Source organism: Streptomyces sp. NPDC006435, assembly GCF_040612315.1.
In the GTDB taxonomy this organism is placed as follows: domain Bacteria; phylum Actinomycetota; class Actinomycetes; order Streptomycetales; family Streptomycetaceae; genus Streptomyces.
In genome coordinates this window covers 169,266-284,608 of the sequence record NZ_JBEXPY010000001.1, presented here as the reverse complement: position 1 = coordinate 284,608, position 115,343 = coordinate 169,266, and the positions used below count along the sequence as shown (strand labels likewise).

Annotated in this window: 101 protein-coding genes, 3 tRNA genes, 1 pseudogene and 1 riboswitch (2 of these 106 cut by a window edge); of the genes and pseudogenes, 63 read left to right on the top strand and 42 right to left on the bottom strand. The window is 69.9% G+C overall.

Features of this window, described 5'->3' with window-relative positions:
• The 8 genes from ABZZ04_RS01270 to ABZZ04_RS01235 form a co-directional block, all read left to right on the top strand.
• Positions 1 to 444: the 3' portion of a YcnI family protein gene (locus ABZZ04_RS01270; RefSeq protein ID WP_356930110.1), read on the top strand. Its footprint begins 291 nt before the window's first position; only the last 444 of its 735 coding nucleotides appear in the window; its start codon lies off the left edge, out of view; its stop codon occupies positions 442 to 444.
• Positions 445 to 668: 224 nt separating this feature from the next.
• Positions 669 to 1,322, top strand: a complete 654-nt coding sequence (locus ABZZ04_RS01265) for an SCO family protein (RefSeq protein WP_356930109.1) — start codon at positions 669 to 671, stop codon at positions 1,320 to 1,322.
• Complete coding sequence (locus tag ABZZ04_RS01260) at positions 1,319 to 1,768, top strand: copper chaperone PCu(A)C (RefSeq protein ID WP_356930108.1); 450 nt, start codon at positions 1,319 to 1,321, stop codon at positions 1,766 to 1,768. Before ABZZ04_RS01265 ends, ABZZ04_RS01260 begins: the two co-directional genes overlap by 4 nt.
• A 14-nt stretch (positions 1,769 to 1,782) precedes the next feature.
• Entirely contained in the window at positions 1,783 to 3,759 is a 1,977-nt protein-coding gene (locus ABZZ04_RS01255; RefSeq protein ID WP_356930107.1) for a copper resistance protein CopC, read from the top strand.
• A gap of 192 nt (positions 3,760 to 3,951) precedes the next feature.
• Positions 3,952 to 5,211 carry an iron uptake transporter deferrochelatase/peroxidase subunit gene (gene efeB, locus ABZZ04_RS01250; protein WP_356930249.1) on the top strand — a complete coding sequence of 420 codons (1,260 nt, stop codon included), beginning with the start codon at positions 3,952 to 3,954 and terminating at the stop codon, positions 5,209 to 5,211.
• Between the two features lie 26 nt (positions 5,212 to 5,237).
• On the top strand, positions 5,238 to 6,173 hold the full coding sequence (pheA, locus tag ABZZ04_RS01245) for a prephenate dehydratase (protein ID WP_356930106.1): 936 nt from the start codon (positions 5,238 to 5,240) through the stop codon (positions 6,171 to 6,173).
• Between the two features lie 681 nt (positions 6,174 to 6,854).
• Positions 6,855 to 8,144: a serine--tRNA ligase gene (serS, locus tag ABZZ04_RS01240; protein ID WP_356930105.1), complete on the top strand. Its 1,290-nt coding sequence runs from the start codon at positions 6,855 to 6,857 to the stop codon at positions 8,142 to 8,144.
• A complete protein-coding gene (locus ABZZ04_RS01235) occupies positions 8,141 to 8,938 on the top strand; it encodes an HAD family hydrolase (protein WP_356930104.1) in 798 nt (265 codons plus the stop codon). The genes serS and ABZZ04_RS01235 overlap by 4 nt, the downstream gene beginning before the upstream one ends.
• Before the next feature lie 127 nt (positions 8,939 to 9,065).
• Here ABZZ04_RS01235 and ABZZ04_RS01230 read toward each other — a convergent pair.
• From ABZZ04_RS01230 to ABZZ04_RS01205, 6 genes are all read right to left on the bottom strand, one after another.
• Positions 9,066 to 9,152: transfer RNA gene (locus tag ABZZ04_RS01230), tRNA-Ser, on the bottom strand.
• A gap of 296 nt (positions 9,153 to 9,448) precedes the next feature.
• The gene (locus ABZZ04_RS01225) at positions 9,449 to 10,147 is read right to left on the bottom strand and encodes a hypothetical protein (RefSeq protein ID WP_356930248.1); all 699 of its coding nucleotides are present in this window, start codon (positions 10,145 to 10,147) and stop codon (positions 9,449 to 9,451) included.
• A 400-nt stretch (positions 10,148 to 10,547) separates the two neighbouring features.
• On the bottom strand, positions 10,548 to 11,267 hold the full coding sequence (locus ABZZ04_RS01220; RefSeq protein WP_356930103.1) for an ABC transporter permease: 720 nt from the start codon (positions 11,265 to 11,267) through the stop codon (positions 10,548 to 10,550).
• 30 nt (positions 11,268 to 11,297) lie between these two features.
• On the bottom strand, positions 11,298 to 12,209 hold the full coding sequence (locus ABZZ04_RS01215; protein ID WP_356930102.1) for an ABC transporter ATP-binding protein: 912 nt from the start codon (positions 12,207 to 12,209) through the stop codon (positions 11,298 to 11,300).
• Positions 12,206 to 13,114, bottom strand: a complete 909-nt coding sequence (locus ABZZ04_RS01210; RefSeq protein ID WP_356930101.1) for an ABC transporter permease — start codon at positions 13,112 to 13,114, stop codon at positions 12,206 to 12,208. Before ABZZ04_RS01210 ends, ABZZ04_RS01215 begins: the two co-directional genes overlap by 4 nt.
• Positions 13,114 to 14,115 carry an ABC transporter ATP-binding protein gene (locus ABZZ04_RS01205; protein WP_356930247.1) on the bottom strand — a complete coding sequence of 334 codons (1,002 nt, stop codon included), beginning with the start codon at positions 14,113 to 14,115 and terminating at the stop codon, positions 13,114 to 13,116. Before ABZZ04_RS01205 ends, ABZZ04_RS01210 begins: the two co-directional genes overlap by 1 nt.
• Before the next feature lie 285 nt (positions 14,116 to 14,400).
• On the opposite strand from ABZZ04_RS01205, the gene ABZZ04_RS01200 reads away from it, so the two are divergent.
• The 6 genes from ABZZ04_RS01200 to ABZZ04_RS01175 all read left to right on the top strand — a co-directional run bounded on the left by ABZZ04_RS01200 (position 14,401) and on the right by ABZZ04_RS01175 (position 20,843).
• Positions 14,401 to 15,252, top strand: a complete 852-nt coding sequence (locus ABZZ04_RS01200; RefSeq protein ID WP_356930100.1) for a M24 family metallopeptidase — start codon at positions 14,401 to 14,403, stop codon at positions 15,250 to 15,252.
• Between the two features lie 5 nt (positions 15,253 to 15,257).
• Complete coding sequence (locus tag ABZZ04_RS01195; RefSeq protein ID WP_356930246.1) at positions 15,258 to 17,030, top strand: SDR family oxidoreductase; 1,773 nt, start codon at positions 15,258 to 15,260, stop codon at positions 17,028 to 17,030.
• Complete coding sequence (locus ABZZ04_RS01190) at positions 17,027 to 18,010, top strand: MerR family transcriptional regulator (RefSeq protein WP_356930099.1); 984 nt, start codon at positions 17,027 to 17,029, stop codon at positions 18,008 to 18,010. Before ABZZ04_RS01195 ends, ABZZ04_RS01190 begins: the two co-directional genes overlap by 4 nt.
• Positions 18,011 to 18,158: 148 nt before the next feature.
• Complete coding sequence (locus ABZZ04_RS01185) at positions 18,159 to 18,701, top strand: RNA 2'-phosphotransferase (RefSeq protein ID WP_356930098.1); 543 nt, start codon at positions 18,159 to 18,161, stop codon at positions 18,699 to 18,701.
• A gap of 99 nt (positions 18,702 to 18,800) precedes the next feature.
• Positions 18,801 to 19,700, top strand: a complete 900-nt coding sequence (locus tag ABZZ04_RS01180) for an LLM class flavin-dependent oxidoreductase (RefSeq protein WP_356930097.1) — start codon at positions 18,801 to 18,803, stop codon at positions 19,698 to 19,700.
• A 276-nt stretch (positions 19,701 to 19,976) separates the two neighbouring features.
• Positions 19,977 to 20,843, top strand: coding sequence for a Cof-type HAD-IIB family hydrolase (locus ABZZ04_RS01175; protein ID WP_356930096.1), 867 nt, complete (start codon positions 19,977 to 19,979; stop codon positions 20,841 to 20,843).
• Positions 20,844 to 20,955: 112 nt separating this feature from the next.
• Here ABZZ04_RS01175 and ABZZ04_RS01170 read toward each other — a convergent pair whose 3' ends face one another.
• The 5 genes from ABZZ04_RS01170 to hisC all read right to left on the bottom strand — a co-directional run bounded on the left by ABZZ04_RS01170 (position 20,956) and on the right by hisC (position 30,520).
• Complete coding sequence (locus ABZZ04_RS01170; RefSeq protein WP_356930095.1) at positions 20,956 to 22,662, bottom strand: GAF domain-containing protein; 1,707 nt, start codon at positions 22,660 to 22,662, stop codon at positions 20,956 to 20,958.
• 171 nt (positions 22,663 to 22,833) lie between these two features.
• Positions 22,834 to 26,442, bottom strand: a complete 3,609-nt coding sequence (gene cydD / locus ABZZ04_RS01165; protein WP_356930094.1) for a thiol reductant ABC exporter subunit CydD — start codon at positions 26,440 to 26,442, stop codon at positions 22,834 to 22,836.
• Positions 26,443 to 26,563: 121 nt separating this feature from the next.
• Entirely contained in the window at positions 26,564 to 27,565 is a 1,002-nt protein-coding gene (gene cydB, locus ABZZ04_RS01160; RefSeq protein ID WP_356930093.1) for a cytochrome d ubiquinol oxidase subunit II, read from the bottom strand.
• Positions 27,566 to 27,583: 18 nt separating this feature from the next.
• Positions 27,584 to 29,092 (bottom strand): cytochrome ubiquinol oxidase subunit I, encoded by a 1,509-nt coding sequence (locus ABZZ04_RS01155; RefSeq protein ID WP_356930092.1) that lies wholly within the window; start codon positions 29,090 to 29,092, stop codon positions 27,584 to 27,586.
• A gap of 348 nt (positions 29,093 to 29,440) precedes the next feature.
• The gene (gene hisC / locus ABZZ04_RS01150; RefSeq protein WP_356930091.1) at positions 29,441 to 30,520 is read right to left on the bottom strand and encodes a histidinol-phosphate transaminase; all 1,080 of its coding nucleotides are present in this window, start codon (positions 30,518 to 30,520) and stop codon (positions 29,441 to 29,443) included.
• Between the two features lie 370 nt (positions 30,521 to 30,890).
• Here hisC and ABZZ04_RS01145 point away from each other — a divergent pair, with 370 nt between their 5' ends.
• The 3 genes from ABZZ04_RS01145 (at position 30,891) to ABZZ04_RS01135 (ending at position 34,247) form a co-directional block, all read left to right on the top strand.
• Positions 30,891 to 32,006 carry a LacI family DNA-binding transcriptional regulator gene (locus ABZZ04_RS01145; RefSeq protein WP_148836997.1) on the top strand — a complete coding sequence of 372 codons (1,116 nt, stop codon included), beginning with the start codon at positions 30,891 to 30,893 and terminating at the stop codon, positions 32,004 to 32,006.
• A 173-nt stretch (positions 32,007 to 32,179) separates the two neighbouring features.
• On the top strand, positions 32,180 to 33,238 hold the full coding sequence (locus ABZZ04_RS01140) for a metallophosphoesterase (protein WP_356930089.1): 1,059 nt from the start codon (positions 32,180 to 32,182) through the stop codon (positions 33,236 to 33,238).
• A 184-nt stretch (positions 33,239 to 33,422) separates the two neighbouring features.
• On the top strand, positions 33,423 to 34,247 hold the full coding sequence (locus tag ABZZ04_RS01135) for a hypothetical protein (protein ID WP_356930087.1): 825 nt from the start codon (positions 33,423 to 33,425) through the stop codon (positions 34,245 to 34,247).
• 120 nt (positions 34,248 to 34,367) lie between these two features.
• On the opposite strand, the gene ABZZ04_RS01130 is transcribed toward ABZZ04_RS01135, so the two are convergent.
• On the bottom strand, positions 34,368 to 34,796 hold the full coding sequence (locus ABZZ04_RS01130) for a helix-turn-helix domain-containing protein (protein ID WP_356930086.1): 429 nt from the start codon (positions 34,794 to 34,796) through the stop codon (positions 34,368 to 34,370).
• Between the two features lie 24 nt (positions 34,797 to 34,820).
• Here ABZZ04_RS01130 and ABZZ04_RS01125 point away from each other — a divergent pair, with 24 nt between their 5' ends.
• A complete protein-coding gene (locus ABZZ04_RS01125) occupies positions 34,821 to 35,252 on the top strand; it encodes a nuclear transport factor 2 family protein (protein WP_356930085.1) in 432 nt (143 codons plus the stop codon).
• 53 nt (positions 35,253 to 35,305) lie between these two features.
• Here the strand turns inward: ABZZ04_RS01125 and thiC are convergent, their stop codons facing one another.
• Positions 35,306 to 37,081 carry a phosphomethylpyrimidine synthase ThiC gene (thiC, locus tag ABZZ04_RS01120; RefSeq protein WP_356930084.1) on the bottom strand — a complete coding sequence of 592 codons (1,776 nt, stop codon included), beginning with the start codon at positions 37,079 to 37,081 and terminating at the stop codon, positions 35,306 to 35,308.
• Positions 37,074 to 37,207, bottom strand: a riboswitch (TPP riboswitch). It overlaps the preceding gene by 8 nt.
• 70 nt (positions 37,208 to 37,277) lie before the next feature.
• Here thiC and ABZZ04_RS01115 point away from each other — a divergent pair.
• A complete protein-coding gene (locus ABZZ04_RS01115; protein ID WP_356930083.1) occupies positions 37,278 to 38,612 on the top strand; it encodes a YibE/F family protein in 1,335 nt (444 codons plus the stop codon).
• Between the two features lie 81 nt (positions 38,613 to 38,693).
• On the opposite strand, the gene ABZZ04_RS01110 is transcribed toward ABZZ04_RS01115, so the two are convergent.
• The 4 genes from ABZZ04_RS01110 to ABZZ04_RS01095 all read right to left on the bottom strand — a co-directional run bounded on the left by ABZZ04_RS01110 (position 38,694) and on the right by ABZZ04_RS01095 (position 40,946).
• A complete protein-coding gene (locus tag ABZZ04_RS01110) occupies positions 38,694 to 39,131 on the bottom strand; it encodes an SsgA family sporulation/cell division regulator (RefSeq protein WP_266747352.1) in 438 nt (145 codons plus the stop codon).
• Between the two features lie 101 nt (positions 39,132 to 39,232).
• A complete protein-coding gene (locus ABZZ04_RS01105; RefSeq protein WP_148836989.1) occupies positions 39,233 to 40,003 on the bottom strand; it encodes a helix-turn-helix domain-containing protein in 771 nt (256 codons plus the stop codon).
• Between the two features lie 242 nt (positions 40,004 to 40,245).
• Positions 40,246 to 40,455, bottom strand: a complete 210-nt coding sequence (locus tag ABZZ04_RS01100; protein ID WP_356930082.1) for a DUF5326 family protein — start codon at positions 40,453 to 40,455, stop codon at positions 40,246 to 40,248.
• Positions 40,456 to 40,628: 173 nt separating this feature from the next.
• On the bottom strand, positions 40,629 to 40,946 hold the full coding sequence (locus tag ABZZ04_RS01095; protein WP_356930081.1) for a cupin domain-containing protein: 318 nt from the start codon (positions 40,944 to 40,946) through the stop codon (positions 40,629 to 40,631).
• A gap of 68 nt (positions 40,947 to 41,014) precedes the next feature.
• Here ABZZ04_RS01095 and ABZZ04_RS01090 point away from each other — a divergent pair, with 68 nt between their 5' ends.
• From ABZZ04_RS01090 to ABZZ04_RS01075, 4 genes are all read left to right on the top strand, one after another.
• Complete coding sequence (locus ABZZ04_RS01090) at positions 41,015 to 41,392, top strand: phage holin family protein (protein WP_356930080.1); 378 nt, start codon at positions 41,015 to 41,017, stop codon at positions 41,390 to 41,392.
• 83 nt (positions 41,393 to 41,475) lie between these two features.
• Positions 41,476 to 42,606: a cystathionine gamma-lyase gene (locus tag ABZZ04_RS01085; RefSeq protein WP_356930079.1), complete on the top strand. Its 1,131-nt coding sequence runs from the start codon at positions 41,476 to 41,478 to the stop codon at positions 42,604 to 42,606.
• Positions 42,607 to 42,797: 191 nt separating this feature from the next.
• On the top strand, positions 42,798 to 43,694 hold the full coding sequence (locus tag ABZZ04_RS01080) for a LysR family transcriptional regulator (protein ID WP_356930078.1): 897 nt from the start codon (positions 42,798 to 42,800) through the stop codon (positions 43,692 to 43,694).
• A gap of 63 nt (positions 43,695 to 43,757) precedes the next feature.
• Positions 43,758 to 44,237, top strand: a complete 480-nt coding sequence (locus tag ABZZ04_RS01075; RefSeq protein ID WP_283852813.1) for an NUDIX hydrolase — start codon at positions 43,758 to 43,760, stop codon at positions 44,235 to 44,237.
• 114 nt (positions 44,238 to 44,351) lie between these two features.
• On the opposite strand, the gene ABZZ04_RS01070 is transcribed toward ABZZ04_RS01075, so the two are convergent.
• Entirely contained in the window at positions 44,352 to 45,530 is a 1,179-nt protein-coding gene (locus ABZZ04_RS01070) for an FAD-binding oxidoreductase (RefSeq protein ID WP_356930077.1), read from the bottom strand.
• 401 nt (positions 45,531 to 45,931) lie between these two features.
• Here ABZZ04_RS01070 and ABZZ04_RS01065 point away from each other — a divergent pair, with 401 nt between their 5' ends.
• The 4 genes from ABZZ04_RS01065 to ABZZ04_RS01050 all read left to right on the top strand — a co-directional run bounded on the left by ABZZ04_RS01065 (position 45,932) and on the right by ABZZ04_RS01050 (position 48,487).
• On the top strand, positions 45,932 to 46,459 hold the full coding sequence (locus tag ABZZ04_RS01065; RefSeq protein WP_356930076.1) for a DUF2269 domain-containing protein: 528 nt from the start codon (positions 45,932 to 45,934) through the stop codon (positions 46,457 to 46,459).
• A 5-nt stretch (positions 46,460 to 46,464) separates the two neighbouring features.
• Complete coding sequence (locus ABZZ04_RS01060) at positions 46,465 to 47,334, top strand: GNAT family N-acetyltransferase (protein WP_356930075.1); 870 nt, start codon at positions 46,465 to 46,467, stop codon at positions 47,332 to 47,334.
• A 153-nt stretch (positions 47,335 to 47,487) separates the two neighbouring features.
• A complete protein-coding gene (locus ABZZ04_RS01055; protein ID WP_356930074.1) occupies positions 47,488 to 47,955 on the top strand; it encodes a MarR family transcriptional regulator in 468 nt (155 codons plus the stop codon).
• 79 nt (positions 47,956 to 48,034) lie between these two features.
• On the top strand, positions 48,035 to 48,487 hold the full coding sequence (locus tag ABZZ04_RS01050) for a GNAT family N-acetyltransferase (protein ID WP_356930073.1): 453 nt from the start codon (positions 48,035 to 48,037) through the stop codon (positions 48,485 to 48,487).
• Between the two features lie 126 nt (positions 48,488 to 48,613).
• On the opposite strand, the gene ABZZ04_RS01045 is transcribed toward ABZZ04_RS01050, so the two are convergent.
• Positions 48,614 to 49,996 (bottom strand): serine hydrolase domain-containing protein, encoded by a 1,383-nt coding sequence (locus ABZZ04_RS01045; RefSeq protein WP_356930072.1) that lies wholly within the window; start codon positions 49,994 to 49,996, stop codon positions 48,614 to 48,616.
• Between the two features lie 145 nt (positions 49,997 to 50,141).
• Positions 50,142 to 51,173 (bottom strand): hypothetical protein, encoded by a 1,032-nt coding sequence (locus ABZZ04_RS01040; RefSeq protein WP_356930071.1) that lies wholly within the window; start codon positions 51,171 to 51,173, stop codon positions 50,142 to 50,144.
• 142 nt (positions 51,174 to 51,315) lie between these two features.
• Between ABZZ04_RS01040 and ABZZ04_RS01035 the strand changes: the two genes are divergently transcribed.
• From ABZZ04_RS01035 to ABZZ04_RS01025, 3 genes are all read left to right on the top strand, one after another.
• Complete coding sequence (locus ABZZ04_RS01035; RefSeq protein ID WP_356930070.1) at positions 51,316 to 52,041, top strand: dienelactone hydrolase family protein; 726 nt, start codon at positions 51,316 to 51,318, stop codon at positions 52,039 to 52,041.
• A gap of 156 nt (positions 52,042 to 52,197) precedes the next feature.
• Complete coding sequence (locus tag ABZZ04_RS01030) at positions 52,198 to 52,872, top strand: DUF5701 family protein (RefSeq protein WP_356930069.1); 675 nt, start codon at positions 52,198 to 52,200, stop codon at positions 52,870 to 52,872.
• Positions 52,873 to 53,086: 214 nt separating this feature from the next.
• Entirely contained in the window at positions 53,087 to 54,001 is a 915-nt protein-coding gene (locus tag ABZZ04_RS01025) for an MBL fold metallo-hydrolase (protein WP_356930068.1), read from the top strand.
• A 202-nt stretch (positions 54,002 to 54,203) separates the two neighbouring features.
• Here the strand turns inward: ABZZ04_RS01025 and dnaB are convergent, their stop codons facing one another.
• Positions 54,204 to 55,682, bottom strand: coding sequence for a replicative DNA helicase (dnaB, locus tag ABZZ04_RS01020; protein WP_356930067.1), 1,479 nt, complete (start codon positions 55,680 to 55,682; stop codon positions 54,204 to 54,206).
• A gap of 459 nt (positions 55,683 to 56,141) precedes the next feature.
• On the opposite strand from dnaB, the gene ABZZ04_RS01015 reads away from it, so the two are divergent.
• Positions 56,142 to 57,479 carry an MATE family efflux transporter gene (locus ABZZ04_RS01015; protein WP_356930066.1) on the top strand — a complete coding sequence of 446 codons (1,338 nt, stop codon included), beginning with the start codon at positions 56,142 to 56,144 and terminating at the stop codon, positions 57,477 to 57,479.
• A 192-nt stretch (positions 57,480 to 57,671) separates the two neighbouring features.
• On the opposite strand, the gene rplI is transcribed toward ABZZ04_RS01015, so the two are convergent.
• From rplI to rpsF, 4 genes are all read right to left on the bottom strand, one after another.
• The gene (gene rplI, locus ABZZ04_RS01010; RefSeq protein ID WP_148836976.1) at positions 57,672 to 58,118 is read right to left on the bottom strand and encodes a 50S ribosomal protein L9; all 447 of its coding nucleotides are present in this window, start codon (positions 58,116 to 58,118) and stop codon (positions 57,672 to 57,674) included.
• 18 nt (positions 58,119 to 58,136) lie between these two features.
• The gene (rpsR, locus tag ABZZ04_RS01005) at positions 58,137 to 58,373 is read right to left on the bottom strand and encodes a 30S ribosomal protein S18 (protein WP_003967857.1); all 237 of its coding nucleotides are present in this window, start codon (positions 58,371 to 58,373) and stop codon (positions 58,137 to 58,139) included.
• A 43-nt stretch (positions 58,374 to 58,416) separates the two neighbouring features.
• Positions 58,417 to 59,007: a single-stranded DNA-binding protein gene (locus ABZZ04_RS01000; protein WP_148836975.1), complete on the bottom strand. Its 591-nt coding sequence runs from the start codon at positions 59,005 to 59,007 to the stop codon at positions 58,417 to 58,419.
• Between the two features lie 71 nt (positions 59,008 to 59,078).
• Complete coding sequence (rpsF, locus tag ABZZ04_RS00995) at positions 59,079 to 59,369, bottom strand: 30S ribosomal protein S6 (protein WP_015609864.1); 291 nt, start codon at positions 59,367 to 59,369, stop codon at positions 59,079 to 59,081.
• A gap of 278 nt (positions 59,370 to 59,647) precedes the next feature.
• On the opposite strand from rpsF, the gene ABZZ04_RS00990 reads away from it, so the two are divergent.
• From ABZZ04_RS00990 to ABZZ04_RS00980, 3 genes are all read left to right on the top strand, one after another.
• The gene (locus ABZZ04_RS00990; protein ID WP_356930065.1) at positions 59,648 to 59,962 is read left to right on the top strand and encodes a hypothetical protein; all 315 of its coding nucleotides are present in this window, start codon (positions 59,648 to 59,650) and stop codon (positions 59,960 to 59,962) included.
• 257 nt (positions 59,963 to 60,219) lie between these two features.
• Positions 60,220 to 61,338 (top strand): peptidoglycan bridge formation glycyltransferase FemA/FemB family protein, encoded by a 1,119-nt coding sequence (locus ABZZ04_RS00985; RefSeq protein ID WP_356930064.1) that lies wholly within the window; start codon positions 60,220 to 60,222, stop codon positions 61,336 to 61,338.
• A gap of 160 nt (positions 61,339 to 61,498) precedes the next feature.
• Positions 61,499 to 62,530 carry an alanine racemase gene (locus ABZZ04_RS00980; RefSeq protein ID WP_356930063.1) on the top strand — a complete coding sequence of 344 codons (1,032 nt, stop codon included), beginning with the start codon at positions 61,499 to 61,501 and terminating at the stop codon, positions 62,528 to 62,530.
• Positions 62,531 to 62,579: 49 nt separating this feature from the next.
• On the opposite strand, the gene ABZZ04_RS00975 is transcribed toward ABZZ04_RS00980, so the two are convergent.
• Complete coding sequence (locus tag ABZZ04_RS00975) at positions 62,580 to 64,079, bottom strand: glycosyltransferase 87 family protein (protein ID WP_356930062.1); 1,500 nt, start codon at positions 64,077 to 64,079, stop codon at positions 62,580 to 62,582.
• A gap of 102 nt (positions 64,080 to 64,181) precedes the next feature.
• The gene (locus tag ABZZ04_RS00970; RefSeq protein WP_356930061.1) at positions 64,182 to 66,887 is read right to left on the bottom strand and encodes a transglycosylase domain-containing protein; all 2,706 of its coding nucleotides are present in this window, start codon (positions 66,885 to 66,887) and stop codon (positions 64,182 to 64,184) included.
• A 411-nt stretch (positions 66,888 to 67,298) separates the two neighbouring features.
• Between ABZZ04_RS00970 and ABZZ04_RS00965 the strand changes: the two genes are divergently transcribed.
• From ABZZ04_RS00965 to ABZZ04_RS00955, 3 genes are all read left to right on the top strand, one after another.
• Positions 67,299 to 68,006, top strand: coding sequence for a helix-turn-helix transcriptional regulator (locus ABZZ04_RS00965; protein ID WP_356930060.1), 708 nt, complete (start codon positions 67,299 to 67,301; stop codon positions 68,004 to 68,006).
• Between the two features lie 61 nt (positions 68,007 to 68,067).
• On the top strand, positions 68,068 to 69,150 hold the full coding sequence (locus ABZZ04_RS00960; RefSeq protein WP_356930059.1) for an inositol-3-phosphate synthase: 1,083 nt from the start codon (positions 68,068 to 68,070) through the stop codon (positions 69,148 to 69,150).
• Positions 69,151 to 69,274: 124 nt separating this feature from the next.
• Positions 69,275 to 70,564: an MFS transporter gene (locus tag ABZZ04_RS00955; protein WP_356930058.1), complete on the top strand. Its 1,290-nt coding sequence runs from the start codon at positions 69,275 to 69,277 to the stop codon at positions 70,562 to 70,564.
• Between the two features lie 210 nt (positions 70,565 to 70,774).
• Here ABZZ04_RS00955 and ABZZ04_RS00950 read toward each other — a convergent pair whose 3' ends face one another.
• Positions 70,775 to 72,217: a CCA tRNA nucleotidyltransferase gene (locus ABZZ04_RS00950; protein WP_356930057.1), complete on the bottom strand. Its 1,443-nt coding sequence runs from the start codon at positions 72,215 to 72,217 to the stop codon at positions 70,775 to 70,777.
• Between the two features lie 183 nt (positions 72,218 to 72,400).
• Between ABZZ04_RS00950 and ABZZ04_RS00945 the strand changes: the two genes are divergently transcribed.
• The 7 genes from ABZZ04_RS00945 to trxA all read left to right on the top strand — a co-directional run bounded on the left by ABZZ04_RS00945 (position 72,401) and on the right by trxA (position 82,024).
• On the top strand, positions 72,401 to 74,698 hold the full coding sequence (locus ABZZ04_RS00945) for a DUF6049 family protein (protein ID WP_356930056.1): 2,298 nt from the start codon (positions 72,401 to 72,403) through the stop codon (positions 74,696 to 74,698).
• A gap of 49 nt (positions 74,699 to 74,747) precedes the next feature.
• On the top strand, positions 74,748 to 76,907 hold the full coding sequence (murJ, locus tag ABZZ04_RS00940) for a murein biosynthesis integral membrane protein MurJ (protein ID WP_356930055.1): 2,160 nt from the start codon (positions 74,748 to 74,750) through the stop codon (positions 76,905 to 76,907).
• 127 nt (positions 76,908 to 77,034) lie between these two features.
• Positions 77,035 to 78,747 (top strand): protein kinase family protein, encoded by a 1,713-nt coding sequence (locus ABZZ04_RS00935; protein ID WP_356930054.1) that lies wholly within the window; start codon positions 77,035 to 77,037, stop codon positions 78,745 to 78,747.
• A 145-nt stretch (positions 78,748 to 78,892) separates the two neighbouring features.
• Positions 78,893 to 79,600, top strand: a complete 708-nt coding sequence (sigM, locus tag ABZZ04_RS00930; protein WP_356930053.1) for an RNA polymerase sigma factor SigM — start codon at positions 78,893 to 78,895, stop codon at positions 79,598 to 79,600.
• The gene (locus ABZZ04_RS00925) at positions 79,597 to 80,547 is read left to right on the top strand and encodes a hypothetical protein (protein WP_356930052.1); all 951 of its coding nucleotides are present in this window, start codon (positions 79,597 to 79,599) and stop codon (positions 80,545 to 80,547) included. Before sigM ends, ABZZ04_RS00925 begins: the two co-directional genes overlap by 4 nt.
• A gap of 134 nt (positions 80,548 to 80,681) precedes the next feature.
• Positions 80,682 to 81,647: a thioredoxin-disulfide reductase gene (trxB, locus tag ABZZ04_RS00920; RefSeq protein ID WP_356930051.1), complete on the top strand. Its 966-nt coding sequence runs from the start codon at positions 80,682 to 80,684 to the stop codon at positions 81,645 to 81,647.
• Between the two features lie 44 nt (positions 81,648 to 81,691).
• Positions 81,692 to 82,024, top strand: coding sequence for a thioredoxin (trxA, locus tag ABZZ04_RS00915; RefSeq protein WP_283852786.1), 333 nt, complete (start codon positions 81,692 to 81,694; stop codon positions 82,022 to 82,024).
• A gap of 79 nt (positions 82,025 to 82,103) precedes the next feature.
• Here trxA and ABZZ04_RS00910 read toward each other — a convergent pair whose 3' ends face one another.
• The 9 genes from ABZZ04_RS00910 to rpmH all read right to left on the bottom strand — a co-directional run bounded on the left by ABZZ04_RS00910 (position 82,104) and on the right by rpmH (position 88,985).
• Positions 82,104 to 82,721, bottom strand: a complete 618-nt coding sequence (locus ABZZ04_RS00910; protein ID WP_356930050.1) for a GNAT family N-acetyltransferase — start codon at positions 82,719 to 82,721, stop codon at positions 82,104 to 82,106.
• 302 nt (positions 82,722 to 83,023) lie between these two features.
• Positions 83,024 to 84,124, bottom strand: coding sequence for a ParB/RepB/Spo0J family partition protein (locus ABZZ04_RS00905; RefSeq protein WP_356930049.1), 1,101 nt, complete (start codon positions 84,122 to 84,124; stop codon positions 83,024 to 83,026).
• Complete coding sequence (locus ABZZ04_RS00900; RefSeq protein ID WP_356930048.1) at positions 84,121 to 85,197, bottom strand: ParA family protein; 1,077 nt, start codon at positions 85,195 to 85,197, stop codon at positions 84,121 to 84,123. The genes ABZZ04_RS00905 and ABZZ04_RS00900 overlap by 4 nt, the downstream gene beginning before the upstream one ends.
• 291 nt (positions 85,198 to 85,488) lie before the next feature.
• The gene (gene rsmG / locus ABZZ04_RS00895; protein WP_148836956.1) at positions 85,489 to 86,205 is read right to left on the bottom strand and encodes a 16S rRNA (guanine(527)-N(7))-methyltransferase RsmG; all 717 of its coding nucleotides are present in this window, start codon (positions 86,203 to 86,205) and stop codon (positions 85,489 to 85,491) included.
• 110 nt (positions 86,206 to 86,315) lie between these two features.
• Positions 86,316 to 86,825: a R3H domain-containing nucleic acid-binding protein gene (locus ABZZ04_RS00890; protein WP_148836955.1), complete on the bottom strand. Its 510-nt coding sequence runs from the start codon at positions 86,823 to 86,825 to the stop codon at positions 86,316 to 86,318.
• Positions 86,826 to 86,839: 14 nt separating this feature from the next.
• Complete coding sequence (gene yidC / locus ABZZ04_RS00885; RefSeq protein WP_356930047.1) at positions 86,840 to 88,096, bottom strand: membrane protein insertase YidC; 1,257 nt, start codon at positions 88,094 to 88,096, stop codon at positions 86,840 to 86,842.
• Between the two features lie 3 nt (positions 88,097 to 88,099).
• On the bottom strand, positions 88,100 to 88,459 hold the full coding sequence (yidD, locus tag ABZZ04_RS00880; RefSeq protein WP_356930046.1) for a membrane protein insertion efficiency factor YidD: 360 nt from the start codon (positions 88,457 to 88,459) through the stop codon (positions 88,100 to 88,102).
• A complete protein-coding gene (gene rnpA / locus ABZZ04_RS00875; protein ID WP_148836952.1) occupies positions 88,456 to 88,827 on the bottom strand; it encodes a ribonuclease P protein component in 372 nt (123 codons plus the stop codon). The genes yidD and rnpA overlap by 4 nt, the downstream gene beginning before the upstream one ends.
• Positions 88,828 to 88,847: 20 nt before the next feature.
• Complete coding sequence (gene rpmH / locus ABZZ04_RS00870; protein ID WP_006348049.1) at positions 88,848 to 88,985, bottom strand: 50S ribosomal protein L34; 138 nt, start codon at positions 88,983 to 88,985, stop codon at positions 88,848 to 88,850.
• Positions 88,986 to 89,366: 381 nt separating this feature from the next.
• On the opposite strand from rpmH, the gene dnaA reads away from it, so the two are divergent.
• The 9 genes from dnaA to ABZZ04_RS00825 all read left to right on the top strand — a co-directional run bounded on the left by dnaA (position 89,367) and on the right by ABZZ04_RS00825 (position 102,310).
• Positions 89,367 to 91,163 (top strand): chromosomal replication initiator protein DnaA, encoded by a 1,797-nt coding sequence (gene dnaA / locus ABZZ04_RS00865; RefSeq protein WP_356930045.1) that lies wholly within the window; start codon positions 89,367 to 89,369, stop codon positions 91,161 to 91,163.
• A 1,178-nt stretch (positions 91,164 to 92,341) separates the two neighbouring features.
• Positions 92,342 to 93,472 carry a DNA polymerase III subunit beta gene (gene dnaN / locus ABZZ04_RS00860; protein ID WP_356930245.1) on the top strand — a complete coding sequence of 377 codons (1,131 nt, stop codon included), beginning with the start codon at positions 92,342 to 92,344 and terminating at the stop codon, positions 93,470 to 93,472.
• A 154-nt stretch (positions 93,473 to 93,626) separates the two neighbouring features.
• Complete coding sequence (gene gnd / locus ABZZ04_RS00855) at positions 93,627 to 94,505, top strand: phosphogluconate dehydrogenase (NAD(+)-dependent, decarboxylating) (RefSeq protein ID WP_283852777.1); 879 nt, start codon at positions 93,627 to 93,629, stop codon at positions 94,503 to 94,505.
• A gap of 80 nt (positions 94,506 to 94,585) precedes the next feature.
• Positions 94,586 to 95,716, top strand: a complete 1,131-nt coding sequence (gene recF, locus ABZZ04_RS00850; protein ID WP_356930044.1) for a DNA replication/repair protein RecF — start codon at positions 94,586 to 94,588, stop codon at positions 95,714 to 95,716.
• Positions 95,717 to 95,781: 65 nt separating this feature from the next.
• On the top strand, positions 95,782 to 96,294 hold the full coding sequence (locus tag ABZZ04_RS00845; RefSeq protein ID WP_356930244.1) for a DciA family protein: 513 nt from the start codon (positions 95,782 to 95,784) through the stop codon (positions 96,292 to 96,294).
• Positions 96,295 to 96,719: 425 nt separating this feature from the next.
• Positions 96,720 to 98,825 (top strand): DNA topoisomerase (ATP-hydrolyzing) subunit B, encoded by a 2,106-nt coding sequence (gene gyrB, locus ABZZ04_RS00840; protein ID WP_356930043.1) that lies wholly within the window; start codon positions 96,720 to 96,722, stop codon positions 98,823 to 98,825.
• 47 nt (positions 98,826 to 98,872) lie between these two features.
• A complete protein-coding gene (gyrA, locus tag ABZZ04_RS00835) occupies positions 98,873 to 101,494 on the top strand; it encodes a DNA gyrase subunit A (protein ID WP_356930042.1) in 2,622 nt (873 codons plus the stop codon).
• A gap of 87 nt (positions 101,495 to 101,581) precedes the next feature.
• On the top strand, positions 101,582 to 102,166 hold the full coding sequence (locus tag ABZZ04_RS00830; RefSeq protein ID WP_356930041.1) for a DUF3566 domain-containing protein: 585 nt from the start codon (positions 101,582 to 101,584) through the stop codon (positions 102,164 to 102,166).
• 70 nt (positions 102,167 to 102,236) lie between these two features.
• Positions 102,237 to 102,310: transfer RNA gene (locus ABZZ04_RS00825), tRNA-Ile, on the top strand.
• Positions 102,311 to 102,841: 531 nt separating this feature from the next.
• Here ABZZ04_RS00825 and ABZZ04_RS00820 read toward each other — a convergent pair.
• Positions 102,842 to 103,141 (bottom strand): annotated as a pseudogene (locus ABZZ04_RS00820) (DUF6344 domain-containing protein); the annotation flags it as partial.
• A gap of 324 nt (positions 103,142 to 103,465) precedes the next feature.
• Between ABZZ04_RS00820 and ABZZ04_RS00815 the strand changes: the two are divergent.
• The 3 genes from ABZZ04_RS00815 to ABZZ04_RS00805 all read left to right on the top strand — a co-directional run bounded on the left by ABZZ04_RS00815 (position 103,466) and on the right by ABZZ04_RS00805 (position 107,050).
• Positions 103,466 to 103,600, top strand: a complete 135-nt coding sequence (locus ABZZ04_RS00815) for a DLW-39 family protein (protein WP_003958712.1) — start codon at positions 103,466 to 103,468, stop codon at positions 103,598 to 103,600.
• A 235-nt stretch (positions 103,601 to 103,835) separates the two neighbouring features.
• Positions 103,836 to 105,704 carry a VWA domain-containing protein gene (locus tag ABZZ04_RS00810; RefSeq protein WP_356930243.1) on the top strand — a complete coding sequence of 623 codons (1,869 nt, stop codon included), beginning with the start codon at positions 103,836 to 103,838 and terminating at the stop codon, positions 105,702 to 105,704.
• On the top strand, positions 105,704 to 107,050 hold the full coding sequence (locus tag ABZZ04_RS00805; RefSeq protein WP_356930040.1) for a hypothetical protein: 1,347 nt from the start codon (positions 105,704 to 105,706) through the stop codon (positions 107,048 to 107,050). Before ABZZ04_RS00810 ends, ABZZ04_RS00805 begins: the two co-directional genes overlap by 1 nt.
• A 66-nt stretch (positions 107,051 to 107,116) precedes the next feature.
• Here the strand turns inward: ABZZ04_RS00805 and ABZZ04_RS00800 are convergent, their stop codons facing one another.
• Positions 107,117 to 108,511: a serine/threonine-protein kinase gene (locus ABZZ04_RS00800; RefSeq protein WP_356930039.1), complete on the bottom strand. Its 1,395-nt coding sequence runs from the start codon at positions 108,509 to 108,511 to the stop codon at positions 107,117 to 107,119.
• 99 nt (positions 108,512 to 108,610) lie between these two features.
• Positions 108,611 to 109,159, bottom strand: coding sequence for a DNA-binding protein (locus ABZZ04_RS00795; RefSeq protein ID WP_356930038.1), 549 nt, complete (start codon positions 109,157 to 109,159; stop codon positions 108,611 to 108,613).
• A gap of 171 nt (positions 109,160 to 109,330) precedes the next feature.
• Between ABZZ04_RS00795 and ABZZ04_RS00790 the strand changes: the two genes are divergently transcribed.
• Positions 109,331 to 109,403 (top strand) — tRNA-Ala (locus ABZZ04_RS00790).
• 143 nt (positions 109,404 to 109,546) lie between these two features.
• Here ABZZ04_RS00790 and ABZZ04_RS00785 read toward each other — a convergent pair.
• The gene (locus ABZZ04_RS00785) at positions 109,547 to 110,257 is read right to left on the bottom strand and encodes a DUF5324 family protein (RefSeq protein WP_356930037.1); all 711 of its coding nucleotides are present in this window, start codon (positions 110,255 to 110,257) and stop codon (positions 109,547 to 109,549) included.
• Positions 110,258 to 110,660: 403 nt separating this feature from the next.
• Here ABZZ04_RS00785 and ABZZ04_RS00780 point away from each other — a divergent pair, with 403 nt between their 5' ends.
• Positions 110,661 to 111,188, top strand: coding sequence for a peptidylprolyl isomerase (locus ABZZ04_RS00780; protein WP_356930036.1), 528 nt, complete (start codon positions 110,661 to 110,663; stop codon positions 111,186 to 111,188).
• A 169-nt stretch (positions 111,189 to 111,357) separates the two neighbouring features.
• On the top strand, positions 111,358 to 112,257 hold the full coding sequence (locus ABZZ04_RS00775) for a rhomboid family intramembrane serine protease (protein WP_356930242.1): 900 nt from the start codon (positions 111,358 to 111,360) through the stop codon (positions 112,255 to 112,257).
• Between the two features lie 467 nt (positions 112,258 to 112,724).
• Here the strand turns inward: ABZZ04_RS00775 and crgA are convergent, their stop codons facing one another.
• Positions 112,725 to 112,979: a cell division protein CrgA gene (gene crgA, locus ABZZ04_RS00770; RefSeq protein WP_356930035.1), complete on the bottom strand. Its 255-nt coding sequence runs from the start codon at positions 112,977 to 112,979 to the stop codon at positions 112,725 to 112,727.
• A gap of 141 nt (positions 112,980 to 113,120) precedes the next feature.
• Here crgA and ABZZ04_RS00765 point away from each other — a divergent pair, with 141 nt between their 5' ends.
• The 4 genes in view from ABZZ04_RS00765 to ABZZ04_RS00750 are tightly spaced (at most 57 nt apart) and all read left to right on the top strand, a layout consistent with a single transcriptional unit that may run on beyond the window.
• The gene (locus tag ABZZ04_RS00765; RefSeq protein WP_356930034.1) at positions 113,121 to 113,888 is read left to right on the top strand and encodes a DUF881 domain-containing protein; all 768 of its coding nucleotides are present in this window, start codon (positions 113,121 to 113,123) and stop codon (positions 113,886 to 113,888) included.
• A 24-nt stretch (positions 113,889 to 113,912) separates the two neighbouring features.
• Positions 113,913 to 114,608: a class E sortase gene (locus ABZZ04_RS00760; RefSeq protein ID WP_356930033.1), complete on the top strand. Its 696-nt coding sequence runs from the start codon at positions 113,913 to 113,915 to the stop codon at positions 114,606 to 114,608.
• Between the two features lie 57 nt (positions 114,609 to 114,665).
• Positions 114,666 to 114,848, top strand: coding sequence for a hypothetical protein (locus tag ABZZ04_RS00755; RefSeq protein ID WP_148836937.1), 183 nt, complete (start codon positions 114,666 to 114,668; stop codon positions 114,846 to 114,848).
• Positions 114,845 to 115,343, top strand: partial view of an aminodeoxychorismate/anthranilate synthase component II gene (locus ABZZ04_RS00750; protein WP_356930032.1) — the 5' portion only. Its footprint extends 140 nt past the window's final position; only the first 499 of its 639 coding nucleotides appear in the window; its start codon is at positions 114,845 to 114,847; the stop codon falls past the right edge of the window. The genes ABZZ04_RS00755 and ABZZ04_RS00750 overlap by 4 nt, the downstream gene beginning before the upstream one ends.

Sequence of the window (115,343 nt, the reverse complement as noted above, 5' to 3'; positions counted from 1 at the left end):
GGCCGGAAGATCAACGAGGCCGTCTCCAAGGTCACCTGGACCGCCGAGGGCGACAAGGACGAGCGCGGCATCCGCCCCGGCGCCTTCCAGCAGTTCCCGCTCTCCCTCGGCCAGCTCCCCGAGGACTCCGACCGGCTGGTGTTCAAGGCCATCCAGACGTACGACAACAAGGAGGTCGTCCGCTGGATCGAGGAGCCGAAGGAGGGCGCCGACGAGCCCGAGAGCCCGGCTCCCGTCCTCGCGCTGGCCGAGGCGGCCGACGGCGGGCACGGCGCGTCCGCCGACTCCAAGAACACCGACCCGGCGGCCGACAAGAAGACCGCGGCCGCCCCGGACACGTCCTCCGGCGACACCACGGCCCGTGTCCTCGGCATCGTCGGCATCGTCATCGGCATCGCCGGGGTGGCCTTCGGCGTCCTCGCCGGCCGCCGCCGCAACGCCTGATCCGGAATCCGGAGGGCCGTACGGGCCCGGCTCGGGCCCGTACGGCCCGGTCAGGGCCCGCACCTCCTGGTCCGGGGCTCCGCGCAGCCGGAGCCCCCACCCCGTCCACAGTCCCGTCCGGAGTCCTGATCCGTCCGGAACCCCGCATCAGCCGGGGTTCCGGACGCCCCGGAGCCCCACCCGTCCCACCGACCCTCAGGAAACAGTGCTCCATGCGTAGCCCCATGCGTAAGAAAACGATGCTGGCCGCGGCGTTCGTCACCGCGGCCGCGCTCACCCTGTCCGCCTGCGGCAGCAGCGACGACGGTGCCGAGAAGCCCATCGCCGACGTGTCGGTCCAGCCGAAGACCAAGGCCGCGACCGTCCTCGACCAGCCGTTCACCAAGCCGGACCTCGTCCTCACCGACACCCACGGCAAGAAGTACGACCTCCGTGAGCAGACCAAGGGCAAGCCGACGCTGATCTACTTCGGCTACACCAACTGCCCCGACGTCTGCCCGCTGATCATGAGCAACATCGCCATCGCCAAGAAGGCGCTGCCCAAGGCCGACCAGGACGACCTCCGGGTCGTCTTCGTGACCACCGACCCCGAGCGGGACACCCCGTCCTCGCTCGGCAGCTGGCTCAAGGCCCAGGACCCCTCCTTCATCGGCCTCACCGGCGAGTTCCCCGCCATCCAGGCGGGCGCCCGCCAGATCGGCATCGGCATCGACGCGCCGAAGAAGGAGAAGGACGGCACCGTCGTCTCGATGCACGGCTCCCAGGTCATCGCCTTCTCCCCGAAGACCGACAAGGGCTACCTCGTCTACAGCGAGGACACCTCGCCCGACGACTACACCAAGGACCTCCCCAAGATCGTCGAGGGGGAGACCCCGTGAACCGCCGCACCGCCCTCGCCGGCGTCGTCGCCCTCGCCACCGGGCTGGCGCTGGCGGGATGCTCCACATCGGACAGCGAGCCCCGGCTGAAGGTGACCGGCGCGTTCATGCCGCAGCCCGTCGGCGACATGGCGGCCGGCTTCCTCGTCGTGAAGAACGACGGCGGGACGTCCGACCGGCTCACCTCCGTCACCAGCCCGCTCTCGGACGACGTCACGATCCACGAGACGAAGAACCAGGCCATGCGCATGGTGACGTCCTTCGAGGTGCCCGCGGGCGGCGAACTGGACCTGGAACGCGGCGGGAACCACATCATGTTCATGAAGCTCAAGCAGCGGCCCGAGCAGGGCGAGAAGGTGTCCATAGAGCTGCACTTCGAGAAGGCCGACCCGATCAAGGTCGACCTTCCCGTGAAGGAGACCACCTACAACCCGAAGAAGCAGTGAGGGACTGACTCGCCATGACAGCCACCGCCCCGCGCTTCGGGCCTTCCCCGTCCGCTCCCGCCGTACGCCGCCCGCTCGCCGCGGCCGCGCTCCTCGTCGCCCTCGTCGGCGCGGTGATCGCCCTGCTGCTGGGCGGCGCAGGCCCGGTGTCCGCGCACGCCGCGCTCACCGGGAGCGACCCGCAGGACGGGGCGGTGGTCGCCACCGCTCCCAAGGAGGTCACGCTCACCTTCTCCGAGCAGGTCGCCCTCGGCGACGACTCCATCCGGATCCTGGACCCCGACGGCAAGCGCGCCGACACCGGCACCGCACCCCGTGACCTGGGGAACGGCTCCGTCGTGAAGTACGGCGTCCCGCTGCGCACCGGACTGCCCGACGGCACGTACACCGTCGCCTGGCAGGCCGTGTCCGCGGACAGCCACCCCGTGTCCGGCGCCTTCACCTTCTCCGTCGGGGCGCCCTCGAAGACCACCGTCGCGCTCCCGGCCGACCGGGCCGGGGGCGGCGTCGTCGGCGTCCTCTACGGCATCGCACGCTACGCCGCGTACGCCGGTTTCGTCCTGCTGGCCGGCGGCTCCGCCTTCGTGCTCGCCTGCTGGCGGCGCGGGGCGGGTGCGCGTCCCCTGCAGCGTCTGGTCGCGCACGGCTGGCTGACCCTCACCGTCTCCACCCTGGTCATGCTGCTCCTGCGCAGCCCGTACACCGGTTCCGGGAAGCTCGCGGACGCCTTCGACCTCGACGGGCTGAAGGCCGTGCTCGACACCAAGCCCGGCGCGGCGCTCGTCTCCCGGCTGCTGCTGCTCGGCGCCTCCGCGCTCTTCGTCGCCGTGCTGTTCGGGGCGTACGCGAAGCGCGAGGACGAACGCGAGAAGAAGGACCTCACCTTCGGGCTGGCCATCGGCGGCACGGTGATCGCGGCGGGCATCGCCGGGACCTGGGCGCTCGCCGAGCACGCCTCGGCCGGCCTCCAGCCCGGCATCGCCATGCCGGTCGACGTGCTCCACCTGCTGGCCGTCGCCGCCTGGCTGGGCGGTCTCGTCGCCCTGCTGGTGGCGCTCCACCGGACCCCCGACATCGACGCGACGGCCGTACGGCGCTTCTCCCGCGTCGCGTTCGGCAGCGTGCTCGTGCTCACCGCGACCGGGATCTACCAGTCCTGGCGCCAGGTCGGCACCTGGTCCGCCCTCACCGGCACCGCGTACGGGCAGCTGCTGCTCGTGAAGGTGGGACTGGTCGGTGCCCTCGTCGCGATCGCCTGGTTCTCACGGCGCTGGACGGCGCGGCTGATCACGAACGGACCGGAAGCGGCCGGGGCCGGGGCCGATGAGGCCGGGGCGGATCGGGACGAGTCGGACGGGAACGGGGACGTCGCGGCGGCCGGGGGCTCGGGCCGCCCTGCGGCGGACGGTGCGGAGGACCCCGTACGGGCCGCCCAGCTCGCCCGGCAGCGGGCCGCGGTGACCACCGCCCGGAAGAAGCGGATCCGCGACGCCGATCCGGAGCGGTCCGGGCTCCGGCGTTCGGTGCTGGCGGAAGTAGGGGTCGCGGTGGCGCTGCTGGCGGTGACGACCGTGCTGACCTCGACCGAGCCCGCCCGTACGGAGGAGGAGGCCCGCGCGTCCACGACGGCGGCGGCCCCGGCGTCCGAGGGCCCGGTCAACCTGACGCTGCCCTTCGACACCGGCGGCGAGAACGGCAAGGGAACGGTGCGGATGGACATCGACCCCGCCCGCACCGGCGCCAACGAACTCCACATCTGGATCGACGGCACCGACAAGAAGCCCATGGACGTCCCCGAACTGAAGGTCGCCTTCACCCTGAAGGCCAAGGACATCGGCCCGCTCCCCGTCCTTCCCGACCGGATCGCCGAGGGGCACTGGACCGCGAGCGGCGTCCAGATCCCGATGGCGGGCGACTGGAAGGTCTCGGTGACCGTCCGTACGTCGGACATCGATCAGACGACCGTCGACAAGAACGTGAAGATCGGCTGAGCAGGGATCGTGAACAAGAGCAGCAGGAACAGCGGAAGCAGCAGGAAGATCCCGGCCGGCCGCGCGGACGGCAGCCGTACGGATGACAGACGCGTGGATGACGGACGCGCGGCCGGGAACGCCGTCGGCCGGGGCAGCGGCAGCGGGCGCCCGGACAGCGGCGGGGGCTCGGGCTCGGGCGGGGGCGCCGGGGTGCGCGGTGGAGGCACCGTCTCCCGGCGGCGGCTGCTCGGCAGCGCGGGCGCGGCCGGGGCGACCGGGCTCGTGCTGGGCGCGGCGGGCGGTGCGACGGGCTACGCCGCGACCAGGCCCGACGAGCCGACCGCGCTGACCTCGGTCGGCTCCACCGAGGTGATGTTTCACGGGAAACATCAACCGGGGATCACCACTCCGCTTCAGGCGCGTGGCCATCTCGTCGCCTTCGACCTGGTCCCGGGGGCCGGGCGGAAGGAAGCGATCGCCCTGATGCGCCGCTGGTCGGACACGGCCCGGCGGCTGATGGCGGGCGAGCCCGCCGGAGGCGCGGCGGAGGGCGCCACCCATGACACCGGGATCGCGCTGGACGCCGGACCGTCCTCGCTGACCGTCACCTTCGGCTTCGGCCGTACCTTCTTCGAACGGACGGACCTGGCCGACCGTCGGCCGCCGGGGCTCGACCCGCTGCCGCCCTTCTCCTCCGACCGCATCGACGCCAAGCGCTCCGAGGGCGACCTCTGGGTCCAGATCGGCGCCGACGACGCGCTCGTCGCCTTCCACGCGCTGCGCGCCGTGCAGAAGGAGGCCGCCCCCGCCGCCCGGGTCCGCTGGCAGATGAACGGCTTCAACCGCGCACCCGGCGCCACCGCCCGGCCGATGACCGCCCGCAACCTGATGGGCCAGATCGACGGCACCGGCAACCCGAAGCCGACCGAGAGCGACTTCGACCGACGCGTCTTCGTCCCCGGCGGGACCGACGCGAAGTACGACTGGCTCGCGGGCGGCTCGTACGCGGTGGTGCGCCGGATCAGGATGCTGCTCGACGACTGGGAGAAGCTCCCGGTGCAGCGCCAGGAGCAGGTCATAGGGCGCCGGAAGAAGGACGGCGCCCCGCTGAGCGGCGGCACCGAGACCACCCCGATGGAGCTCGACAAGGCGGGCCCCGACGGCAAGCTCCTGATCCCGGACAACGCCCACGCCCGGATCTCCTCCCCCGAGAAGAACAGCGGCGCGGCCATGCTGCGGCGCCCCTTCTCGTACCACGACGGCATCTCGTCCGACGGTGTTCCGGACGCCGGGCTGCTGTTCATCTGCTGGCAGGCGGATCCGCTGCGCGGGTTCGTCCCGGTGCAGCGGAAACTGGACCGGGGCGATGCCCTCTCGCCGTTCATCCGGCACGAGGCCAGCGGCCTGTTCGCGGTGCCGGGGGGTGCGGCGGACGGCGAGTACGTGGGGCAACGGCTCCTGGAGTCCTGAGCCGACGGGCGCATTAGGGTGACCGTATGTCCGCCACGCGCTACGCCTATCTCGGCCCCGAGGGCACCTTCACCGAGGTCGCCCTCCGTACGCTCCCGGAAGCCGCCACCCGCGAACTCGTCCCGATGGTCTCGGTCCCGGCGGCCCTGGACGCGGTGCGCAGCGGTGCCGCCGCGGCGGCGCTCGTACCGATCGAGAACTCCGTCGAGGGCGGCATCACCGCGACGCTCGACGAGCTGACCAGCGGCGAACCGCTGATGATCTACCGCGAGGTGCTGCTCTCCATCACCTTCGCGCTGCTGGTGCGGCCCGGCACCCAGCTGTCCGACATCAAGACGGTCACCGCGCACCCGGCCGCACAGCCGCAGGTGCGCAACTGGATGGCCGCCCACCTCCCGGAGGCCGTGTGGGAGTCGGCGGCCTCCAACGCGGACGGTGCCCGGCTGGTGCAGGAGGGCCGGTACGACGCCGCCTTCGCCGGTGAGTTCGCGGCGGCGACCTACGGGCTCGAACCGCTGGTGACGGAGATCCACGACGCGGCGAACGCGCAGACCCGCTTCGTCCTGGTCGGCCGTCCGGCCCGGCCGGCGGCGCCGACGGGCGCGGACAAGACGTCGGTGGTCATCTGGCTGGGCGAGGACCACCCCGGCGCGCTGCTCGAACTGCTCCAGGAGTTCACCGTGCGCGGGGTGAACCTGATGCTGATCCAGTCGCGGCCGACGGGGGCCGGCATCGGGAACTACTGCTTCGCGGTGGACGCGGAGGGGCACATCGCGGACCGCAGGGTCGGCGAGGCGCTGATGGGACTGAAGCGGATCTGCCCGAAGGTGCGGTTCCTGGGGTCGTATCCGCGGGCGGGGGTGGCCCAGGAAGACGTACGGCCGCTGCGGGCCGGTACGTCGGACGCGGAGTTCACGGACGCCTCCGACTGGCTGGCCCGGAACATGGACGGCCGGGGCTGACGGGGCTTGCAGGACCGACGGGGCTGACGGGACCGACGGGACCGAACTCGCGGGATCGGCAGGGCTGACAGGGCTGACAGGGCTGGACCGGCAGCCCTTGCAGCGCGTCTCCACACGCCCTCGACATCGATACTATGAACCGCTTTTCACAATCCACAGAGTTATCCACAGGAGCGGTTCTCGACCTGGGGACAAGTCGACACTCCAACCCGACATGGTCGACATATCACTCCAGTCGCCCCAGATCCGTCCACAGGCCAACACCCCATCCCGACTCCCCACCGCCACCTCACCCCGCCGATCGACCCTCCAATACGGAGAATTCCCACCCGAACGAGCGTATGAGGCGGGTTTGAACGGAAAATCTGCGAGCCGCCACAGCCTTTCCGGAATGAATCATTCCGACTTCCACAGATCACCTGCACAGCCTGTGGATAACTTTCGAAAACCTCAGCACCTGTGGACAACCGGCGGCCAACTCCCCCTCTTCACAAGGGCGATACGTCAAGGCGCACGCAACTTCCGCCCCCTTCAGATGAATGCGCTCTTTTCATTGACGGGCAAGATCGACACCAGTCGCGCAATTCGCTCCAGAATTACCAATTCGGTCAATTAGGGCAAAGTGACACGCTCGGCAATATCGGTTCGAGCTGGGGAAGTGCGCACCGGTAGCCTGGAGGGGTGATTGACCTTCGCCTGCTCCGTGAGGACCCCGACCGTGTTCGCGCCTCCCAGCGCGCCCGTGGAGAGGACGTCGGCCTCGTCGACGCCCTTCTCTCCGCCGACGAGCGGCGCAGGTCGTCCGGTGTCCGCTTCGACGAACTCCGCTCCGAGCAGAAGTCGCTCGGCAAACTCATCCCCAAGGCATCGCCCGAGGAGCGCACCGAGCTGCTCAAGCGGGCCGAACAGCTGAAGACCGAGGTCAAGGCCGCCGACGCGGCCCAGACCGAGGCCGATGCCGACGCCAAGCGCCTGATGCTGCAGATCGGCAACATCGTCCACGAGGACGTGCCGGTGGGTGGCGAGGAGGACTTCGTCGTCCTGGAGACGCACGGCACGATCCGTGACTTCGGGGCCGAGGGCTTCGAGCCCAAGGACCACCTGGAGCTCGGCGAGAAGCTCGGCGCCATCGACATGGAGCGGGGCGCCAAGGTCTCCGGTTCGCGCTTCTACTACCTGACGGGTGTCGGCGCGCTGCTGGAGCTCGCCCTCGTCAACGCGGCGATCGCGCAGGCCACCGAGGCCGGCTTCGTCCCGATGCTGACCCCGGCGCTGGTCCGTCCGCGCGCCATGGAGGGCACCGGCTTCCTCGGCCAGGCCGCGGAGAACGTGTACCACCTGGAGAAGGACGACTTCTACCTGGTCGGCACCTCCGAGGTCCCGCTCGCCGCGTACCACATGGACGAGATCATCGACGCCGAGAAGCTGCCGCTGCGGTACGCCGGCTTCTCGCCCTGCTACCGGCGCGAGGCCGGCACGTACGGCAAGGACACCCGGGGCATCTTCCGCGTCCACCAGTTCGACAAGGTCGAGATGTTCTCGTACGTCGACCCGGCGGACGCCGAGGCGGAGCACCGCAGGCTCCTGGAGTGGGAGAAGCAGTGGCTCACCGCCCTTGAGCTGCCCTTCCAGGTGATCGACGTGGCCACCGGCGACCTGGGGGCCTCGGCCGCCCGGAAGTTCGACTGCGAGGCGTGGATCCCGACGCAGGGCAAGTACCGCGAGCTGACGTCCGCGTCGAACTGCAACGGTTTCCAGGCCCGTCGCCTGTCCGTCCGGATGCGCAGCACCCAGGACGGCAAGAAGGTCCTCCAGCCGCTGTCCACGCTGAACGGGACGCTCTGCGCCGTCCCGCGCACGATCGTGGCGATCCTGGAGAACCACCAGCTGGCCGACGGTTCGGTGCGGGTGCCCGAGGTGCTCCGGCCCTACCTGGGCGGGCGCGAGGTCCTGGAGCCGGTCGACCGGTGACCTTCCCGTACAAGCTCGTCGCGACCGATCTCGACGGCACTCTGCTGCGCGGCGACGAAACGGTCTCCGAGCGCACCCGCGCGGCGCTGGCCGCGGTCACCGCGGCCGGTGCCGCGCACATCGTCGTCACCGGCCGCGCGGTCCCCTGGACCCGGCACATCCTGGATGACCTGGGGTACGAGGGGCTCGCGGTCTGCGGCCAGGGCGCCCAGGTCTACCACGCGGGCGAGCGCAGGCTGCTGACCTCGCTGACGCTGGACCGGCAGCTCGCCGGTCTCGCGCTGTCCAAGGTCGAGGCCGAGGTCGGGCCGCTGGCGCTGGCGGCGAGCCGTGACGGGCTCGACGGCGAGGTGCTGGTCGGCCCCGGTTACCGCGTGCAGGACGGACCGCTTCCCGCTGTCTTCGTGGACGACCCCGCCGAGATGTGGTCCGCCCCCCTGAACAAGGTCTACATACAGCATCCCGACCTCGACGACGACGCGCTGGCGAAGGCCGCCCGCGCGGCCGTCGGCAACCTGGTGGACGTGGTCATGGCCGGTCCCGGCGTGGTGGAGATCCTCCCGCTGGGGCTGAGCAAGGCGACCGGTCTCTCGCTGGCCGCGCGCCGGCTGGGCGTGAAGGCCGTGGACACCCTGGCCTTCGGCGACATGCCGAACGACATCCCGATGTTCGCCTGGGCGCGGCGGGGCGTGGCGATGGCCAACGCTCACGAGGACCTGAAGGCCGTGGCCCAGGAGGTCACCGCGTCCAACGAGGACGACGGCATCGCCGTGGTCCTGGAGCGGCTGCTCTAGGACCTCCCGTCCGGGTCGTGCCGGGGCCCGTCCGGCCGGGCAAAGCCGTGCGGGTGGGGGTGCGAACGCTCCCACCCGTCGGCCGCCGGTCGACGGCCCCTGCTGTTGTCGACGGCCCTTGCTGTTGCGGAGGATGCGCGGATCGAACGCGCGCGGGGCGAAGACCCCGACGACGGCTTAGCAAGCCGCTGCCTTACCACTCGGCCAATCCTCCGGGAGGGCGGCCGACGCGATGCGCGAACGGTGCCGCCCCGGGCGTTCCGCCCCGAACCGCACCGCGGGGAGCAGTGGGTGACCGCTCCGCTACCTCGGTGCCGGTGGGGATCCGCCCTGCCGGGAACTCGACGGACTCGTACTCCTGGTCATCGTCGCGCTCCTCTCCCGGTCCGTGGCACGCATGCGCGGGTGCCCGCGCATCGGCGTGTGTCGTGCCGACCACTGTGCCCCGCGCGGTACTTCGGCGCCACCGGTTTTCCCCGCGACGCCGAAGGACCGCGAACTCCCCTCCGGTCAGCGCCGCTTGTCGCGTCGCCGGTTCAATTCCTTCAGGTTGCGGGTGAGTTCGTCCATCCTGCCGTCGATGCGGACGATGCCCTCCGCGACGTGCCCCAGCCGCACGCCCATGGCCCCGACGACCTGATGCGCGGCGTCCAGCCTCCGGTCGAGGCTGTCGAGCCGGTGCGACATCCGGTCGAGCACCGGCCCGAGCTCCTGCAGCGCGCTGCCCACCCCGGCGAGGCAGCTCTCGACCCGGGTGACGCGGTGTTCGAGCGAGGCGTAGCCCGCGCGCAGATCCTGCTCGGCGTCCAGCAGATAGGTACGCACGCATCGGGCGATGTCGCTGTCGCGAAGAAGCATCGCGATGTTGAGGACGGTGCGGCGGGTGTAGAGGGTGAGTTGAGTGGCTGCCTGTGGATAACTTTCAGCCCCTCCATCACCCCATAGGGACAACATGTCCCTATGGAATTTCTGCAGCTCAGCGCCACGCAGAAGTTTGAGCCCGTTCTCCGACACCTCGACCCGGTGCCGCTGGGTGACCTTCTTGACAACCTCTGTGGATACTTCGAAGTACCGCGCCACGTCCTCTGTGCGAACATGAATTCCGTCCGGGAGCATGACAAGGCTCTTCACCTTGTCGAGGACATCGACACGCCCCATCTGTTCGACGCGCAGCGCACGCGATTCGAGCAGGGCGACTTCCGTTGGCATGATCATGCCTTTCAATCGTGAACGTCGGTGGACAGCCCTGTCCCGGGCCCGAGGGTGGAGGACGCTCACGGTTGCCACTGCTCAATGACCGACCCGGCGGGGTTCTCCCGCACCGGCATCGGCAATCCCTTGTTTCACGAAAGCCAGGTCGCCACGGATTCCAGTTGCCTCCACGCACCCCGACCAACGAACCGGCAACCGCACAGTCACGCGTACGCCCGACGGCCGTCCGAAACGAATCGGCCCCGAAACGGGCCAACCCCCGCCCGGAGGACGAGGGTTGGCGGATGGGACAACGGGTGGGGAGGGAGTGGTCGATGGGGCGGCGGTGACCGCAGCCCCCGTACCGGAGAGGGACCGCCGTCCCCGCTCCGTCAGCCCCCGGTCACTCCTCCCCCGATCATTCCTCCCCGGCCAGCTTCAGCGTGCGCAGCTTCTGGCCCGCGTACCAGGTGGCCACCACCGTGACCGCCACCAGCAGGACCGTCCCGGTCGCCAACCCGACGTCCGAGGTGATCACGTCCGAGCCGCCGGCCTTCTCGGCGACCGCGAGGGACCACTGCTGGACGCTGAGCGTGCGCGCGCCGGGCACCAGGGAGCCGAACAGCGCCTCCCACACCAGCGCGTAGACGAGGCCGAAGACGACCGCGTGCCGGCTGACGGTGCCCAGCAGCAGGAACAGCGCGCTGTACGCGATCGAGGCGACCAGTGCCGCGATGGTGTAGGCCACCGCGACCTGCTGGCCGTTGCCGTTGAGGATCAGTCCGGCGATCATGGTGGGCACCGCGGAGAAGACCATGGTCACCGCGATGGCCACGATCAGCTTGGTGCAGATGATCGTCGGCCGCTTCACCGGCTTGGCCAGCAGGTAGACGATCGATCCGTCATCGATCTCGGGACCGATCGCCCCGGTCCCGGCGATCACCCCGATCAGCGGCACCATCGTGGCGATGGCGAAGCCGCCCAGCACGTCCGAGGCGATCTGGTCGTCGGCCCCGGCGAACATCCGCACCGCACCGGCGATGACCAGCAGCAGGGCCGGCAGGACGAACAGGATGGCGGCCCGGCGCCGGCCGAGCAGGGCCCGGTAGGTGAGCCGGGCGACTGTGGGGTCGTACATGACGCTTCACAGCTCCTTTCAGGCCACTACTCAGGCCGCTACGAGATAGGAAAAGACCGATTCGAGGGACTCGTCGGACGGCGAAACGGTCAGCAGACGGATCCCGTGCTCACGTGCGACCCTCGGCAGCAGCTCGGTGAAGCGCCCGAAGTCGACCGCCTGGACACGCAGGGCCCGTTCGCCCAGGTCCACCTCGATGCCGGCCGTCGACGGGTCGGCGATCAGCGCGGCGGCCAGGGCCCGGTCGTCGCTGGAACGCACGAGGTAGCGGTGCGGACGGTCCGTCATCAGACGGCGGATCTTCCGGAAGTCGCCGGACGCCGCGTGCCGGCCCGCCACGATCACCTCGATGTGCGAGGCGAGCTGTTCGACCTCTTCGAGGATGTGGGAGGAGAAGAGCACCGTACGGCCCTCGGCCCCCATGCGTCGCAGCAGTTCCATCAGCTGCATCCGCTGGCGCGGGTCCATGCCGTTGAACGGCTCGTCGAGCAGCAGCACCGACGGTTCGTGGACCAGGGCGGACGCCATCTTCACGCGCTGGCGCATGCCCTTGCTGTACGTCGAGATCTTGCGGTCCTGCGCGTACTCCATCTCGACCGTGGCCAGCGCCCTCTGCGCCTCGGCGTCACCGAGCCCGTGCAGTTCCGCGTTGGCGACGACGAACTCGCGGCCGGTCAGGAAGTCGTACATCGCCTCCCGCTCCGGCACGATCCCGATCTCGGCGTAGACCGCCTCGTTGCGCCAGATCGGTTTGCCGTCGAGCGTGACCGTGCCGGTCGACGGGGCGAGGAATCCGCCCATCATGTTGATCAGCGTGGACTTTCCCGCCCCGTTGGGCCCGAGCAGCCCGGTGACGCCCGGACCCACCGTCATGCTCACGTCGTTGACGGCGACCACGTTGCCGAACCAGCGCGAGGTGTGGTCGATCTCGATGGTGGTCACAGCCCGACCTTCCGGTAGCGGCGCATCAGTACGGCGTACGAGCCGGCGACGAGCGCGAGAACAACGATCAGATAGACCATGCCGACCCCGGCTCCCATGTCTTCCCCTCCGGGGAAGGCCGAGCTCGCGCCGAGGAAGGCGTTCTGCAGGCCGCTGATGAGCGTGATGGGGGAGAAGAGCCCCAGCCATTCGACGGCCCCCGCGGAACCCGTCTCCCAGGCGATGCCCTGGACCACGGAGACCGCGCCGTAGGAGATGGTCAGCACGGCGATCACCGCCGCGACGCCGAAGCCGCGGCGCGGCGTCAGCGCCGCCACCACCAGCCCCAGCGCGGCGAAGAGCACGGAGAGCAGCGCCACCGAAACCATCCCCTGCCCGAATCCCTTGGTCTGGTCGGCGAAGTCGAACTTCCCCAGCAGGGCGCCCGCGTAGAGGATGACGAGCGGTGCCCCGGTGATGATGAGGAGCGCGGACGCCATGGCCGCCAGCTTGGCGACGACGTAGTCGACGCGTTCGATCGGCCGCGAGAAGTACAACGGAATGCTCCTGAACCGCAGGTCCCTGGAGACCGACTGCGGCGCCTGCGCGGCGAGGAAGAGGCCGATGACGGCCTGGAGGTAGATCGCGAACGCCGTGTACTTGATCGGCAGCGCCGTCGACCCCGGGGTGGCGATGGCGACGGCGACGATGATCGCCGCGACCATGCACATCACGCCGAGCAGCAGCATCGGCAGCACCTTGGACTTGGCGGAACGGCCCAGTCCGAAGGTGCCCCGCAGGGACTGCGAGTAGAGGGAGCGGCGCGCGTAGCCGCGGCCCAGGCGGGGGCCGTCGTAGGAGCGGTAGCCGATGTTGTGGATGCGGGAGGTCTCGCTCCCGGCCGTGGTGCCGTTCTCGGTGCTCATCACGACCGCTCCCCCTTCTGCCGGGTGGTGTCGGCGGCCGTGGGCGCGGTCCGCGGTGTCTCGTCGGAGCTGAAGACCTCGGCGATGTGGTGGCGCCGCTGCTCCATCCGCACCAGCCCGAGGCCGAGCCCGGCGACGCTGTCGCGCACGATGTCGTACGTCTCCTCGCTGGTCGCCTCGACCAGCAGGATGTGGCCCGCGCCGGGCAGTCCCCGGTCGTCGAGGCCGTCGTGGCCGATCAGCTTCACGCCCGCGCCGGTGAGGGCCCGGCGCAGCGCGTCGGTGCCGTCGGGGTGGGTGTCGCTGTCGGTGACCTCGACCGCGAGGGTCGTGGTGGTCTGGGTGAAGTCGCTGGTGGAGCTGGAGCGCAGGAGGGTTCCGCCGTCGATGACGACGACGTGGTCGCAGGTGCGTTCCAGTTCGCCCAGGAGGTGCGAGGTGACCAGGACCGAGATGCCGAAGTCGCTGTGGACGCGACGGATCAGCCCGAGCATCTCGTCCCGGCCGACCGGGTCCAGGCCGTTGGTCGGCTCGTCCAGCAGGACCAGCTGCGGGTCGTGGACCAGCGCCTGGGCCAGCTTGACGCGCTGCTTCATGCCGGTCGAGTAGCCGCCGATGGGGCGGTAGCGCTCCTCGTACAGGCCGACGTGGCGCAGCGTGTCGGCGGTGCGCTCGCGCGCCGCCGTCGGCGGCAGTCCGGACATCCGCGCCATGTGGACGACGAACTCGGTGGCCGAGACGTCCGGCGGCAGGCAGTCGTGCTCGGGCATGTAGCCGACCCGTTCCCGGATGGCGGCACCACTGGTGGCGACGTCGAGCCCGAGCACCGCGGCCCGGCCCTCGGTGGCGGGGGACAGACCCAGCAGGATCTTGATCAGTGTGGACTTGCCGGCCCCGTTGGAACCCACCAGGCCGGTCACACCGGGTCCGATGTCCAGGGAGAGCCGGTCAAGCGCGGTCACCCGGGGGAACCGCTTGCTCAGACTTTCGGTCGCGATCACAGTCACGTGTTCGAAGGTAGTGGCGCGGGCCACATCGGTCGTCAGCCCTGGCGGCTGGATCGGCATCCGACTCCAGATGTACGGACCCGTAGGGGGGCACCGCGAGGTATGAGGCCGGGGGTCGGGGTCGGCCGCGTCCTCCCGTCGTCCCCCGGAGCCGTCCGCGTTCCCCCGGAGTTGTCCACAGGTCTCCGCGCGCCCCTTGACGTAGCCGCCGAGCATTGTCACATTCATCAGTGTCACGTTACGGACACGTACCGCACACGGCAGGGAACGGACGGTGGCATGGCCTCGGCAGTGAAGGACCAACGGGCCCCGGAGCTCGATGGGTTCAGAGAAGTCCAGCGGCTCGCGTACGCCTGCGCGGAAGCGGTCGCCGGCCGGCTGCGGCCGGGGGTGACCGAGCGCGAGGCGGCCCGCATGCAGCGCGACTGGCTGCGCGAGCGCGGGGTGCGGGACTGGTTCCACCTCCCCTTCGCCTGGTTCGGCGACCGCACGGCGTTCGCCGGGTTCAAGGTGCCGCTGCAGTTCTTCCCGACCGACCGGAGGCTGGAGCCGGGGATGCCGTTCATCCTCGACATGGCCCCGGTGTACAAGGGCTTCACCGCGGACATCGGCTACTCCGGCTGCCTCGGGCTGAATCCCCTGCACGACCGGCTCCTGGCCGACCTGGAGGACCATCGCGAGCTGATCCTGCGCGAGGTGCGCGAGCGGCGTCCGCTGCGCGAGATCTACGAGGACGTCGAGCGCCTGATGATCCGGCAGGGGTACGCCAACAGGCATCGCGCGTATCCGTTCGGCGTCATCGCCCACAAGGTCGACCGGGTGGTCGAGCGGCGCTGGGCCCCGCACGTGTTCGGCTTCGGCACCCAGTCCCTCAAGGGGCTGCTGAGCGACGCGCTGCACGGGCACCGGGAGGGCTGGTCGCCGCTGTGGAGCCCGTACCGCTTCTCCGATCATCCGCCGCAGCCGGGGCTGTGGGCCGTCGAGCCCCATCTCGGATTCCGCGGTACGGGGGCCAAGTTCGAGGAGATCCTGGTGGTCACCGACTCCAAGGACCCCGAGCAGAGCGCCTTCTGGCTGGACGACGATCTGCCGCACGTGCGGCGCTGGGCCGAGGAAAGGGTGGCGGCATGAGCCTGCTGGATCTGCCGGGGGCGCGCGAGCGCCGGGTGCGCACGGGCGGCATCGAGCTGTGCGTGGTCGAGCTGGGGGACGCGGCGCGGCCGACGGTCGTGCTCGTGCACGGCTATCCGGACAGCAAGGAGGTCTGGACGGAGGTGGCGAAGCAGCTGGCCGACCGGTGGCACGTCGTGCTGTACGACGTGCGCGGGCACGGCCGGTCCACGGCGCCGAAGCCGCTGCGCGGCGGCTTCACCCTGGAGAAGCTCACCGACGACTTCCTGGCCGTCGCCGACGCGGTGAGCCCGGACCGTCCGGTGCACCTGGTGGGGCACGACTGGGGGTCGGTCCAGTCGTGGGAGTTCGTCACGGTCAAGCGGACCGAGGGACGGATCGCCTCGTTCACCTCGATGTCCGGGCCTTCCCTGGACCACTTCGGGCACTGGATCAAGCAGCGGATGTCCCGGCCCACCCCGCGCCGGGTCGGCCAGCTGCTCGGCCAGGGCGCCAAGTCCTGGTACGTCTACATGCTGCACACCCCGGTGCTGCCCGAGCTGGCCTGGCGCGGCCCGCTCGGCAAGCGGTGGCCGCGGATGCTCCAGCGGCTGGAGAAGGTGCCCGCCGGCGACTACCCGACGTCCTCGCTGCCCGATGACGCGGCGCACGGCGCCTGGCTCTACCGGGACAACGTGCGCACCCGGCTGAGCCGGCCGCGCACGGACGCCTACGCGCACGTGCCGGTCCAGCTGATCACTCCGACCGGGGACGTCTTCCTCTCGGAGAAGCTGTACGACCAACTGGAGCTTTGGGCTCCGCAGTTGGTGCGCCGGTCGCTCGACGGCAAGCACTGGGTACCGCGCACCAGGCCCGACCGGCTCGCCTCCTGGATCGACGAGTTCGTCGCCGCCAACGAGGCCGCCAAGGAGGACGGCCGTCCGGTGCAGGACACCGCGCCGTCCGGGGCGTACGCGGAGAGGTTCGGCGGGCAGCTGGTCCTGGTGACGGGGGCGGCCGGCGGCATCGGCCGCGCCACCGCCTTCGCGTTCGCCGAGGCGGGTGCCCGGGTGGTGGCCGTGGACCGGGACGCGGAAGGGGCGGCCCGGACCGCGGAGATGGCCCGGCTGATCGGCTCCCCGGCCGCCTGGGGCGAGGCCGTGGACGTCAGCGACGAGCAGGCGATGGAGAAGCTCGCCGAGAAGGTGGCCGCCGAATACGGCATCGTCGACGTCCTGGTCAACAACGCCGGGATCGGCCTGTCCGGCTCCTTCCTGGACACCACGAGCGAGGACTGGAAGAACGTCCTCGACGTCAATCTGTGGGGGGTCATCCACGGCTGCCGGATCTTCGGCCGGCAGATGGCCGAGCGCGGCCAGGGCGGCCACATCGTCAACACGGCCTCCGCCGCCGCCTACCAGCCCTCCCGGGCGCTGCCCGCGTACAGCACGTCCAAGGCGGCCGTGCTGATGCTCAGCGAGTGCCTGCGGGCCGAGCTCGCCGACCGGTCGATCGGGGTCAGCGCCATCTGCCCCGGCATCGTCAACACGAACATCACCGCGACGGCGCGCTTCGCCGGTGCCGACGCCACCGAGGAGAAGCGGCTGCGGGAACGGACCAGCCGGCTGTACGGGCTCCGCAACTACCCGCCGGAGCGGGTCGCCGACGCGATCCTCAAGGCGGTGGTGCGCAACCAGGCCGTCGTTCCGGTGACGCCGGAGGCCCGCGGCGCACGGCTCCTGTCCCGGCTCAGTCCCGGTGCGCTGCGCGGCATCGCCCGGCTGAAGCCGCCGCTGTGAGCGGCCCCGGACAGCCGGGACCGGCGGCGGCGGACCGACCGGCCGCCGCCGAGTACCGGATCGAGGACCTGGCCCACGCGAGCGGGGCCACCGTCCGCACCATCCGCGCCTACCAGGACCGCGGCCTGCTGCCGACGCCGGAGCGGCGCGGCCGGGCCAATGTGTACCGGGACACCCACCTGGCCCGGCTCCGGCAGATCGCCGATCTGCTGGACCGGGGGTACACACTGGCCAGCATCAAGGAGCTCCTGGACGCCTGGGACACGGGCCGGGGACTGGGCGGGGTGCTCGGGCTCGTCGCCGAGGTGCACGGCCCGTGGACGGACGAGCGGGCCGACCGGATCACCCGGGCCGAGCTGAACGAGAGGTTCGGCGGGACTCCGGACGACGAGGCGGTCGTCGAGGCGATGGACCTCGGCGTGCTCGAACCGATCCCGGGCAAGGACGACGAGTTCCTGGTGCCGAGCCCCCAGGAGCTGGCCGTGGCGGTGGAGCTGTACGCGGCGGGTGTGCCGCTGAGCGCGATCTCCGGCCATCTGCGGGAGCTCCGCGGCCAGGTCGAGCACATAGCCTCCCGCTTCCTGGAATTCACCACCGAGCACGTCTTCGCGCGCTATCTCGGTCACCGGCCGCCGACCGACTCGGACGCGGCGGAGGCGGCCGCCATGGTGCGCAGGCTGCGTCCGCTCGCCCAGCAGACCGTGGACGCCGAACTGGCGCGTGCGATGCGCCTGTTCGCGACCCGCCATCTGCATCACCACCTGAGCGCGGACACTCCGCTGACCCCCGACGAGCCTCCGGTGGCAGCGCACCGGGTGGAGCTGCCGCCCGGCACCATCGGCGCCGTGCAGCGGCTCGTCGGGGCGCAGAACGTCTCCGCCTTCATCGCAGCCGCCGCGGAACGCGAGGTGCAATCAAGGACATTGGACGCACTGACCTCACCAGGCACAAGAAACCGACAAGTTGACCAAATGGGTTGATTTTCAACCCGCTTGTCCACAGAATCGCCAATTCTCCTGTGGATAACTCAAGTTGACTGTGGATCAAACCTGTGGACGGGAATCACTTGAGCAAACCGTGCACAAAATTCGGATGCGCCCGGAAAACGGCGCCGGGCACCCTGGCGGGATGGACGAGAAGCGCACCGTAAAGGTGTCCAAGTACCTCTCGAAGCACCTGCGGCACCAGCCGCAGCGGATCGGGATCACGCTCGACGCCAACGGATGGGTGCCGATCGACGAGCTGCTGCGTGCCACGGCCCGCAACAACTTCCCCCTCACCCGGGCCGAGCTCGACCATGTCGTCGCCTCCAACGACAAGCAGCGCTTCGCTGTCGAGAACGACCGTATCCGCGCGAGCCAGGGCCATACCGTTCCCGTCGATCTCGGTCTGCCGCCGGCCGAGCCGCCCGCGTACCTCTACCACGGCACGGTGGGCCGGGCGCTGGACTCGATCCGTGACGAGGGACTGCGGCCCATGGACCGCACACACGTCCACCTCTCCGCCGACCGCGAGACCGCGACCAGGGTCGGCGCCCGGCGCGGCCGTCCCGTCGTCCTGTCCGTGGACGCCGGCGCGATGCACCGCGCGGGCCACACCTTCTGCGTCAGCGCCAACGGCGTCTGGCTCACCGCCGCCGTGCCGCCCGAGTTCCTGCGCTTCCGGGACTGACCCGGACGGCGTGCGCCCGGTCGTTTCCGGTGCACCCGGCCGTTTCCGGTTCGTGCGGCCGTTTCCGGTGTGCGCGGTCCGGTCCGTATGGTCGTGGTCATGCGTCTGAGCACTGTGATTCTGCCGATCCACCGCTGGAGCGAGGGCCGGAAGGTCTGGCAGCGCGCCGAGGAACTGGGGTTCCACGCCGCCTACACGTACGACCACCTGTCCTGGCGCACCTTCCGCGACGGCCCGTGGTTCGGCGCGGTACCGACCCTCACCGCCGCAGCGGCGGCCACCGAACGGCTGCGCCTGGGCACCCTCGTCACCTCCCCCAACTTCCGGCACCCCGTCACGCTCGCCAAGGACCTCATCACCCTCGACGACGTCTCCGACGGGCGCGTCACCCTCGGCATCGGTGCCGGCGGCAACGGTTTCGACGCCATGACGCTGCGGCGGGCCGGTGAGGAGCCGTGGACGCCGCGCGAGCGCGCCGACCACTTCGACGACTTCGTCCCCCTGCTGGACCGGCTGCTGCGCGAACCCTCGGTGACGTACGAGGGCCCCCTCTACGCGGCGAACGAGGCCCGGAACATCCCCGGCTGCGTGCAGCGGCCCCGGCTGCCGTTCGCGGTGGCGGCCACCGGCCCGCGCGGGATGAGGCTCGCCGCCCGGCACGGCCAGGCATGGGTGACCACGGGCGACCCGAAGCTGTACGAGACGGGCACCCCCGAGCAGTCGGTGGAGGCCATCCGGGGGCAGCTCACCAAGCTGGGCGCGGCCTGCGAGTCCATCGGCCGGGACGTCGCCGAGCTGGACAAGATCCTGCTCACCGGTTTCACCCCGGACCGCCCGCTGGAGTCCCTCGACGCCTTCGTGGACTTCGCGGGCACCCACTTCGCGCTGGGCTTCACGGAGATCGTCGTCCACTGGCCGGTCCAGGACTCCGACTTCGCGGCGGACGAGAAGGTCTTCGAGCGCATCGCCACGGAGGCACTGGCCCAGCTCGGCCACTGACCGCGGAAGGCATCGCGCCTCGGCCGACACCGCACCGCCCCACAGTCGGTATCTCGCCACGGTCGGCGTCGCGCGTCATTCGTCACCTGTCGCTCGTCACCCGGCACCCGCCGCCCGCCGCGGCCGTCATCACCGGTCGCGGCGGGCCATCGGGCACGGCAGGGCGCTTCCACCCCGCTGGCATATGCATCTGGCATGTTCCCCGGCCAGGGGCGCGCACCCTCAGATGTGCGCCCCTCCGCACGCCCGTGCACCCTCGTACGCGAGAATGGACGGGTGACCTCAGCTACCGACTCGCCTTCGCCTGCCGCCATCCGGCTGATCGCCACCGACCTCGACGGCACCCTGTTGCGCGACGACAAGACGGTTTCGGGCCGTACGGTCGCCGCACTCGCCGCCGCCGAGGAGGCCGGTATCGAGGTCTTCTTCGTCACCGGCCGCCCGGCCCGCTGGATGGACGTCGTCAGCGACCACGTCCACGGCCACGGCCTGGCGATCTGTGCGAACGGCGCGGCGGTCGCCGATCTGCACGACGGCGGCAGGCTGCTCAAGGTCCGTCCGCTGGAGCGGCCCATCGCGCTCGGCATCGTGCACGCGCTGCGCGCCGCCGTCCCCGGCACCTCGTTCGCCGTCGAACTGTCCACCGGCATCCACTACGAACCGGCCTACCCGCCCTTCCACCTGGACCCGGGCGCCACGGTCGCCGTCGCCGAGAAGCTGCTCCACGAGGAGACGCCCGGCGCGGGCGCGCCCGTGCTGAAGCTCCTCGCCCACCACGCCGAACTGGCCCCGGACGAGTTCCTCGCCCTGGCCCGCGCGGCGGCCGGGGACCGGGCCTCCTTCACCAGGTCCAGCCCCACGGCCCTGCTGGAGATCAGCGGCCCCGGGGTCTCCAAGGCCAGCACGCTGGAGCTGTGCTGCGCCGAGCGGGGCATATCGCCTGCCGAGGTCGTCGCCTTCGGCGACATGCCCAACGACGTGGAGATGCTCAGCTGGGCGGGCACGTCCTACGCGATGGGCAACGCCCACCCGGCCGCGATCGCCGCCGCCTCCGGGCAGACCGCCACCAACGGCGAGGACGGCGTCGCCGTCGTCATCGAGCGGATCATCGCCGAACACCGCGCGGCCGACGCCGCGCACTGACACCCGCCGCGTCCCGCAACCGCCCGCCGAGTCCCGGCGCGTCCCGCTGCCGGGCACCACGTCCTGTCACGTCCTGTCGCCGGGTTCCGGGTGGTCCGGACCGCCCGGCGGTTCAGAGGGGCACCTCCCACACCACGGTCGTGCCGTCCCCGTCCGGGCCGATGCCGGGACCGAACCAGCTCGCGCCGCCGAGCGACTCCGCCCGACGTGCCAGGTTCCGCAGCCCGCTGCGTCGGCCGCCCTCCGGGATGCCCACCCCGTCGTCGGCGACCGACAGCCGCACCGCGTCCGTTCCGTCGGGCAGTGTGGCGGTCGCGTCGACGACCACGTCGATCAGTGACGCCTCCGCGTGCCGGAAGGCGTTGGACAGCGCCTCGCGCAGCGCCGCGATCAGGTTCTTGCCGGTCGACTCGCCGACCAGCGAGTCGACCGGCCCGAGGAAGCGGTGCGAGGGCTTGAAGCCCAGGGGCACCGCCGCCATGTTGATCTCGCGCAGGACGCGGGTGCGCAGGCCCGACGGCGCCTCGGCGGGTTCCTGCTGGAGGGCGAAGATCGCGGTGCGGATCTCCTGGATGGTCACGTCCAGTTCGTCGACCGCCCGGCCGACACCGGTCTGCACGTCCGTCTCGGCCGATCTGCGCTGGGCGCTCTCCAGCATCATCCCGGTGGCGAACAACCGCTGGATGACCAGGTCGTGCAGGTCGCGGGCGATCCGGTCCCGGTCCTCGTAGACCGCGAGCCGTTCCCGGTCCCGCTGCGCCTCGGCCATCATCAGCGCGAGCGCGGCCTGCGAGGCGAACTGGACGGCGAGGGTCCGTTCCGCCTCCGTGAACGGCCGGCCGCCGCGGGCACGGGGGGTGGCGAGCGCGCCCAGCACCCGCCCACCGCTGTGCAGGGGCAGCAGCATGCTCGGGCCGAAACGATTTGCCAGCTCGGTGACCATGCGGAAGTCGGTGGCGCAGTCGTCCACGAAGACCGCCTCGCCGCTCAGCAGTTTCGCCACCACCGGGCTCTCGGGCCCGATGATCGTCCCGAGCGAGGTGGCCGGGTCGTCCGCGGAAACGGCGACGATCTCCAGGCCGCCCTCCCCGGTCGGCAGCAGCACGATGCCGGCGGCCGAGCCGGCGAGGCGGCGGGCCTGTTCGGCGACGACGGAGAGCGCGTCGTCGGCGTCCCCGCCGGAGAGCAGCGCGGTGGTCACGGCGACCGATCCGTCGATCCAGCGCTCGCGCTGGCGCGCCGCCTCGTACAGCCGGGCGTTGCCGATGGCGATCCCCGCCTCCGTGGCCAGGACCCGCACCATGTGCAGGTCGTAGTCGTTGAACTCGGCGCCGTCGTCCTTCTCGGCCAGGTAGAGATTGCCGAAGATCTCGTCCTGCACCCGGATGGGGACGCCGAGGAAGGTCCGCATCGGGGGGTGGCCCGGCGGGAATCCGGCGAACCTGGGGTCGGCCGTCAGGTCGGCGAGCCGCAGCGGTACCGGGTCGTGGATCAGGGCGCCGAGCAGTCCCCGATGGCCGTCGGGGCGGTGGCCGATCTCGTCCGCCACCTCGTCCGGCACCCCGTACGTGACGAAGTCGGAGAGTCCCGCGCCCTCCTCGTCGACGACGCCGATGGCCGCGTAACGGCAGTGGGCCAGTTCGGCGGCCGTCTCGCAGATCCGGTCGAGGGTGGAGTGCAGTTCCAGGCCCGCCCCGACGGAGCGCATGGCCTCCAGCAGGTGCGGGATGCGGGTGGTGATCTCGGCGGACAGACCCTGCAGGCCGTGGGGCTCCCGTGCAGCGGCTTCGAGTGAGTCCTTCGGGACCTGCTCAGACATACCCAGAGCGTAATTAGTGACGTTTGGCGAGGAAAGTCGGCTTCACTGTTCCCGGCCCCGCCCCGGCGCGTCTCCCCTGCCCATGCACGCGTCCGTCCATGCGCCCGTCCCCCCACGTCCGCGTGCCGCTCCCGTACGTGCGTCCCCCACGTCCCCACGCCCGTACGCCGCTCACACCCGTACGTCCACCGCCCCGTCGGACACCCGCGCCAGCCCGGCGTCCCCGGTGTCCCCGGCGCCCACCGGTTCCGCGTCCTCTCCCGGATGGCGTACGGCCGCCATGGCCTCCTGCTCGCGTTCGCGTGCCAGCATCCGGCGCAGCGGGCCCTCGACGGCGGCGAGGTCGGCGTACGGGCCGCGCTGCACGATCCGCCCCGCGTCCAGCACCAGCACCTCGTCGACGGCTTCGAGCCCTTGCAGACGGTGGGTGATCAGGACCGTCGTGCGCCCGTGGGTGGCGGCCAGCAGGTCGGCGGTCAGGGCGTCCGCGGTCGCCAGGTCAAGATGCTCGGCCGGTTCGTCCAGGACGAGCACCGGGAAGTCGGCGAGGAGCGCCCGGCCCAGGGCGAGGCGCTGGCGCTGTCCGCCGGAGAGGCGTGCGCCGTGCTCGCCGACCGGGGTGTCCAGCCCGTCGGGCAGCGACTCGACCCAGTCGAGCAGCCTGGCCCGGCCGAGGGCGTCGCGCAGTTCGTCGTCCGTCGCGTCGGTGCGGGCGAGCCGCAGGTTCTCCCGGATGGAGCTGTCGAAGACATGGGCGTCCTGGGCGCACAGCCCGACGAACCGCCGCACCGCGTCCCCCTCCAGCTCACGGGCCTCGACACCGCCGATCCGGTACGTCCCCGTCCGCGCGTCCAGGAAGCGGAGCAGGACCTGGGCGAGGGTCGTCTTCCCCGAGCCGGAGGGTCCGACGACGGCGATGCGCCGGCCGGCCGTCAGCGTCAGGTCCACGGCGTCGAGGGCGTCCCGGTCCGTTCCCGCGTACCGGGCGGACAGCCCCCGCACCTCCAGCGGGAAGGGCGTGGCGGGGGCCTCGGCCGGGTCGTCGGGTTCGTGCACGGGCAGCGGGGCGTCCAGCACCTCGAACACCCGCTCCGCGCTCCGCTTGACCCGGTGGCGGTACTGCGCTGCGAGCGGCAGACCGGTCACCGCCTCGAAGGCGGCCAGCGGCGTGAGCACCACCACGGCGAGCTCCACGCCCGCGAGCCGGCCGTCCCGTACGGCCGGGAGGGCGACGAGCGCGGTCGCGATGACGGTGAGGCCGCCGATCAGCGTGGTGAGGCCGCCGCCGAGGGCGGTGGCGGCCGCCGCGCGGGCGGTGATGCGGGTCAGGACGCCGTCGGCCTCCCGGGTCCGTGCCGAGCGGGCGGGCAGGGCGCCCGCGACGGTCAGCTCGGCGGTCCCACCGAGCAGGTCGGTGATCCGGGTGGCCAGCTCGGCACGCGCGGGGGCCAGCCGGCGTTCCGTGCGGCGGGAGCAGGCCCCGGCGACCAGCGGCACTCCCACACCGGCCAGCAGGAGTCCGGCGGCCAGCACGGCGCCCGCGGCCGGGAGCAGCCAGCCGACGAAACCGGCGGTGGCCGCGCCGACGACCGCGGCGGTCGCGACGGGCAGCATCCAGCGCAGCCAGTAGTCCTGCAGGGCGTCGACATCGGCGACGAGCCGGGAGAGCAGGTCCCCGCGCCGGGTCCGGCGCAGACCGGCGGGCGCGATGCGCTCCAGTCCCCGGTAGACCGAGACGCGCAGCTCGGCGAGCATCTTGAGCACCGCGTCGTGCGAGACCAGGCGCTCGGCGTAGCGGAAGACGGCCCGTCCGAGGCCGAAGGCGCGGGTCGCGGTCACCGCGACCATCAGATAGAGCACCGGGGGCTGCTCGGAGGCGCGGGCGATCAGCCAGCCGGACACCGCCATGAGCCCGACCGCCGAGCCCAGGGCGAGGCTTCCCAGCAGCAGTGCGAGGGCCAGCCGGCCGCGCTGCGCCCCCGCGGCCTCCCTGACCCGGGCCAGGACGTCCCCGGAGCGGGGCGCGGTCTCCCTGATCACCCCGGCGCCCTCCGTCGCCACCGGCACGGGCTCCTCGGCCCCCTCCGGCAACGCCGTCGTCGGCACCGGCGCCCCGGTCCCGCCGGGCCGTTCCGGTCGTCGCGGTGTCCCCGGGGCCAGCGCCACCACCCGGTCGGCCACCGACAGCAGCGCCGGGCGGTGCACCACCAGCAGGACGGTCCGGCCCGCCGCCAGCCTCCGTACCGCTTCGACGATGCCCGTCTCCGTTTCGCCGTCCAGGCTCGCGGTCGGCTCGTCGAGCAGCAGCAACGGCCGGTCGGCGAGGAAGGCCCGCGCCAGGGCGAGCCGCTGCCGCTGTCCGGCGGAGAGCCCCGCCCCGTCCTCGCCGAGAAGCGTCCGGGCGCCGTCGGGCAGCTCCGCCACGAAGTCGTGGGCCCCCGCGTCGCGCAGGGCGGCCGCCACCGCGGCGTCGTCCGCGTCGGGACGGGCCAGCCGTACGTTCTCCGCGATCGTGCCCGCGAAGAGGTACGGGCGCTGCGGCACCCAGGCGATCCGCTCCCGCCACCGCTCGGGCGCGAGGTCCGCCAGCTCGACGCCGCCGACCCGCACCCGCCCCTCGTCGGGCGCCGTGAACCCCAGCACCACGTCGAGCAGGGTGGACTTCCCGGAGCCGCTGGGGCCGACCAGGGCGACGGTCTCCCCCTCCTCCACCACCAGCGAGGCCCGGTCCAGGGACGGCGCGGTACGGCCCTCGTGCCGTACGGTCACCCCCTCCAGCTCCAGCCGCAGCGACCGGGGGACCGGTGCCGTGCCGCCGGTCCGGGGCTCGGTCTCCAGGACCGCGAAGATCTCCTCGGCGGCCGAGAGCCCCTCGGCCGCCGCGTGGTACTGCGCGCCGACCTGGCGGATCGGCAGATACGCCTCGGGAGCCAGGATCAGCACGACCAGGCCGGTGTAGAGGTCGAGTTCGCCGTGCACCAGCCGCATGCCGATGGTGACGGCGACGAGGGCCACCGACAGCGTCGCCAGCAGTTCCAGCGCGAAGGACGACAGGAACGCGATGCGCAGGGTCCGCAGGGTGGCCCCGCGGTACTGCGCGGTGATCGTGCGGATGGACTCGGCCTGCGCCTTGGCCCGGCCGAAGACCTTCAGCGTCGGCAGTCCGGCGACCACGTCGAGGAAGTGTCCGGAGAGCCGGGACAGCAGCCGCCACTGACGGTCCATCCGCGACTGGGTGGCCCAGCCGATCAGGATCATGAAGAGCGGGATGAGCGGCAGGGTGACCACGATGATCGCCGCCGAGACCCAGTCCTCGGTGACGATCCTGGCGAGGACCGCCACCGGCACGATCACCGCGAGTCCGAGCTGCGGCAGATAGCGCGCGAAGTAGTCGTCGAGCGCGTCGACGCCCCGGGTGGCGAGCGTCACCAGGGAGCCGGTGCGCTGATCGCCGAGCCATCCCGGCCCGAGCTCCGCGGCACGGTCCAGCAGCCGGCCCCGGAGTTCGGACTTGACCGCCGCGCCGGTCCGGTACGCGGCCAGCTCGGTCAGCCAGGAGACCAGCGCCCGCCCCAGCGCGACTGCGGCGAGCAGGATCAGCGGGGTCCGCAGCCCGGAGACGGTCAGCCCGTCCTCGAATCCGCCCACCACCACCTCGGCGATGAGCATGGCCTGGACGATGACCAGCCCCGCCCCGACGGCGCCGAGCGCCACCACGGCGGCCAGGAAGAGGCGGGTGGCACGGGCGTGACGGAGCAGACGCGGATCGATCGGTTTCACGTGAAACAGCCCCTGGCGAGCTAGGTGTGTTGCCCTGTGGGTTCGGTGGACGGAGTCCGTCCGGCGGGTCGGGCCCGGTGTCGCGCCCCGGTCCCGGCCCGTCGGCCGGCTCCGCGTGCGGTCAGTGCGCTTCGGCGATGTGCTGCGTACCGATGCGCTTGCGGAACACCCAGTACGTCCAGCCCTGGTACAGCAGGACGACGGGGGTGGCAATCCCGGCGCACCAGGTCATGATCTTCAGCGTGTACGGGGTGGACGAGGCGTTGGTGACCGTGAGGCTCCAGGCGTCGTTCAGCGAGGACGGCATGACGTTCGGGAAGAGCGACAGGAAGAGCATCGCCACCGCGGCCGCGATGGTCACTCCGGAGAGCGCGAACGACCAGCCCTCGCGTCCCGCCGCGACCATGACGATCGCGGCGACCAGCGCCACCGCGGCGATGACCGTCGCCAGCAGGCTCCAGCCGTTGCCCCGGTCGAGCTGGGTCCAGATCAGGAAGCCGAGCGCGAGCACCGCGGTGACGACGCCCAGCTTCAGCGCCAGCTTGCCCGCCCGCTCCCGGATGTCCCCGACGGTCTTGAGCCCCGCGAACACGGCACCGTGGAAGGTGAAGAGGAAGAGCGTGACCAGTCCGCCGAGGATGGCGTACGGGTTGAGCAGGTCCCAGAAGTTGCCCACGTACTCCATGTCGGCGTCGATCTTCACGCCGCGCACGATGTTCCCGAAGGCCACGCCCCAGAGCAGGGCGGGGATCAGCGAGGTCCAGAAGATCGCGTGCTCCCAGTTGGTCTGCCACTTCTCGCCGGACCGCTTGGCCCGGTACTCGAAGGCGACCCCGCGCACGATCAGACAGCCCAGGATGATCAGCAGCGGCAGGTAGAAACCGGAGAACAGGGTGGCGTACCACTCGGGGAAGGCGGCGAAGGTCGCGCCGCCCGCGGAGAGCAGCCACACCTCGTTGCCGTCCCAGACCGGCCCGATCGTGTTGATCAGGACCCGGCGCTCCTTGCGGTCGCGGGCCAGCAGCTTGGTGAGGACACCGATCCCGAAGTCGAATCCCTCCAGGAAGAAGTAGCCGGTCCAGAGGACGGCGATGAGCACGAACCAGACGTCGTGGAGTTCCATCTCTCAGCTCCGCTGTTCTCAGTAGGAGAAGGCCATCGGCCGGTCGGCGTCCTCGTGGTCGCCGCCGATCCTGGTGGGCGGGTTGAGGTCGGCCTCCGTGAGCTCCGGCGGGCCCGCCTTGATGTACTTCACGAGCAGCTTGACCTCGATCACCGCGAGCACGGCGTAGAGCAGCGTGAATCCGATCAGCGAGGTGATCACCTCGCCCTGCGAGACGCCGGGGGAGACCGCGTCGCGGGTCTGGAGCACTCCGTAGACGACCCAGGGCTGACGCCCCATCTCGGTGAAGATCCAGCCCCAGGAGTTGGCGATCAGCGGGAAGAGCAGGGTCCAGAGCGCGAGGATCCAGTAGCACCTGGCGAGCTTCGGGCTGAGTGCCTTGTTCTTGAAGAGGACCAGATTCGGCACCTCGTCCTCACCGGTCCGCAGTGCCGGCGGCAGCATGAACTTCTTCCGGGTCAGCCACAGTCCGAGGATGCCGAGGCCGAAGGAGGCCATCCCGAAGCCGATCATCCAGCGGAAGCTCCAGAACGCGACCGGGATGTTGGGCCGGTAGTCGCCGGGGCCGTACTTCTCCTGCTCGGCCTTGTTGATGTCGTTGATGCCGGGGACGTACGAGGTGAAGGTGTCGTCCGCGAGGAAGGACAGTATCCCCGGGATGGAGATCTCCACGGTGTTGTGGCCCTTGGCCACGTCACCGACCGCGAAGATCGAGAACGGCGCGCCCTTCTGGCCCTCCCAGAGCGCCTCGGCGGCGGCCATCTTCATCGGCTGCTGCTTGAACATGACCTTGCCCAGCCGGTCGCCGCTGACGGCGGTGAGCAGTCCGGCGATCACGACCGTGATCAGCCCGAGCCGCAGCGAGGTCCGCATCACCGGGATGTGCCGCTTGCGCGCCAGGTGGAAGGCGGCGATGCCGACCATGAACGCGCCGCCGACCAGGAAGGCCGCGGTGATGGTGTGGAAGAACTGGGTGAGCGCGGTGTTCTGGGTGAGCACGTGCCAGAAGTCGGTGAGCTCGGCCCGGCCGCGTTCCTCGTTGATCCGGTAGCCGACCGGGTGCTGCATCCAGGAGTTGGCGGCCAGGATGAAGTACGCGGACAGGATGGTCCCGATGGAGACCATCCAGATGCAGGCGAGGTGGATCTTCTTCGGCAGCTTGTCCCAGCCGAAGATCCACAGCCCGATGAAGGTGGACTCGAAGAAGAACGCGATCAGCGCCTCGAACGCGAGCGGGGCGCCGAAGATGTCACCGACGAACCGCGAGTAGTCGGACCAGTTCATGCCGAACTGGAACTCCTGGACGATGCCGGTGACGACGCCCATGGCGATGTTGATCAGGAAGAGCTTGCCCCAGAACTTCGTCGCCCTGAGGTACTTCTGGTTGTTCGTCCGCACCCAGGCGGTCTGCAGGCCGGCGGTGAGCGCGGCGAGAGAGATCGTCAGCGGGACGAACAGGAAGTGGTAGACGGTGGTGATACCGAACTGCCATCGCGCCATGGTTTCCGGCGCCAGAGCCAGCTCCACGTCGTCTTCTCCTTACTTCGCCGTATCCATTCCGGCAGTTTGCCCCTTTGGCCCGACTGATCCCGGGAGCAAACCCGGTCGATCCGGGGAACAAAAAGGACGCGCTTGTGAACGCGTTCACATTCACAAGCATTATGGCGCACAGACTTTCGGGACGTTCGGGCGGGGTACCCCTCTTCGGGCGTTCCGGCAGCGTTCCGATCATTCCTCCCGAAGCAGACAACCGGAGGTAACCCTTCCGGGCCGCTGCCCGGTCCCCGCCGGAGCTCCACGCACCAGGGCCCCGCACCTCACGGACGAGGTGCGGGGCCCTGGGCCTGCCGTAGTGCGCGGGCGGACCGCGCCGCGCTACAGCTCCTTGCGGTACGCCTCCGTCACCTTGAGGAACAGGTCGTTCGCCTCGTCCTCACCGATCGAGACCCGCACCCCCTCGCCCGCGAACGGCCGGACCATCACGCCGGCCCGCTCGCACACCGCGGCAAAGTCGGCCGTGCGGTCCCCGAGCCGCAGCCAGACGAAGTTCGCCTGGGACTCCGGCACGGTCCACCCCTGCTCGGCCAGCGTCCGCTGCACCCGGTCGCGCTCGCCGACCAGGGAGCCGACCCGCCCCAGCAGCTCGTCCTCGGCGCGCAGCGAGGCGACCGCCGCGTCCTGCGCGAGCTGGCTGACCCCGAAGGGCACCGCCGTCTTGCGCAGCGCGGCCGCCACCGGCTCGTGGGCCACGGCGAAGCCGACCCGCAGCCCCGCCAGGCCGTACGCCTTGGAGAAGGTCCGCAGCACCGCCACGTTGGGCCGGTCCCGGTAGATCTCGATGCCGTCCGGCACCTCGGTGTCGCGGATGAACTCCCGGTACGCCTCGTCGAGCACCACCAGGACGTCGCCCGGCACCCGGTCCAGGAACCGCTCCAGCTCGGCCCGGCGCACCACGGTGCCGGTCGGGTTGTTCGGGTTGCAGACGAAGATCATCCGGGTGCGGTCCGTGATCGCGTCCGCCATCGCGTCGAGGTCGTGCACCTCGCCGTCGGTCAGCGGGACCTTCACCGAGGTCGCGCCGCTGACCTGCGTGATGATCGGGTACGCCTCGAAGGAGCGCCAGGCGTAGATGACCTCGTCACCGGGGCCCGACGTGGCCTGGAGCAGCTGCTGCGCCACACCGACCGAGCCGGTTCCGGTGGCGAGATGCGAAAGGGGCACACCGAAACGGTCGGACAGCTCGTTCATCAGACCGGTGCAGGCCATGTCCGGGTAGCGGTTGAAGTTCGAGGCCGCCGCCAGGGCGGACTCCAGCACCCCGGGCAGCGGCGGATACGGATTCTCATTGGAGGACAGCTTGAACGCGACCGGGCCGTCGGCAGCAGCCGGCCTGCCCGGAACATAGGCGGGGACGCCGTCCAGCTCGGCGCGCAGCTTGGGGCTCGTCTCGCTCACCGCAGGTCCTCCTCGACCGTCTGTACACATCAATACTGCTCACCTTATGAGGATTGGGCGCCGCTGCGAATGGGTCGATCGCCCAATCGTCCGGTGCGACCGGGAATGGGGGGAGCGCCACCCGTCACCGCGCACGCCGGTGGCTCACGCCGTGGCGCGCGTCCCCCGAAGAGGTGAGATGAGACCTCTTCGAGACATCGGCCATTCGGCAGGCCCATCGGTCCAGGTACCTGATACACCATGGACAGACCTGCCAACTTCCTTGATTTACAAGGCAATTGACCGTTAATGATCATGCAAAAACGTGCCTGTCAACGGGTGAATATGCGACCGGGCCAACCGCCCGTCCGAGCCCTACTATCGGCTCGCCATGACAGCAGCAGGGAAGCACCAGGTGAGCCGGACGGACACACCCCGGCGCGGCGGCGGCCGACAGGGACGAGCGGGAATCCGGGACGTGGCCGCCGCCGCCGGAGTCTCCATCACGACCGTCTCCGACGCGCTCAACGGCAAGGGCAGGCTCCCGGACGCCACCCGCCGCCATGTCCGCGAGGTCGCAGAGCGCCTGGGCTACCGCCCTTCCGCAGCGGCCCGCACCCTCCGTACCGGCAAGTCGGGCCTGATCGGCCTGACCGTGACGACCTACGGGGACGAACCCTTCACCTTCACCGAGTTCGCGTACTTCGCGGAGATGGCCAGAGCCGCCACCTCCGCCGCGCTCGCCCGCGGGTACGCCCTCGTCATCCTGCCCGCCACCTCGCGCCACGACGTCTGGTCGAACGTCGCCCTCGACGGCACCGTCGTGATCGACCCCTCCGACCAGGACCCGGTCGTCACCGAGCTGGTGCGCCAGGGGCTGCCCGTCGTCTCGGACGGACGCCCGGCCGGCACGCTCCCGGTCACCGCCTGGGTCGACAACGACCACGGCGCCGCCGTGCTCGACCTGCTCGACCACCTGGCCGCCGCCGGGGCCCGCCGCATCGGCCTGCTCACCGGCACCACCACCGACACCTACACCCGGCTCTCCACCACCGCGTACCTCCACTGGTGCGAGCGCGTGGGCCAGGACCCGGTGTACGAGTCCTACCCCGCCCACGACCCGTGTGCGGGCGCGGTGGCCGCCGACCGCCTGCTCGCCCGCCCCGACCGCCCCGACGCCGTCTACGGCCTCTTCGACCCCAACGGCACCGACCTGCTGGCGGCGGCCCGCCGCTACGGCCTGCGGGTCCCCGAGGACCTGCTGCTGGTCTGCTGCAGCGAGTCGACCGTGTACGCGACGACCGAGCCCCCCATCACCACGCTCTCGCTCAAGCCGCGCAGGATCGGCACGGCGGTCGTCCAGCTCCTGATCGACGCCATCGAGGGCGTCGATCACGACGGACCCGTGGAGCAGGTCATACCGACGGAACTCATCGTGCGGACGTCCTCGCAGCGCCGTCCGCCGCGCACCACGGTCAGCGCACCCCGCTCCCCGGCCAGGGATTGATCGGGTGATTTCGGACCAATCGACTGGTGAACCCGATGTGCGTCCGGATTCACCACCCCTGGTGCGTCACACAGCACGATCCGCATTCCTATGATGGGCGCACGACACCGCGGACCGCCCCGACCAGCAGGGCCCGTCAGGTGTACGGCGGCGCGACGGTGGTGGAGGGGTCGATGACACAGGGGGCCGGTCAGGAACCCGTGGTGCGGACTGCGACGTTGCGCGACTTCCGCGTACCGCCCTACGCCCAGAACCCGGTGCCGCCGTCGGCACCGCACCCGGGCAGCGCCGCGCCCGGCGACGAGCCGCCGGAGGGGTACACGCCCACCGCGCGCGACCTGCCCGTGATCAACCGCGGTGACACCCTCCAGGTGCCGACCGTCCCCGACCCGCGTCCCGCCCCGGAGCAGGGACGCGGGCCGCTGTACGTCGTCGGCGACGTCCACGGCTATCTCGACGAGCTCCGCACCGCCCTCGCCGAGCAGGGCCTCATCGACGCCGACGGCAAGTGGGCCGCGGGCAACGCCCGGCTCTGGTTCCTCGGCGACTTCACCGACCGGGGCCCCGACGGCATCGGCGTCATCGACCTCGTGATGCGGCTGTCCGCCGAGGCCGCCGCCGCCGGCGGCTACTGCAAGGCCCTGATGGGCAACCACGAACTGCTGCTCCTCGGCGCCAAGCGGTTCAACGACACCCCGGTCAACTCCGGCGCGGGCACCGCCACCTTCCAGGCCGCCTGGCTGCTCAACGGCGGTCAGAAGAACGACATGGAGCGGCTCCAGGACGTCCACCTCCAGTGGATGTCCCGGCTCGACGCGATCGTCGAGGAGGACGGGCATCTGCTGATGCACTCCGACACGACGGCGTACCTCGAATACGGCACCACCATCGAGGACGTCAACGACAACGTGCACGCCATTCTCACGCGCAACGACGCCGACGAGTGCTGGGACCTCTTCCGGAAGCTCACCAAGCGGTTCGCCTTCCGCGACGAAGCGGGCCCGCAGGCCGTCCGGGAACTGATGGCGACCTACGGCGGACAGCGCATCGTCCATGGCCACAGCCCCATTCCGTACCTCCTCGGAGAGGTCGGTTCGGAGGACGGCGAGGACGGTTCCGGCCCCGTGGTCGAGGGCCCGCACGTGTACGCGGACGGGCTCGCCATCGCCATGGACGGCGGTGTGACCATGGCCGGAAAGCTACTGGTCGTCCAGCTGCCTCTGCATGACTGACGCTCTTTCGGGAAGACGCATCCACGACCTGACCGCGCCGACTGCTGGGCCTATTTCCGGAAACCCCCTGTCTCCCCGTGCCGTGGGCGCTCTACCATCGGCGTATCAGTAGCAGGCTCTCCTCCGTTTCCGCCCGAAAGCCCGGTATGAACGCGGGTGTTCGGGCCCTACGGAGCATCGGGGGATGCACATGAACAGCGCTCCGCACCTGCTGGCCGAGGACCGCCCCGAGTACGAGCGGATCCTCGATGACGCACTGCGTCATGCCCATGAACGACCAGATCTGGCCGCGGTCGGCGAACGGCTCAACGCCGTGCAGCTGCGCACCATGGCGCTGGACGCCACGGCGCTGATCACCGCGACGGCCGCCACCGAGTACCAGCACTACGTGCAGGCCCGCGAGGAACTCCGCAGACCGGCCGAGGGCGAGGACGAGGAATCGGATCCGCCCCCCGACACGAACCGGCAGCGCCGGTCGGGCGCGGGCATAGGAGCCGTCGTCACGGTCCTGGCGCCGGTGCTCGCGGGCACCGCAGCGTTCATATTCCTGCTGGTCGGCTATCTGCTGCGGCTGCTCGACGACCCGCCGGCCTTCGCCTCGACCATGGTCTCCGCGGGCTGGTTCTTCGCCGCGGTCATGGCGGCCGCGATCCTGGTCGCCGTCGTCGGGCTGCTCATCACCGCGCTGCGCAACGGCGCGGAGCCGCGTCCCGTCGAGGAGGCGGAGGAGGAGCTTCCGGAGGAGGTGGCGCGGGCCCGGGAGGCATGGCGCCATGCCCTGCTGGAGCGCGGCATACTGCCGTTCCTGCGGGACGCGCTCGACGACCCCGGCGCCGGACGTGCCGCGCGCACCCCGGTCCGCTCGGCGAACCGCATCCCGAAGGTCGGCTACAGCCGGCCGGACTTCACCAGCCCGGACGGCGGCCCGACGGCGGGCCCGCGGCCGACGTTCACCAGTCCGGACTTCACCAGCCCCGACTTCGGCGGCCCCGAGCACGAACCGGACTGACCAGCTCCGCCACCGGCCCGGCGCGGCCCGTCACGGTCCCCTCCGCCACCGGCCCGGCACGGCCCGCCGTGGTCTCCTCCCGCGCACCGCCGGACTCGCACCGGAGGTCCTGGGAGGTCGTCATCGACGGGTGCGTTCCCCGGGCGGCTGTTCGTCCCGGGAACCGGTCCGGTTCAGCCGCAGCAGTCTCTCCCCGGTCGCGTACAGCTCGACCAGCAACGGCCGCATCGCCCTGCCCGCCTCCGTCAGGTCGTACCGCGTCCGCACGGGAAAGCCGCGCCGCCGCTCCACGGTCACGAGCCCTCTCTCCCGGAGGGACCGAAGCCGCTCACTGAGCACCTTGGGCGACAACTCGGGGAACAGTGCGCGCAGTTCCATGAAGCTGCGGGGGCCTCCCATCAACTCGCGCAGCAACAGGGTGGTCCACCGGCCCGAAACCGCCGCGAGCGCCACCTCCACCGGGCATCCGGCCTCGGGCCGACGGGTGCGGCCCGACTGCCCGGGTACCAACTCCGCGTCCCAGACGTGGGTTTCCGTTTGGTGACCCATGCCGTCGGACTGTTCGCTTGCCACATGACACATCCTCCCAGCCCGACCCTGGCCCGCAGGGCCGCCGACCACCCGTTCGTCTTCGCCCGGGCCTTCAACACCTTCGATCCGGCGGTCCTGGACCGGCTCTACGAGCCCGACGCCGGCTTCGTGCCGACGCCCGGCCGCCTGGTCACCGGAGCGGAGCGGTTCCGGGCCAACGACGAATTCCTCCGCCTGCGCGTCCCGATCGAGGTGTCGCCCCGCCACACGTACGTCGTCGGTGACCTGGCCCTGCTGATCGTCGACTTCGTCATCGCCGGAACCGCCGCGCACGGCGGCGAGGTACGCATCGAGGGCACCGCGACGGACGTCGCCCGTCGCGGACCCGACGGATACTGGCGCTACGTGATCGACAACCCGTTCGGGGTGGCGCACCCTCCCGAACCGGCATCGACCGCCCCCGGCCCCCGCTGAGCGCCCACGACCGGATGGCCGCGGGCACCCGGCGCGAGCTCCGGGGCGGGGGCTCAGTCCGCGATCGGCAGATAGACCCGGTTGCCCGCGGCCGCGAACTCCTTGGACTTCTCCGCCATGCCCGCCTCGATCTCCTCCTGCGAACCGCCGTGCTCGCGCCGGATGTCCTGCGAGATCTTCATCGAGCAGAACTTCGGTCCGCACATCGAGCAGAAGTGCGCCGTCTTCGCCGGCTCCGCGGGCAGCGTCTCGTCGTGGTACTGCCGCGCGGTGTCCGGGTCGAGGGCCAGGTTGAACTGGTCCTCCCAGCGGAACTCGAACCGGGCGTCGGAGAGCGCGTCGTCCCACTCCTGCGCCCCCGGGTGCCCCTTGGCGAGGTCCGCCGCGTGGGCCGCGATCTTGTAGGTGATGACGCCGGTCTTCACATCGTCCCGGTCGGGCAGGCCCAGGTGTTCCTTCGGCGTGACGTAGCAGAGCATCGCCGTGCCCCACCAGGCGATCATCGCCGCGCCGATGCCGGAGGTGATGTGGTCGTACGCCGGCGCGACATCGGTGGTCAGCGGGCCGAGCGTGTAGAACGGCGCCTCCTCGCAGATCTCCTGCTGGAGGTCGATGTTCTCCTTGATCTTGTGCATCGGGACGTGTCCCGGACCCTCGATCATGGTCTGGACACCGAACCCCTTGGCCACCGTGTTGAGTTCGCCGAGCGTCCGCAGTTCGGCGAACTGCGCCTCGTCGTTGGCGTCGGCGATCGAACCGGGCCGCAGCCCGTCACCCAGCGAGTACGTCACGTCGTAGGCCGCGAGGATCTCGCAGAGCTCCTCGAAGTGCTCGTACAGGAACGACTCCTTGTGGTGCGCCAGGCACCACGCCGCCATGATCGAGCCGCCGCGCGAGACGATGCCGGTCTTGCGACGGGCGGTCAGCGGCACGTACGGCAGGCGCACGCCGGCGTGCACCGTCATGTAGTCGACGCCCTGCTCGGCCTGCTCGATGACGGTGTCCTTGTAGATCTCCCAGCTCAGTTCCTCTGCCCGGCCGTCCACCTTTTCGAGCGCCTGGTAGAGCGGGACGGTACCGATCGGAACGGGTGAATTACGCAGAACCCACTCACGGGTGGTGTGAATGTTGCGGCCGGTGGACAGATCCATCACGGTATCGGCGCCCCAGCGCGTCGCCCACGTCATCTTTTCCACCTCCTCCTCGATGGAGGACGTCACCGCGGAGTTGCCGATGTTGGCGTTGACCTTCACCAGGAACCGCTTCCCGATGATCATCGGTTCGATCTCGGGGTGGTTGACGTTGGCCGGCAGCACGGCCCGGCCGGCCGCGATCTCCTCGCGCACCACCTCCGGCGCGACGTTCTCCCGGATCGCCACGTACTCCATCTCCGGGGTGATCTCGCCCCGTCGGGCGTACGCGAGCTGGGTCACGGGCCGTCCGTCCCGGCTGCGGCGGGGCAGCCGGGGACGGCCCGGGAAGACCGCGTCGAGGTTGCGCAGCCCGCCGCGCGGCGAGGTGTGCCTGAGTCCGTCGTCCTCGGGACGGACGGGGCGACCCGGGTACTCCTCGGTGTCGCCGCGGGCAGTGATCCAGTTCTCCCGCAGCGGTGCGAGTCCGCGACGGACGTCGGTCTCGACAGCAGGATCGGTGTACGGCCCCGACGTGTCGTACAGCGTCACGTCCTTGCCGTTGGTGAGGTGCACCTGACGGACCGGCACCCGGAGGTCCGGGCGCGAGCCCGAGACGTATCCCTTGTGCCAGCCGATGGACTTCCCGGCCTCGTCGCTCCGACTGGAGGCAGGCGTGCGTGCGTCCGATGTGGTCATGAGACCTACTCCCTACGCCGGCATTACCCGGTAACAGGTTCGGCGGTCGGCGCAGCCGTTTCCGTACGGACGTACGGATGTCAGCGCCCTCTCAGCCCGGTGCTCCGAGCTCCCGCGTGTACAAAGGTTCCTCCACGCTAGCGTCCCGTCCGGCGGGATGAACAGTGGGCCCGTCCCTTCTTGCGATGATCTGCCGGTGACGTCCCCCCGTATCGACACCGATATCGACACCGAACTCCAGGGCCATCAGCACGGCCACTCGCACGGTCACGGTCCCGCGGCGCCCGTCTCCAGACATCTGCGCAAGGTCATCGCGGCCGTCCTGATCCCGTTCGCCACCGCCGTCGTCGTCGGCCTGGTGGCGCTCTGGCCGGGCGGCGCTCCCGCGCACGAACGGACCGGCGTGGGGTTCGACCGGCAGACCCGACAGGCGAAGGTGGTGAGAGTCGACATGGTGAACTGCAAGGACGTGAACGCGGTGCAGGTGCCCGTCGGCCAGGAGGCCGCCCCGCCGACGGACGACGACAGGGGATCGTGCCGGAAGGCCACCGTTGAGGTGACGTCCGGGCCCGACAGGGGCCGGACGTTCGTCGAGATCGTGCAGCCCGACGCCCCGCGTCAACTGCGCGAGGGCCAGGGCGTGATCGTGTCGTACGCGCCCGACGCACCCCGTGATCTGCAGTATTCGGTGACGGACGTGGCCCGGAAGTTCCCGATGACCCTGCTGGCCGGGATCTTCGCCCTGGTCGTGGTCGCGGTGGGCCGGATGCGCGGGGTGTTGGCGCTGGTGGCGCTCGCGGTCTCGTTCGCCGTGCTGACCCTGTTCATCCTCCCGGCCGTGCTCCAGGGCTCCAACCCGCTGCTCGTCGCGGTGGTGGGAGCCAGCGCGATCATGCTGATCGCGCTCTACATGTGCCACGGCCCGAGCGCCCGCACCTCGGTGGCGGTGATCGGCACGCTGGCCTCGCTGCTGCTGATCGGACTGCTCGGATCGCTCTTCATCGGCTGGGCGAGCCTGAGCGGCAACACCGACGACAACACCGGCCTCATCCACGGCCTGTACCCGCACATCGACATGAGCGGTCTGCTGCTGGCCGGTGTCATCATCGGTTCGCTCGGAGTGCTCGACGACGTGACCGTCACCCAGACGTCCGCGGTCTGGGAACTGCACCGGGCGAACCCGTCGATGGGCGTGCGCGGGCTCTACCGGGCGGGGATCAGGATCGGGCGCGACCACATCGCCTCGGTCGTCAACACGCTCGTGCTCGCCTACGCCGGCGCCGCGCTGCCATTGCTGCTGCTCTTCTCCATCGCGCAGAGCAGCGTGGGGACGGTGGCCAACAGCGAGCTGGTGGCGGAGGAGATCGTACGAACCCTGGTCGGCTCGATCGGACTGGTCGCCTCGGTGCCGGTGACGACGGTGCTCGCTGCGCTGGTCGTCTCCGCGGACCGCACAGAACTCGGCGCGGAAGCCGGGGCTTCGGCACCCGTACGGGCCGGGAAGGGCCGTCGTCGCAGGACGAGGGCCTGAACGTCTCCGCCGGGTGAGCAATTCACCCATTCGGCAGGTGCCGTGTTCGACCGGCGATCCGGTGGGCGGCACCGGGTTCCTTCAGCCCGCGTTCTGCTCCTCGGCGAGGATCCGGCCCAGGGCCTCCTCCAGATTGCCCTCGAAGTCACCGAGCGTGCACTCCTGCCCCAGCGGCACGAGCTTGTCGGTCCGGTCGAGAAAAGCCACGAGCGGCGCGGTACCGGCCCGGAAGAGGGCCCGGTCCTCGCCGACCTGAAGGCGGATGTGCACATCGGACAGCCCCTCGGGCTCCGTCGGCCCGATGTGCACATCACCGTCCCCACTGGGACTGTTGAGGCCGTCGAGCAACAACTCACGACCGAATGCCCAGGTGACGGGGGCATCGCCGGGCAGATGGAAGGTCATGCGGATCGCATACGGATCGCAGACCTCGTACCGGAGCTCCACCGGGATCCGGAAAGAGAGTTCCTCGGAGACGAGGAAGCTCATCATGACCTCAGCTTGAACCGACTCGCGCATCGTTCAACCCCGCAGTAGATGAATCTGGCCAGGAATGATCCCCCATGGCCCTATTGACGCCATCGTGGTGCACGCGATAGCAGATCACAAGGAGTGATTTTTCAGATACTGATAGAGAACACGAACGAACGCAAGAGGTTGGACACTTCGCCACGTAGTTGTTCGACTGCGGGGAGCAACCGACTCTCCTGCTCCAGGGGTACCGAAATGGCCATCGCAGCAGCGGTGAATCCGGCCGCGATCGGGATGGCCGCGCAGACCGTGCCCAACGCGTACTCCTGTCGTTCGATGACAGGTTCCATCCGTTCCAGCGACCGCAACCGCTCCAGGAGTGCCGCCCGGTCCCGCACCGAGTAGCGGGTCAGCGGACGCACAGGGTGACGATCGAGGTGGTCCTCGCGGGCCTTCTCGTCGAGCTGGCTCAGCAGACACTGGCCGATCGCGTGGGCGTGCCCGGTCTCCCGGAAGGAGGCCCATTCCGTGACGGCGGGGGTGGCCGGTGCGTCGGCGACCGCGATGAGTTCGATCTCGCCCTCGCGGTAGACGGCGCAATACACCGGTGCGCCGATGACATCGCGCCAGCGGCTCAGCGAATCGGCCATTCTGCTGCGACGGTGCCGCAGGGCCCCTTCACAGGCCAGGCGTTCGGCGGCGGCCCCGAAGAGGAACACGCCCTTCTCCCGGCGCAGGTAGCCCTCGTGCGTCAGCGTGCGCAACAGGTGGTAGGCGGTGGGAAGGGGCAGGCCCGTCTCCCTGGCCAGCTGTTTCGCGGGCGCCCCGTCCCGATGGGCACCCACGGCCTCCAGCAGTCTCAGCGCTCGCTGAACCGAACCGATCAGCGTCGGGGCAGCAGTGCTCGATGCCGTGGTCAACGGTCACCCCCAGGCATGGTGACGGGTGGTCAGCCCGCCTGTGGGGGCCGCCCCCACCGGCTGCCGCATGACTGGGTCCGGAGAGTGAAAGCCGTACAAACCGCTGGTCAGCTCGGTGACGGTCGGTTGATTCCCAGAGGGTGGCAGCGAATTGTCACTGTATCGGCCGGGTCCGCACGGAGCGTGGTTTCGTCGTGACGCTTAGCTCAGCCGGGCTAATTCCCGGCCTGCTTCCGATCTTCCTACCAGTCACCGCGTGAGGAGGACGACATGAACTTGCGTACGACGAAGATGAGCCCGCCGACCAGGATCACGAATACCAGGACCTTGAAGAGCAGGCCGATCACGAATCCGACCACATTGGCGATCAGACCGCCAAACACGACGATCGCGACGACCGGCACCGCAATCCACTTCACCCACCAGGGCATCCCGGCGAATATCTCCCGCACAGCCATCGTCCTTACCTCGTCTCTGTGAGTTCCTGCCTTCGATGCTAGAGGCGAGGAAGGGTCCGGCGGCGGTTCCGCGGCCCTTGAAGTCCCCTGATCGACCCCCTAGGGATCCCTGAGACCAAAACCCCCGCTCCCCGGACGGCGGGGAGCGGTTCCCGGCCCGGCGGGAGTCAGCTCTCCGGCGGGGAGAAGACCACCATCACCCGCAGGTCCTCGGTGATGTGGTGGAACTTGTGGGCGACCCCGGCGGGCACGTACACCACGCTTCCCCTGCCCACCTGTGTGGTCTCCATGCCGACCGTGATCGCCGCACGCCCGCTGACCACGAGGTAGACCTCGTCCTGATCGTGCGGCTGCTGCGGGTCGAGCTCACCGGCGTTCAGCGCGTAGAGGCCGACGGACATGTTTCGTTCCTTCACGAACTGCAGGTACGCGCCGTCGTTGGCGGCCCGCTCCGCCTCCAGTTCGTCCAGTCTGAATGCCTTCATGGCCAGTCCGCCCCTTGCCTCTGCACTGCCGGTGTCCGCCACCGATCATGTCTGCCACGATCAGACACATGAAGAATTTCCTAGTCAAGACGATCGCCAACGCGGGTGCCCTGGCCGTGGCCGTCTGGCTGATCCAGGACATCACGCTGAGCGGCGGCAGCACCGGCCGCAAGGCGCTCACGCTGATCCTGGTCGCCCTGCTCTTCGGCCTGGTGAACTTCGTGGTCAAGCCGGTCGTACAACTGCTGACGCTGCCGCTCTTCATCCTCACGCTCGGGCTGATCACCCTGCTGGTCAACGCGGTCATGCTGCTGCTGACCTCATGGCTGGCCGGGCTGTTCGACCTGAGCTTCCACGTCGAGGGCTTCTGGACCGCCGTGCTCGGCGGACTGATCATCTCGATCGTCTCGTGGGCGCTGAACGCGATCCTGCCCGACAACGACTGAACGACGCCCGCGCACCGCTTCGGCAGCAACCGGAACGGTGCGTACGGAACCGGTGGCACACCGGAGAGCAGCGAGGATGAACCATGAGCACCTTGGGCGACGGAACCCGGGCGGTACGGGCCGGGCTGCCCGAACCGGAACAGTTCGAGCCCACCCTGCCCGGCCCGGTGTTCGCCGCGCACTTCCACCTCTCCGGTGAGCCGACCGGCCCCTACACCTATGGCCGGGACACCAACCCGACCTGGACCCGTCTGGAACGTGCCATCGGCGAGCTGGAGGCGCCGGGGGAGGACGTCGAGACCGCGGTCTTCGCCTCCGGGATGGCGGCGATCTCGGCCGTGCTGCTGTCCCGGGCGCGCACCGGCGACGTGGTCGTACTGCCCGACGACGGCTACCAGGCCCTGCCGCTGGTACGGGAGCAGATGGAGGCGTACGGCGTCGAGGTACGGACCGCGCCGACCGGCGGCGACGGGCAGCTGGCGGTCCTCGAAGGGGCGAAGCTGCTGTGGATCGAGACCCCGTCCAATCCGGGGCTCGACGTCTGCGACGTGCGTCGGCTCGTCGACGCGGCACACACGGCCGGCGCCCTGGTCGCCGTCGACAACACGCTCGCCACCCCGCTCGGCCAGCGGCCGCTGGAGCTGGGGGCCGATTTCTCGGTGGCCAGCGACACCAAGGGCATGACCGGGCACGGGGACATCCTGCTCGGCCATGTGACCTGCCGCGATCCGGAACTGATGGCGGGGGTGCGGCGCTGGCGCAAGGTCGTCGGCGCGATTCCGGGGCCGATGGAGGCCTGGCTCGCGCACCGTTCGCTGGCCACGCTGGAGCTGCGGATCGACCGGCAGTGCGCCACCGCGCTGACCCTGGCCGAGGCGTTGTCCCGGCGGCCGGAGGTCACCGGGCTGCGGTACCCCGGACTGCCCTCCGACCCCTCGTACCCGCAGGCCGTCCGGCAGATGCGGCGCTTCGGGCCGGTGGTGTCGTTCGTCCTGCCCGACCGCGAGCGGGCCGAGCGCTTCCTGGCCGCGCTGCGGCTGGTCGACGACGCGACGAGTTTCGGGGGCGTGCGTTCCACCGCCGAGCGCCGGGGGCGGTGGGGAGGCGACGCCGTGCCGGAGGGCTTCATCCGCTTCTCGGTCGGCGCCGAGAACCCGGACGACCTGGTGGCCGACGTGGAACGGGCACTGGACGAGGCCGCGGCCGACAGCTGACCGACCGGTGGTACGGCGGTCCGAGCCTCCCCCCTCGTGGCTCGGACCGCCTCCGGTTCTTCCTGCGAAGAACCGCCCAAGCCAGGCTAGTTGACTCTCCGTCAGTGTCCAATCACCGTGGCGACAGCGACCTATCGACATATTTATAGTTGTACGGGCCCGAAGCGTCGCGAAGGTGGGAGAGACCGGACATGGACCTGGCCCTGTTGCGCACGTTCGTCACGGTGCACCGGGCCGGCTCCTTCACCAGGGCAGCCGCCCTGCTCGGCCTCTCCCAGCCCGCGGTCACCTCGCAGATCCGCACCCTGGAACGGCAGCTGGGCCGGCCGCTCTTCCTGCGCAGGGCCCGCGGGGTGACCCCGACGACCATCGGCGACGAGCTCGCGCACCGGGCGGCACCGCATCTGGACGCGCTGATCGAGATCACCGAGGCGGAGCTCGACGAGGAGTCGGGCGTACGGACCCTGCATCTGGCCGGGCCGCCCGAATTCACCTCGGTACGCGCCCTGCCCGCGCTCACGCCGCTCGTCGCCCAGGGGCTGGCGCTGCGCAGTTCCTTCTTCACCTGCGCCGAGGAGGCGCTGGAGGGCCTGGCGGCCGGGCATCACGACCTGGCCATCGCGACGGCCCGTCCGCGCGGCGGGCTGCTCACCGCGACCCCGCTCTGCGACGAGGAGCACGTGCTGGTCGCCGCGCCGCGCTGGGCCGGACGCCTCGCTCCGGGAACCTTGCGGCACAAGGGGCCGGTGGTGCTGGCCCAGCTGCCGGTCGTGGAGGTCCACGAGAGCCTGCCGTTCGTCTCCCGCTACTGGACCGCCGTCTTCGAGAGCCCGCCCGCCGCGTCCGGGACCGTCGTCGTGCCGGATCTGCGGGCCGTCCTGGAGTGCACGGCAGCGGGCGCCGGCCTCGCCGTGCTGCCGCGCTACCTGTGCGAGAGGGCGCTGGAGCGGGGAGAGCTCGTGGCCCTCCTGGATCCTCCCGTGCCCCCGTTGCGCACCTATTTCCTGGCGGTGCGCACCGGCACCCTCGCGCTGCCGCACATCGCGCGGGCGCACGAGTGGCTGCTGCGTGCCGCCGCCGACTGGTGAGCGCACAGCCGCCCAGGACCGGACGGGTGTTTCAGAATCGGTTCAGTGGGCCACTCTCTTGCCATGACCGAACGTCCTGTGGTCAAGCGCACCGCACGCGCCATCCTGCTCGACGGCAACGACCTGATCCTCATCAAGCGCACCAAGCCCGGAGTGGATCCGTACTGGCTCACGCCGGGCGGTGGGGTCGAGCCCGAGGACGCCACCGTCGTCGACGCCCTGCACCGCGAGGTGGACGAGGAGCTCGGCGCCAAGATCACCGATGTGGTCCCCTGTTTCGTCGACACCGTGGAGCACATCGAGGGCGGTGGGGTGAAGGGGGTGAAGGTCCAGCACTTCTTCGTCTGCCGGCTGGAGTCGATGGACCTGTCCCGGCGCCACGGCCCCGAGATCGACGACCCCTGCGGGGAGTACGACGTCGTGCGGGTGCCGTTCAGCCGCATGGGGATCGCCGCCGTCCACCTCGTGCCGCTGTCGCTGAGGCACTACCTGGACGGCAACATCGAGGGCGTACGGGCGATGCACGCGCCCGACCTGGGCTGACCGGCGAAGGGCCTCGGTCCGGCCCTCGTTCCCGTCCTCGGGCCCGGACTCGGGTCTTCGGCGCGGGTCGTCGCCCCGGGCCGGGGCGGGCCGGGGCGGGCCGGGCCGCCCGGGTCAGCTGTGGCCGGTCCCCGTCAGCTCTTCCAGGTAGTCGTGGCGGATGCGCTCGGCCGGTATGCCGACCCCTCTCAGCACGTCCACGCTGCTGCGGATCATGCCGGGCGGGCCGGAGAGATAGGCGTCGTACTCGTGCCACGGGCCGCACGCGCGCACGGCCTCGGGCAGCAGCCCCTGCAGGACTCCGTCCTCCCCCGGGCCGGAGGCGACCACCGGCCGCACCGCCAGCCAGGGATAGGTCCGCTCCAGTTCGGTCAGGGCGCCGATCTCGTACAGGTCGTGATCGGTGTGCGCCCCGTAGAACACCTCCACCGGACGCCGGTCGCCCCGCTCGGCGACCTCCTCCACCAGCGCCTTGATCGGGGCTATGCCCGTACCTCCGCCCAGGCAGAGCAGACCGTTGTGGGTGGAGTGGTCGACCGTCATCCTGCCGGTGGGCGGACCGAGGCGCACGACGTCCCCCGGCCGGGCCCGGTGCACCAGGGCGTTGGAGACCCAGCCGGCCGGGACCGCCTTGACGTGGAAGGTGAGCAGGCCGTCGGGACGGGGCGCCGAGGCGAAGGAGTAGTGCCGCCAGGTCCGGGGCCACCACGGGGTCTCCATGGCCGTGTACTGACCGGCGAGGAAGGGGTAGGCGTGGTCGGGGCGGAGCGTGAGCACCGCTATGTCTCGGGTTCTCAGTTCGTGGGAGACGACCTCCGCGTGCCACCAGGCGGGGGACCACTGCTCGTCCTCGGCAGCCGCGTCGATCATGATCTGCGACATCGTGGTGTAGGCGCGCACCCACGCCGCTTCCGCCTCCCCGCCCCACGTGGCGGTCGCGTACCGGCTCAGGGCGCCCAGAAGCGCCTCCCCCACCGCTGGATAGTGCCCGGACAGCGTGCCGTACTTGCGGTGCCCCCGGCCCAGTTCACCCAGGTACTCGGTCAGGGCGACGGGATCGTCCAGCCGGTCGGCCGCGGTGAGGATCGCGCGCAGGAGCCGGTCGCGCTGGGTGTCCATCGCGACCGGGAACAGCTCGCGCAGCTCCGGACGCCGGACGAAGAGCAGGGCGTAGAAGTACGAGGTCACCTGGTCGGCCACGGGTGAGATCTCGGTCAGAGTGCGATGGATCAGAGTCGCGTCGGCAGATCTGTGTGTCGCGTCCTCGGTCCACCCGGTGGCCGGAGCATCCATCCTGTGCCTCGCCTCAAACGTCTTATGGTCGCCTTACGTACCCACACGGTCCGCAGCCCTGTTCACGGGTGCGGTCGGGACCCATCCAGCCGCCCGGTGAGCGCTGCCACATCCCTCGGTCCAGCATGCCCTGCCCCGAATACGGGCCGGGCGGAACAACAGGAAGTCCCGTTGATCGAAACGGCCTTCCGTCCGGCTCTCTGCCCCGCGACCTACCTGCGGAATCCATCACGCGCACTCGGGTCGTGCCGGTTCCGGTGACCGCCCCTCAGCCGGGCGGGACGGCGGCCCGCTCCGGGGAGGGAGCACGTGGAGGAGGCGTGCTGTACGCCGAGGCCAGTACGCGTGGTTACTCCCGCTGAGGGACGTCCGATCGCCTCGGTCCGGGCACCGTGTTTCACGTGAAACCACTCAAACGCCCCGTCCGCCGCGGTCTCCTGGTGGCGCACGTCTCGATATCCGTGAGCTGGCTGGGACTGACCGTCGGGCTGCTGACGCTCGGCATCACGGCCTTCCTCACCGAGGAGCCCGCCACCGCACGGGCCGCCACACTCGCCATGAAGATCTTCGGTGACTGGCTGGTCGTGCCGGTCGCCCTGCTCTCCCTGCTCAGCGGCCTCGTCCTGGCGCTCGGTACCCCCTGGGGGCTGGCCAGGCACCGATGGGTCTGGACGAAGTTCTGGCTCACCCTGATCACGGCGGCGCTGTCCGTGTTCTCGTTGCGCCCCGGCATCGACGAGGCGGCGGCACGCGGCACCGTCGACATCGACCTGGTGGTCGCCCCTTCGGTGGCGACGGCGACGTATCTGTTCATCACCGCGATATCGGTGCTGAAGCCCTGGGGGCCGACCCGTCGCGGCCGACGGCCGCGTCCGGCTGCCGGGACCGGTAAAGCAGTGGACGTGCGAACATCGCGTCGGACAGCCTGACCCCCATGCCCAGCTCACTTCCCCGACCGTCCGCCGACTCGCCCGTCCGGCGCCTCACCCCGGGTGACCTGGTCGCCTGCGCCGATCTCTGCGAGGACCGGGGCTGGTCCCGCGACGAGCACAGATGGGGTCTCCTCCTGGCCGCGGGAACGGCTTACGGCATGGACGACCCCGGGGGAAAGGGGCTGATGGCCACCTGCGTGGTGACCTCCTACGGTTCACGGCTGGCCGCCATCGGCATGCTGCTCGTCGCGGAACGTTACGCGCGGCAGGGCATCGGCCGGCGGCTGATGAACCATGTGATGGCCGAGACCGGGGACACACCCCTCAGCCTCTACGCGACGGCTGCCGGACGACCGCTCTACGAACAGCTCGGGTTCACCGCCGTGGGCCGCACCGAGCGAATCACCGGCCTTCTCCGGCCGACCGGGGGCAGGTCCTCCACCGTGTCCGTCCGCCCGGCCGCGGCGGAGGACCTGCGCACCCTGGTCCAACTGGACGCGGAGGTCTTCGGCACCGACCGGACCCATGTCCTCGCCCGGCTGCCCGCGTACGCCGACCACATCCGGGTCGCCGAGGACCGCGGGGACCTCGTCGGTTACGCGGCGACCTGGCCGAGCGCGGGCACTCAGGTGATCGGCCCGCTGATCGCCCGTGACACCGCCACGGCCCGAGAGCTCGTCGTCTCCCTCGCCGGGACGACGGATCGCCCCCTGCGCACGGACGTCGACGCACGCCATTCGGAACTGCTCGACTGGTTCAAGGAGTGCGGTCTGCAGTCCGGCCCCACGACCACGCTGATGGTCCGCGGGACCTCGGGCCTGCCCGGTGACTGGAGCCGCCGCTACACCCCGCTGACCGTGGCGATGGGCTGACGGCAGGCCCGGCGCCGAAGCCCCGATGACGCGGAGCACGAGCGGCGCCCCATGCGTGTCCCCTGTTTGCGATCACTGATTAGTTGCAAGCAGGGGCTATTTCGGAAGTCGCCTACCCTGGATGAAAGCGGCTCCGACCCGGAAGAGAGACCCATGACAGCGACGGACCCCGCACTGACCGCCCTCTCCCAGGGCTGGTGCGCCCTCTCCCTGCTTCACGGGAAGATCGAGGCCCGCATCGAGCGGGCCCTGCAGTCCGGGCATGGTCTCAGCGTGCGGGAGTACTCCCTGCTCGACGTCCTGAGCAGGCAGCACAGCGGCCCCGGGGGACACCTCCAGATGAAGCAGGTCGCGGATGCCGTCGTCCTCAGCCAGAGCGCCACGACCCGTCTGGTCACCCGCCTCGAGGACCGCGGGCTGCTGACCCGGTATCTCTGCGCCACCGATCGCCGCGGCATCTACACCGATGTCACCGAATCCGGTCTCGCCCTGCTCGCCGAGGCCCGGCCGACCAACGACGGCGCGCTGCGCACCGCGCTCGACGAGGCCGCCAGGAATCCTGAGCTGGCCCCGCTGGTAGAAGCCGTCGAGACGCTGAAGGCCCCCACACCGGCCGCGTGAACCGAAGAGATCGCCGCCAGTCGTGTGGACAGCCCGAACCCGGGTGCGCCGCCCTGCCGTTCTGCATAGTCTGCCGATCATGAGCGACCTGGAAATACGCCCTGCGGGCCTCGCCGACATCCCGGCGATCGTGGCCATGCTCGCCGACGACCCACTGGGGGCACAGCGGGAGTCGCCGGACGACCTCGCCCCGTACCGCGCCGCGTTCCAACGGCTGGTGGACGACCCGAACCAGCATCTGGTCGTCGCCGTGCGCGAGGGCCGTGTCGTCGGAACGCTGCAATTGACCATGATCCCGGGGCTCTCCCGGCGCGGCTCGACCCGCTCGGTCATCGAGGGCGTGCGTATCCACGCCGACGAGCGCGGCAGCGGCCTGGGCACCCTGCTGATCGAATGGGCCGTGGAGGAATCCCGGCGCCAGGACTGCCAGTTGGTCCAGCTGACGTCCGACGCCACCCGGACCGACGCCCATCGTTTCTACGAGCGGCTCGGTTTCACCGCCAGCCACGTCGGCTTCAAACTCGCGCTCTGATTCACGGCCCGATGCCCCGCCCCGTCCAGCGGTCGGGTGCACGGACCGCTCCGTGCACCCGTACCCCGCTGGCACGGGAGGCGGCGGCCCGGCCGGGCCGCCCATGTTTCACGTGAAACGTGGCGCTCAGGCTTCGAGGCCCCGCCATCCGCCCTCGTCGACGCCGCCGGGAACGGCCGCCGCGGGGTCGTAAGGCTCCCGTGTGAAGACGAACGAGCCGAGATCGAGGTGGTTCACGCTGCCGTCCTCGTTCCGGACCACGCGCAGCGTCTCCCCCGCGTAGTAGCCGTCGAGACCGACCCAGGTGCCGTCGGGCCGCGCGATGAACCGGGCACCGCGACCACCGCCCTGCATCGGCCGGAGTTCCACCCCGCCGCCCGCGGTCATGCGCAGGATGTTCGCCCGGGTGCCCCAGTACCAGGGGCCGGTCAGTGCGAGCAGCTCGGCGTCCACCTCCGGCAACGGACGCCAGGGCTCGGGGATGCGGGGCTCGGCCTCGGCCACGATGCCCACGAGATCGGCGGCGACGCCCCCGGCCATCAAACCGGCCGTCGTATTGGTGAGCACTACGGCCGACACATCGTTCTCGATGTCGATCCACAGGGCCGCCAGGAAGCCCGGCAGCGATCCCGAGTGCCCGATGAGCGTACGGCCGTCCGCCCGCAGCACCTGGAGGCCCAGTCCATAGGTCATCTCCCAGTCACCGGACTCGCCCGGCGCGGACGGTTCGCGCATCTGCCGCACGGAGGCGGCGCGGAGCACCCGGTCGTCCCCCTCGGCCAGGAAGGCCGCGAAGCGCAGGAGATCACCGGTCGTCGACCAGAGCTGGCCGGCCGGGGCCATCAGGCCGAGGTCCTCCACCGGTTCGGGCAGCATGACATCGGCCCAGGGGTGCACGGCCCAGCCCCCGGCGTGCGGGGACTGCGGCTGGGAACTCGTACGGCGCATGCCCAGCGGTTCCAGGATCTCCCGCTGCAGGACCTGCTCCCAACCCGCCCCGCGCATCTTCTCGATCAGCGCGCCCAGCAGGGTGTAGCCGGGGTTCGAGTAGTGGTGACGGTGGCCGGGGGTGTGCATCCGCGTCTGTTCGCCAAGCACGTCGGCCAGCTCGGGCCGCAGCGCGCCCGGAGTCCGCTCCCACCAGGGTCCGGGGGATTCGGCGGCGAGTCCCGCGCTGTGGCCCAGCAGTTGATGGACCGTGACGTCGCCGACGCCGGTGCCCGGCAGGTGCTTCTCCAGCGGGTCGTCCAGGTTCAGCAGGCCTTCGTCCCGCAGGCGCAGCACCAGCACCGCGGTGAAGGTCTTGGTGATGGAGCCGATCCGGAACTGTGTGTCGGTGTCGGGGGCGTGGTCGTCGACGCAGCTGCGGGAACCGCTCCAGGCGATCTGTCCCTGTCGCTGCACCGCGGCGACGAGCGAGGGCGCGCGGCCCTCCGACTGCGCGGTGGCGATGCGGTGCAGCAGAGCGCGCCGGGTACCGGGAAGCAACTGTTCGGGTAGGGAGGTCATACTCAAGAACTACCTGGAGAAGCCTGCGGCGGCGACCTCATTTCGTGGCGCTCCACGGGCCCCGGCCATGACCGGGGCCTGACCGGCCGTGACCGGAACCGACCAGTCGCGGCCGTCGTCACCGGCCCGGAGGAGCGAAGGCCGTTCAGCCCTCCCAGTCCTCGTCCCCGCCTCCGCGCATGACGCACCAGCCCTTGATGTCCTCCTGCGCCTTGCGGGCCAACTCGGCGTACTGCACCGGACATTCCCACAGCTCACGGGCCGAGAGTTCGGCGGGCACGGGAGTGTCCGGGTGGTCCTCCGGCGCGTACAGGTGGACCACTGCGCGGTACCGGCTCTGCACGGTTCCGTCGGCGGTGGACCAGGGGTGCCTCGGGTGGTCGCAGGAGACGTCCAGGTCGACGGTGTCGAGAGCCGCGACCAGGTCACGGGCGTAGGAGGGCGGCAGCCCCTCGTAGGTCTGGGCGATGCCCATCCACATGCACAGGAACAGGCCGAGCCGCTCCTCGTCCCGCACCTGTCCGGAGAGTCGGCGCCGGGCCGACCACAGTGCGACCGGGCCCGTGTTGTTCTCCCAGGTACGGCGGATCGACTCCTGCACGGCGACGATGTCGATGCCGCCGTCGTCCCGGACGAACTGCGCGTCGAGGTGGGAGACGTCGACGCCGCCGAAGATGTTCCGGTGCGCCTCGTGCACATGCCCCGCGGCCTGGTCGACAAGATCCGCGAGGAACCTCTCGCAGTCGAACGCCGCCAGTTCCTCGTCCTCGAGGTCGTAGTCCTCGGCGAACACGGCCCGGCCGGCCTCGGTCAGCAGACTCACCCCGGCCTCGATCCCGTACTCCGAGTCCAGATCCGAAGGGTGGGCGTCGGCAGAGCAGGTGCAGGTGGCCGGGTCGAGCGTGGCCCGGAACCCGTCCAGGGCCTCCGTGTACGCCACGAACAGGGACTTGTTGAAGACGCTTGCCGCCACGTACCAGCACGTGGCGTACAGGAGGATCGTGTACCCGGTCCGCTCGCGGCGGCCTTCCGGGGAGCCGACGCGGCCGAGCGCGTCCGCCGCGTCGTCGGCGAGAACGGCGAGGGCCGCCTCGGGATCCACGTAGGGATAGTCACTGACGATTCCGGACAGGTCGGAGATCAGTTCGCTGTGTTCGTCAGTCAGAGCAGGCGTCACTTCAGTCACACTTGTAACCGACGATCGAGCCGTACGGGGTGGTTCCCCGGCACACGAGCGGCGCCGTTCCCCGCATCCACCCGGTTCCGCCGAGGGTGAAGACCGGCCCGGCAGGGCTCGGCGGTCACTACGCTCCGGCCCCATGACGACGATCACGACACGCACGGTCGAGTACCCGGCCGACGGCCTCACGATGATCGGGCACCTCGCGCTCCCCTCCGGCACCGGCCGCCGGCCCGCGGTCCTGATCGGGCCCGAGGGCACGGGCCTGAACGACTTCCAGCGCCGCCGGGCCGACGCCCTCGCCGAACTCGGGTACGTGGCGCTGGCCTTCGACGTCCATGGCGGGCGCTGGTTCACCGACCCGCAGGAGATGCTGGCGCGTGTGACCCCGCTGCTCGCCGATCCCGACCGGATGCGGGACATCGGCCACGCGGCACTCGATGTGCTGCGCGCCGAGCCGCGGACCGACCCCGACCGGATCGCCGCCATCGGCTACGGCACCGGGGGCGCGATCGCGCTGGAACTCGGGCGTGACGGTGTCGATCTACGGGTGATCGGGACGGTCAACGCGCTGACCACGGGCCGACCGGGCGAGGCGGCACGCATCCGTTGCCCCGTGTGGGCCGGGGTCGGATCGGAGGACCCGATCATGCCCGCCGGCCAACGGGACGCCTTCGCCGCCGAGATGCAGGCCGCGGGCGTCGACTGGCGCCTCGTGGTCTACGGCGGTGCCCTGCACGCCTTTCACCATCCGCCGGTCGATCAGACCGTGCTCCCCGGAGTCGGCCACCACCCCCTCCACGCGCAGCGGGCCTGGTGCGACATCGTCGGCCTGCTCGCCGAATGCCTGCCAGTGACGGAGTGAACCGCCGCGTCGGGGCCACCGTCGTCCCGCACCCCGCGGACGCCCCCGGTGCGTGTCGTCTCCCCCGGCGTGCGGGAGTGTTCCGGCGGGCGGGAATGTTCCGGCGGGCGGCTTCGTTGCCTCTGCGCCCTCCACGTCGCGACTCCTGGGAGCATCGTGTCTGAAGCCGTGTCCGCCGTCCCCACCACTCTCCCCGCACTTCCGGCCCTGAGCGCACAGGCCGAGCGGCTGATCGAACTGGGGGTGCACGAGATCGCCGGGTTGTCCGCCGACGATCTCCGTGCCTTCGCCGAGGCCTCAGCCGTCCCTGCGGGCGGCGCCCTGCTCGCCGTTCACCCGGACCGCGCCCCCGCCTCCGCCCTCGCACCGATGCTCCGCCGCGACGGCAAGCAGGGCTTCGTCGTCACCGACATGTCCGACGTCGATCTCTTCACCCCGCTCGACACCGTCGCGCTGCCCGATGCCCCGCTCTACCTCCTCACCGGCGTCGACCGCGGCGACGAGATGGCCGACTGGAGCCCGAACGAGGCGCTGCCCGCCATCGCCGCGAAGGACCGCACCCCGCTACTGCTCACCGAGGGCATCCACTGGGTGCTCCAGCAGCCCGCCGTCCTGGAGCGCAACCGCTGCTTCATGACCATCGGCTCCCGGCTGCGCAAGGCCAACGGCGCCCTGGACGCCCGCACTCCGGCGATCTGGATCAGCAACGGCACCGGGCGGGACGGCAGCGAGCGCCGCAACGCCCCCAAGGTCGGCTGGTGCTGGGCGGGCAACCGGCACACCTGGCTCGGTTTCGCCTCCGCGACGGACCGCCCGGTCCAGAACCTGTGAGGAGTCGCGGTCATGCGGCGGGGCGGCGAACCTGGAACCGGGTGACCGACCACGCGGCCGGTGCCTCGGATCGACCGGGCGGGGCAGGGCGGGTACGAGACAGCAGAAAGGCTGTCACAACCCGTTCTGCTGCCCGGTCCTAGGGAGTGACCGGACGGTGCGACCCATGGCGCCGTCGATGTCTTCGGTCGACTCTCTTCAGGAGGAGAACAACATGAGCCGAGTCAACATCGCACACTCCCATGCGGTGGGGCATGACGAATTGGTCCCGTCGCGCTACGCGCTGAAGATCGGCGACATCGATGTGATGGTGATCAGCGACGGCGTGCTGCCGATCACCACCACGACGCTGGCCACCAACGCCGCCGAGGACGACCTGGCGACCTGGCTCAGCGACATGTTCCTGCCGCCGGAGGTGTGCAGCTGGCCGCTGAACGTCGCTGTGGTGCGCAGCGGCGACCGGACCATCCTCGTCGATTCCGGGCTGGGGACGGAGTTCCCGGGCTTCCCCCGGGCCGGGCAGCTGGCCATACGGCTGGACGCCGCCGGGATCGATCCCGGGTCCGTGACCGACGTGGTGCTCACCCATCTGCACATGGACCACATCGGCGGGCTGCTCGTCGAGGGGCTGAGGGGCCGGCTGCGCCGGGACCTGCGCGTGCACCTGGCGGCGGCCGAGGCCGAGTTCTGGGACGCGCCGGACTTCTCCCGCACCGTCATGCCGACACCGGTGCCGGACGTGCTGCGGAAGACCGCCTCGCAGTTCCTGGACGTGTACCGCAGCCAGTTGCGGCCGTTCGAGACGGAGTACGAGGTGGCGCCGGGAGTGGTGATGCAGCGCACCGGAGGTCACACCCCCGGCCACAGCATCATCCGCCTGGAGTCCGGCGTCGAACGGCTGACGTTCGCCGGCGACGCCGTGTTCCAGACCGGGTTCGACAAGCCCGACTGGCACAACGGCTTCGACCACGACCCCGAGGAATCGGCCCGGGTCCGGATCCGCCTCCTGAAGGAGCTGGCGGCGAACGGCGAACAGCTGGTGGCCACCCACCTGCCGTTCCCGTCCGTCTGCCACGTGGCGGACGCCGGCAACACCTTCCGTTTCGTACCGGCCGTCTGGGACCACTGACCGCGCTCCGCCCGGGCCGGGCGTGAACAGCACGGAACAGACCGGCCCCGACGCATGGCCCCGGTTGCCCGACGAACCGGGTGGAGCGGTGCCCGCTCGCCGTCGCGGTGGGCACCGCTCCGACAACCCGGGACACCGGCGCCGAAGTCCGGCGGCACGAACGAGAACCCGTGGGCCTCCCCGGCACGCGGGACTCCCGTCGTCAGGTCTGGGCCATGTCCACGAAGCGCGAGTAGTGGCCCTGGAAGGCCACGGTGATCGTCGCCGTCGGACCGTTACGGTGCTTGCCGACGATGATGTCCGCCTCACCGGCGCGCGGGGACTCCTTCTCGTACGCGTCCTCGCGGTGCAGCAGGATCACCATGTCGGCGTCCTGCTCGATGGAGCCGGACTCACGCAGGTCGGACACCATCGGCTTCTTGTCGGTGCGCTGCTCGGGACCACGGTTCAGCTGCGAGAGCGCGATCACCGGGACCTCCAGCTCCTTGGCCAGGAGCTTGAGGTTTCGGGACATGTCCGAGACTTCCTGCTGACGGCTCTCGGAACGCTTGGAGCCACCGGCCTGCATCAGCTGCAGATAGTCGATGATCACGAGCTTGATGCCGTTGCGCTGCTTGAGCCGACGGCACTTCGCCCGGATCTCCATCATCGACAGGTTGGGGGAGTCGTCGATGTAGAGCGGCGCGGTCGACACCTCGGGCATCCGGCGGGCCAGCCGCGTCCAGTCCTCGTCCGTCATCGTGCCGGACCGCATGTGGTGCAAAGCAACCCGGGCCTCGGCGGACAACAGACGCATGGCGATCTCGTTGCGGCCCATTTCGAGGGAGAAGATGACGCTCGGCAGGTTGTTCTTGATCGACGCGGCCCGTGCGAAGTCCAGGGCGAGCGTGGACTTTCCCATGGCCGGACGGGCCGCGATGACGATCATCTGGCCGGGGTGCAGGCCGTTGGTGAGGGAGTCGAGATCGGTGAAGCCCGTGGGCACACCGGTCATCTCGCCGCTGCGCGAACCGATCGCCTCGATCTCGTCGAGCGCGCCCTCCATGATGTCGCCGAGCGGCAGGTAGTCCTCGCTGGTGCGCTGCTCGGTGACGGCGTAGATCTCGGCCTGCGCGGAGTTCACGATGTCGTCGACATCGCCGTCGGCCGCGTATCCCATCTGCGTGATCTTCGTACCGGCCTCGACGAGCCGCCTCAGCACCGCCCGCTCATGGACGATCTCCGCGTAGTACGAGGCGTTGGCCGCGGTCGGCACGGACTGGACGAGGGTGTGCAGATACGGCGCCCCGCCCACCTTGGTGATCTCGCCGCGCTTGACCAGCTCGGCCGCCACCGTGATCGGGTCGGCCGGCTCGCCCTTGGCGTAGAGGTCGAGGATCGCCTGGTAGACGGTCTCGTGCGCGGGGCGGTAGAAGTCGTGCCCCTTGATGATCTCCACGACGTCGGCGATGGCGTCCTTGGAGAGGAGCATGCCGCCGAGGACCGACTGCTCGGCATCGAGGTCCTGGGGCGGCACCCGCTCGAAACCGGGGGAACCGCCCTCCCAGATGTCACCCCGCGCCTCGCGGTCGTGCTGCTCGCCGCGGTCCCTGCCCTCACCGCGGCGGCGACGGGAAACGGGCAGACGGTCGCCGGGACCGGTGTCGGCCCAGGGGTCGTCCAAAGGCTCGGGAATGCTCACCGGGCCACCTCCTCCCGTCCGCTCAGCGGACCTCGCCACGCCACTCTTTCTTACGGCACAGCACCGACAAACAAGACGCCCGACTCCGGTTCCGGCGCGTCGAGTTATGCGTGGTTCCAGGACCGGAACAGGGTGCGGGCGCCGGACCACGGTAGGCCGCTCCGCACCGTCAGCCAATCTGGTTATCCACAGGGCATGTGGACGACTGACCAGATGCTGTGGAGAACTCCGCAGAACCTGTGCACGGAGCGGGGGACAGCACTGTGGACAAACTCATAGCCCCTCCGTCATCACTGCGTTGACCTGGGCTTTTCTCATCCACCGACTGTGGGGGAGAAAAACTTCACGCGTCGGCGCAAGATCACGACAAACAGCGCACAGGAGAACGCCCCGCCTCAACAAAAGTAAGGATCAACAGAGCATTGCATCTATTACCTGTGGAAGATTAGATTGACCCCCATGACCCAGGCCCCGGCATCACCACCATCCAGTCGTCGACGGCACGACCGCGAGATCATCGCCCTCGCCGTCCCCGCCTTCGGCGCGCTTGTCGCCGAGCCGCTCTTCGTGATGGTCGACAGCGCCATCGTCGGCCATCTCGGCACCCCGCAGCTGGCCGGCCTGGCCGTCGCCGCCGCACTGCTGACCACCGCCGTCAGCATCTTCGTCTTCCTCGCATACGCCACCACCGCGGCCGTGGCACGGCGGATCGGCGCGGGTGATCCGGCCGCCGCCATCCGGCAGGGCATGGACGGCATCTGGCTGGCCCTCCTGCTGGGCGTGGCCGTCATCGCCGCCGTGCTCCCGGCCGCCCCCTGGCTCGTGGACGTCTTCGGCGCCTCCGACACTGCGGCGCCCTACGCCACCACATATCTGAGGATCTCCAGCCTCGGCATCCCGGCCATGCTCGTGGTGATGGCCGCGACCGGCGTGCTCCGCGGCCTGCAGGACACCAGGACCCCGCTGTACGTCGCCATCGGGGGCTTCACCGCCAATGGGGCCCTCAACGTGGGACTGGTCTACGGCGCCGGGCTCGGGATCGCCGGATCCGCCTGGGGAACCGTGATCGCCCAGGTCTCGATGGCCACCGCCTACCTGATCGTGGTGGTGCGAGGAGCACGGAAGCACGGCGCCTCGCTGCGTCCCGACGCCGCGGGCATCAGAGCCAGCGCCCAGGCGGGCGTTCCGCTGCTGGTCCGTACACTCTCGCTCCGTGCCGTGCTGATGATCGCCACAGCCGTCGCCGCGCGCCTCGGCGACACCGAGATCGCCGCGCACCAGGTCATCCTCTCCCTCTGGAGCCTGATGGCCTTCGCCCTCGACGCCATCGCCATCGCGGGACAGGCCATCATCGGCCGTTACCTGGGAGCCGACGACACCAAGGGAGCACGCGAGGCATGCCGCCGGATGGTGCAGTGGGGCATCGTCTCCGGGGCGGTGTTCGGGGTGCTGATCATCCTCGCCCGGCCGCTGTTCGTTCCCCTGTTCACCAGCGACCGGGCCGTACAGGACACCCTGCTTCCGGCGCTCCTCGTGGTGGCGCTGTCCCAGCCGATCGCCGGTGTGGTGTTCGTCCTGGACGGCGTGCTGATGGGAGCGGGGGACGGCCCCTATCTGGCCTGGGCCATGCTCGTCACGCTCGCGGTCTTCGCCCCGGTCGCACTGCTGATTCCGGTGTTCGGTGGCGGTCTGACCGCACTGTGGTGGGCCATGACACTCATGATGGCCGTCCGCCTGGTGACGCTCTGGCTGCGCACCCGGTCGGGCCGGTGGATCGTCACCGGGGCCACGCGCTGACCCGGGCTCCATGTCCGTGTTTCACGTGAAACGACGGTTTCACGTGAAACACGACCCCATGGACCGGTCCGCGGCCTGTGTTCCTCCGCCTTCGAGAAGCCCCCGAACATCCGGAAAACCACCGGCAACGGAAACGGCGAAGGGCCGTACCCCGAGGGGTACGGCCCTTCAACTGCTCCGAGGAGCCGTGCCTCAGGCGGCAACGACCTCGATGCCGAGGTTCGCAGCGACCTCGGGGTGCAGACGCACGGACACCTGGTGTCCGCCGAGCGTCTTGATCGGCGAGCCGAGCTCGACACGACGCTTGTCGACGTCGGGGCCACCCGCGTCCTTGATCGCCGAGGCGATGTCGGCCGGGGTCACGGAGCCGAAGAGGCGGCCGGCGTCGCCGGAGCGAACAGCCAGACGGACCTTGACGGCCTCGAGCTTGGCCTTGATCTCGTTGGCCTGCTCGATCGTGGCGATCTCGTGGATCTTGCGGGCGCGGCGGATCTGCGCCACGTCCTTCTCGCCACCCTTGGTCCAGCGGATGGCGAAGCCACGCGGGACCAGGTAGTTACGGGCGTACCCGTCCTTGACGTCGACGACGTCGCCCGCAGCACCGAGGCCGGAGACCTCGTGGGTGAGGATGATCTTCATGATTCGGTCACCCTTCCCTTATCGCGCGGTGGACGTGTAGGGCAGCAGCGCCATCTCACGGCTGTTCTTGACGGCCGTGGCGACGTCACGCTGGTGCTGCGTGCAGTTGCCGGTCACGCGGCGGGCACGGATCTTGCCGCGGTCGGAAATGAACTTCCGCAGCATGTTCGTGTCCTTGTAGTCCACGTACTGGGTCTTGTCCTTGCAGAACGCGCAGACCTTCTTCTTAGGCTTGCGCACAGGCGGCTTCGCCATGATGTTTCTCCTGTGTGATCAAGAAGTGGGGGTACGAGTCGCCCTAGAAGGGCGGCTCGTCCGAGTAGCCGCCGCCGGAGCCGCCGGAGCTTCCGCCCCAGCCGCCACCCTGCTGGCCCCCGCCCTGCTGACCGCCGGACGGCGCGCTCGTGGCCCACGGGTCGTCGGCGGGAGCGCCGCCGCCACCCTGCTGGCCACCGCCACCGGGACCGCCGCCCCAGTTGCCGCCGCCCTGCTGGCCTCCGCCGTATCCACCCTGGCCACCGCGACCGGTGGTCTTGGTGACCTTGGCCGTGGCGTTCTTGAGGCTGGGGCCGACTTCCTCGACGTCCAGCTCGTAGACCGTGCGCTTGACGCCCTCGCGGTCCTCGTACGACCGCTGCTTCAGCCGGCCCTGCACGACGACGCGCATGCCTCGCTGGAGCGACTCGGCGACGTTCTCCGCCGCCTGCCGCCAGACCGAGCAGGTGAGGAACAGGCCTTCGCCGTCCTTCCACTCATTGGTCTGCCGGTCGAAGATGCGGGGAGTGGACGCGACGCGGAACTTCGCGACCGCCGCACCGGACGGGGTGAAGCGCAGCTCGGGGTCGTCGACGAGATTGCCGACGACCGTGATGACGGTCTCGCCTGCCATGGATGAACCTCTCGGCGGGGATTGCTTCTGGCTGCTTGCTACTCGAACCCGATGACCTCTGAGCTAGATGCTCAGTGGATCTCGGGACGGAGGACCTTGGTCCGGAGGACCGACTCGTTCAGGTTCATCTGGCGGTCGAGCTCCTTGACGACCGCAGGCTCGGCCTGCAGGTCGATGACCGAGTAGATGCCCTCGGGCTTCTTCTTGATCTCGTAAGCGAGACGACGACGGCCCCAGGTGTCGACCTTCTCGACCTTTCCGTTGCCCTCACGGACGACGGAGAGGAAGTTCTCGATCAGCGGGGAGACAGCGCGCTCCTCGAGATCGGGGTCGAGGATGACCATCACCTCGTAGTGACGCATGTGGAACCCACCTCCTTTGGACTCAGCGGCCACGGTCGTTCCGTGGCAGGAGGGTCGTGATGCGTGAGCACCAGTGTCCCCGAGCAGAACAGCCGCCACTGTCAGCGCCCTCGATCACGAGGTAGTCGACGTGCTGGCCTGGGCAGACACCGGTGCAGACCGTACAGAGTACCCGCACAACCGCTTCCGGTTGAAATCCGGTGGTCAGGAGACGCAATCTGGACACATCGGGTGTGAGCGGCGCCACGAAGCGCCGCCTTTCGGCCAGGAGGTGCTCCATGGCACAGGCAATACGACCCCGCCCCGCCGTCTCGCTCTTCGCCACCGACGGCAAACCCCATCCGCTCCAGGACACCCTGGTCGTCGTGACCCTGGTCCTGGGGGCGCTCGCCTTCGTGACGGCGATGTTCCACCACCTGCATCTGATCAGTTCCTGGGCAGGGCTCATCGGCATCCTCACGGGCGCCTACGGGCAGTACATCTCGGCGACCACGCGGGAGAGGTTCCCGCTGATCATCGGTATCGGCGCCTCCGCCATCGGCTTCTTCCTGGGCATGGCCCACGGCGGCCTCTTCGGCGGCCTGGTGGGCTGAGGGGCGACGGGCCCCGGCGACGGGGTCGGGTTCGTCACGACAGCCGCGGGAGCCACAACCGACACCTGGGCCGGTGCGGGGTCCCTCTTCGGGCCCCGCACCGCTCCCTGCGCGGGTTCCGGCGCCCCGCGCCCCGCCGGTGGCGGAGCGAAAAGGCCGCATAGGGCCGGACGGCACGCTTCACGGTCGCAGTAGGCTTCGGCGCGAGAGCCGGAGCCCCTGACCCATGGGGACACACCTGCCAAGGAGCGCCCCGCATGAGCCTGACCCTGAGGACCATCAGCCGAGAGCAGCATCTGGCGTACATCCAGAGTCTGCCCGCGGCGAGTCACATGCAGGTTCCGGCGTGGGCGGACGTGAAGGCCGAGTGGCGTTCGGAGAGCCTCGGCTGGTTCAGCAAGGAGGGGCAGCTGGTCGGCGTCGGCCTGGTGCTCTACCGGCAGCTCCCCAAGATCAAGCGGTACCTCGCCTATCTGCCCGAGGGCCCGGTCATCGACTGGTTCGCCCCGAACCTGGACGACTGGCTCCGTCCGATGCTGGCGCACCTCAAGCAGCAGGGCGCCTTCTCCGTGAAGATGGGCCCGCCCGTCGTCATCCGCCGCTGGGACGCGGCCGCGATCAAGTCGGGCATCCAGGACCCCGAGGTGAAGCGGCTGCGCGACGTCAAGGCCACCCACATCGAGCCCCAGGCCTTCGAGGTGGCGGACAGGCTGCGGAAGATGGGCTGGCAGCAGGGCGAGGACGGCGGCGCCGGCTTCGGTGACGTGCAGCCCCGCTACATCTTCCAGGTGCCGCTGGCGAACCGGTCGCTCGAAGACGTCCACAAGGGCTTCAACCAGCTGTGGCGCCGCAACATCAAGAAGGCCGAGAAGGCCGGCGTCGAGGTCGTCCAGGGCGGTTACGGGGAGCTCGCCGAGTGGCAGCGGCTCTACGAGATCACGGCGGAGCGCGACCGCTTCCGGCCGCGTCCGCTGGCCTACTTCCAGCGCATGTGGACGACCCTCAACAACGAGGACCCCAACCGGATGCGGCTGTACTTCGCCCGTCACGAGGGCGAGAACGTCGCCGCCGCGACGATGCTGATCGTCGGCGGGCACGTCTGGTACTCCTACGGGGCCTCCGCCAACCACAAGCGCGAGGTCCGCCCCTCGAACGCGATGCAGTGGCGGATGCTGCGCGACGCGTACGCCATGGGCGCCACCGTCTACGACCTGCGCGGCATCTCCGACTCCCTGGACGAGACCGACCACCTCTTCGGCCTCATCCAGTTCAAGGTGGGCACCGGCGGGCAGGCCGCCGAGTACCTCGGCGAGTGGGACTTCCCGCTCAACAAGCTGCTCCACAAGGCGCTCGACATCTACATGTCCCGCCGCTGACCCCCGTCGCCCCGCTGACGAAACCGGTTTCGTTCGTTTCAATGGGCATCGCGACAGTTCTTTCACCGACAGACCCTCCAGCGACCACCGCGGGCGGCCCCCGGGCAGGCTCCGCGCACCGCTGACACATCGCAGCCACCAGAAAGGTTCCGGACCGGCCATGGCGCTCTCCCTCTACGTCGACACCGCGCGCTGGCGGGCGCACCAGAAATCCGTCCTCGACCAGTTCCCCGGCCTCATCCCGGTCTGCAAGGGCAACGGATACGGCTTCGGGCACGAGCGGCTGGCCGACGAGGCCATCCGTTTCGGCTCCGACATGCTCGCCGTCGGCACCACCTACGAGGCCGCCCGCGTCAAGGACTGGTTCAGCGGCGACCTCCTGGTCCTCACCCCGTTCCGCCGGGGCGAGGAACCGGTGCCGCTGCCCGACCGCGTCATCCGGTCCGTCTCCTCCGTGGACGGCGTGCACGCCCTGGTGGGCGCGCGGGTCGTCATCGAGTGCATGAGCTCGATGAAGCGCCACGGCGTCAAGGAGGAGGAGCTCGGGCAGCTGCACGCCGCCATTGAGGACGTACGGCTCGAGGGCTTCGCCCTGCACCTCCCGCTGGACCGCACGGACGGCTCGGACGCGGTCGAGGAGGTCATCGCCTGGATGGACCGGCTGCGCGCGGCCCGGCTGCCGCTGCACACCATGTTCGTCAGCCATCTGCGCGCCGAGGAGCTGGGCCGGCTCCAGCAGCAGTTCCCGCAGACCCGTTTCCGCGCCCGCATCGGCACCCGGCTGTGGCTCGGCGACCACGAGGCGACGGAGTACCGGGGTTCCGTCCTGGACGTCACGCGCGTCGCCAAGGGGGACCGCTTCGGCTACCGCCAGCAGAAGGCCGCCTCGGACGGCTGGCTGGTGGTCGTCGCCGGCGGCACGTCGCACGGGGTGGGCCTGGAGGCCCCGAAGGCCCTGCACGGCGTGATGCCGCGGGCCAAGGGCGTCGCCCGCGCGGGCCTGGCCACCGTCAACCGCAACCTGTCGCCGTTCGTCTGGGCGGGCAAGCAGCGCTGGTTCGCCGAGCCGCCGCACATGCAGGTGTCGATCCTGTTCGTCCCGGCGGACGCCCAGGAGCCGAAGGTGGGCGACGAGCTGGTGGCCCACCTGCGCCACACCACCACCCAGTTCGACCGCCTGGTCGACCGCTGACGAAGGCACCGGCCCCGGGGACCGACGTTCCCCCGGGGCCGGTCCGTCCTCAGTCCGCGGCCGGTCCCCGCGCCGCGCCCCACTCCACCCTCGGTGCTTCGGCCTCGGGGTGTGCGTGCCGCGACGGCCGGGCCGCCCGGCCCAGTACGAACACGTCCGGAGCCCCGTCGAGGACCCCGCCGGACGGGTCGTCCGACCCGTCGAGCCGTACGACGTCCCGCTCCGGCACGAGAATGTCCCGCACGACGACGGCGCAGAGGTACAGCGTGCCCAGCAGGTGCAGGGCGATCGCCAGCTGATACCCCTCCGTGGGCAGCCCCTGGTGCTTGTCGCCGCTCGTCGTGTACGCGAGGTACATCCAGATCCCCAGGAAGTACATGACCTCGCACGCCTGCCAGATCAGGAAATCGCGCCAGCGCGGCCTGGCCAGGGCCGCCAGGGGGATCAGCCACAGCACGTACTGCGGCGAGTAGACCTTGTTGACGAGGATGAACGCCGCGACGACGAGGAAGGCGAGCTGCGCGAAGCGCGGCCTGCGCGGTGCCATCAGGGTCAGCGCCCCGACGCCCGCGCACAGCAGGACCGTCACCAGGGTCGAGACGGTGTTGACGGTCGACACCTCGATGCTCTCACCGGTGCGCTGCGTGATGATCAGCCAGAAGGAACCGAAGTCGATGCCCCGTTCCTCGCTGAACGTGTAGAACTTCTTCCACCCCTCGGGCGCGAAGGCCATCACCGGCAGGTTCACCACCAGCCAGGCCACAGCCGCCCCGAGCGTGGCCGTGCCGAACTCCCGCCATTTGCCCGCCCGCCAGCACAGGACGAACACCGGCCCCAGCAGGAACACGGGATAGAGCTTGGCGGCCGTGGCGAGCCCGATGAGGACACCGAACGCCAGGGCCCGGCCCCGGGACCACATGAGCATCCCCGCGGCCGTCAGCGCGATGGCCAGCAGGTCCCAGTTGATCGTGGCGGTGAGCGCGAAGGCCGGGGCGAGCGCGACCAGCAGCGCGTCCCAGGGGCGGCGCCGGTGCGTGCGGGCGACGCAGACGGCGATGACCACGGCACAGACCATCAGCATGCCCGCGTTGACCATCCAGTACATCTGCTCGCGGTACTGGATCGACCCGCCCGGCGTCAGCCACGACGCGACCTGCATGAACACCCCCGTCAGCACGGGGTACTCCAGGTACTGCATGTCGCCGGGCAGCCGGTCGAAGTACGGCACGAGGCCGTCGGAGAAGCCGCGGGCCACGTAGAGGTGCGGGATGTCCGAGTAGCAGGCGTGGGTGTACTGCGAGCCCGCTCCCCTGAACCAGGCCCAGTTGTAGCAGGGCAGCTTCTGCACCATGCCCAGCGCGAACATCCCGAGGGCCACCAGCGCGACGACGGCCACGGGTGTGAGCGTCGTGCCGCCGAGTCTCGCCCAGTACCCCGACCGTCCGCCGATCAGCTCGCTGCCGGCCTCGGCGATCTCGTCCTCGTGCGTGGGCCGTACGACGGACTGCTCCTGCGGCTGGTGCACACTCGTGTCTTCTGCGCTCGGCATGCCGCTCATACTGCCGTACGGGCCCGTGGAAACGACGAGGGCCGCCGCACCACGTGGTGCGGCGGCCCTCGCTGCCGATCGGCCCTGCGGCCCCGACGGACGTTATCCGGCCGGTCCGGCGATGAATCCGCCGTTCGCCCCGTTTCCGCCGTTTCCGTTGCCGCCGTTGTTGCCACCGCCACCGGTCGGTGGCGAGGGCGACGTGGTCGGGAAGCCACCGATGTCGCCCGAGTCCCCACCGTTCGCACCGCTGTTGGTACCGCCGTTGTTGTGCTGGCAGTCCCAGTCCCACGTCCCGCAGCTGCCGGTCGGGTTGGGCGGCGACGGGGTCGTGCTCGCCGGAGGCGTCTCGGTCTCCGTCTCGGTCGGCGTGGGCGTCACTTCCTTGGTGGGCGTCGGCTTGGGGCTCTGCGCGCCGCCGCCGTAGACCTTGTCGCCGATCTCTCCCGGCTCGGGGAAGGCGATGACCTTCTTCCCCTTCATCGCGCCGACCATGTAGTCGTGCCAGATCTGCGCCGGGAACGAGGCACCGTGGATCGTCCGCTCGCCACCCGTGCCGTACATCTTCTCGAACGCGCGGTTCTTGTTGTTCGCGTCGTCGTCGAGCCGGTACATGCTGATGGCCGTGGACAGCTGCGGCGTGTAACCGACGAACCAGGCGGACTTGTTGTCGTCCGTCGTACCCGTCTTGCCCGCCACTTCCCGGCCGGGGAGCTGCGCGGGGGTACCCGTCCCCTTGTCGACGACGTTCTTCAGGACGTCGGTGACGTTGTCGGCGATCGCGGGGTCGAAAGCGCTCTTGGTGACCTCCTTGTGCTGGTAGATCACCGAGCCCCCGTGCTTCACCTCGGTGACCGAGTAGGGCTCGCGCTGCTTGCCGCTGGCCGCGAAGGTCGCGTACGAGCCGGCCATGCGGATCGCGCTGGGCGAGGACGTACCGATGGAGAACGACGGCACGTGCGAATCCGCCATCTGGTCGTCGTCCCTGAGCCCCGCGGCCATGGCGACGTCCTTCACCTTGTCGGTGCCGACGTCCATGCCGAGCTGCACGTACGGGGAGTTGGCGGACCACTGCATGGCCTCGCGGAGGGTGATGTTGCCCCTCGACTCATGGCCGTCGTTGGCCTGCAGCCACTCCTTGCCGTTCTCGTCGGTCCAGATCTCACCGTTGTACTTCTTGATCTTCAGCAGGTCGTCGGCGTTGTAGATGCTGAGCGGCGAGACCTTCGTGCGCTGCGAATCGTCCTGCTCCTCGCCGAGCGAGGGATCGCGCTTGCCGTACTGCATCGCCGCCGCGAGCACGAAGGGCTTGAAGGTCGACCCGACCTGCGCACCGGTCGGATCGGCGTTGTTGGTGAAGTGCTTGGTCGCGTCCTGGCCGCCGTAGATCGCCACGATGGCCCCGGTCTTGGGATCCACCGACCCGCCGCCGAACTGGACGTGGGTGTCCGTCTTGGGGCGTTCCTTCGGCTTGATCTTGCTGTCGTAGACCTTCTGGACCGCTTCTTCGAGCTGCTCGACCTTCTTCTTGTTGAAGGTGGTGTGGATCTCGTAGCCGCCCTGGGCCAGCATGTCCGCCGTAATGCCCCGGTCGTTGTTGTTGAGGAAGGACTTCTTGGCGAGGTCGACCAGGTAACCGACCTGACCGCCCAGCTGGGCGTCCTTCTGCGGCGGCTTGGGCATCGGGAACTCGGTGTACTTGTCGCGCTCCGCCTTCGAGAGGCGGCCGTCCTTCACCTCTTCGTCGAGGATCCACTTCCAGCGCTTCTTGGCCCGCTCGGTGTTCAGCTCCTTGGTCGCCTGCTTGGGATCGACATCGGGAGCGCCCGCCGGGTCGTAGTAGGACGCACCCTTGAGCAGCGTCGCCAGGAACGCGCACTGGCTCGGGTCCAGGTCTATCGCGTCCTTGCCGTAGTACGTACGGGCCGCCGCCTGGAGCCCCGAAGCGCCTCGCCCGTAGTACGAGACATTCAGGTAGTCCCTGATGATCTCGCTCTTCTTCATGTCATTGCTGACCTTGAGCGTGATGAAGAGTTCCTGGAACTTCCGGCTCAGGGTCTGTTCCTGGGACAGACGCGAGTTCTTCACGTACTGCTGGGTGATCGTGGAACCACCCTGCGTCTCGCCCCCGGTGGCCATGTTGAACAGGGCTCGGGCGATGCCCATGGGGTCGATGCCCCGGTCGTGCTCGAAGGTCTTGTTCTCGGCCGAGATGACGGCGTCCCGCATCGCCTTGGGGATCTGGTCGTAGCTGATGATCTGGCGGTTGACCTCACCACCCGTGGCGACCATCTGTGTGTTGTCGTCCCAGTAGTAGACGTTGTTCTGCGCCTTCGCGGCCTCGTTCACCTTGGGCTTGTCGACCATCGCGTAGGCGAGACCGGCCAGGCCCATGAGCAGGCCGAGGAAGCTGATGCAGAGGCCGGAGACCAGCTTCCAGGACGGAACCCAGCGCCGGAAGCCGTCCTTGTCGGCGCGGGGGTAGTCGATGAAGCGTTTCTTGCTCGGACGCCGGGCGCCACGGCCCCGCCCCCGACCCGGCTCCTCGTGCCCTCCTCCGCCGCCACCGCGGCGACGGCCACCGCCTCCGCGGCCCGCCCCGCCGCCCTCGGCGGCACGACGGCTCCCACCGCCCCGCTGGGCGGCGCGTCTGGCCTCGGCGCGTCCGCCGTACGAATCAGAAGGTGTTTCAGACGTCACTCCATGTGACGGAGCTGCGCGGCGTCCTGCGGAACGCGGGGCTGCTCGTCTGGCCGCGGCACGCCCGCCACCCTGTGGCTGCGGCGCTTTGCGACGGTGCTCGCTCATCGAACGACTACTCCTCGGGCAGGCGAGAGCGCCTGGAAGCGGCAGTTGAGATCCGGTCCCCCCGAATGACGGACCGGCCCGGTGACGGGCCCGCCCGCAGTGCGTCCGGCTAGTCCGCGAAAACTGACGCGCGGGGGCGTCACGCGGTTCCCGGTGGTCTGCATGCCGCACAGACTACGCACGGTCAAAACCCACCTAGGGCCGAACTTCACCTCAAACAACGCAAGTCGGTGCCTACGAATTCGCGATGTGACGCCGTTCACGATGACCCCTCTTGTCGCAACGCTGTCACCGATCTATCGTCGTGATGTATCGAGTCGATACATCAGCTCGGTACATCAGCCCGGCACAGGGTTCCGCGGGACCGCTTCGGAGGTTCCCCGGAAGCACTCGGAGAACGAGGAGGCGAAGTTGAGCAGGCGCTCCGGCATCCTCGAATTCGCCGTTCTCGGTCTGCTCCGCGAATCCCCGATGCACGGGTACGAGCTGCGTAAACGCCTCAACACCTCATTGGGGATCTTCCGCGCCTTCAGCTACGGCACTCTCTATCCCTGCCTCAAGACGCTGGTCGCCAACGGCTGGTTGATCGAGGAACCGGGTAATGCTCCCGCCGACCTCCCGCCCACCACCGGCCGTGCGGCCGCTCCCGCCTCCTCACTGGCCGGACGCCGCGCGAAGATCGTCTACCGGCTGACGGCGGAAGGTAAGGAGCACTTCGAGGAGCTGCTCTCGCACACCGGTCCCGACTCCTGGGAGGACGAGCACTTCGCGGCCCGTTTCGCCTTCTTCGGCCAGACGGAGCGCGAGGTGCGGATGCGTGTGCTGGAGGGCCGGCGCAGCCGGCTGGAGGAACGCCTGGAGAAGATGCGGGCCTCCTTGGCCCGCACTCGCGAGCGCCTCGACGACTACACGCTTGAGCTGCAGCGACACGGCATGGAATCCGTGGAGCGCGAAGTGCGCTGGCTGAACGAGCTCATCGAGAGCGAGCGGTCGGGACGGGATCAGCGACGGTCCTCGCCCGGGAGCGAAGCTCAGCAGAACACAGCAGGAGAGACGGGCGGCCTGCCCCGGCGCCGGGGTGACTCCCCGCCGGATCCGTCCGACGACACCGCAAAGTGAGGCCCCCGCAGATCCGCGGGGCTTCATAGGGAACATCCAAAACACACAGGGAGCAACCGGAATGGGTTCGGTTCGCGTAGCCATCGTCGGCGTGGGCAACTGCGCCGCCTCGCTGGTCCAGGGCGTCGAGTACTACAAGGACGCCGATCCGGCCGGCAAGGTGCCCGGCCTGATGCACGTCCAGTTCGGCGACTACCACGTGCGTGACGTCGAGTTCGTCGCCGCCTTCGACGTCGACGCGAAGAAGGTCGGTCTCGACCTCGCGGACGCCATCGGTGCCAGCGAGAACAACACCATCAAGCTCTGCGACGTGCCGACCTCCGGCGTCACCGTCCAGCGCGGCCACACCCACGACGGTCTCGGCAAGTACTACCGCCAGACGATCGAGGAGTCCTCCGAGGCCCCGGTCGACATCGTCCAGGTCCTCAAGGACCGCGAGGTCGACGTCCTCATCTGCTACCTGCCGGTCGGCTCCGAGGTCGCTGCGAAGTTCTACGCGCAGTGCGCCATCGACGCCAAGGTCGCGTTCGTCAACGCCCTCCCGGTCTTCATCGCCGGCACCAAGGAGTGGGCGGACAAGTTCACCGAGGCCGGTGTCCCGATCGTCGGTGACGACATCAAGTCGCAGGTCGGCGCCACCATCACGCACCGTGTGATGGCGAAGCTCTTCGAGGACCGGGGCGTCATCCTGGACCGCACGATGCAGCTGAACGTCGGCGGCAACATGGACTTCAAGAACATGCTCGAGCGCGAGCGCCTGGAGTCCAAGAAGATCTCCAAGACGCAGGCCGTCACCTCCCAGATCCGGGACCGTGAGCTCGGCGAGAACAACGTCCACATCGGCCCGTCGGACTACGTCGCCTGGCTGGACGACCGCAAGTGGGCCTACGTGCGTCTTGAGGGCCGCGCCTTCGGTGACGTTCCGCTGAACCTGGAGTACAAGCTCGAGGTCTGGGACTCCCCGAACTCCGCCGGTGTCATCATCGACGCCCTTCGCGCCGCGAAGATCGCCAAGGACCGCGGCATCGGTGGCCCGATCCTCTCCGCTTCCTCGTACTTCATGAAGTCCCCGCCGGTCCAGTACTTCGACGACGAGGCCCGCGAGAACGTCGAGAAGTTCATCCGCGGCGAGGTCGCCAACTGACGCGACCGGACACGGTACGTCGGCGCGACCCGGCGAGGAGCGGCAACGCTCCCGCCCCTCCGCATCGTCGAGGGCCCCTGGGCAATCCGCCCGGGGGCCCTCGACGTATGTGACTCTTGATCGCATGGCCGTCGTCGGTGATCTGCGCGTTCTCCTGCGTCTTCGGAACTTCCGTCGTCTGCTCGCCGTACGACTCCTCTCCCAGTCCGCCGACGGTGTCTACCAGGTGGCGCTGGCGGCACACGTCGTCTTCTCCCCGGAGAAACAAACCTCGGCCGGTGCCATCGCCTCGGCAATGGCCGTTCTGCTGCTGCCGTACTCGCTCATCGGCCCTTTCGCCGGCGTCCTGCTGGACCGCTGGTCGCGCCGTCAGGTCTTCCTGTACGGGAATCTGCTGCGCGCCGCACTCGCCTGCTGCACCGCGCTCCTGATCCTCGGCTCCGCGCCCGAATGGCTCTTCTACACCTCGGCCCTGTGCGTCACCGCGGTGAACCGCTTCGTACTGGCCGGCCTCTCAGCAGCACTGCCACGCGTGGTCGACGACGAGCGGCTGGTGCTGGCCAACTCGCTCTCGCCCACCGCCGGTACGCTCGCCGCCACGGCCGGCGGTGGTCTCGCCTTCGTCGTGCGACTGCTGGTCTCGGACTCCGACGCCGCGGTGGTGCTGCTGGCAGCGCTGCTCTACCTCTCCTCGGCGCTGGCCTCCCTGACTCTCGGCATCCGGCTGCTCGGACCGGACCAGGAGGGACACCGTGCCCGCCTGGGAACGGCCCTGGCAATCACCGCACGGGGCCTCGTCGACGGTCTGCGTCACCTGGCGGAGCGGAAGCCGGCCGCTCGGGCGCTGGCCGCCATGGCCGTGATCCGCTTCTGCTACGGAGCCCTGACCGTGACGGTGCTGATGCTCTGCCGGTACGCCTGGGCCGATACCGACTCCGAGGGCCTGGCCCTTCTCGGACTGGCGGTGGGTGCCTCCGGTGCGGGGTTCTTCGTGGCAGCCGTGCTGTCGCCCTGGGCGGTGGGCCGGTTCGGACGGTTCGGCTGGACAGCGGTGTGCGCGGCGACGGCCGCCGTCCTCGAACCCGTGCTGGGGCTGTGGTTCGTCCCCGCTCCGATGCTCGTCGCTGCGTTCGTTCTCGGACTGGTCACCCAGGGCGCGAAGATCTCGACGGACACGGTGGTGCAGACCTCGGTGGACGACTCCTACCGCGGCCGGGTCTTCTCCCTCTACGACGTGCTGTTCAACGTCGCCTTCGTGGGGGCCGCCGCGGTCGCCGCCGTGACGCTGCCGCCCGACGGACGGTCGTCCGTGGTGGTGATCGGAGTGGCCGTCCTCTACGCGGCCGTCGCCGCGACCATGTTCCGGTGGAGCCGCGCCGCCAGTACGTCACTCCGAGCCTCGGGGCAGGAGTGAGGCGAGGTCGATGTTTCACGTGAAACATCGACCTCGCCGAACGGAAGTCCGGGCCGGACACTCGACACCTGGATCCAGGCCCGGGCATGCGGAGTCCTGATCGCGAGCTCAACAGGCTCAGGGGAGCGGAACCAAAAGTGCGGTCATGTTTCACGTGAAACATGACCGCACGTCGCCCCCTCGTCACCCCGGCCCGGAGGCCCGGAGCCTTCAGCCCTGCGCGGCCCACCACTCCTTGAGCTTCCCGACCGCGGCCTCGCGCCCCATCGGCCCGTGCTCCAGTCGCAGCTCCAGCAGGAACGCGTACGCCTTGCCGATCACCGGCCCGGGGCCGATGCCCAGGATCTTCATGATCTCGTTGCCGTCCAGGTCGGGGCGGATGGCATCCAGCTCCTCCTGTTCCTGCAACTGGGCAATGCGCTCCTCAAGACCGTCATAGGTCCGCGAGAGGGCGGCGGCCTTGCGCTTGTTCCGCGTGGTGCAGTCCGAGCGGGTCAGCTTGTGCAGCCGGTCCAGCAGGGGGCCCGCGTCGCGCACATACCGCCGGACCGCGGAGTCGGTCCATTCGCCGTCTCCGTAGCCGTGGAAGCGCAGATGGAGCTCCACCAGCTTCGAGACGTCCTTGACCATGTCGTTGGAGTACTTGAGCGCCGTCATCCGCTTCTTGACCATCTTGGCGCCCACCACCTCGTGATGGTGGAACGAGACGCGGCCGTCCTTCTCGAAGCGTCGCGTCCTCGGCTTGCCGATGTCATGGAGGAGAGCGGCCAGGCGCAGGGTCAGGTCGGGGCCGTCCTTCTCCAGGCCGATCGCCTGCTCCAGAACGGTCAGCGAGTGCTCGTAGACGTCCTTGTGACGGTGATGCTCGTCACTCTCCAGACGCAGCATGGGGAGCTCCGGCAGCACCTGCTGCGCCAGCCCCGTGTCGACGAGCAGCGCGAGCCCCTTGCGGGGGTGGGCGGAGAGCAGGAGCTTGTTGAGCTCCTCCCTGACCCGCTCGGCGGAGACGATCTCGATGCGCCCGGCCATCTCCGTCATCGCGGTGACGACGTCCGGAGCGACGTCGAAGTCCAGCTGGGCGGCGAAACGGGCGGCGCGCAGCATGCGCAGCGGATCGTCGGAGAACGACTCCTCGGGCGTTCCCGGGGTTCGCAGGACGCGCTCCGCCAGGTCCTCCAGACCGCCGTGGGGGTCGATGAAGTGCTTCTGCGGGAGCGCGACGGCCATCGCGTTGACCGTGAAGTCTCGGCGGACGAGGTCGGCCTCGATGGAGTCGCCGTAGGACACCTCGGGCTTGCGCGAGGTCCTGTCGTACGCCTCCGACCTGTAGGTGGTGACCTCGATCTGGTAGCCGTCCTTCTGGGCGCCCACCGTGCCGAAGGCGATCCCGACCTCCCACACCGAGTCGGCCCACGGCCGGACGATCTTCAGCACGGCCTCGGGGCGGGCGTCGGTCGTGAAGTCCAGGTCGTTCCCGAGCCGGCCGAGGAGTGCGTCCCGGACCGAACCGCCGACCAGGGCCAGACTGAAGCCGGCGTCCTGGAAACGGCGGGCGAGGTCGTCGGCGACCGGGGAGACCCGCAGCAGTTCGCTGACTGCGCGGTGCTGCACCTGGGTCAGGGCACGGGAGCTGTCTTCATTGGCGTTCGGCACAACAGAAAAGGGTACGTGCCCGGACCGGCCCGGTCGTCCTGGTTTCGTCACACCCCGCGGGCTCTTCCCGATCTTGTAGCGCACTCCCCGGCCACGGGCACCCGCGCACATCGTTACCATGCGTGGACGCAGCAACCGACAACCATCGACACCAGCCGACGACGACGAGGGACGGGTAAGCGCGTGGCCGAGCCGGCAGACATCCAGGGGATCGGTACCTCTCCTGCCCGCCGGTGGTTGCGGCGCACCGCGGCCCTGATGATCGGCGCGCCGCTCGTCGCGGCGCTGCTGGCCGGTCCGGCCGCGCCCGCGGCTCGGGCGGGCGAGATCGGCAAGGCCCCCACCGGCTCCCGGACGGTCGACGTGTCCCTGGACGGCGTGGCCCCGAGCGCCCCGGTCAAGGGGGACACCCTGACCGTCTCCGGCACCGTGACCAACCGGGGCAAGGAGACGATCACCGGGGCCACGGTCGATCTGCGGGTGGGTTCGAAGCTCCCCAGCAGGACGGCGATCGACGCCGCCGCCAAGCGCACCGACTTCGTGCTCGGCAGCGACCCCGCCCCGCTCGGCGGCAAGTACACGGTGAAGTTCGCGAAGCTCCCCTCCGGCATCAGCCAGGACTTCACGCTGTCCGTCCCGGTCGGCAAGCTGGGGCTCGGCGACGACGGCGTCTACCAGCTCGGCGTCTCGCTGTCGGGGCAGACCTCCCGGGTCCCGTACGACCAGGTGCTGGGGATCGAGCGGACCTTCCTGCCCTGGCAGGAGGAGGAGCGCGACTCCAGGACCAAGGTCACCTACCTCTGGCCGCTCATCGCGTCGGCCCACGTCACCGCCGAGACGGACACGGACGACCAGCGGACCCCCGTCTTCGCGGACGACAGCCTGGCCACCGAACTGGCTCCGGGCGGGCGCCTCGAACAGCTGGTCTCCCTGGGCAGCCGACTGCCGGTGACCTGGGTGATCGACCCGGACCTGCTGGCCAGCGCCGACGCAATGGCGGGGGACTACCGCGTCAAGTCCGGTGACACCACCGTCGCCGGGAAGAACCAGGCCGTCGCCAAGAAGTGGCTCACCTCCCTCGAAGCCGCCGTGGCGGACGGAAAGGTCGTCGCGCTGCCGTTCGCCGATCCCGACCTGGCGTCCATCGCGCACCGCGGCAAGAACGTCTCGGGCACCCTCAGCCACCTCCAGAGGGCCACGGAGGCGGCGGCGAAGACGGTGCAGACCGTTCTCCACGTGAAACCGTCGACCGACTTCGCCTGGCCCGTCGACGGTGCGATCGACCCGTCGATCGTCGATGTCGCCACCTCGGCCGGCGCCCACAAGGTGATCGCCCGCAGCGACAGCCTCCAGGAGACGGGCAACCTGGCCTACACCCCGACCGCCGCCCGGCCCATCGGTGGCGGCACCACCGCGGTCGTCGCCGACGCCCGGCTCTCCACGGCCTTCCAGGGCGACATGTCGAAGGCGGAGGACTCCACCCTCGCCGTGCAGAAGTTCCTCGCGCTGACCCTCGCGCTGGCCGAGCAGGACACCGACGCGGAGCGGAGCATCGTCGTCGCCCCGCAGCGGACGCCCACGGTCGCCCAGGCGCAGTCGATGGCCCGCGCCCTGCACGGACTCGACGACGAGCGCTGGACGCAGCCGCTCGGGCTCGTGGAAGCGGCCGGGGCGAAGCCCGACGCCGACGCCACGACGAGCGTCCCCCGGGCCTCCAAGTACCCGAAGAGGCTCCGCAGCCAGGAGCTGCCCACCCAGGCCTTCCAGGACATCAAGTCCACCCAGGTCTCGCTGGACAACTTCCAGGTCATCCTCACCCAGCCCGAGCGGGTCGTGACCCCCTTCGGCAACGCGCTCAACCGCTCCATGTCGACGTCGTGGCGCGGTCGGCCGCTCGAGGCCCAGCAGTACCGGGACTCGGTCCGCACCTATCTGCAGGGCCTCGTCAACGAGGTCCAGCTCATCTCGAAGTCGGACGTCACCCTGTCCGGCCGCAGCGCCACCATCCCGGTGACCGTGCAGAACCGGCTGCTGCAGGGCGTGGACCACCTGGTCCTCCGGCTGAAGTCGGAGAACGCCACCCGCCTCAAGCTGAACGACGGCGGAGCCGTGGCGGAACAGCCGATCCGCATCGGCCCCGGCCACAGCCAGTCCGTGAAGTTCGACGCCGCGGCCAACATCAACGGCCAGGTACGGATGACGGCGCAGCTCTACACGGAGGACGGCACACCGTACGGCGAGGAGATGACCTTCACCGTGAAGGTCTCCGAGCTCACCCCGACCGTGCTGCTGGTCATCGCCGGAGGGCTGCTGCTCCTGGTCCTCGCGGGCGTCAGGATGTACACCCAGCGCAAGCGCGTCAACGCGGGCGGCCCGGCCGACGGCGGCGGTGGCGAACCCGAGCAGCCGAGTGACCCGACGCCGGACACCGGTCCGGAAAGCGGGGAGCCTTCGGCCCCGGGTGAGAAAGTGGAACGTTGAGCGATGTCTGTCGTGGCCGGTCGGCCGGGGACGATGAGGTGGGGTTTCGATGAACGCGCCGTACGACGGTGACCGCGGTCAGGGTGCGGGCGGAGCCGGGTCCTCCGGCGGGCCTCCGATGCCCCAGGGCCCCGGCCAGGTTCCGCCGACGCCCGACCCGTACCTCCAGGACGCCTACGACCGCGACCCCTACCGCGCCCAGGACCTGACCGTCCAGGACCCGGTGACCGAGGCCCTGTACGACCGCGCCGCGCACCCGCCGCCGCCCCCTGGCACCTACCAGCAGCCCCATCCGCTCTACCAGCAGCCGCCTGCGGCGCAGTACCCGCCCGACCCGCGCATCTGGGCGCAGACCCCGCCCCCCGAGCCCGACGGCCCGTCGCGGCACCTGCCGTACGGCGACAACGCGGCGACCACCCAGTTCGTCGGGGTGGACGACCTCGTCAGCCAGGCGTCCCGGGACGAGGAGCAGCCCGACGCCTTCGCGCACCTTTTCCGGGACCAGGAGGGCCCGTCCGGCGCGGCGCCCGCCTCCCCGGCACCCGAACCGGCCCCGGCGGCCGCTCCGCCGAAGTCCGGCGGCCGGGTCTCCGGGCTGCTGAAGTCCAGCGCCCTGATGGCGGCCGGCACTCTGGTGTCCCGCCTGACGGGGTTCGTCCGCAGCCTCGTGATCACCGCCGCGCTCGGCGCGGCCCTGCTCGGCGACAGCTTCACCATCGCGTACACCCTGCCCACGATGATCTACATCCTCACCGTGGGCGGCGGCCTCAACTCGGTCTTCGTGCCCCAGCTCGTCCGCTCCATGAAGGACGACGAGGACGGTGGCGAGGCCTACGCCAACCGGCTGCTGACCCTCGTGATGGTCGCGCTCGGCGTGATCGTCGCGATCGCGGTCTTCGCCGCCCCGTGGCTGATCCACATGATGTCGCCGACGATCGCCCAGGACGCGGCGGCCAACAGCGTCGCCGTGACCTTCGCCCGGTACTGCCTGCCGACCATCTTCTTCATGGGCGTGCACGTCGTGATGGGCCAGATCCTCAACGCCCGCGGCAAGTTCGGCGCGATGATGTGGACCCCGGTCCTCAACAACATCGTCATGATCTTCACGTTCGGCATGTTCATCTGGGTCTACGGCACGTCCGCCGAGTCCCGGATGGGCGTCGAGACGATTCCGGCGGAGGGGGTCCGGCTCCTCGGCATCGGCACGCTGCTCGGCCTCGTCGTGCAGGCCCTGGCCATGATCCCGTACCTGCGCGAGGCGGGCTTCCGTTTCCGTCCGCGCTTCGACTGGAAGGGACACGGGCTCGGCAAGACGATCAAGCTGGCCAAGTGGACCGTCCTGTTCGTCCTGGCGAACCAGGCAGGTGTAATCGTCGTCACCCAGCTCGCGACCTCGGCGGGCAAGCTGTCCGGCAAGGACGGCGCCGGCTTCCTCGGTTACTCCAACGCCCAGCTCATCTGGGGCATGCCGCAGGCGATCATCACCGTGTCCGTCATGGCGGCCCTGCTGCCCCGCATCTCCCGCGCCGCCCACGACAACGACCCGGGTGCCGTCCGGGACGACATCTCGCAGGGCCTGCGGAACTCGGCCGTCGCGATCGTGCCGGTGGCCTTCATGTTCCTCGCCCTCGGCCTGCCGATGTGCACCCTGATGTACTCCTCCGCCGGAACCGAGGCGGCCCGGTCGATGGGCTACATCCTCATGGCCTTCGGCCTCGGCCTGATCCCGTACTCCGTGCAGTACGTGGTACTGCGCGGCTTCTACGCCTACGAGGACACCCGCACCCCCTTCTACAACACGGTCATCGTCGCCGCGGTCAACGCCGCCGCGTCGGCCCTCTGCTACGTGGTGCTGCCCGCCGAGTGGGCCGTGGTCGGCATGGCCGCCTCGTACGGACTCGCCTATGCCGTCGGTGTGGGCATCGCCTGGCGGCGGCTGCGCAACCGCCTGGGCGGGGACCTGGACGGAGCCCATGTCGTACGCACCTACGCCCGGCTGTGCATGGCCGCCGTCCCGGCGGCGGTGCTCGGCGGAGGCGTGGGCTTCGCCGTGCTCCTGGGCCTGGGCGAAGGTGCCTTCGGTTCGCTCGTCGCGCTGATCTGCGGCGGGGCCGTCCTGCTGGGTGTCTTCTTCGTCGCCGCCAAGCGCATGCGGATCGAGGAGATCAACGGCATGGTCGGCATGGTTCGAGGACGTCTCGGACGCTGACGTCCACCGGCCGCACAACCATCCCCGCCTCTTGCGTGTCGTGCATAGCGCCGGAGTGTGGGCACAATTGGCGTGACTGTGCAGAGCTGGCTGGCATCGCGCAACGGATGGGGAGGCAGGAACGACGGTGGCGGAACGTAGCACGGCTGCCGTCGACGTGGCCGACAACAGCGGCGACAAGCCGCTGACCGCCAAGGCGGACGAGGCCACGACCGACGGGACGGCAGAAGCTCAGGACAAGACGAGCTCGGAGCCACAGGGGACGGACGGCGAGCGCATCGGCTCCAGGCCCACCCTGCCGACCCCTGATCTGCACAGCGGCCACAAACTTGCCAGACGCTACCGGCTCGAGGAATGCGTCACCCGTCTGGACGGATTCAGCAGCTGGCGGGCCGTGGACGAGAAACTGCGCCGCGCGGTGGGCGTCCATCTGCTCCCCGCCGATCACCCCCGCGCCCGTTCCGTGCTGGCTGCGGCCCGGTCCTCCGCCCTGCTCGGCGACCCGCGCTTCGTGCAGGTGCTCGACGCGGTGGAGGAGGACGACCTCGTCTACGTCGTCCACGAATGGCTCCCCGACGCCACCGAGCTCACCTCCCTGCTGGCCTCGGGACCGATGGACGCGCACGACGCGTACCAGCTCGTCAGCCAGGTCTCCCAGGCCATGGCCGCCGCGCACCGGGAAGGGCTCGCGCATCTGCGGCTCACCCCGGGTGCGGTGCTGCGCAGCTCGACCGGGCAGTACCGGATCCGCGGTCTCGCGGTGAACGCCGCCCTGCGGGGCATCACCTCCGAGGGCCCGCAGCGTGCGGACACCGAGGCGATCGGCGCCCTTCTCTACGCCGCGCTGACCCAGCGCTGGCCGTACGAGAACGACGCGTACGGTCTGACGGGGCTCCCCAAGGGAGTGGGGCTGATCGCCCCCGACCAGGTGCGGGCCGGTGTCCACCGCGGCCTTTCCGAGATCGCCATGCGCGCTCTGGCCAATGACGGCGCCACCGCCTCCCGGCAGGAACAGCCGTGCACCACGCCGGACGAGCTGGCCAAGGCCGTGGCCGCGATGCCCCGCATCCGTCCGCCGGAGCCCGCCTTCACGGCACCGCCCGAGTACCAGCGCACGACCTACCAGCAGGGCTCCTACGGCCGCCCGCCGAGCGGGCCCGTTCCCACGCAGCCCGTGGTCGCCGTGCCGCCGCCCCCGCTCCAGAGCCGCACCGGCAAGGTCCTCAAGTGGGCCGTGTCCGCGCTGCTCATCGTCGCGCTGGGCCTCGGCAGCTGGCAGCTCGCCGAGACGCTCATCGACCGTCTCAAGGGCTCGGAGCCCGAAGAGACCACGCAGACCACTCCGAAGGACGGCGACGACAAGGCACCGGCCCCGCTCAAGCCGCTGCGGATCACCGGTGCGACGGAGTTCATGCCCAGCGGCTCGGGCATCAAGCAGGAGGACGCGCCGAAGACCATCGACGGCGACGCGAGCACCGCCTGGGTCACCCACCGCTATCAGGGATACCCGAACTTCGGCAATCTCGCGCCCCGCAAGGACGGCAGCGGCATAGTCGTCGATCTGGGCAGCGTCCAGGACGTCTCCGGCCTCGAGATCGGCATGTACCGCAGCGGACAGAAGATCGAGGTTCTCGCGGCCGGTACGGATGCCTCCGCCCCGTCGTCGCTCTCGGACTTCCCACAGCGCCTCACAGATCTCGAAACGACGGGCAACGAGCTGAAGAAGACCTTGGACAAGCCCGTACGGACCCGCTACGTCCTGATCCATGTCACCGAGCTCCCGGCGGACGGAACGGGCGGCTACCGGGGCGGGATCTCGGAGATCTCCGTACTCAACTGACGAAGAGGCCGGTGGGGGGTGCCCCACCGGCCTCCCGCACGTCCGACGCCCGCATCGGACGGCGGTCCCACGCCCCCTGCCCCGTCCGCTCGAAATCGTGATAGACAGACGCACCGCGACATGGAGAAAAGGGAGGGAGGGGGAGGTGGCCGCCGAGCCGTCGGAACCACTCAGCGACTCAGACCTCCTCGCTCGCCATGTGGCCGGTGACCCCGATGCCTTCGGCGAGATCGTCAGACGCCACCGCGACCGGCTCTGGGCCGTGGCACTGCGCACCCTGGGCGACCGCGAGGAAGCCGCCGACGCCGTCCAGGACGCCCTCGTCTCCGCATTCCGGGCCGCCCACACCTTCCGCGGCCAGTCCGCCGTCACCACCTGGCTGCACCGCATCACCGTCAACGCCTGCCTCGACCGGGTCCGCAAGGCAGCCACCCGGAAAACCGCGCCCATCGACGACACCGAACGGTTCGAGCAACTCCTCGAACCGCATGAATCCGCGGAGGCCCCCGCGGAGCGCCAGGACCTCCACCGCGAGCTGCTGGCCGCGCTCGCCACTCTTCCCGCCGAGCAACGGGCCGCGCTCGTCCTCGTGGACATGCAGGGCTATCCCGTGGCCGAGGCGGCACGCATCCTCGACGTACCGGCGGGCACCGTGAAGAGCCGCTGTGCACGGGGACGGGCCCGACTGGCCCCCCTCCTTGTCCACCTCCGCAGCGAGAACGCGGAGACCGGTGGATCCGGCGCGGAAAGGAACCGGACGGGGCGCTCATCCGTCCCACCGGCATCGGGGCCGAGTAACGCAGACAGGGGCGATCCCGCTGCAGTAGTGAAGGGCGGAGGTGGACACGCATGACATCAACGACCGACACGACCCGGCATCCGGACGTCACGGAGATCTCCGACCTCACGGAGGGACTGCTCCCGTCGCCGCGCGCGGCAGAGGTCCACCGGCACGTGGAGGGGTGCGAGCCCTGCGGTGAGGTCCACGCCGCTCTCCAGGAGATCCGGGAACTGCTCGGCTCCACGCCCGAGCCCCTGCGCATGCCCGACGATGTCGCGGACCGCATCGACGCCGCGCTTGCCGCCGAAGCAGCTCTCGCGGCCACCGGAGCACCCGACGACTCCGCACATGTTTCACGTGAAACGGAGCTTCTGCCGATACAGAAGTCCGTCACGGCCCCCGACAGTCCCCCGGCCCGCCCGGCGGGCCGTCCCCGCGCGGCCACGGGCCCCGGCCGTCGGCCGGTCCGGCGTCGCCGCCGCGTCGCCGTGCTCGGTGCCGCCCTCGGCGCAGCCATGATCGGGATGAGCGTCTTCATCCTCCAGGGCCTCCAGCCGACCCACGATTCCGCGGGGGTCAGCGCCTCGGACCGCCGGTCCGGCTCCACGGCGAGCAACGAGGACACCTTCTCCGACTCCCCGATCGAAGGCCGGGTACGCACCCTCCTCCTGAACGCCGGCACGAAGCCTTCGGGCCCGGACGGTTTCCACAACGAGAAGCAGGCACCGTCCGTCGGGGCCCAGTCGACCCCCACGGGCGATTCGACTGCGCCGTCCCAGGCGCCGCTGCGAACACCCGCCGTGTCCGTACCGGCCTGTGTGCAGCAGGGCATCGGCCGCAAGACCCCGGCCCTCGCCGCGGAGACCGGGACCTACAAAGGCGCGGACGCCTTCCTCGTCGTCCTTCCGCACCCTTCCGACACCGGCCGTGTGCAGGTGTACGTCGTCGATGCCACCTGCGTCCAGAACTCCACGGACAAGGGCGAGCTCCTGCTGACCCGCACCTACGCGCGCCCCTGAGAAACGCTCCCGGCGCCGCTCCGACACGTCGGGGAATGCATCCCCCGTAGGATCCGTTGGGTGGGGTGAGAGTCGTTGAACCGACCCCAGTAGGCGTGGACAGTAGGCAGTCTGCAGAGACGAGGAAGAAACCCGTGAGCGACGTCCGTAACGTGATCATCATCGGCTCCGGCCCCGCGGGCTACACGGCCGCCCTTTACACCGCACGTGCCTCGCTGAAGCCGCTGGTGTTCGAGGGCGCCGTCACCGCCGGTGGCGCGCTGATGAACACCACCGACGTGGAGAACTTCCCGGGCTTCCAGGACGGGATCATGGGCCCCGAGCTCATGGACAACATGCGTGCCCAGGCCGAGCGCTTCGGTGCCGAGCTCGTCCCCGACGACATCGTCTCCGTGGACCTCACCGGGGACATCAAGACGGTCACCGACACGGCCGGCACGGTTCACCGCGCCAAGGCCGTCATCGTGACGACCGGCTCCCAGCACCGCAAGCTCGGTCTGCCCAACGAGGACGCACTCTCCGGACGCGGCGTCTCCTGGTGCGCCACCTGCGACGGGTTCTTCTTCAAGGACCAGGACATCGCCGTGGTGGGCGGCGGCGACACCGCGATGGAGGAGGCGACCTTCCTCTCCCGCTTCGCCAAGTCGGTCACCATTGTCCACCGCCGGGACACGCTGCGTGCCTCCAAGGCCATGCAGGAGCGCGCCTTCGCCGACCCGAAGATCAAGTTCGCCTGGGACAGCGAGGTCGCCGAGGTCCACGGCGAGCAGAAGCTGTCCGGCCTGACCCTTCGGAACACCAAGACCGGCGAAACCTCCGAGCTCGCGGTGACCGGCCTGTTCATCGCGGTGGGCCACGACCCGCGCACCGAGCTCTTCAAGGGCCAGCTCGACCTCGACGAAGAGGGCTACCTCAAGGTCGACGCCCCCTCGACCCGCACCAACCTCACTGGTGTCTTCGGTGCCGGTGACGTCGTCGACCACACCTACCGGCAGGCCATCACCGCTGCCGGCACGGGCTGCTCGGCAGCTCTCGACGCCGAGCGTTTCCTTGCCGCGCTCGCCGACGACGAGAAGGCCGCCGCCGCGGCCGCCGTCTGATCCACGCCCCTCACCCCACACCCCGAGAAGTTAAGGAGGTCGCCGTGGCCGGCGCCCTGAAGAACGTGACCGACGACTCCTTCGACGAGGTCGTCCTGAAGAGCGAGAAGCCCGTACTGGTGGACTTCTGGGCCGCCTGGTGCGGTCCGTGCCGTCAGATCGCCCCCTCCCTGGAGGCGATCGCCGCCGAGCACGGCGAGCAGATCGAGATCGTCAAGCTCAACATTGACGAGAACCCGGCCACGGCCGCCAAGTACGGCGTCATGTCCATCCCGACCCTGAACGTCTACCGGGGCGGCGAGGTCGCCAAGACCATCGTCGGCGCCAAGCCGAAGGCCGCGATCCTTCGTGACCTCGAGGACTTCATCGGCGCGTAGCACCGCAGCACGATGTTTCACGTGAAACGGGTCCGTTCCTCGGGGACGGGCCCGTTTCGCTTTTTCATGAGTACGCGGATCACAGCGGTCTGAGAGCAGGTTCCTTCTGCACCGCGCCCAGCAACCGGTCCAGCGCCAGCTCGACGTCTTCCTTCCAGGAAAGCGTCGTTCGCAACTCCAGTCTCAGCCGCGGATGGACCGGATGCGGTCGTACAGTCTTGAAGCCGACCGCCAGCAGATGATCCGCAGGGAGCACACAGGCAGGCCCCTTCCAGCGGGCGTCGCCGAACGCTTCGATCGCCTTGAACCCCCGTCGCAGCAGATCCTTGGCAACCGTCTGCACCATGACCCGGCCGAGCCCCTGCCCCTGGTAACCGGGCACGATCCAGGAAGTCATCAGCTGCACAGCATCGGGGGAGACCGGACTGGTGGGAAACGCCGTCGACCGCGGCACGTAGGCCGGTGGCGCGTAGAGGACGAAGCCCACCGGCACGTCATCGACATAGACCACACGGCCGCACGACCCCCACTCCAGGAGAACGGCCGAGATCCACGCCTCCTTCTCCAGCGCGGGCGTTCCCGCCTTCAGTGCGGCTTCTCCGCTGACGGGATCGAGCTCCCAGAAGACGCACGATCGGCAGCGTCCGGGGATATCGGAAAGGTTGTCCAGTGTGAGCGGTACGAGCCGACGCCCCATGAAGGCTGTTCCTCGCTTCCTTCACCCGCCGCATCGTGTACGACGGTCAGTGCACCCCGTTCGAGAAGCAGGCCACCGGCAAAGCCCTCATCCGTTCCCGGGCCCGGTTCCACCGTCATCGATCGACTGCGGCTCACTGGTCGCATGGCCCTCCCCACCGAGGCGACTCAAGCCGGATGTGCCATACCGGAACGCATCGTATCCACCCGAAGATGAAGCCGACACCGGGAGAAAGCAAAGGGCGGGCCGTGTTCCGGCAACCACCGGAAACACGGCCCGCCCTCCGTCCCGTCGGTCCGGGATCAGTCCTCGTCGTCCTTGGCGGATTCCTCGGAGGGCGTCCGGTCCAGCACGCGCTCCTCACCCGGTGCCAGGCTGCTGAGGATCCGGTCGAGATCCTCCATCGACGCGAACTCGACGACGATCTTCCCCTTCTTCTGCCCGAGGTCGACCTTCACCCTGGTCTCGAAGCGGTCCGACAGCCGGGAGGCGAGATCGGACAGCGCGGGCGAGACCCGACCGCCGGCCCGCGGCCCCTTGGGCTTGGCGGAGCTCGTCGGGCTGGAACCCATGAGGGTCACGATCTCCTCGACCGCACGCACCGACAGCCCCTCGGCCACGATGCGGTGGGCGAGCCTGTCCTGCTCCTCCGAGTCCTCCACGGACAGCAGTGCCCGTGCGTGCCCCGCCGACAGCACCCCGGCCGCGACCCTCCGCTGTACCGGAGCCGACAGCCTCAGCAGACGCAGCGTGTTCGACACCTGCGGGCGCGAGCGCCCGATCCGGTCGGCCAGCTGGTCATGCGTGCACTTGAAGTCCTTGAGCAGTTGGTCGTACGCAGCTGCCTCCTCCAGCGGATTCAGCTGGGCCCGGTGGAGGTTCTCCAGGAGCGCGTCCAGGAGAAGCTTCTCGTCCTCCGTGGCCCGGACGATGGCCGGGATCCGCTCCAGGCCCGCCTCTCGACAGGCCCTCCAGCGCCGCTCACCCATGATGAGCTCAAAGCGCTCCGGCCCCGTCTTCCGCACCACGACGGGCTGGAGCAGGCCCACCTCCTTGATGGAGGTCACCAGCTCCGCGAGCGCGTCCTCGTCGAACACCTCACGGGGCTGACGAGGATTCGGGGTGATCGAGTCGAGGGGCACCTCGGCGAAGTACGCACCGGAAACCGTTGCCGGCCCGGAGGTCACATCGTTCTCCAGGACCGGCGCACTCGGTTCCGGCACCACCGGAGTGCTCGCGAGGGTGGCCACCTTCGCCGCGGCCACTCCTCGATCCGTCGTCATCACGGGCCCCGTCCCGGAGGAGGCCGAACCCATCCCCGCGGACGGTACCTGCTTCTCCTGCGGAGCGGCGGGGATCAGAGCACCCAGCCCACGCCCCAACCCTCTTCGACGCTCGCTCACTGAATACCCTCCGAAATGCTCTGCTGGCTGTTCCCGGTGCCCGCGTGGGCGTGCTGGGCCTCGTACTGGACCCCGACGCCCCTCAGGGCGATCTCACGTGCTGCTTCGAGGTACGACAGCGACCCGCTGGAACCCGGATCGTAGGTCAGCACCGTCTGTCCGTAGCTCGGTGCCTCCGAGATCCTCACCGATCGCGGAATGCTCGTCCGCAGCACCTCCTTGCCGAAGTGCGTGCGCACCTCCTCCGCGACCTGTGACGCGAGCCTGGTCCTGCCGTCGTACATGGTGAGCAGGATCGTCGACACGTGAAGGTCAGGGTTGAGGTGTCCTCGTACCAGGTCCACGTTGCGCAGCAACTGCCCCAGCCCTTCGAGCGCGTAGTACTCGCACTGGATGGGGATCAGCACCTCGGCACCGGCGACCAGGGCGTTGACCGTCAGCAGGCCGAGCGAGGGCGGGCAGTCGATGAGGATGTAGTCCAGGGGCTGCTCGTACGCCTGGATCGCCCGCTGCAACCGGCTCTCCCGTGCCACCAGCGACACCAGCTCGATCTCCGCACCGGCGAGATCGATGGTGGCGGGGGCGCAGAAGAGGCCTTCGACATCCCGAACGGGCTGGACCACTTCGGAGAGCGGCCTGCTGTCCACCAGGACGTCATAGATGGAGGGGACCTCGGCATGGTGATCGATGCCCAGTGCCGTGGAGGCGTTCCCCTGCGGGTCGAGGTCGACCACCAGAACGCGCGCGCCGTGGAGCGCGAGCGAGGCGGCAAGATTGACCGTCGTGGTGGTCTTGCCCACCCCGCCCTTCTGGTTGGCCACCACCATGACGCGCGTACGGTCAGGCCGGGGCATGCCCTCGCCGGCGCGGCCGAGGGCCTCGACCGCCAGCTGGGCCGCACGACCGATGGGTGTGTCGTCCATCGGCGGTGGTGTTTCACGTGAAACACCCTCCCCCGCCGATTCGGTTCGGGGACCGGGGACCGGATCGGTCATCGGTCCCGCGAAGTTGGCGTCGGACCGCAAGGATTCACTCTCCTCGACTTCAGGCTCGCAATGAACAGAGCCTGCCATGCTTTCGGGGTCGCGAACCAGCGAGGTCGGTTCTTCTGTGGATGATTCCTCTTCTGTGGACAACTCCGTAGCCCTCACGGGCTTGCGATGCCGTGGCGCGGCAGCCGCACGACCGCGCCTGATGAACTCCTGCAGCAGAGAGCGACGTTTCACGTGAAACACGATGCCCCTGCGGCTGGGCCGCAGGGGCACGACACTCCGCATGGTCACGTATGGCCACATGCCGGGAGAACCATCATTAAGTGGTAGTAATCGCCCATTACGGCTGACCTCGCCGCGTGGTCGGAGCCGTCAGCGACGACGTCTCGTGCGGCTCGTCCGCGCAGCCTTGGCTCTCTTTGCGGCGAACCTCACACCGCCGGGGCTCTCCCCGACCACCACACGCACCACCGTGGACATCGGGTCGACCACTCCCTCACCGACGTGCAGCACCTCGGTCTCCTCCACGCCGAGCTTGCTCAGGGCCGCACGCGCCCCGGCGATCTCCTCCTCGGCAGTGTCCCCCTTCAGCGCCAGCATCTCGCCGTACGGACGCAGCAGCGGCACGCCCCAGCCGGCCAGCCGATCCAGCGGAGCCACCGCACGGGCCGTCACCACATGAACCGGCTGCAGCGTCCCCAGGACCTCCTCGGCACGGCCGCGCACGACCGTCACATGGTCCAGGCCCAGCAGCTCGACGACCTCCTGGAGGAAGTTCGTCCGCCGGAGCAGGGGCTCCAGCAGGGTGATCTTGAGGTCCGGTCGCACCAGTGCCAGCGGGATGCCCGGAAGCCCCGCGCCCGAGCCCACATCGCAGACCGTGACCCCCTCGGGCACAACCTCGGAGAGCACCGCGCAGTTCAGCAGGTGCCGCTCCCACAGCCTGGGCACCTCGCGCGGCCCGATCAGCCCCCGCTTCACTCCGGCGTCCGCCAGCAGTTCCGCGTACCGAACAGCTTCCGGGAAGAACTCGCCGAAAACCGCACGCGCCTCTTCCGGCGCCTCGGGAAGCTCTACTTCCGCCGTCACGGGAACCGTCCTTCCTTACCGCACTACCGCACTGTGAGTGGCTGACTATCAGGCTGACAAAGATCGGCCCCGCCTGCGAACAGACGGGGCCGGTGGAGCAAAGGGTCCGGTCAGGCCGGGAGAACGACGACGAAGCGCTGCGGCTCCTCGCCCTCGGACTCGCTGCGCAGACCGGCGGCCGCGACCGCGTCGTGCACGACCTTGCGCTCGAACGGAGTCATCGGGTCCAGCTTCACCGGCTCGCCGGTGCTCTTGACCTCATCCGCGGCCTTGGCGCCCAGCTCGGCGAGCTCCGCCCGCTTCTTGGCCCGGAAGCCCGCGATGTCCAGCATCAGCCGACTGCGGTCCCCCGTCTCCCGGTGCACGGCGAGTCGCGTCAGCTCCTGGAGCGCCTCCAGCACCTCACCGTCGCGGCCCACGAGCTTCTGCAGTTCACGTGCCGAGTCGCTGATGATCGAGACCGCGGCCCGGTCCGCCTCGACATCCATGTCGATGTCGCCGTCGAGATCGGCGATGTCGAGCAGGCCCTCGAGGTAGTCCGCTGCGATCTCACCCTCCTGCTCGAGGCGGGTCAAGGTGTCGCTGCCCTCGGCGGCCGTGGAGGTGGTGCCTTCCGTCACGGATGGACTCCTTCTTACTTCTTGGACGGGTGCTTGGGCCGCTGCGGACCCTTGCGCTGCCCGGACTTGGCTTGGCGTGAGGAGCCGGACGCAGGCTTGCCCGCCGGCTTGGGCTTCTCGTCCTGCGGTTCCTTCCCCTTCTGCAGGGAAGTCTTGGAGCCCGACTCGGTGGAATCGGCGCCCTTGGCCGCCGTGGCACCGGTCTGTCGCTGGGCCTTGGTCTGGCGCTTGGGCTGCTGACGACGCTGCGCGGCCGTGCCCTCGGCGTCGGAGACGGTCGTCTCGCCCTTGATGACCGTGCCGTCCTCCTGGGCGACGAGCCCCAGCTTGGCCAGCCCCGTGATGAACTTCCGCTCGATGTCATTGCGGTCCGGGCCCTTGGCCACGATCCGCTTGACGGTGTTGCGACGGGTCCTTCCGCGGACCTCGCCGCGCGCGGTGACGCTCTTCAGCAGACGTCCCAGGTACTGGTCCTGCGCCTTGCTGCCCGGGGTCGGGTTCTGGTTGATCACGTACATCTGCTGACCCATGGTCCAGACGTTGGTGGTCAGCCAGTAGACGAGGACACCGACGGGGAAGTTGATGCCCATCACGGCGAAGATCACCGGGAAGATGTACATCAGCATCTTCTGCTGCTGCATGTACGGCGTCTTGACCGTCAGGTCGACGTTCTTCGTCATCAGCTGGCGCTGGGTGAAGAACTGCGAGGCCGACATCAGCACGATCATGACCGCGGTGACGACCCTGACGTCGGTCAGCGAGGCGCCGAGAGCCTGGACCTTCTCCTCGCTGTCCATGAACTTGGCGGCGAGCGGGGCACCGAAGATGTGGGCCTGACGAGCGCTGTCGAGCAGCGACTGGTCGATCACGCCGATCTTCTTGTTCGAGGCGATCGACGAGAGCACGTGGTACAGGGCGAAGAAGAACGGCGACTGCGCCAGGATGGGAAGGCACGAGGAGAGCGGGTTGGTACCCGTCTCCTTGTACAGCTTCATCATCTCTTCGGACTGACGCTGCTTGTCGCTCTTGTAGCGCTCCTGGATCGCCTTCATCTTCGGCTGGAGCACCTGCATGTTGCGGGTCGACTTGATCTGCTTGACGAAAAGCGGGATCAGGCAGATCCGGATCAACACCACCAGGGACACGATGGACAGGCCCCAGGCCCACCCGGTGTCGTCACCGAAGATCGCCCCGTACAACTTGTGGAACTGGACGATGACCCATGAGACGGGCCAGGTGATGAAACTGAACAGACTGGCAATCGTGTCCACTAATCAGGCTCCTTGAGCATTGGGCGAAGTCTCTGCGGCCGGGCCCGGGGTTTCGGAGGCCGATCCCCGAGCAGGCACATCAGCGGCGGAGTCCCCGCCCTTGCCACCGCGCATGGCATTACGCAGGAGTTCATGCCAACGCGGACGTTTGCGTGGTGGAACATGGTCCACGCCACCGGGTGACCACGGATTGCACCGCAGGATGCGCCAGGCCGTCAACGCAGTCCCCTTGATCGCCCCGTGCCGGTCGATCGACGTGTAGCCGTAGTGGGAACACGACGGGTAGTAACGGCAGACAGGCCCGAGGAGTGGGCTGATCGTCCACTGGTACAGCTTGATGAGAGCCAGCAGCGGGTACTTCATCGCGCGCCCCCTCCCAGCAGCCGCTGGAGAGCGGCATCCAGGTCTCGGGCCAGCTGATCATGGTCGGCGTCGCCCGCACCGGGCAGCGCTCGTACGACAACCAGGCTACCGGGGGGCAGCAGCGCGAGCCGATCGCGGACCAGATGGCGAAGCCTGCGCTTCACCGCCGTGCGTATCACCGCTCCACCCACTGCTTTGCTGACAACGAAACCCGCACGCGGCGGGGGAGCGTTCTCCCCAGTCGCGTGCGGGTCCGTTGAACCGCTGCGTAGATGGACGACGAGAAGCGGGCGGCCTGCCCTGCGCCCTCGACGTACCGCGGTCGCGAAGTCCTCGCGCCGCCTCAGCCGATTCTCGGTAGGCAGCACGTCATGACCTGTTAAAGCGATCAGGCGGACAGGCTGGCGCGACCCTTGCTGCGGCGGGACGCGAGAATCGCGCGGCCGGCACGGGTGCGCATACGCAGCCGGAAGCCGTGGGTCTTCGCGCGACGACGGTTGTTCGGCTGGAAGGTGCGCTTGCTCACTCGGGGGCTCCAGAAATGACTCGTGTGTTGGCGGGACATCGCCTGGCTGTCACCGTGCGCCCACGAGAGACTCGCGTAAACGCTCTAGTGCACCGCTTCACGATCACAGATCGTGATCTTTGCCCATCGGAGGCAGGCGGCAGCAGCCATCGACAACTCGACCTGGTCACGGTACGCGCGGCTACGCCATCCGGTCAAACCGGCTCCTCGACACCCGCCACTATGCACAGGCTGTGGACAACAACTTGAACGACGCGGGTCGCCCTGACTACCGTGGCCGGGCTCCGGTGCTTTTTCTTCCTGCCTGCCGGTCCTCACCCATCCCGAACCATCCCGTCCCGAGAACCACACATTCGTGGGACCAGCGAGAGAGCGTGCCCCGTGGCTGACGTACCTGCCGATCTTGCCGCAGTGTGGCCACGCGTGCTGGAACAACTCCTCGGGGAGGGCCAGCAGGGCATCGAGCCGAAGGACAAGCAGTGGATCGAGCGCTGCCAGCCGCTCGCGCTGGTGGCCGACACGGCCCTGCTCGCCGTCCCCAACGAGTGGGGCAAGCGCGTCCTGGAGGGCCGGCTCGCGCCACTCATCAGCGAGACGCTGAGCCGGGAGTGCGGCCGCCCGATCCGCATCGCGATCACCGTCGACGACTCCGCGGGCGAGCCCCCGAGCCCGCCCGCACCGCCGATGCACCAGCCCCCGCAGCCCCAGCAGCACCGCTACCCGGGCCAGCAGCACGACGAGCGGCAGCACGGCGACGCCTACGACGGATACGGGCACCGGCCCTCGGACGACGGCATGCCGACCGCACGGCCGGCCTACCCCGAGTACCAGCAGCAGCGCCCGGAGCCCGGCTCCTGGCCGCGCACCCAGGAGGACCTCTCCTGGCAGCAGCCCCGGCTCGGCGGGTTCCAGGACCGCGAGGGCGCCGCGGAGCAGTGGCGCGAGCCGTACGCCGGGGGCCGCCCCCAGCAGCCGCAGCACGACTACCGTCCGCAGCCGCCCGAGCGCCAGGGCTACGAGCCGCAGCGCCCCGAGTTGCCGGAACCCCAGCCCCAGCACCGCCAGGGCGGCGCCGGCACCGGGCGGCCCGGCGGCGGGGGCCCGATGGGTCCGCAGCCCGCGGCCACGCCCGGCCCCGGCGAACCGGCGGCCCGGCTGAACCCGAAGTACCTCTTCGACACCTTCGTCATCGGCGCGTCCAACCGGTTCGCGCACGCCGCCGCGGTCGCGGTCGCCGAGGCGCCCGCCAAGGCGTACAACCCGCTCTTCATCTACGGGGAGTCCGGGCTCGGCAAGACCCACCTGCTGCACGCCATCGGGCATTACGCCCGCAGCCTCTACCCGGGCACCCGGGTGCGGTACGTGAGCTCCGAGGAGTTCACCAACGAGTTCATCAACTCGATCCGCGACGGCAAGGGCGACACCTTCCGCAAGCGTTACCGCGACGTGGACATCCTGCTGGTCGACGACATCCAGTTCCTGGCGAGCAAGGAGTCGACGCAGGAGGAGTTCTTCCACACCTTCAACACGCTCCACAACGCCAACAAGCAGATCGTGCTCTCCTCGGACCGGCCGCCCAAGCAGCTGGTGACCCTGGAGGACCGGCTGCGCAACCGGTTCGAGTGGGGCCTGACCACCGATGTGCAGCCGCCGGAGCTGGAGACGCGGATCGCGATCCTCCGCAAGAAGGCCGTGCAGGAGCAGCTCAACGCCCCGCCGGAGGTGCTGGAGTTCATCGCCTCCCGCATCTCCCGGAACATCCGGGAGCTGGAGGGGGCGCTGATCCGGGTCACGGCCTTCGCCAGCCTCAACCGCCAGCCGGTGGACCTCGGGCTGACCGAGCACGTGCTGAAGGACCTGATCCCGGGCGGCGAGGACTCGGCGCCGGAGATCACGGCGACGGCCATCATGGCGGCGACCGCGGACTACTTCGGCCTGACGGTGGACGACCTCTGCGGGACGTCGCGCAGCCGCGTGCTGGTGACGGCGCGCCAGATCGCCATGTACCTCTGCCGGGAGCTCACCGACCTCTCGCTGCCCAAGATCGGCGCACAGTTCGGCGGCCGCGACCATACGACGGTGATGCACGCGGACCGGAAGATCCGCGCGCTGATGGCGGAGCGGCGTTCCATCTACAACCAGGTCACCGAGCTCACCAACCGCATCAAGAACGGCTGACGGACCGGACGCGCGGACGGAAGCGCCCGGCCTCGGAGCGCCGGTGCGGGCGGCCGTGCCCGCACCGGCGTCGCGTCCCCGTAGTCCGGCCCCCGTATAGCTCCGTACGCGTCACGAAGGCGTCTGAGGACCCCTCAGCAGGGTTCCCCGGGCGCCTTCGTGCGTGTTCCGCCCGTCCCGTCCCGCTCACGGCCGGCCGCTCCCGCACGCACCCCTGTCCTGGTCCGAGCCCCGCCCGGACGGCTCGTCCCGGCCGCCCCACGTGTCCGACGCTCTTCGCCCGGAGCCGTTCTGCGCCGGGTCCGAACGTGCCGGAACCGCCTGTGGAACGCCTGCAGAACCGCCTCAGCGACCGCTCCGGCCCCCTGCTCGAGCCCTTCTCCGGGGCTCCGGCGGCACCGCGGTGTTCGAATACCTGCCGCCGACCTGCCGTTCTCCACAGATCTGGGCAGTTTTTCCCCTCCACAGCCTGGGGATCCGGAAGTTGTCCATATTGCTTCCACAGGGGCGACTGCCGATACTCCATCAGGCCAGGTCAAGCCCCTGGGGATTTGTGACCAACAACAATCCACAGCCTGTGGACAAAATATTCGTCCACAGGCTGCCGATGATGTTGTCCACCGGCGGCCCACAGCCACGGCCTCGTTGTCCCCAACTTTCTCGAGCTTCTCCACACCTCTGTCCACTGTTCGGCAACACGACACCGCTCGTCACCGCGCCGAGTGAAAGGCGTCACACCAAGAGGGTCGGTTGGGCTGTGGGGAACCTGGGTAAAGCTGGGGACAGCCCTGGGGAGAAAGTGCCCTGCCCTGTGCATCGGGTGTGCAGAACTTTCGGGCGTCCACAGAAGCACCGTGTTGTCCACCGGTGCCGCCCACAGGGGCAGTGGACAAAAAACTGGGCCTGACCTGCGGCAACGACGTTATCCACGGTTTCCACAGGCCCTACTACTACTGCCAACTAGAGTTAGCTCGGGATTCGCTTCGAAGTGGGGCCTGTGCACAACTCGGGGCCGGAGCGCTCCGAGCCTCTTGTCGCGACTTGACCCCGAGCAGCACCGAGTGTCGGTGCCGTACGTCAGACTGGTTCCCGGCGTCCTCCCTCCCCAGTCGGCGGGAGACCCGATCCAGACGACGAAGGCCAGCAGGGCGAGCGAGCAACAGCAGGAGGCGGTTCCGGTGAAGATCCGGGTGGAGCGCGATGTACTCGCGGAGGCTGTGGCCTGGGTGGCCCGTAGCCTCCCGGCCCGTCCGCCGGCGCCCGTTCTCGCGGGCCTTCTGCTGAAGGCCGAGGACGGCGCCCTCAGCTTCTCCAGCTTCGACTACGAGGTGTCGGCCCGGGTCTCGGTGGACGCCGAGGTCGAGGAGGACGGCACGGTGCTCGTCTCCGGCCGGCTGCTCGCCGACATCTGCCGCGCCCTCCCCAACCGTCCGGTGGAGATTTCCACAGACGGTGTACGGGCGACCGTGGTCTGCGGCTCCTCGCGGTTCACCCTCCACACCCTTCCTGTGGAGGAGTACCCGGCGCTGCCGGAGATGCCCACCGCCACGGGCACCGTTCCCGGTGAGGTCTTCGCCTCCGCCGCCGCCCAGGTCGCCATCGCCGCCGGCCGTGACGACACGCTGCCGGTGCTGACCGGTGTGCGCATCGAGATCGAGGGCGACACCGTCACCCTGGCCTCCACCGACCGCTACCGCTTCGCGGTCCGCGAGTTCCTCTGGAAGCCGGAGAACCCGGACGCCTCGGCCGTCGCCCTGGTGCCCGCCAAGACGCTGCTGGACACCGCCAAGGCCCTGACCAGCGGTGACACGGTGACGCTGGCGCTGTCCGGCTCGGGTGCCGGTGAGGGTCTGATCGGTTTCGAGGGCGCGGGCCGGCGGACGACCACGCGACTGCTCGAAGGCGACCTGCCGAAGTACCGCACGCTGTTCCCCACCGAGTTCAACTCGGTCGCGGTCATCGAGACCGCCCCGTTCGTCGAGGCCGTCAAGCGTGTGGCCCTCGTCGCCGAGCGGAACACCCCGGTGCGGCTCAGCTTCGAGCAGGGCGTGCTGATCCTGGAGGCGGGTTCCAGCGACGACGCACAGGCTGTGGAGCGGGTCGACGCGGTGCTGGAGGGCGAGGACATCTCGATCGCCTTCAACCCGACCTTCCTGCTGGACGGGCTCAGCGCGATCGACTCCCCGGTCGCCCAGCTTTCCTTCACGACGTCCACGAAGCCCGCGCTGCTCAGCGGCCGTCCGGCCGTGGACGCCGAGGCGGATGAGGCCTACAAGTACCTGATCATGCCGGTCCGCCTCTCCGGCTGACCTCGCGGCCGGGCCCCGGACGGGGCCTGTCACAGCAGTCCCGACGGGCATGCTCGGTGCCGGGCGTGCCCGTCGGTCCGTCCGGCGGTCCGTCCCCGGCCGGGCGTAGGCTCGGCCCTGGGTACGAATCGGCACAACGCTTAAGGAATCTCTGATGGAGCTCGGTCTCGTCGGCCTCGGCAAGATGGGCGGCAACATGCGCGAGCGCATCCGCCGCGCAGGCCACACCGTCATCGGTTACGACCGCAACCCGGACGTCTCCGATGTCCACAGTCTCGAAGAGCTCGTGGGCAAGCTGAAGGGCCCCCGGGTCGTCTGGGTGATGGTTCCGGCCGGAGCCCCGACCCAGGCCACCATCGACGAGCTGGCCGGTCTCCTGTCGCCCGGCGACGTCGTCGTGGACGGCGGGAACTCCCGCTGGACCGACGACGAGAAGCACGCCGTCGAGCTGGGCATCAAGGGCATCGGCTTCGTGGACTGCGGAGTTTCCGGCGGTGTCTGGGGCCTGGAGAACGGCTACGCGCTCATGTACGGCGGCGACGCCGAGAACGTGGCGAAGGTCCAGCCGGTCTTCGACGCGCTGAAGCCCGAGGGCGACTTCGGTTCCGTCCACGCGGGCAAGGTCGGCGCCGGCCACTTCGCGAAGATGGTCCACAACGGCATCGAGTACGCCATGATGCAGGCCTACGCCGAGGGCTGGGAGCTCCTGGAGAAGGTCGACTCCGTCACCGACGTGCGCGAGGTCTTCCGGTCCTGGCAGGAGGGCACGGTCATCCGTTCCTGGCTGCTCGACCTGGCGGTCAACGCGCTGGACGACGACGAGCACCTGGACAAGCTCCGCGGTTACGCCGCGGACTCCGGCGAGGGCCGGTGGACGGTGGAGGCCGCGATCGACAACGCGGTGCCGCTGCCCGCGATCACGGCGTCGCTCTTCGCGCGGTTCGCCTCGCGCCAGGAGGACTCCCCGCAGATGAAGATGATCGCCGCGCTGCGCAACCAGTTCGGTGGCCACGCGGTCGAGAGCAAGAAGTAGCCGCACGGGAAGCGGCCGGACCCGGTGTCCGGCCCCTCCACGAAGCACGGAGCAGGAAGCCGGAAAGGTCGGCGTACACCATGCATGTCACGCATCTCTCGCTGGCCGATTTCCGCTCGTACGCCCGGGTCGAGGTACCTCTCGATCCGGGCGTCACCGTGTTCGTGGGGGCCAACGGCCAGGGCAAGACGAATCTGGTCGAGGCGGTCGGCTATCTCGCGACGCTCGGCAGCCACCGGGTCTCCTCCGACGCCCCGCTGGTGCGGATGGGCGCGGAGCGGGCCGTCGTACGGGCGGCCGTGACCCAGGGAGAGCGGTCCCAGCTGATCGAGCTGGAGCTCAACCCCGGCCGGGCCAATCGGGCCCGCATCAATAGATCGTCGCAGGTCAGACCGCGTGATGTGCTGGGGATCGTGCGGTCCGTGCTGTTCGCGCCGGAGGATCTGGCGCTGGTCAAGGGGGACCCCGGGGAGCGTCGGCGCTTCCTCGACGAGCTGATCACGGCGCGTTCGCCGCGGATGGCGGGGGTGCGCTCGGACTACGAGCGGGTGCTGAAGCAGCGCAACACCCTGCTGAAGTCGGCGGCGATGGCGCGTCGGCACGGCGGCCGGTCGATGGACCTGTCCACGCTGGACGTGTGGGACCAGCACCTGGGCCGGGTGGGCGCGGAGCTGCTGGCGCAGCGACTGGATCTGATCGCCACCCTGCAGCCGCTGACGGACAAGGCGTACGGGGACGTCGCGCCGGGCGGTGGCCCGGTGGCGCTGGAGTACCGCAGTTCGGTCGGGGCGGACGTGGGGTCGGCCCGCGGCCGCGAGGAGCTGTACGAGCGGCTGATCGCCGCCCTGGCGGACGTGCGCAAGCAGGAGATCGAGCGGGGCGTGACGCTGGTCGGCCCGCACCGCGACGACGTGCTGCTGGGGTTGCGGGGGATGCCGGCCAAGGGGTACGCGAGCCACGGCGAGTCCTGGTCGTACGCGCTGGCGCTGCGGCTGGCCTCGTACGAGCTGCTGCGCGGCGAGGGCAACGAGCCGGTGCTGGTGCTCGACGACGTCTTCGCGGAGCTGGACGCGCGGCGCCGCGAGCGGCTGGCCGAGCTGGTGGCCCCGGGCGAGCAGGTGCTGGTGACGGCCGCGGTGGACGACGACGTCCCGGGGGTGCTGACGGGGGCGCGGTACGCGGTGTCCGCGGGGGCGGTGGAGCGGCTGTGAGCGGCTTCGGCGAGGTACCGGGCGCGGCCGGGGATCCGGCGCGGGAGCACTCCGGCAAGAAGAGCGTGCCGGAGCCGTCGGGGGTCGATCTGGCCCGGGTGGCGCTGCGCGCGGCGAAGGAGCAGGCGCGGGCGCGGGGCGCGGCCGCGCAGCAGAGGAAACAGGCCAGGCGGGGCGGCGGCCTGCGGTCGGGGGCGCGGGCGGACGGGCGCGATCCGCTGCCGCTGGGCGCGGCGATCAACCGGCTGATCACCGAGCGCGGCTGGGAGACGCCCGCAGCGGTGGGCGGGGTGATGGGGCGCTGGCCGCAGATCGTCGGTGAGGACCTGGCCAAGCACTGCGTGCCGCTGCGGTACGACGAGGAGCCGGACGAGCGGGTGCTCACGGTGCAGTGCGATTCGACGGCGTGGGCGACGCAGCTGCGGCTGCTGGCGCCCCAGCTGGTGGCCCGGCTGAACGCGGACCTGGGGCACGGCACGGTCCGGATGATCAAGGTGCTGGGGCCCGGTGGTCCGCAGCGCAGGTTCGGTCCGCTGCGGGCGCCGGGGAGCACCGGCCCCGGCGACACCTACGGCTGACCTGCGCCCATGCCTGCCTCCGGGCTTTTCGGGGGTCTGCTTCCGGGCTCTTCGGGGCGCTTTTCCCAGTACCGGTGCGGGGCCGTCGTGGCCCCGTGCCGCCCGGGTGCGACGGGATCCGCCGGGCCGGGGCACGGGGGTGTGCGGCGATCGGATCCGGGTGGGGGGAATGGGGCGTCCCTCACGGTAGCGGGAGGTTGACAGGCCGAAGCGCTCAAGGCCCGCGTGAGCCGCTTGAGGCACCATCCTGAATATGGGGAGTCGTCAGCCGCTCGTTGAGGGCGGCACATGCGGACTCAGGTACCCGCAAACCCCCATTCATGTCAGCGCTACCGGTAGACTGGTGAACAATCCCGCATCCTTGCGGGAGTCGTCGATTACAAGCCGAACGACGCAGCCGCTCCCGTTTGCCCGGAGAACGGCCTGTGCTGTGCCAGAAAGGGCGCTTCGTGGCCGATTCCGGCAACCCCAACGAGAACATTCCGTCCGTATCCGGTGAGGATGCCGAGGCCGCCGCCATGGGCGAGACCTCCGGCACCGGCGAGGCGTCCGCCTCGTACGACGCCAGTGCGATCACCGTCCTGGAGGGCCTGGACGCGGTCCGCAAGCGACCCGGCATGTACATCGGCTCGACCGGTGAGCGCGGCCTCCACCACCTCGTGTACGAGGTCGTCGACAACTCGGTCGACGAGGCCCTGGCCGGGCACGCGGACACGATCGACGTCACGATCCTCGCCGACGGCGGGGTCCGTGTGATCGACAACGGCCGAGGCATCCCGGTCGGCATCGTGCCGTCGGAGAAGAAGCCCGCGGTCGAGGTAGTGCTGACGGTGCTGCACGCCGGCGGCAAGTTCGGAGGGGGCGGCTACGCGGTCTCCGGCGGTCTGCACGGTGTCGGTGTCTCCGTCGTCAATGCCCTGTCCACGCGGGTGGCCGTCGAGGTCAGGACGGACGGCTACCGCTGGACGCAGGACTACAAGCTCGGTGTGCCCACCGCCCCGCTTGCCCGCAACGAGGCCACCGAGGAGACGGGCACGTCCGTCACCTTCTGGGCCGACGGGGACATCTTCGAGACCACCGAGTACTCCTTCGAGACCCTGTCGCGCCGCTTCCAGGAGATGGCGTTCCTCAACAAGGGCCTGACGATCCGGCTCACCGACGAGCGCGAGTCGGCGAAGGCGACGCTGGGCGCGGACGTCGCCGAGGTGGCCGAGGGCGCCGAGGCGGAGCAGGTCCGCACGGTCACGTACCACTACGAGGGCGGCATCGTCGACTTCGTGAAGTACCTCAACTCCCGCAAGGGAGACGTCATTCACCAGTCGGTGATCGACATCGAGGCCGAGGACAAGGAGCGCATGCTCTCGGCCGAGATCGCCATGCAGTGGAACACGCAGTACAGCGAGGGCGTCTACTCCTTCGCGAACACGATCCACACGCATGAGGGCGGTACCCACGAGGAGGGCTTCCGCGCCGCGCTGACCACGCTGGTCAACAAGTACGCGCGGGACAAGAAGCTGCTGCGCGAGAAGGACGACAACCTCACGGGCGACGACATCCGCGAGGGTCTGACGGCGATCATCTCGGTGAAGCTGGGCGAGCCGCAGTTCGAGGGGCAGACGAAGACCAAGCTGGGCAACACGGAGGCGAAGACCTTCGTCCAGAAGGTGGTCCACGAGCACCTCACGGACTGGTTCGACCGCAACCCGAACGAGGCCGCCGACATCGTCCGCAAGGGCATCGCGGCGGCCACCGCGCGTGTGGCGGCCCGCAAGGCGCGCGACCTGACCCGCCGCAAGGGGCTGCTGGAGAGCGCCTCGCTGCCGGGCAAGCTGAGCGACTGCCAGTCCAACGACCCGACGAAGTGCGAGATCTTCATCGTCGAGGGCGACTCCGCCGGTGGTTCGGCGAAGTCCGGCCGCAATCCGATGTACCAGGCGATCCTGCCGATCCGCGGCAAGATCCTGAACGTCGAGAAGGCCCGGGTCGACAAGATCCTCCAGAACACCGAGGTCCAGGCGCTGATCTCGGCCTTCGGTACCGGGGTCCACGAGGACTTCGACATCGAGAAGCTCCGCTATCACAAGATCATCCTGATGGCGGACGCCGACGTCGACGGCCAGCACATCAACACCCTGCTGCTGACGTTCCTCTTCCGCTTCATGCGTCCGCTGGTCGAGGCCGGGCACGTGTACCTCTCCCGTCCGCCGCTCTACAAGATCAAGTGGGGCCGGGACGACTTCGAGTACGCGTACTCGGACCGGGAGCGCGACGCACTGGTCGAGCTGGGCAAGCAGAACGGCAAGCGGATCAAGGAAGACTCGATCCAGCGCTTCAAGGGTCTCGGCGAGATGAACGCCGAGGAGCTGCGCGTCACCACGATGGACGTCGACCACCGGGTGCTCGGCCAGGTCACGCTGGACGACGCGGCGCAGGCCGACGACCTCTTCTCGGTGCTGATGGGCGAGGACGTCGAGGCGCGGCGCTCGTTCATCCAGCGCAACGCCAAGGACGTCCGCTTCCTCGACATCTGAGTCGGCCGTACCAGCCAAGCCGCCGCTCGAAAGGACTTTGACCAGCAATGGCCGACGAGAACACCCCTGTGACACCCGAAGAGGAACCCGCCGCCGGTGTGGGGATGCGTGTCGAGCCCGTGGGGCTCGAGACGGAGATGCAGCGCTCCTACCTCGACTACGCGATGTCCGTGATCGTCTCGCGTGCGCTGCCGGACGTGCGGGACGGTCTCAAGCCCGTCCACCGCCGGGTGCTGTACGCGATGTACGACGGCGGCTACCGGCCCGAGAAGGGCTTCTACAAGTGCGCCCGCGTCGTCGGCGACGTCATGGGCACGTACCACCCGCACGGCGACTCCTCGATCTACGACGCGCTGGTGCGTCTGGCGCAGCCGTGGTCGATGCGGATGCCGCTGGTGGACTCCAACGGCAACTTCGGTTCCCCGGGCAACGACCCGGCCGCGGCCATGCGGTACACCGAGTGCAAGATGATGCCGCTGTCCATGGAGATGGTCCGGGACATCGACGAGGAGACCGTCGACTTCCAGGACAACTACGACGGCCGCAACCAGGAGCCGACGGTCCTGCCGGCGCGGTTCCCGAACCTGCTGGTCAACGGTTCCGCGGGCATCGCGGTCGGCATGGCGACCAACATCCCGCCGCACAACCTGCGCGAGGTCGCGGACGGTGCGCAGTGGTACCTGGAGCACCCGGACGCCTCGCAGGAGGAGCTCCTGGACGCGCTGATCGAGCGGATCAAGGGGCCGGACTTCCCGACCGGCGCGCTCGTCGTGGGCCGCAAGGGCATCGAGGAGGCGTACCGCACGGGCCGCGGCTCGATCACGATGCGCGCGGTGGTCGCGGTCGAGGAGGTCCAGAACCGGCAGTGCCTGGTCGTCACGGAGCTTCCGTACCAGACCAACCCGGACAACCTGGCGCAGAAGATCGCCGACCTGGTGAAGGACGGCAAGATCGGCGGTATCGCCGACGTCCGTGACGAGACCTCGTCGCGCACCGGTCAGCGCCTGGTGGTCGTGCTGAAGCGGGACGCGGTCGCCAAGGTCGTCCTGAACAACCTGTACAAGCACACCGACCTCCAGACCAACTTCGGCGCCAACATGCTGGCGCTGGTCGACGGCGTGCCGCGCACCCTCTCGATCGACGCGTTCATCCGGCACTGGGTGACGCACCAGATCGAGGTCATCGTCCGGCGCACGCGCTTCCGGCTGCGCAAGGCGGAGGAGCGGGCGCACATCCTGCGCGGCCTGCTCAAGGCCCTGGACGCGATCGACGAGGTCATCGCGCTGATCCGCAGCAGCCAGACGGTCGAGGTGGCGCGCGAGGGCCTGATGGGCCTGCTGGAGATCGACGAGCTCCAGGCGAACGCGATTCTGGAGATGCAGCTGCGCCGGCTGGCCGCGCTGGAGCACCAGAAGATCACGGCGGAGCACGACGAGCTCCAGGCGAAGATCAACGAGTACAACGCGATCCTGGTGTCGCCCGAGCGGCAGCGGCAGATCGTCAGCGAGGAACTGGCGGCGATCGTCGAGAAGTTCGGCGACGACCGGCGTTCCAAGCTGGTGCCCTTCGAGGGCGACATGTCCATCGAGGACCTGATCGCCGAGGAGGACATCGTCGTCACGATCACGCGTGGCGGCTATGTGAAGCGCACGAAGACGGACGACTACCGCTCGCAGAAGCGCGGCGGCAAGGGCGTGCGGGGCACGAAGCTCAAGGAAGACGACATCGTCGACCACTTCTTCGTGTCGACGACGCACCACTGGCTGCTGTTCTTCACCAACAAGGGCCGGGTGTACCGGGCGAAGGCGTACGAGCTGCCGGACGCCGGCCGGGACGCCCGCGGTCAGCACGTCGCGAACCTGCTGGCCTTCCAGCCGGACGAGCGGATCGCCCAGATCCTGGCGATCCGCGACTACGAGGCCGCGCCGTACCTGATCCTGGCCACGAAGGGCGGTCTGGTGAAGAAGACCGCGCTGAAGGACTACGACTCGCCCCGTTCCGGCGGTGTCATCGCCATCAACCTGCGGGAGACGGCGGACGGTGCCGAGGGCGCGGCCGACGAGCTGATCGGCGCGGAGCTGGTCTCGGCCGAGGACGACCTGCTGCTCATCAGCAAGAAGGCCCAGTCGATCAGGTTCACTGCGACGGACGACGCGCTGCGCCCGATGGGCCGTGCGACCTCGGGTGTCAAGGGCATGAGTTTCCGCGAGGGCGACGAACTGCTCTCGATGAATGTTGTCCGGCCCGGTACGTTCGTGTTCACTGCCACCGACGGCGGGTACGCGAAGCGGACCCCCGTCGACGAGTACCGCGTCCAGGGTCGCGGCGGTCTGGGAATCAAGGCCGCCAAGATCGTGGAGGACCGTGGTTCGCTGGTCGGCGCGCTGGTGGTCGAGGAGTCGGACGAGATCCTCGCCATCACGCTCGGCGGTGGTGTGATTCGCACGCGAGTCAATGAAGTCAGGGAGACGGGCCGTGACACCATGGGCGTCCAACTGATCAACCTGGGCAAGCGGGATGCCGTCGTGGGCATCGCGCGCAATGCCGAAGCCGAGGCCGAAGAGGCCGACGAGGTCGAGGGGTCCGAGGACGCCGGGGCCGCGACGGCGGAGGCCGCCGAGGGCAATGTCGAAGGCACGTCGCCTTCGGCCGGGGAGCACGAGGAGTAGAGCGTGAGTGGAGCCACGGGCGCCGGTTCGGCCGCTTCCGGAGCGAACGGTGCCCGTGGCCCTGCCACGGACTCCCAAGGGGGCACTGTGACGGACACCCGGGGGCCTCAGCCCCAGTACGAGGGTTACGCGGCCGGGCCGTTGCCGGGCGAGCGCGCACCCGCGCCGGGGCAGGCGAGCGGGCCGTACCACCCGCCGCAGGCGTACCCCTCGCCCGCGGGCGGGACGCAGGGCGGCGCGCGGGGCGCGGGAACCGCTCAGGCGGCCCGCCGGCCGCGTACGGGTGCGCGGACGACCCCGCGCACCCGCAAGGCGCGGCTGCGGGTGGCCAAGGCCGACCCGTGGTCGGTGATGAAGGTCAGCTTCCTGCTGTCCATCGCGCTGGGCATCTGCACGGTGGTGGCGGCGGCGGTGCTGTGGATGGTGATGGACGCGATGGGCGTCTTCTCCACCGTGGGCGGCACGATCAGCGAGGCCACCGGTTCCAACGAGAGCAACGGTTTCGACCTCCAGTCGTTCCTGTCGCTGCCGAGGGTCCTGATCTTCACCTCGGTCATCGCGGTGATCGACGTGGTCCTGGCGACCGCGCTGGCGACGCTCGGGGCCTTCATCTACAACCTGTCGGCGGGTTTCGTGGGCGGTGTCGAGCTCACGCTGGCCGAGGACGAGTAGGGCGCGGGGTATCGATTTTGGGACTGGCCCCGACGTGCGCTAATCTTCAGATGTCAGCGCGCAGCGCGGCGGGGCTATAGCTCAGTTGGTTAGAGCGCATCCCTGATAAGGATGAGGCCACAGGTTCAAATCCTGTTAGCCCCACAGTGACGACGTAAGGCCCGTATCTCCTCGGAGATACGGGCCTTACGCGTTGTGCGGACGGTGCGGTGCCGTCCTGCCGGTCGTGCGGGCAGGGGCGGGGCGGGAGTTGCGGGGCGGTGCCGTGCCGGTCGGGGAGCGGGCCGGGTGCCGGGCGCTTCCGGGTGGGCCGGGGCGGGCCGTCACCAGGCTGCTTCCGAACGGGCCGGGGGCGCGGGCCGGGAAGCCCGGTGCGCGGGCCCCAGGGGCACGAAGAAGCCCCCGGGGCGGGGCCGGGGGCTCGGGGGTCGGTCGTGCGGTGCGCGGTCGTCACGGCGGGAGGAGGGACGAGTCCCCCGCCGGGGCTCCGTGGGCGGTGCGGGCGACGCGGTCGGTGCGCGGGGCGCCTTCGGTCTTCACCGTGCCACCGGTGCGCGGGGTGCTTGCGGTGCTGCCGGTGCCCGCGGTGGTCGTGATGTCGCCGGCGGTCGAGGTGCCGCGGGAGTCCGCCGCGTTGCCGGTGCTCGTGGTGCCGTCGGTGTCCGGGGCGTCCTCGGTGTTCGCGGTGCCGTCGGACAGGTGGCGGGTGGCGGGCGAGGAGCCGTGTGCCTCGGCGCGGATGCGCTGCTTCATCGTGGGCGGCAGGGCCGTGTCACGCGGAAGGGCCCATCGAACCGACGGGGTGGTCGCGGTTGCTGCGGTCGCACCCGTGTGCTCCTGGGTCGTGGTGGTCGGCTCCGCCGCACCGTTCTCCGTGGCCGTCGCCGTGGCGCCCATGAGGCCCAGTGCGGCGAGAAGCGCGAAGAAGGCGGTGATGAAGGCGGTCCAGATGCTCTTGGCCTTGAAGGTGCTCATGGCCCCTCACTTTCGGGTGGTCCGGTTTGCTTGCCTTTCCGATGATGTGTATGTGGCCTGCGATTTCCCGGACCCACGCCACCGATGCGCGGATCTTCAGATGAACACCACTCGTATGGTTCAACCGGTCCGTACGGATTCCCGACGGGCCGCGGGGGCGGGCCGCGGGGGTGCCGGCGGGGCGTCCGCGGAGCGGGCGGTTCCCGGAAGATCGCTTTTCCCGGGGCGCCAGTTGGGCTGCGGGGAGGTCACCGGTTGATATCGGTCGGTGTGTATAGTCGGGCGGCAGAAGTCCCCTACGTCAAGGAAAGACGAGGTCGCGCGGTGAAGAAGCTTCTCCTGGTCGCACTGGCCGCCATCGGCGGGCTCCTCGTGTACCGCCAGATCCAGGCGGATCGCGCCGAGCAGGATCTGTGGACGGAGGCGACTGACTCCGTGCCCGCAGGTTCGGGTGTGTGAGACAAGAACAGCCTGATTGCGGGCCCCGGTCGCTGAGCGGCCGGGGCTTCGTGCTGTTGCGTGACCGTGACGCCCGTGTTCTTGAGTTCGCCCACGCAAATCAATAAGTTGCTTGAGCAAAACAGCTGGGGTTCTTCGGGCGAGGGGGCACGGGGTGGAGACACGGGACCGGTCGAGGGGGCGCCGTCGTCGCGGCGCGGTCGCGGGGGTGTGGACCGGGGCGGTGCTGCTCGCCCTGGGGGCGGGGGTGCCGCCGGTCGCGGCCGCACCCGCTGGCGGTGCGTCCGCGGCCCCGGCGGCGTCCGGGACCGGTGGCCCGTCCGGCAGCCTGGTCATGGTCCTCGACTCGTCCGGCTCCATGGCGGACGACGACGGCACGGGGCGCACCCGGATGGAGAGCGCCCGCAAGGCCGTCGGCACCGTCGTCGACGGCCTCCCCGACGGGCATCCGACCGGACTGCGGGTGTACGGCGCCGACCGGGCCCGCGGCTGTACGGACACCAGGCTCGTGCGGCCGGTGCGCGCACTCGACCGGGCGGCCGTGAAGCGGGCCGTGGCGGCCGTGCGGCCCAAGGGGGACACCCCCATCGGCCTGTCGCTGCAGAAGGCCGCCGAGGACCTTCCGGAGCCCTCGGGCGGGGCCGTCGCCACCCGCACGATCCTGCTGGTCTCCGACGGCGAGGACAACTGCGGTGCGCCGGAACCCTGCGAGGTCGCCGAGCGGCTCGGCAAGGAGGGGATCGGGCTGCGGATCGACACGGTGGGCTTCCAGGTGCGGGGCGCGGCCCGCGAACAGCTCGAATGCGTCGCGGCCGCGGGCAACGGCCGCTACTACGACGCCCCGGACGCCGACGCCCTGGCCCGGCAGCTGCAACGGGCGGCGCAACTCTCCGCGGACGGCTACCGGTTGCGGGGCGAACGGATCGAGGGGACGGCGACCCCGGAGAAGGCGCCCGCCCTGGCCCCCGGGCAGTACCTGGACACCATCGGTCCGGGCGAGACGCGGTACTACGCCGCCGAGTTGGACGCCGTCTCGACGGCGAACTTCTCGGTGACGGCGGTGCCGCAGCCCGGAACGGCCGTCGACATGTTCGACGTGCTGCGCACCACCGTCGTGCACGACGCCGACGGCTTCTGCCAGTCGGAGAACGCGAACTTCCAGCAGCCGGACGAGGGTGCGACCCCGTTGACCTCGGCGGTGGCCCGTATCCCTTCGGAGAAGGGAGGGGGAACCTGTGACCGGGCCGGCCGGTACTGGCTGAAGGTCGAGCGGGAGACCAGGAACAACCCGGACGCCGCGCGCTGGCCGCTCGAAATCGTCCACGGGGTGGAGGCGCCGCTGCGGAAGGGGACCGTTCCCGCCCAGTCCCGGCCGGAGTACGGCGAGGGTGGCGAGGACGCCGTGCTGCCCGCCGGCGAGCCCGAGGACGTGCGGGGCGGCACCGGCTTCAACGACGCGAGGAGGATCGGCCGGGGCGTGTGGCGCGACCGGATCCTTCCGGCGCAGACCCTCTGGTACAAGGTCCCGGTCGGCTGGGGCCAGCAGGTGCGCTACGACGTGGAGTTCGCGAACGAGCCCACGGTGGGGCGGCTGGCAACCACGTACTCGTACGGGGCGAGCCGGCTGTTCACGCCCGCCCGGTTCCCGGTGCCAGGGGGCGGCGAGTTCAGCCCGACGACGCTGTACAGCGGGCGGCCCGCGGTGATCCGGATGGGAGGCGTGCCGGTCGCCTGGACCAATCGCTACGAGTACCCCTCCGCCGTCCGTCCCGTGCACGTCGGGGGCGACTTCTACATCTCGGTGACGCTGGGGGCGCAGGCCGCGGAGATCGCGGAGAACCCGCAGATCGGGCTGGTGCTGCGGGTGTCGGTGCTCGGGGACGAGCTGGCGGGCCCCGAGCACGGTGCACCCGTCGCGGCCAAGAAGTCGGACAAGAAGGGCAATCCGGCCGGCGTCGGAGACAGCAGCGGTACGGGCGGGGCAGGATGGACCGGCATTGCGGCCGCTGTCGGGGCGGGCGCCGCGGTGGTGGTGGCCGTGGGGTTCGTGTTCGTGCGCGGGCGTCGCGGACGGGCCGCACGGACGACGAGGGGAAGCGCGTGATGAGGCAGCGCAACAGGGGCCGGGTGGCGCTGGCCGCGGTCGCGGCGATGTGCGCGGCGGCGGCGCTGCCGGGGCAGGCGTACGCGGCCGGGGAGGCCGGCACGTACGCCTTCGACCCCGGGGCGAAGAAGACCGACGGTGCGGAGGTCAGCACCGAGGCCCCGGCGCTGACGTCCGGATCGGTGTACCGGAGCTCGATCAAGCCCGGTGAGAAGCTCTACTACCGACTGAACCTCGACGCGAGGACGAACGCCTACGTCTCGGCGGTCGCGGTGCCCAAGGGCGGCGGCCAGGTCGCCTACGGGGACGGCATCACGGTCAGCATCCGGGACAGCGCGGACCTGCAGTGCAGCTCGGAGGACGCGCGGTTCGAGTCGGCGGAGTTCCCGCGTCCGATCGCGGCGTACGCCCACCGGCTCGTGGAGAAGGACAGCAGCACCTGCCAGGAGGCCGGGACGTACAACGTCCTGATCGAGCGGGAGAGCAAGGCGACGTCGACCCCCGACGCGTGGGAGCTGGAGCTGCGCTACGCGTCGGAGCCGCAGCTGAAGTCGGCCGGTTCGATGCCGACCGAGGCGCCGGACGACTGGCCGTCGGCCTCCCCCGTGCCGCCCACCGCCGCCCCGCAGAAACGGTCGGGCGGCACCAGCTACTACGACGCGACCGGGCTGGACACCGGCGAGTGGCAGGAGAAGGACGGCATCCGGCCTGGGCAGACCCTCTTCTACCGGATTCCGGTGGACTGGGGGCAGCAGGTCTTCGCCACCGCCGACCTGAGCAACAACAACGCCTCGGACGAGTACGTCAGCAGCGCGCTCACGATGTCCCTGGACAACCCGGCGCACGGCCACGTCGACTCCGCGTCGCCGCTGTCGTACTCCGGGAAGCCCGCGTCCATGTCGCTGGACCCGCTGCCCCCGGTGAAGTACGAGAACCGCTATGACTCCGACGGGAGCGTCAGCGCCATGCGATTCGCCGGCTGGTACTACCTCTCGGTGACGCTCAACCCGAAGATCGCGAAGGCGTACGGCGACAAGGCGATTCCGCTGACGCTCAGGATCAAGGTCGAGGGGAAGGCCGAGGAGTCGCCGTACACCGGGGACGCCGGTGCCTTCTCGGTCACGCAGGACGACCGGGACATGGCCAGGGACGGCAAGAGCACTCCCCAGGCGGCCGGCAGCGACCGGATGAAGCTGATCGGCGCGGCCGGGATCGGCACGGGTTCGGTGCTGGTGCTCGGGCTCGGTGTGTGGACGCTGCTGGCGCGGCGCCGCGCGGCGACCGCCCCGGCGGGCCCGGCCGGGGACGGGCAGTCGCCGTACGGGGGGCCGCCGCAGGCCTGGTAGCCGGTCGCGTACGACTCGGGCCGTCCTCCCCCGCCGGGGAGGACGGCCCGAGTCGTACGCGAGGCCCTAGCTCTGGGTCAGCGCCCAGATGCCCACCGCGAAGCAGATCAACGCCACCACCAGGATCGGGACCGCCACCTTCGGGGTCGGTCCCGGCCGCTTCTGCGGGGCGCGCGCGGGCGCGGGTGCGGGGACCGCGGGGTGCGGGGATGCGCCGGGCGCGGGGGCCTGCGGCTGCCCGGCGGTGTACGCCCGGGTGGCCACCGGCTCGTGGCGCACGGCGGACGTGGGGGCCTGCGAGAACTCCGACGCGGACGAGGCGTAGGGGGGAGCCGGGTGTGCCTGGAGCGGAGTGGAGGGCGTGACCGGCTGCGCCTGTTGGGGCTGCTGGACCGGCTGCGCCTGCTGGGGCGGCGGTGTGGGCTGCGGCGGGGGCGGCGGGAGGTGGAAGCTGCCCGTCTCCGACATCGAGACCGGGGGCTGGACGTGGGACTGCCCGCTCACCGGCCCCTGCTGAGCGGACCGGACGTCCTGCGGACCCGGTATGCCCTGTGCGCCCTGCGGCCCCTGTGCGGGGGCGGCGACCGGTCCGGACGGGCCGAACCCCTCGGGCAGCGGACCGAGTTGGTCGAAGACCTCGACGGGCTCGTCGTCGGGGTCGGGCTCGGGCAGCATCTCGACCGCCGCCGTCAGCGCCTTGCGCGCGCCCGTCGCGGTACGGAAACGGGCCTGCGGGTCCGGCTGCAACAGCCCCGCCAGGACCTGCCACAGCGGCTCGGGAATCCCTTCCGGGGCTCCCGGGGTGCCGTGCGCGGCGAAGTGCTCGACGAGCGCCTGGGAGTCGGGCTTCTTCCCCTGGAGCAGATACAGCGCGACGAGCCCGACCGCGAACAGGTCCGCGGGGAAGTCGGGTTCCGCGCCCATCATCTGCTCGGGGGCGAAGTAACCGGGCGTCCCCACCACGTAGTTGGTCTCGGTGAGCCGGGGCTCGCCCTTGCGCATGGAGATGCCGAAGTCGGACAGCCGCAGATGCGGACGGCCGGTACCGGTCGCCTCCATCAGGATGTTGGCCGGCTTGATGTCCCGGTGCACGACACCCTCCGCGTGCACCGTGGACAGCCCCGACAGCAGCTGGTCGAGGAGGGTGCAGACGAAACGGGGCGGCAACGGCCCGTAGTCGCCGATGACATGGGCCAGCGAACCGCCGCTCACCAGGTCCATGGTGAACAGGACCTTGTCGTCGTCGGCGGCCCAGCTGGCCGGGGCGAGCACGTGCGGGTGCTCGATCCGCAGCGCCTGTTCGCGAACGAAGCGCAGCAGCGTGTGCGCGTCGCTCTGCTGGAGGACCTTGGCCGCCACATAACGGCGGCGCCGGTGGTCCCAGGCACGCCAGACGGCGCCGACCCCACCACGTCCGATCGGATCGATCAGTTCGTACCGACCGGCGAAGACCTCACCCATTGCGCTGTGCCCGCTCCCAGTTCCCGTTTCGGTCCCACGATGTCCGGTCCCGCGACCGGTTCCCGGAGGTAGCGCCCGGACCGGTCCGGGCGGACGGTTCTAGCTCTGGTGTCCCTCGTAGTGCGCCACCGCGTCCGCGGTGCGCCCCGCGCCGTACACCCTGAGGAACTCTGCCAGTTCGGGATGGGTCGGGGCGAGGGAGTCGGCGGCGTCGATGATGTCGCCGGCCGCCGCGACCGATCGCAACAGCGACTGGATCTCGCGGACCACGCGCCGGACGGTGGGGGCGCCGCCGGTGTGGGAGGTCTGGCTCGTGCCGGTGAGGACGGAGCCGCCCTGGGACTTCTTGATCTCCTCCATGCGGTCGGTGGCCTCGCCCGCGCTGACGCTGCCGTCCGCGACCTGGCCGGCCAGCTCCTGGAGCGCCTGGACGCGCTGGACGACCGCGGGGTTGCCGATCTTCGCCCGCTGGCCGCTCATCAGCTGGGAGAGCATGGGGGCGGACAGTCCGAGGACGGCGGCGAGCCGGGCCTGGTTCAGACCGAGGTCGTCTATCAGCCGACGGAAGAGTGCGCCGAGGGGCTCCCCGTACCAACTGCGCTGAAGTTCCCTGGCTCTTGCGGTGGCCTCTTGCTGCGCTGCGTCCATGGCGTCTCCCCTTCGCTGCGGCTTCGCTGCTGCGAACCTCGTCGAGCATCTTACGGAGAGTGGTCGCCGACCGGGAGTCCCTATCCTTTTGCAGGAATGCGGGGGGTACCCGGTACTGTGGGTCTGCGGCGGTTACCAAGACGCTGAAGCGTCCGGTGCTGTCCCGTTTTCGGGGCCTTAGCTCAGTTGGTAGAGCGCTGCCTTTGCAAGGCAGATGTCAGGAGTTCGAATCTCCTAGGCTCCACTCCTCGAAACCCCCTCCCGTCCGTGGAAACACGGTGGGAGGGGGTTTCGTGCTTGGAAGGGGCGCGAAGCCGTGTCCACCGGAACCCGGCGTCCTGTGGACACGGCTCCGGTGGACACGGCTTCGGCGTGCCGGGAGGCGGATCAGCGGCGGTCCCCCGGGCCCCCGGTCCCGTTGTCCTCGTCCTCGGTCTGTTCGGTACGGGCGTCGGGGTCGAGCGGGGCCGGGCCGCTGCCGTCGACCGAGGTCAGCGGCGGCCGGTCGGAGACCTCCGTGGGGGCGGGCGGCTCGACCAGCCAGTCGGGGTTGGCCTGCTTGTCCCACCACCGCCAGGCGGCGTAGGCGACGCCCGCCACGATGCCGACCACGACGAGACCCTTGAAGAGCCGCCCGGTCCGCGCCCGCCGCTCGTGCTTCCTGGCCAGCTGCCGGATCTCCTGCGCCGTGACCTGTCCGCGCAGTGCCGCCAGCGCGGCGGCGCTGCGGGCCGTCGCCTCCTCGGCCATGGGCTGGGCGACGGCCATCGCGTGCTCGACGCGCGGCACGGTGTAGTCCGCGGCGCTGCGGGCGGCCCGGCGGGTTTGCCGAGCCGCCCGTCGGCCGACCTCGTCGACCTTGGGGGGCACATGGGTGAGGGCCGTCTCGATGCGGGGGGCGAGATGTGCGTCGTACTGGACACGGGCCTGCCGAGCCGCCTTGGACACCTTCGGCGCGAGCCGGGTGCGGGCCTCGTGCGCGAGGTGTGCGGCCTGGTCCTTGGCCGTTCCGGCGTAGGGCGCCACCACTTCCGCGGCGTGCTGCACGCTGTCCTTCGCCGAGTCGGTTGCGGCGCGCACGCTGTCGATGCGGGTCACGGGATCCTCCTCCTTGGTGGCGGGTGGTACTCCGCCTTTCCACCCATTCCGAGATCATGCCCGCCGGATTCCGGTACGGCATGCGGGGCGGGCATCCGGGGCATCCAGGGCATTCGGGGTGCCCGGGTCGTGGGGACGCCTTCGGGCAATGCGGTGCAAGGGGAGTCTTCTGCCGACAATGCCATGGTTCGGCAAGGTATGCGCCGCTTCGTCACGCACTTGGCCTCATTCGTCGCGGCGGGGGAAGCGGTGAGGAGGCGGTGCGGGCGGTCCGTGCGAGGATCGGAACGTCACCGAGGACCGGGCGGTGAACGGTGGACGTCGGGACCGTGCGGTGAACGGCACGGACGCCCGGACGTCCCCGACGGCTTGAACGTCACCGAAGACTCACGGAAGGCAGATCGTGGCCGAGAAGCTTTACGCCACCTTGAAGACCAACCAGGGCGACATCGAGATCGAGCTGCTGCCGAACCATGCGCCCAAGACGGTCAAGAACTTCGTCGAGCTCGCCAAGGGCGAGCGGGAGTGGACGCACCCCGCGACCGGCAAGAAGTCGACGGACAAGCTGTACGACGGCACCGTCTTCCACCGCGTCATCGGCGGCTTCATGATCCAGGGCGGCGACCCGCTGGGCAACGGCACCGGTGGACCGGGGTACGAGTTCGCCGACGAGTTCCACCCCGACCTCGCCTTCACCAAGCCGTACCTGCTGGCCATGGCCAACGCCGGTCCGGGCACCAACGGCTCGCAGTTCTTCGTGACCGTGGCGCCGACCGCCTGGCTGACCGGCAAGCACACCATCTTCGGCCAGGTCAGCAACGAGGCGAGCAAGAAGGTCGTGGACGCCATCGCCGGTACCCAGACCAACCCCCGCACGGACCGTCCGGTGAACGACGTCGTGATCGAGTCGGTCGTCATCGAGACCCGCTGATCACCACGGGCCATCGGATGATCACGCTCTGATCATCCTTTCGGGAACCAAACGCCCTGCTCGTCCGTACTTGTTGCAGAGCGGTACTTGTCACGTACCGGGGCGAGCAGGGCGGCGTCGTGCGTGCTGCCGCGCAGAGGACCGAAGGGACCGGGAAGCAATGGGACCGATGGACCAGCAGCCGCCGGGGGGCCCGGACCCGTCCGCCGCGGAGGGCGCGCTCGGCTGCTACCGCCACCCCGGCCGCGAGGCGAACGTCCGCTGCACCCGGTGCGAGCGCCCGATCTGCCCCGAGTGCATGGTCGACGCCTCGGTCGGCTTCCAGTGCCCGGACTGCGTCCGCCAGGGATCGGGTACGGGGCACGGCCCGGCCGCCAACCGGCCGCGCACCGTCGCGGGCGGCAGCATCACGGCCGATCCCCGCCTCGTCACCAAGGTCCTGCTCGGCCTCAACGTCGCCGTGTACCTCGCGGTGCTGGTGAAGGGCGACAGGCTGGTAGAGGAGCTGATGCTGCTCGGCCGGGCCACGACCCAGTTCGGCGGCCCGCTGGAGGGCGTGGCCGAGGGCCAGTGGTACCGGCTGGTGACGTCGATGTTCCTGCACCAGGAGATGTGGCACATCGTGTTCAACATGCTGGGCCTGTGGTGGCTCGGCGGCCCGCTGGAAGCGGCGCTCGGCCGCGCCCGCTACCTCGCGCTCTATCTGATCTCCGGGCTGGCGGGCGGTGCCCTCACCTACTGGCTCTCCGAGCCCGTGCAGGGCTCGCTCGGAGCATCCGGGGCGATCTTCGGTCTGCTGGGCGCCACCGTCGTGCTGATGCGCCGGCTCAACTACGACATGCGCCCGGTCTTCGTGCTCCTCGCGGTGAACCTGGTCATCACGTTCAACCCCTGGGGCGGAATCGCCTGGCAGGCGCATGTCGGCGGTCTGATCGCGGGCACGCTGATCGCGATCGGCATGGTGCACGCCCCCCGGGAGCGGCGCGAACTGGTGCAGTACGGCACCTGTGCCCTCGTCCTGGCGGCCGTGGTCCTCGTCGTCGTCGCCAGAACGGCCGCGCTGACCTGAGCGGACCCGCCGGGCCAGGGGCTCGCCGGGCCAGGGGCTCGCCGGGCCAGGGGCTCGCCGGGCCACGGGTTCATCGGACCACGGGTTCGTCGGACCACCGGGCAGAGATCCGTGCCGGGTCCGTCAGCCGTGTGGGTCGGGGGCTGTGGCTGCCCGGATCAGGCTCGTGACCGTCTGGATCGGACCAGTTGTGATCGCCTGTGGCGGAAGTTGTCCACAGCGGGTGCTGGATCTTGTGCATTCCGTGGGAACAACTGTGCCCCTTGTCGCTGAGCTGGGTTTTTCCAGCAGGGACAAGGGGCGCTCTCTCCTCCGAGGGGAGAGACTGCAGTCACATCGGCGTCAACAGCCGGAAGGTTATCCACAGATCGTCTGACCTTTTCCCCTGCCTGTGGATAACGCTGTGGGTAACTCGGGGCAAGGGTTGCGGGAGCGGGCCCCGCCGTGCGGTCAGACGCGGGACGGCACTACTTCCACTGCGTGGAGACGCCGAAGCCACCGGCGATGAAGCCGAAGCCGACGACGATGTTCCAGTTGCCCAGCGAGTCGATGGGCAGGTCGCCGTCGGTCACGTAGAAGACGACGATCCAGGCCAGGCCGATCAGGAAGAGCGCCAGCATCACGGGCGCGACCCAGCTGTGGCTGGTCAGCTTTATGTTGGTTGCCTGCTTCGCCGGAGGGGGCGTGAAGTCGGCCTTCTTGCGGATACGTGACTTCGGCACGAGGAACTCTCCTGTCGATGCGCTGCGTGACCGCGCAGGGAACTGTGGCTGGCAGCCGGGGCTGGCGCGAGGGGGACTGCTGCCTCCCCCGGGCGTCCGTTAGCGTAGTGCTTCCGTGGCGCCTAAGGAGATAAGGGTACGTTGAGCAATTCTGCCGACTCTCCCCAAGGGCCGGTCCGGCGCACCTTCCGGCACCCGGCCAGAGTGCTCACGGCCGGCGTCTTCGCCCTCGCCGGCCTGATCTTCGTCACCAGTGCCAACACGGCCAAGGGCACCAACATCCGTACCGACTCCTCGCTGCTCAAGCTCTCCGACCTCATCCAGCAGCGCAGCGAGAAGAACGCCCGGCTGGACGAGACCACCGCATCCGTGCGCGAGGACATCGACGCCCTGGCCCGGCGCGACGACGGCAGCACCGAGGCGGAGGACGCCCGGCTCAAGGAGCTCGAACGGACCGCGGGCACCACGAAGCTCACCGGCCGGTCGGTGTCGGTCACCCTCAACGACGCCCCGCCCGACGCCACCGCCAACCCCGGCTACCCCGACCCGCAGCCCAATGACCTGGTCATCCACCAGCAGGACCTGCAGGCGGTCGTCAACGCCCTCTGGCAGGGCGGTGCCAAGGGCATCCAGGTCATGGACCAGCGGCTGATCTCCACGAGCGCGGTGCGCTGTGTCGGCAACACCCTGATCCTCCAGGGCCGGGTCTACTCCCCGCCGTACAAGATCACCGCGATCGGCGATCCGGGCAGGCTCAAGCAGGCGCTCGACGACTCCCCGGCGATCAGCAACTACCTGCTGTACGTCAAGGCGTACGGGCTCGGCTGGAAAGTGGACGAGCACGATGCGGTGACTCTTCCCGGCTACTCGGGCACAGTGGACCTCCACTACGCGGAGCCCGTGAAGTAGCGAGCAGCTGGGGAGGCCGACCCGGTGCCGGTGCGACTGGTCGTCAGGACGTTCAGCGAACTCTGCATCACCGTCGGCGCACTCATCGTGCTCTTCGTGGTGTACGTGCTGTTCTGGACCGGGGTGAAGGCCGCGGACGCGACCGGGGAGGAGCTCGACGCCCTGCGCGGCCAGTGGGCGCGGACGGCCGCCGCGCCCGGGGCGCGGCCCTCCCCGGAGCCGGCGAAACCCCCGGCCCCCGCCGCGTACCGGGACGGCAAGCCGTTCGCGATGCTGTACATACCGCGCTTCGGCAAGGGCTGGGAATGGCCCGTCCTGGAGAACACCGAGGTCAGGACCCTGCAGAAAGGTCTCGGCCACTACCGGGGCACCGCCCGTCCGGGAGAGACGGGCAATTTCGCGGTGGCCGGGCACCGCCGCACGTACGGCGACCCGTTCAAGGACTTCCCGAAACTGCGCCGGGGCGACGCGGTCCTGCTGACGGACGGGACGACGTGGTTCACGTACCGGATCGAGAAACCGCCCCACCGGACCGTGCCGAGCGACACCGGGGTCATCGCGCCGGTCCCCCGCGGATCCGGCTTCGACGGGCCCGGCCGCTATCTGACCCTGACCACCTGCGAGCCCGAGTGGGGCAGCAGTCACCGGCTCATCGCCTGGGCGCACCTCGACGCCACCCAGCCCGTCGCGGAAGGCAGACCGGCGGCTTTCCACAGCTGACCCACGCTCGTGCCGCGGCCCTTTAGTCTGGTTCCCGTACCGAATGGAGGGGACAGCATGTATGGCTGGATCTGGCGGCATCTGCCGGGCAACACGTGGGTGCGTGCGCTCATCTCGCTCGTACTGGTGCTGGGGGTCGTCTACGTGCTCTTCCAGTACGTCTTCCCCTGGGCGGAACCCCTGCTCCCGTTCGGTGACGTGACGGTCGACGGCTCGACAGGGACGGAGGGCGGCCAGTGAGTGCCCGCATCCTCGTGGTGGACAACTACGACAGCTTCGTCTTCAACCTCGTCCAGTACCTCTATCAGCTCGGCGCCGAGTGCGAGGTGCTGCGCAACGACGAGGTGACGACGGCGCACGCCCAGGACGGCTTCGACGGCGTCCTGCTGTCGCCCGGCCCCGGTGCCCCGGAGCAGGCGGGTGTCTGCATCGAGATGGTCCGCCACTGCGCGGCGACGGGCGTTCCGGTCTTCGGGGTCTGCCTGGGGATGCAGTCGATGGCGGTGGCGTACGGCGGCGTGGTGGACCGCGCCCCGGAGCTGCTGCACGGCAAGACCTCGCCGGTGACGCACGAGGGCGCGGGGGTCTTCGCCGGCCTGCCGTCCCCCTTCACCGCGACCCGCTACCACTCGCTCGCCGCCGAGCCCGGCACCGTACCGCCGGAGCTGGAGGTGACGGCGCGTACGGCCGACGGCATCATCATGGGGCTGCGCCACCGCGAACTGGCGGTGGAGG

Coding starts and splice junctions, on each gene's coding strand:
- ABZZ04_RS01265 (WP_356930109.1), top strand. CDS start 669: ATGCGTAAGAAAACGATGCTGGCCGCGGCGTTCGTCACCGCGGCCGCG.
- ABZZ04_RS01255 (WP_356930107.1), top strand. CDS start 1,783: ATGACAGCCACCGCCCCGCGCTTCGGGCCTTCCCCGTCCGCTCCCGCC.
- pheA (WP_356930106.1), top strand. CDS start 5,238: ATGTCCGCCACGCGCTACGCCTATCTCGGCCCCGAGGGCACCTTCACC.
- ABZZ04_RS01225 (WP_356930248.1), bottom strand. CDS start 10,147: ATGCCAACGGAAGTCGCCCTGCTCGAATCGCGTGCGCTGCGCGTCGAA.
- ABZZ04_RS01220 (WP_356930103.1), bottom strand. CDS start 11,267: ATGTACGACCCCACAGTCGCCCGGCTCACCTACCGGGCCCTGCTCGGC.
- ABZZ04_RS01210 (WP_356930101.1), bottom strand. CDS start 13,114: ATGAGCACCGAGAACGGCACCACGGCCGGGAGCGAGACCTCCCGCATC.
- ABZZ04_RS01200 (WP_356930100.1), top strand. CDS start 14,401: ATGGCCTCGGCAGTGAAGGACCAACGGGCCCCGGAGCTCGATGGGTTC.
- ABZZ04_RS01185 (WP_356930098.1), top strand. CDS start 18,159: ATGGACGAGAAGCGCACCGTAAAGGTGTCCAAGTACCTCTCGAAGCAC.
- ABZZ04_RS01180 (WP_356930097.1), top strand. CDS start 18,801: ATGCGTCTGAGCACTGTGATTCTGCCGATCCACCGCTGGAGCGAGGGC.
- ABZZ04_RS01170 (WP_356930095.1), bottom strand. CDS start 22,662: ATGTCTGAGCAGGTCCCGAAGGACTCACTCGAAGCCGCTGCACGGGAG.
- cydB (WP_356930093.1), bottom strand. CDS start 27,565: ATGGAACTCCACGACGTCTGGTTCGTGCTCATCGCCGTCCTCTGGACC.
- ABZZ04_RS01145 (WP_148836997.1), top strand. CDS start 30,891: ATGACAGCAGCAGGGAAGCACCAGGTGAGCCGGACGGACACACCCCGG.
- ABZZ04_RS01140 (WP_356930089.1), top strand. CDS start 32,180: ATGACACAGGGGGCCGGTCAGGAACCCGTGGTGCGGACTGCGACGTTG.
- ABZZ04_RS01135 (WP_356930087.1), top strand. CDS start 33,423: ATGCACATGAACAGCGCTCCGCACCTGCTGGCCGAGGACCGCCCCGAG.
- ABZZ04_RS01130 (WP_356930086.1), bottom strand. CDS start 34,796: ATGGGTCACCAAACGGAAACCCACGTCTGGGACGCGGAGTTGGTACCC.
- ABZZ04_RS01125 (WP_356930085.1), top strand. CDS start 34,821: ATGACACATCCTCCCAGCCCGACCCTGGCCCGCAGGGCCGCCGACCAC.
- thiC (WP_356930084.1), bottom strand. CDS start 37,081: ATGACCACATCGGACGCACGCACGCCTGCCTCCAGTCGGAGCGACGAG.
- ABZZ04_RS01110 (WP_266747352.1), bottom strand. CDS start 39,131: ATGCGCGAGTCGGTTCAAGCTGAGGTCATGATGAGCTTCCTCGTCTCC.
- ABZZ04_RS01095 (WP_356930081.1), bottom strand. CDS start 40,946: ATGAAGGCATTCAGACTGGACGAACTGGAGGCGGAGCGGGCCGCCAAC.
- ABZZ04_RS01090 (WP_356930080.1), top strand. CDS start 41,015: ATGAAGAATTTCCTAGTCAAGACGATCGCCAACGCGGGTGCCCTGGCC.
- ABZZ04_RS01085 (WP_356930079.1), top strand. CDS start 41,476: ATGAGCACCTTGGGCGACGGAACCCGGGCGGTACGGGCCGGGCTGCCC.
- ABZZ04_RS01080 (WP_356930078.1), top strand. CDS start 42,798: ATGGACCTGGCCCTGTTGCGCACGTTCGTCACGGTGCACCGGGCCGGC.
- ABZZ04_RS01075 (WP_283852813.1), top strand. CDS start 43,758: ATGACCGAACGTCCTGTGGTCAAGCGCACCGCACGCGCCATCCTGCTC.
- ABZZ04_RS01070 (WP_356930077.1), bottom strand. CDS start 45,530: ATGGATGCTCCGGCCACCGGGTGGACCGAGGACGCGACACACAGATCT.
- ABZZ04_RS01060 (WP_356930075.1), top strand. CDS start 46,465: ATGCCCAGCTCACTTCCCCGACCGTCCGCCGACTCGCCCGTCCGGCGC.
- ABZZ04_RS01055 (WP_356930074.1), top strand. CDS start 47,488: ATGACAGCGACGGACCCCGCACTGACCGCCCTCTCCCAGGGCTGGTGC.
- ABZZ04_RS01050 (WP_356930073.1), top strand. CDS start 48,035: ATGAGCGACCTGGAAATACGCCCTGCGGGCCTCGCCGACATCCCGGCG.
- ABZZ04_RS01045 (WP_356930072.1), bottom strand. CDS start 49,996: ATGACCTCCCTACCCGAACAGTTGCTTCCCGGTACCCGGCGCGCTCTG.
- ABZZ04_RS01035 (WP_356930070.1), top strand. CDS start 51,316: ATGACGACGATCACGACACGCACGGTCGAGTACCCGGCCGACGGCCTC.
- ABZZ04_RS01025 (WP_356930068.1), top strand. CDS start 53,087: ATGAGCCGAGTCAACATCGCACACTCCCATGCGGTGGGGCATGACGAA.
- ABZZ04_RS01015 (WP_356930066.1), top strand. CDS start 56,142: ATGACCCAGGCCCCGGCATCACCACCATCCAGTCGTCGACGGCACGAC.
- rplI (WP_148836976.1), bottom strand. CDS start 58,118: ATGAAGATCATCCTCACCCACGAGGTCTCCGGCCTCGGTGCTGCGGGC.
- rpsR (WP_003967857.1), bottom strand. CDS start 58,373: ATGGCGAAGCCGCCTGTGCGCAAGCCTAAGAAGAAGGTCTGCGCGTTC.
- ABZZ04_RS01000 (WP_148836975.1), bottom strand. CDS start 59,007: ATGGCAGGCGAGACCGTCATCACGGTCGTCGGCAATCTCGTCGACGAC.
- rpsF (WP_015609864.1), bottom strand. CDS start 59,369: ATGCGTCACTACGAGGTGATGGTCATCCTCGACCCCGATCTCGAGGAG.
- ABZZ04_RS00990 (WP_356930065.1), top strand. CDS start 59,648: ATGGCACAGGCAATACGACCCCGCCCCGCCGTCTCGCTCTTCGCCACC.
- ABZZ04_RS00985 (WP_356930064.1), top strand. CDS start 60,220: ATGAGCCTGACCCTGAGGACCATCAGCCGAGAGCAGCATCTGGCGTAC.
- ABZZ04_RS00980 (WP_356930063.1), top strand. CDS start 61,499: ATGGCGCTCTCCCTCTACGTCGACACCGCGCGCTGGCGGGCGCACCAG.
- ABZZ04_RS00975 (WP_356930062.1), bottom strand. CDS start 64,079: ATGCCGAGCGCAGAAGACACGAGTGTGCACCAGCCGCAGGAGCAGTCC.
- ABZZ04_RS00970 (WP_356930061.1), bottom strand. CDS start 66,887: ATGAGCGAGCACCGTCGCAAAGCGCCGCAGCCACAGGGTGGCGGGCGT.
- ABZZ04_RS00960 (WP_356930059.1), top strand. CDS start 68,068: ATGGGTTCGGTTCGCGTAGCCATCGTCGGCGTGGGCAACTGCGCCGCC.
- ABZZ04_RS00955 (WP_356930058.1), top strand. CDS start 69,275: ATGGCCGTCGTCGGTGATCTGCGCGTTCTCCTGCGTCTTCGGAACTTC.
- murJ (WP_356930055.1), top strand. CDS start 74,748: ATGAACGCGCCGTACGACGGTGACCGCGGTCAGGGTGCGGGCGGAGCC.
- ABZZ04_RS00925 (WP_356930052.1), top strand. CDS start 79,597: ATGACATCAACGACCGACACGACCCGGCATCCGGACGTCACGGAGATC.
- ABZZ04_RS00910 (WP_356930050.1), bottom strand. CDS start 82,721: ATGGGGCGTCGGCTCGTACCGCTCACACTGGACAACCTTTCCGATATC.
- ABZZ04_RS00900 (WP_356930048.1), bottom strand. CDS start 85,197: ATGGCAGGCTCTGTTCATTGCGAGCCTGAAGTCGAGGAGAGTGAATCC.
- yidD (WP_356930046.1), bottom strand. CDS start 88,459: ATGAAGTACCCGCTGCTGGCTCTCATCAAGCTGTACCAGTGGACGATC.
- gnd (WP_283852777.1), top strand. CDS start 93,627: ATGGAGCTCGGTCTCGTCGGCCTCGGCAAGATGGGCGGCAACATGCGC.
- recF (WP_356930044.1), top strand. CDS start 94,586: ATGCATGTCACGCATCTCTCGCTGGCCGATTTCCGCTCGTACGCCCGG.
- gyrA (WP_356930042.1), top strand. CDS start 98,873: ATGGCCGACGAGAACACCCCTGTGACACCCGAAGAGGAACCCGCCGCC.
- ABZZ04_RS00805 (WP_356930040.1), top strand. CDS start 105,704: ATGAGGCAGCGCAACAGGGGCCGGGTGGCGCTGGCCGCGGTCGCGGCG.
- ABZZ04_RS00800 (WP_356930039.1), bottom strand. CDS start 108,511: ATGGGTGAGGTCTTCGCCGGTCGGTACGAACTGATCGATCCGATCGGA.
- ABZZ04_RS00795 (WP_356930038.1), bottom strand. CDS start 109,159: ATGGACGCAGCGCAGCAAGAGGCCACCGCAAGAGCCAGGGAACTTCAG.
- ABZZ04_RS00775 (WP_356930242.1), top strand. CDS start 111,358: ATGGACCAGCAGCCGCCGGGGGGCCCGGACCCGTCCGCCGCGGAGGGC.
- ABZZ04_RS00755 (WP_148836937.1), top strand. CDS start 114,666: ATGTATGGCTGGATCTGGCGGCATCTGCCGGGCAACACGTGGGTGCGT.